The organism is Methanobrevibacter sp. AbM4, from assembly GCF_000404165.1.
Classification (GTDB): Archaea; Methanobacteriota; Methanobacteria; order Methanobacteriales; family Methanobacteriaceae; genus Methanarmilla; species Methanarmilla boviskoreani.
Genome location: NC_021355.1, coordinates 1,895,687 through 1,998,189 on the forward strand (window position 1 = coordinate 1,895,687; position 102,503 = coordinate 1,998,189).

General features: G+C 29.2%; 81 protein-coding genes, 1 tRNA gene and 1 pseudogene (1 of these 83 cut by a window edge). 33 read left to right on the forward strand and 50 right to left on the reverse strand.

Features of this window, described 5'->3' with window-relative positions:
- From ABM4_RS08235 to ABM4_RS08260, 6 genes are all read left to right on the forward strand, one after another.
- Window positions 1-260, forward strand: the final stretch of a protein-coding gene (locus ABM4_RS08235; protein WP_016359211.1) for a tRNA pseudouridine(54/55) synthase Pus10. Its footprint begins 970 nt before the window's first position; 260 of the gene's 1,230 nt are visible here — the last part of the coding sequence; its start codon lies off the left edge, out of view; it ends in the stop codon at window positions 258-260.
- A gap of 454 nt (window positions 261-714) precedes the next feature.
- On the forward strand, window positions 715-1,005 hold the full coding sequence (locus tag ABM4_RS08240; RefSeq protein WP_016359212.1) for a 50S ribosomal protein L21e: 291 nt from the start codon (window positions 715-717) through the stop codon (window positions 1,003-1,005).
- A gap of 5 nt (window positions 1,006-1,010) precedes the next feature.
- Entirely contained in the window at window positions 1,011-1,343 is a 333-nt protein-coding gene (locus tag ABM4_RS08245; RefSeq protein ID WP_016359213.1) for an RNA polymerase Rpb4 family protein, read from the forward strand.
- A 339-nt stretch (window positions 1,344-1,682) separates the two neighbouring features.
- Window positions 1,683-2,354 (forward strand): DUF655 domain-containing protein, encoded by a 672-nt coding sequence (locus tag ABM4_RS08250; RefSeq protein ID WP_016359214.1) that lies wholly within the window; start codon window positions 1,683-1,685, stop codon window positions 2,352-2,354.
- Window positions 2,355-2,386: 32 nt separating this feature from the next.
- Complete coding sequence (rsmA, locus tag ABM4_RS08255) at window positions 2,387-3,250, forward strand: 16S rRNA (adenine(1518)-N(6)/adenine(1519)-N(6))-dimethyltransferase RsmA (RefSeq protein ID WP_016359215.1); 864 nt, start codon at window positions 2,387-2,389, stop codon at window positions 3,248-3,250.
- A gap of 153 nt (window positions 3,251-3,403) precedes the next feature.
- Window positions 3,404-3,997, forward strand: a complete 594-nt coding sequence (locus tag ABM4_RS08260) for a HemK2/MTQ2 family protein methyltransferase (RefSeq protein ID WP_016359216.1) — start codon at window positions 3,404-3,406, stop codon at window positions 3,995-3,997.
- A gap of 121 nt (window positions 3,998-4,118) precedes the next feature.
- On the opposite strand, the gene ABM4_RS08265 is transcribed toward ABM4_RS08260, so the two are convergent.
- The 5 genes from ABM4_RS08265 to lysA all read right to left on the reverse strand — a co-directional run bounded on the left by ABM4_RS08265 (window position 4,119) and on the right by lysA (window position 10,086).
- Window positions 4,119-5,321 carry a glycosyltransferase family 2 protein gene (locus ABM4_RS08265; protein WP_016359217.1) on the reverse strand — a complete coding sequence of 401 codons (1,203 nt, stop codon included), beginning with the start codon at window positions 5,319-5,321 and terminating at the stop codon, window positions 4,119-4,121.
- A 4-nt stretch (window positions 5,322-5,325) separates the two neighbouring features.
- Complete coding sequence (locus ABM4_RS08270) at window positions 5,326-6,510, reverse strand: glycosyltransferase (RefSeq protein WP_016359218.1); 1,185 nt, start codon at window positions 6,508-6,510, stop codon at window positions 5,326-5,328.
- Between the two features lie 122 nt (window positions 6,511-6,632).
- On the reverse strand, window positions 6,633-7,679 hold the full coding sequence (locus ABM4_RS08275) for a glycosyltransferase family 2 protein (RefSeq protein WP_048200931.1): 1,047 nt from the start codon (window positions 7,677-7,679) through the stop codon (window positions 6,633-6,635).
- A 219-nt stretch (window positions 7,680-7,898) separates the two neighbouring features.
- Window positions 7,899-8,759, reverse strand: coding sequence for a diaminopimelate epimerase (dapF, locus tag ABM4_RS08280; protein WP_016359220.1), 861 nt, complete (start codon window positions 8,757-8,759; stop codon window positions 7,899-7,901).
- A 43-nt stretch (window positions 8,760-8,802) separates the two neighbouring features.
- Entirely contained in the window at window positions 8,803-10,086 is a 1,284-nt protein-coding gene (lysA, locus tag ABM4_RS08285) for a diaminopimelate decarboxylase (RefSeq protein WP_016359221.1), read from the reverse strand.
- A gap of 253 nt (window positions 10,087-10,339) precedes the next feature.
- Here lysA and ABM4_RS08290 point away from each other — a divergent pair, with 253 nt between their 5' ends.
- Window positions 10,340-10,741 (forward strand): NUDIX domain-containing protein, encoded by a 402-nt coding sequence (locus ABM4_RS08290; protein WP_016359222.1) that lies wholly within the window; start codon window positions 10,340-10,342, stop codon window positions 10,739-10,741.
- Between the two features lie 302 nt (window positions 10,742-11,043).
- Here the strand turns inward: ABM4_RS08290 and ABM4_RS08295 are convergent, their stop codons facing one another.
- A complete protein-coding gene (locus tag ABM4_RS08295; RefSeq protein ID WP_016359223.1) occupies window positions 11,044-12,216 on the reverse strand; it encodes an acetylornithine transaminase in 1,173 nt (390 codons plus the stop codon).
- A gap of 290 nt (window positions 12,217-12,506) precedes the next feature.
- Complete coding sequence (locus tag ABM4_RS08300; protein WP_016359224.1) at window positions 12,507-13,562, reverse strand: glycosyltransferase; 1,056 nt, start codon at window positions 13,560-13,562, stop codon at window positions 12,507-12,509.
- Between the two features lie 177 nt (window positions 13,563-13,739).
- On the opposite strand from ABM4_RS08300, the gene ABM4_RS08305 reads away from it, so the two are divergent.
- Together ABM4_RS08305 and ABM4_RS08310 are read left to right on the forward strand one after the other, a co-directional pair.
- Window positions 13,740-14,768: an aldo/keto reductase gene (locus tag ABM4_RS08305; protein ID WP_016359225.1), complete on the forward strand. Its 1,029-nt coding sequence runs from the start codon at window positions 13,740-13,742 to the stop codon at window positions 14,766-14,768.
- 189 nt (window positions 14,769-14,957) lie between these two features.
- Window positions 14,958-15,386 carry a peptidylprolyl isomerase gene (locus tag ABM4_RS08310; protein WP_016359226.1) on the forward strand — a complete coding sequence of 143 codons (429 nt, stop codon included), beginning with the start codon at window positions 14,958-14,960 and terminating at the stop codon, window positions 15,384-15,386.
- 390 nt (window positions 15,387-15,776) lie between these two features.
- Here the strand turns inward: ABM4_RS08310 and ABM4_RS08315 are convergent, their stop codons facing one another.
- On the reverse strand, window positions 15,777-16,757 hold the full coding sequence (locus tag ABM4_RS08315) for a DNA glycosylase (protein WP_016359227.1): 981 nt from the start codon (window positions 16,755-16,757) through the stop codon (window positions 15,777-15,779).
- Between the two features lie 16 nt (window positions 16,758-16,773).
- Window positions 16,774-17,619: an imidazole glycerol phosphate synthase subunit HisF gene (gene hisF / locus ABM4_RS08320; RefSeq protein WP_016359228.1), complete on the reverse strand. Its 846-nt coding sequence runs from the start codon at window positions 17,617-17,619 to the stop codon at window positions 16,774-16,776.
- A 264-nt stretch (window positions 17,620-17,883) separates the two neighbouring features.
- On the opposite strand from hisF, the gene ABM4_RS08325 reads away from it, so the two are divergent.
- Window positions 17,884-17,957 (forward strand) — tRNA-Arg (locus ABM4_RS08325).
- 39 nt (window positions 17,958-17,996) lie between these two features.
- On the opposite strand, the gene ABM4_RS08330 is transcribed toward ABM4_RS08325, so the two are convergent.
- The gene (locus tag ABM4_RS08330; protein ID WP_016359229.1) at window positions 17,997-19,862 is read right to left on the reverse strand and encodes a helicase C-terminal domain-containing protein; all 1,866 of its coding nucleotides are present in this window, start codon (window positions 19,860-19,862) and stop codon (window positions 17,997-17,999) included.
- 186 nt (window positions 19,863-20,048) lie between these two features.
- Between ABM4_RS08330 and cobI the strand changes: the two genes are divergently transcribed.
- Window positions 20,049-20,744 carry a precorrin-2 C(20)-methyltransferase gene (gene cobI / locus ABM4_RS08335; protein ID WP_016359230.1) on the forward strand — a complete coding sequence of 232 codons (696 nt, stop codon included), beginning with the start codon at window positions 20,049-20,051 and terminating at the stop codon, window positions 20,742-20,744.
- 326 nt (window positions 20,745-21,070) lie between these two features.
- Here the strand turns inward: cobI and ABM4_RS08340 are convergent, their stop codons facing one another.
- Together ABM4_RS08340 and ABM4_RS08345 are read right to left on the reverse strand one after the other, a co-directional pair.
- On the reverse strand, window positions 21,071-21,892 hold the full coding sequence (locus ABM4_RS08340) for a V4R domain-containing protein (RefSeq protein WP_016359231.1): 822 nt from the start codon (window positions 21,890-21,892) through the stop codon (window positions 21,071-21,073).
- 279 nt (window positions 21,893-22,171) lie between these two features.
- Entirely contained in the window at window positions 22,172-23,143 is a 972-nt protein-coding gene (locus ABM4_RS08345) for a hypothetical protein (RefSeq protein ID WP_016359232.1), read from the reverse strand.
- A gap of 581 nt (window positions 23,144-23,724) precedes the next feature.
- On the opposite strand from ABM4_RS08345, the gene ABM4_RS08350 reads away from it, so the two are divergent.
- The 4 genes from ABM4_RS08350 (at window position 23,725) to ABM4_RS08365 (ending at window position 28,470) form a co-directional block, all read left to right on the forward strand.
- The gene (locus ABM4_RS08350; RefSeq protein ID WP_016359233.1) at window positions 23,725-24,960 is read left to right on the forward strand and encodes an FprA family A-type flavoprotein; all 1,236 of its coding nucleotides are present in this window, start codon (window positions 23,725-23,727) and stop codon (window positions 24,958-24,960) included.
- A 96-nt stretch (window positions 24,961-25,056) separates the two neighbouring features.
- Window positions 25,057-25,470 carry a ferritin family protein gene (locus ABM4_RS08355; protein ID WP_016359234.1) on the forward strand — a complete coding sequence of 138 codons (414 nt, stop codon included), beginning with the start codon at window positions 25,057-25,059 and terminating at the stop codon, window positions 25,468-25,470.
- 379 nt (window positions 25,471-25,849) lie between these two features.
- Window positions 25,850-27,010: a site-2 protease family protein gene (locus tag ABM4_RS08360; RefSeq protein ID WP_016359235.1), complete on the forward strand. Its 1,161-nt coding sequence runs from the start codon at window positions 25,850-25,852 to the stop codon at window positions 27,008-27,010.
- Between the two features lie 248 nt (window positions 27,011-27,258).
- Window positions 27,259-28,470 (forward strand): glycosyltransferase, encoded by a 1,212-nt coding sequence (locus ABM4_RS08365; RefSeq protein WP_052312821.1) that lies wholly within the window; start codon window positions 27,259-27,261, stop codon window positions 28,468-28,470.
- Between the two features lie 53 nt (window positions 28,471-28,523).
- On the opposite strand, the gene glp is transcribed toward ABM4_RS08365, so the two are convergent.
- The 4 genes from glp to ABM4_RS08385 form a co-directional block, all read right to left on the reverse strand.
- Window positions 28,524-29,750, reverse strand: coding sequence for a gephyrin-like molybdotransferase Glp (glp, locus tag ABM4_RS08370; RefSeq protein ID WP_016359237.1), 1,227 nt, complete (start codon window positions 29,748-29,750; stop codon window positions 28,524-28,526).
- A gap of 298 nt (window positions 29,751-30,048) precedes the next feature.
- Window positions 30,049-32,205: a phosphoribosylformylglycinamidine synthase subunit PurL gene (gene purL, locus ABM4_RS08375; RefSeq protein ID WP_016359238.1), complete on the reverse strand. Its 2,157-nt coding sequence runs from the start codon at window positions 32,203-32,205 to the stop codon at window positions 30,049-30,051.
- Window positions 32,206-32,365: 160 nt separating this feature from the next.
- On the reverse strand, window positions 32,366-35,689 hold the full coding sequence (ileS, locus tag ABM4_RS08380) for an isoleucine--tRNA ligase (protein WP_016359239.1): 3,324 nt from the start codon (window positions 35,687-35,689) through the stop codon (window positions 32,366-32,368).
- 318 nt (window positions 35,690-36,007) lie between these two features.
- The gene (locus tag ABM4_RS08385; protein WP_016359240.1) at window positions 36,008-37,213 is read right to left on the reverse strand and encodes a methionine adenosyltransferase; all 1,206 of its coding nucleotides are present in this window, start codon (window positions 37,211-37,213) and stop codon (window positions 36,008-36,010) included.
- Between the two features lie 456 nt (window positions 37,214-37,669).
- Here ABM4_RS08385 and ABM4_RS08830 point away from each other — a divergent pair, with 456 nt between their 5' ends.
- On the forward strand, window positions 37,670-37,972 hold the full coding sequence (locus tag ABM4_RS08830) for a DUF192 domain-containing protein (RefSeq protein WP_255349082.1): 303 nt from the start codon (window positions 37,670-37,672) through the stop codon (window positions 37,970-37,972).
- Window positions 37,973-38,137: 165 nt separating this feature from the next.
- Here the strand turns inward: ABM4_RS08830 and ABM4_RS08395 are convergent, their stop codons facing one another.
- The 17 genes from ABM4_RS08395 to ABM4_RS08475 form a co-directional block, all read right to left on the reverse strand.
- On the reverse strand, window positions 38,138-38,845 hold the full coding sequence (locus tag ABM4_RS08395; RefSeq protein WP_016359242.1) for a dihydromethanopterin reductase (acceptor): 708 nt from the start codon (window positions 38,843-38,845) through the stop codon (window positions 38,138-38,140).
- Window positions 38,846-38,908: 63 nt separating this feature from the next.
- Window positions 38,909-40,177 carry a serine hydroxymethyltransferase gene (gene glyA / locus ABM4_RS08400; protein WP_016359243.1) on the reverse strand — a complete coding sequence of 423 codons (1,269 nt, stop codon included), beginning with the start codon at window positions 40,175-40,177 and terminating at the stop codon, window positions 38,909-38,911.
- A 452-nt stretch (window positions 40,178-40,629) separates the two neighbouring features.
- A complete protein-coding gene (locus ABM4_RS08405; RefSeq protein ID WP_016359244.1) occupies window positions 40,630-42,612 on the reverse strand; it encodes a CoB--CoM heterodisulfide reductase iron-sulfur subunit A family protein in 1,983 nt (660 codons plus the stop codon).
- Window positions 42,613-43,086: 474 nt separating this feature from the next.
- The gene (locus tag ABM4_RS08410) at window positions 43,087-43,989 is read right to left on the reverse strand and encodes an AEC family transporter (protein ID WP_016359245.1); all 903 of its coding nucleotides are present in this window, start codon (window positions 43,987-43,989) and stop codon (window positions 43,087-43,089) included.
- Between the two features lie 595 nt (window positions 43,990-44,584).
- Window positions 44,585-45,520 carry a DNA repair and recombination protein RadA gene (gene radA / locus ABM4_RS08415; protein ID WP_016359246.1) on the reverse strand — a complete coding sequence of 312 codons (936 nt, stop codon included), beginning with the start codon at window positions 45,518-45,520 and terminating at the stop codon, window positions 44,585-44,587.
- A gap of 65 nt (window positions 45,521-45,585) precedes the next feature.
- Window positions 45,586-47,955, reverse strand: a complete 2,370-nt coding sequence (locus ABM4_RS08420; protein WP_016359247.1) for an OB-fold nucleic acid binding domain-containing protein — start codon at window positions 47,953-47,955, stop codon at window positions 45,586-45,588.
- A 630-nt stretch (window positions 47,956-48,585) separates the two neighbouring features.
- Window positions 48,586-49,989, reverse strand: coding sequence for an undecaprenyl-phosphate glucose phosphotransferase (locus ABM4_RS08425; RefSeq protein ID WP_016359248.1), 1,404 nt, complete (start codon window positions 49,987-49,989; stop codon window positions 48,586-48,588).
- 137 nt (window positions 49,990-50,126) lie between these two features.
- Entirely contained in the window at window positions 50,127-50,993 is an 867-nt protein-coding gene (locus tag ABM4_RS08430) for a glycosyltransferase family 2 protein (protein WP_016359249.1), read from the reverse strand.
- A 15-nt stretch (window positions 50,994-51,008) separates the two neighbouring features.
- On the reverse strand, window positions 51,009-51,977 hold the full coding sequence (locus ABM4_RS08435) for a glycosyltransferase family 2 protein (protein WP_016359250.1): 969 nt from the start codon (window positions 51,975-51,977) through the stop codon (window positions 51,009-51,011).
- A 341-nt stretch (window positions 51,978-52,318) separates the two neighbouring features.
- On the reverse strand, window positions 52,319-53,326 hold the full coding sequence (locus ABM4_RS08440; protein ID WP_016359251.1) for a glycosyltransferase family 2 protein: 1,008 nt from the start codon (window positions 53,324-53,326) through the stop codon (window positions 52,319-52,321).
- A 95-nt stretch (window positions 53,327-53,421) separates the two neighbouring features.
- Window positions 53,422-54,543: a CDP-glycerol--poly(glycerophosphate) glycerophosphotransferase gene (locus ABM4_RS08445; RefSeq protein WP_016359252.1), complete on the reverse strand. Its 1,122-nt coding sequence runs from the start codon at window positions 54,541-54,543 to the stop codon at window positions 53,422-53,424.
- 85 nt (window positions 54,544-54,628) lie between these two features.
- Entirely contained in the window at window positions 54,629-55,810 is a 1,182-nt protein-coding gene (locus tag ABM4_RS08450; protein ID WP_016359253.1) for an ABC transporter ATP-binding protein, read from the reverse strand.
- A 13-nt stretch (window positions 55,811-55,823) separates the two neighbouring features.
- Window positions 55,824-56,612 (reverse strand): ABC transporter permease, encoded by a 789-nt coding sequence (locus ABM4_RS08455; RefSeq protein ID WP_016359254.1) that lies wholly within the window; start codon window positions 56,610-56,612, stop codon window positions 55,824-55,826.
- A gap of 139 nt (window positions 56,613-56,751) precedes the next feature.
- On the reverse strand, window positions 56,752-57,759 hold the full coding sequence (rfbB, locus tag ABM4_RS08460; RefSeq protein ID WP_016359255.1) for a dTDP-glucose 4,6-dehydratase: 1,008 nt from the start codon (window positions 57,757-57,759) through the stop codon (window positions 56,752-56,754).
- A gap of 36 nt (window positions 57,760-57,795) precedes the next feature.
- Complete coding sequence (gene rfbC / locus ABM4_RS08465) at window positions 57,796-58,371, reverse strand: dTDP-4-dehydrorhamnose 3,5-epimerase (protein WP_016359256.1); 576 nt, start codon at window positions 58,369-58,371, stop codon at window positions 57,796-57,798.
- Window positions 58,372-58,408: 37 nt separating this feature from the next.
- Entirely contained in the window at window positions 58,409-59,275 is an 867-nt protein-coding gene (gene rfbA, locus ABM4_RS08470; protein ID WP_016359257.1) for a glucose-1-phosphate thymidylyltransferase RfbA, read from the reverse strand.
- A gap of 321 nt (window positions 59,276-59,596) precedes the next feature.
- Window positions 59,597-60,586: an isocitrate/isopropylmalate family dehydrogenase gene (locus ABM4_RS08475; RefSeq protein WP_016359258.1), complete on the reverse strand. Its 990-nt coding sequence runs from the start codon at window positions 60,584-60,586 to the stop codon at window positions 59,597-59,599.
- A 308-nt stretch (window positions 60,587-60,894) separates the two neighbouring features.
- On the opposite strand from ABM4_RS08475, the gene ABM4_RS08480 reads away from it, so the two are divergent.
- Together ABM4_RS08480 and ABM4_RS08485 are read left to right on the forward strand one after the other, a co-directional pair.
- On the forward strand, window positions 60,895-62,448 hold the full coding sequence (locus ABM4_RS08480) for a DUF2142 domain-containing protein (protein ID WP_016359259.1): 1,554 nt from the start codon (window positions 60,895-60,897) through the stop codon (window positions 62,446-62,448).
- A gap of 257 nt (window positions 62,449-62,705) precedes the next feature.
- A complete protein-coding gene (locus ABM4_RS08485; protein WP_016359260.1) occupies window positions 62,706-64,250 on the forward strand; it encodes a DUF2142 domain-containing protein in 1,545 nt (514 codons plus the stop codon).
- A gap of 25 nt (window positions 64,251-64,275) precedes the next feature.
- On the opposite strand, the gene ABM4_RS08490 is transcribed toward ABM4_RS08485, so the two are convergent.
- From ABM4_RS08490 to ABM4_RS08505, 4 genes are all read right to left on the reverse strand, one after another.
- Complete coding sequence (locus ABM4_RS08490) at window positions 64,276-65,397, reverse strand: glycosyltransferase family 2 protein (RefSeq protein ID WP_016359261.1); 1,122 nt, start codon at window positions 65,395-65,397, stop codon at window positions 64,276-64,278.
- A gap of 132 nt (window positions 65,398-65,529) precedes the next feature.
- Window positions 65,530-66,018 (reverse strand): 3-isopropylmalate dehydratase small subunit, encoded by a 489-nt coding sequence (locus tag ABM4_RS08495; RefSeq protein ID WP_016359262.1) that lies wholly within the window; start codon window positions 66,016-66,018, stop codon window positions 65,530-65,532.
- 12 nt (window positions 66,019-66,030) lie between these two features.
- Entirely contained in the window at window positions 66,031-67,278 is a 1,248-nt protein-coding gene (locus tag ABM4_RS08500) for a 3-isopropylmalate dehydratase large subunit (protein ID WP_016359263.1), read from the reverse strand.
- Window positions 67,279-67,563: 285 nt separating this feature from the next.
- Entirely contained in the window at window positions 67,564-68,820 is a 1,257-nt protein-coding gene (locus ABM4_RS08505) for a nucleotide sugar dehydrogenase (RefSeq protein WP_016359264.1), read from the reverse strand.
- A gap of 140 nt (window positions 68,821-68,960) precedes the next feature.
- Here ABM4_RS08505 and rfbD point away from each other — a divergent pair, with 140 nt between their 5' ends.
- The 4 genes from rfbD to mmp11 all read left to right on the forward strand — a co-directional run bounded on the left by rfbD (window position 68,961) and on the right by mmp11 (window position 73,158).
- Window positions 68,961-69,794 (forward strand): dTDP-4-dehydrorhamnose reductase, encoded by an 834-nt coding sequence (rfbD, locus tag ABM4_RS08510; protein ID WP_016359265.1) that lies wholly within the window; start codon window positions 68,961-68,963, stop codon window positions 69,792-69,794.
- Between the two features lie 226 nt (window positions 69,795-70,020).
- On the forward strand, window positions 70,021-71,349 hold the full coding sequence (locus ABM4_RS08515) for a UDP-glucose/GDP-mannose dehydrogenase family protein (RefSeq protein ID WP_016359266.1): 1,329 nt from the start codon (window positions 70,021-70,023) through the stop codon (window positions 71,347-71,349).
- A gap of 351 nt (window positions 71,350-71,700) precedes the next feature.
- Entirely contained in the window at window positions 71,701-72,126 is a 426-nt protein-coding gene (gene ribH / locus ABM4_RS08520) for a 6,7-dimethyl-8-ribityllumazine synthase (RefSeq protein ID WP_016359267.1), read from the forward strand.
- 99 nt (window positions 72,127-72,225) lie between these two features.
- Window positions 72,226-73,158 (forward strand): methanogenesis marker protein 11, encoded by a 933-nt coding sequence (gene mmp11, locus ABM4_RS08525; protein ID WP_016359268.1) that lies wholly within the window; start codon window positions 72,226-72,228, stop codon window positions 73,156-73,158.
- An 83-nt stretch (window positions 73,159-73,241) separates the two neighbouring features.
- On the opposite strand, the pseudogene ABM4_RS08530 reads toward mmp11, so the two are convergent.
- Window positions 73,242-74,256 (reverse strand): annotated as a pseudogene (locus ABM4_RS08530) (transposase).
- A gap of 651 nt (window positions 74,257-74,907) precedes the next feature.
- Here ABM4_RS08530 and ABM4_RS08535 point away from each other — a divergent pair.
- Together ABM4_RS08535 and ABM4_RS08540 are read left to right on the forward strand one after the other, a co-directional pair.
- Window positions 74,908-75,417: a helix-turn-helix domain-containing protein gene (locus ABM4_RS08535; protein WP_016357795.1), complete on the forward strand. Its 510-nt coding sequence runs from the start codon at window positions 74,908-74,910 to the stop codon at window positions 75,415-75,417.
- Between the two features lie 176 nt (window positions 75,418-75,593).
- Window positions 75,594-76,244, forward strand: a complete 651-nt coding sequence (locus tag ABM4_RS08540) for a transposase (RefSeq protein WP_016358602.1) — start codon at window positions 75,594-75,596, stop codon at window positions 76,242-76,244.
- 230 nt (window positions 76,245-76,474) lie between these two features.
- On the opposite strand, the gene ABM4_RS08545 is transcribed toward ABM4_RS08540, so the two are convergent.
- Together ABM4_RS08545 and ABM4_RS08550 are read right to left on the reverse strand one after the other, a co-directional pair.
- Window positions 76,475-78,250, reverse strand: coding sequence for a glycosyltransferase (locus ABM4_RS08545; protein WP_016359270.1), 1,776 nt, complete (start codon window positions 78,248-78,250; stop codon window positions 76,475-76,477).
- A 390-nt stretch (window positions 78,251-78,640) separates the two neighbouring features.
- A complete protein-coding gene (locus tag ABM4_RS08550; RefSeq protein ID WP_016359271.1) occupies window positions 78,641-79,585 on the reverse strand; it encodes a glycosyltransferase family 2 protein in 945 nt (314 codons plus the stop codon).
- A 448-nt stretch (window positions 79,586-80,033) separates the two neighbouring features.
- Between ABM4_RS08550 and ABM4_RS08555 the strand changes: the two genes are divergently transcribed.
- The 3 genes from ABM4_RS08555 to ABM4_RS08565 all read left to right on the forward strand — a co-directional run bounded on the left by ABM4_RS08555 (window position 80,034) and on the right by ABM4_RS08565 (window position 84,431).
- Window positions 80,034-81,632, forward strand: a complete 1,599-nt coding sequence (locus tag ABM4_RS08555) for a DUF2142 domain-containing protein (protein WP_016359272.1) — start codon at window positions 80,034-80,036, stop codon at window positions 81,630-81,632.
- Between the two features lie 323 nt (window positions 81,633-81,955).
- A complete protein-coding gene (gene purE / locus ABM4_RS08560; RefSeq protein ID WP_016359273.1) occupies window positions 81,956-82,987 on the forward strand; it encodes a 5-(carboxyamino)imidazole ribonucleotide mutase in 1,032 nt (343 codons plus the stop codon).
- A 178-nt stretch (window positions 82,988-83,165) separates the two neighbouring features.
- Window positions 83,166-84,431, forward strand: coding sequence for a UbiD family decarboxylase (locus tag ABM4_RS08565; RefSeq protein WP_048200939.1), 1,266 nt, complete (start codon window positions 83,166-83,168; stop codon window positions 84,429-84,431).
- A 257-nt stretch (window positions 84,432-84,688) separates the two neighbouring features.
- On the opposite strand, the gene amrS is transcribed toward ABM4_RS08565, so the two are convergent.
- From amrS to ABM4_RS08580, 3 genes are all read right to left on the reverse strand, one after another.
- Window positions 84,689-85,696: an AmmeMemoRadiSam system radical SAM enzyme gene (amrS, locus tag ABM4_RS08570; protein ID WP_016359275.1), complete on the reverse strand. Its 1,008-nt coding sequence runs from the start codon at window positions 85,694-85,696 to the stop codon at window positions 84,689-84,691.
- Between the two features lie 40 nt (window positions 85,697-85,736).
- Entirely contained in the window at window positions 85,737-86,771 is a 1,035-nt protein-coding gene (gene thiL / locus ABM4_RS08575; RefSeq protein WP_016359276.1) for a thiamine-phosphate kinase, read from the reverse strand.
- A gap of 316 nt (window positions 86,772-87,087) precedes the next feature.
- Window positions 87,088-87,486, reverse strand: coding sequence for a Zn-ribbon domain-containing OB-fold protein (locus tag ABM4_RS08580; RefSeq protein ID WP_016359277.1), 399 nt, complete (start codon window positions 87,484-87,486; stop codon window positions 87,088-87,090).
- 408 nt (window positions 87,487-87,894) lie between these two features.
- On the opposite strand from ABM4_RS08580, the gene ABM4_RS08585 reads away from it, so the two are divergent.
- Together ABM4_RS08585 and ABM4_RS08590 are read left to right on the forward strand one after the other, a co-directional pair.
- Window positions 87,895-88,752: a hypothetical protein gene (locus tag ABM4_RS08585; protein WP_156815338.1), complete on the forward strand. Its 858-nt coding sequence runs from the start codon at window positions 87,895-87,897 to the stop codon at window positions 88,750-88,752.
- 142 nt (window positions 88,753-88,894) lie between these two features.
- Window positions 88,895-89,653 (forward strand): hypothetical protein, encoded by a 759-nt coding sequence (locus ABM4_RS08590; protein ID WP_016359279.1) that lies wholly within the window; start codon window positions 88,895-88,897, stop codon window positions 89,651-89,653.
- Between the two features lie 166 nt (window positions 89,654-89,819).
- Here ABM4_RS08590 and ABM4_RS08595 read toward each other — a convergent pair whose 3' ends face one another.
- The 5 genes from ABM4_RS08595 to ABM4_RS08615 form a co-directional block, all read right to left on the reverse strand.
- Window positions 89,820-90,467, reverse strand: a complete 648-nt coding sequence (locus ABM4_RS08595) for a zinc ribbon domain-containing protein (protein ID WP_016359280.1) — start codon at window positions 90,465-90,467, stop codon at window positions 89,820-89,822.
- Window positions 90,468-90,664: 197 nt separating this feature from the next.
- Window positions 90,665-91,906: a magnesium transporter gene (locus ABM4_RS08600; protein ID WP_016359281.1), complete on the reverse strand. Its 1,242-nt coding sequence runs from the start codon at window positions 91,904-91,906 to the stop codon at window positions 90,665-90,667.
- Window positions 91,907-91,999: 93 nt separating this feature from the next.
- On the reverse strand, window positions 92,000-92,608 hold the full coding sequence (locus tag ABM4_RS08605; protein WP_016359282.1) for a potassium channel family protein: 609 nt from the start codon (window positions 92,606-92,608) through the stop codon (window positions 92,000-92,002).
- 385 nt (window positions 92,609-92,993) lie between these two features.
- On the reverse strand, window positions 92,994-94,064 hold the full coding sequence (cobJ, locus tag ABM4_RS08610; protein WP_016359283.1) for a precorrin-3B C(17)-methyltransferase: 1,071 nt from the start codon (window positions 94,062-94,064) through the stop codon (window positions 92,994-92,996).
- Window positions 94,065-94,155: 91 nt separating this feature from the next.
- The gene (locus ABM4_RS08615; RefSeq protein ID WP_016359284.1) at window positions 94,156-94,716 is read right to left on the reverse strand and encodes a hypothetical protein; all 561 of its coding nucleotides are present in this window, start codon (window positions 94,714-94,716) and stop codon (window positions 94,156-94,158) included.
- Between the two features lie 339 nt (window positions 94,717-95,055).
- Between ABM4_RS08615 and ABM4_RS08620 the strand changes: the two genes are divergently transcribed.
- The 3 genes from ABM4_RS08620 to ABM4_RS08630 all read left to right on the forward strand — a co-directional run bounded on the left by ABM4_RS08620 (window position 95,056) and on the right by ABM4_RS08630 (window position 97,911).
- Window positions 95,056-96,873, forward strand: a complete 1,818-nt coding sequence (locus tag ABM4_RS08620; protein WP_016359285.1) for a DNA-directed DNA polymerase II small subunit — start codon at window positions 95,056-95,058, stop codon at window positions 96,871-96,873.
- A 30-nt stretch (window positions 96,874-96,903) separates the two neighbouring features.
- Window positions 96,904-97,497 carry a class II aldolase/adducin family protein gene (locus ABM4_RS08625; protein WP_016359286.1) on the forward strand — a complete coding sequence of 198 codons (594 nt, stop codon included), beginning with the start codon at window positions 96,904-96,906 and terminating at the stop codon, window positions 97,495-97,497.
- A gap of 165 nt (window positions 97,498-97,662) precedes the next feature.
- Window positions 97,663-97,911, forward strand: a complete 249-nt coding sequence (locus ABM4_RS08630) for a UPF0147 family protein (protein ID WP_016359287.1) — start codon at window positions 97,663-97,665, stop codon at window positions 97,909-97,911.
- A gap of 314 nt (window positions 97,912-98,225) precedes the next feature.
- Here the strand turns inward: ABM4_RS08630 and ABM4_RS08635 are convergent, their stop codons facing one another.
- Together ABM4_RS08635 and ABM4_RS08640 are read right to left on the reverse strand one after the other, a co-directional pair.
- A complete protein-coding gene (locus tag ABM4_RS08635; protein ID WP_016359288.1) occupies window positions 98,226-99,260 on the reverse strand; it encodes a cobalt-precorrin 5A hydrolase in 1,035 nt (344 codons plus the stop codon).
- Between the two features lie 482 nt (window positions 99,261-99,742).
- Window positions 99,743-100,852 (reverse strand): cobalamin biosynthesis protein, encoded by a 1,110-nt coding sequence (locus ABM4_RS08640; RefSeq protein WP_016359289.1) that lies wholly within the window; start codon window positions 100,850-100,852, stop codon window positions 99,743-99,745.
- Window positions 100,853-101,170: 318 nt separating this feature from the next.
- Here ABM4_RS08640 and ABM4_RS08645 point away from each other — a divergent pair, with 318 nt between their 5' ends.
- A complete protein-coding gene (locus ABM4_RS08645; protein ID WP_016359290.1) occupies window positions 101,171-101,644 on the forward strand; it encodes a DUF2299 domain-containing protein in 474 nt (157 codons plus the stop codon).
- The last annotated feature ends 859 nt before the right edge of the window (window positions 101,645-102,503 follow it).

Sequence of the window (102,503 nt, forward strand, 5' to 3'; positions counted from 1 at the left end):
TAGATTTGATTAAGCAGCAAACTCCTCAAAGAGTATTAAGAAGACGTGCCGATAAAATTAGAGAAAAGAGAGTTTTAGGTGTTGAAACAGAAATAATAGGCCCAAAATCATTTAAAATGAAAGTTAAAACCCAAGGGGGATTATATATTAAGGAACTTATCTCATCAGATGAGGGAAGAAGTAATCCCAGTGTTACCAGTCTTTTAAATAAACAGTGTGTCTGTAGACAACTAGATGTTATTGAGGTAAGTAAAAAATAGTAGGTGAAGAAATCCCCTAATTCCATTTAATTATAAAAAAAAATATTAAAATATTATTATATATTAAAAAATTAAACTAGACAGATATGCTTTATTTTAAAAAAAAAATAGGAATTTAAGAGGATTTTAGAAAATTTATAAAAAGATTAAAAAATTTCAAAAATCCTATTTTTTTAGAAAAAATAGCCAAAAAACTAAAAGTATATTAATAACTTTGTAGTAATAGATTAACATTATTAATTTTATGGAAAAAATTTTCAAAATTATTAAATCATTATTTTATAAAAATTTATGAAATTTATCCATTTTATATATTAAATACTAAAAAACTATGTTTTTATTATAAAATTGATTTATCCTAATGATTTAATCTAAAAATTAATATTATATATTTTTAAGTTAATAGGCTAATCAATATAATTTTTTATTAGAATAATTATTCGAGGTTATAAAAATGCAAAGATCAAGAGGATTTAAAAGTAGATCAAGAAATAAATTAACCAAAAAACCACGTGTTGGTCGTTCTAACCCTATTACTAAAAAACTTCAAACTTTCAATGAAGGAGATTTAGTACATATCATTATTGACCCAAGTATCCACAGAGGACAACCACACTCCAGATTCCATGGTAAAACTGCTAAAGTTATTGGAAAAAGAGGTAGTGCTTATTTACTTGGATTAAAAGATGGTAACAAATACAAAGAATTAATTGTAAGACCAGACCACTTAAAATTACAAGAGTGAATACAATGATAGGTAAAAATACAGTGAATAGAGAACCTATACCTGCAGCTAAAGTAAAAAGTATTCTCGAGAAATTTGGTGAAAATCATGACCTTAGTTATGAACAAAATGTTACATTAAACCATGTTAGTACTTTTAGCCAATTATCTGAAGAGGATACCGACAAATTAGTAGCTGAACTTGAAGGAAAAGTTAAAAGGAAATATGCAGTTCGTATAGCTGATTTATTACCTCAAGATTTAGATGATATGAGATTAATTTTTGCTAAAGAAAGAATTTCATTATCTAAAGAAGATATGGAAGAAATTCTTGAAATAGTTGAAAAATACACATTATAATTTAATAATTCAAGTGTATTTATAGTCTAAATAAGATTTAGACTACTTTAATTTTATATCTTTAAAAAAAATTATGGCTTTTAATTTAAGTACTTTAAATATCTTTTTTTCTAATTTTAATAACATTTAATTTTAACAGAATCCTTAATTTACAACTATTTTTATTCATTAACTATTTTTTCGTAGATAATTTTTCCATAATCTAGAAAAATATCTAAAAGTATTTTAATAATAAAATTATTATAGATTAAAAAATAGATTATAATTCACTTGTAGATTATATTTCCAGGTTTATAACAATTTCATAATTATAATTAAATGACTTAGTGAAGTGATTAGATGGCAGATAAAACACAGAATAAAAATAAACACTTATTTGTTAAAGAGGAAAATGCTATTATACTAGATTATCTAAGTTTAGGTTACACAAACAAAGATCAAACTAGATATAAAAGAAAACCAATCGCACAGGCAATAGGAACCGGAAAATTCACTTTACTTGAATTAATCCCTAAAGAGAATGTAGACATTGAAATACATGAAAAGGTATACATTGGCTCCGGTAAGAGAGATAAGATCAAAACCGTTAAACAACTTAAATATGAAAACTTAACTCCCACAAGCCGTATAGAGCTTGAATATGTCGTCAAGGAAATTGTCGAGGAAAATGAGGAAAAATACATCGAATTCTTTAACACAACAGGATCACTTAGTACAAGACTCCATAAACTGGAATTGATTCCCGGAATAGGTAAGAAAATGATGTGGTCTATTCTTGATGCCAGAAAAGAAAAACCATTTGAAAGTTATGAGGATTTAAAAAACAGAGTCCCGTCACTACCTGATCCGGTTACTATGATATCTAATAGAATCCTTCAAGAGCTGGACAACACTACTGTAAAAAAAGGTAAAAAGAAATATTACCTGTTTACCCAAATTCCAAACGAAAGGATGAAAGAGTATTACAGGGAACAAAAAAGAAAAAATAGAAGGTATCATAGAAGAAGGTAGAACAGATTCTTAAATATGAAGTTGGTGATGAATTGAGTAAAGGTTACTCACTTTCTGCTGAGACTAAAAGTGTTCTAAATAAATATAATATTAGACTAAACCATAAACTAGGACAGAACTTTTTAATCGATGCAAATAAAAGAAATCAGATAATAGAATATGGAAACATCTCCCCGGATGATACAATACTTGAAATTGGACCGGGCATAGGAACTTTAAGTCTGGAAATAGCTAAAAAAGCAAAGAGATTAATCTGTATAGAACATGATAGAAAAGTTGCAGATATTCTACAAAAAAGGGCCATGGAAGAGTCAATTGACAATATTGAAATTATCAATGAGGATGCACTTAAGGTAGATTTTCCAGAATTTGATAAGATCATATCCAATTTGCCCTATCAGATATCATCTCCAATAACATTTAAACTGTTAGAATATCCTTTCAAATCAGGAATATTGATGTATCAGAGGGAATTTGCAGACCGTATGACTGCAAACGTAGGAAGTAAAAATTATTCAAGACTATCTGCAATGCTATATTTTAAGGTAGATGTGGAATTTCTAATGAATGTTCCTTCAGAATGCTTTATGCCCAAACCTAAAGTAGACTCAACTGTCGTTAGGCTAACTCCTAATGACAGGTTTAAGGAAGACGGGAAACTCTTTAGAAATTATTCAAGGATATGTAAGGCATTATTCCAGCATAAAAACAAGAAAGCGGAAAACTCTTTAATTAATTCCAGACATGAAATAGATTACTCAGATAAAAAAGAGTTAAAAAACAATTTGAAATCCATTGAATCCGAAAGATTAGAAGATTTACTTGAAAAAAGAGTAATCAATTTAAGTCCTGAGGATATTCTGGATTTAACCAAAGAATTAGAAGACATTTTATAATCAAATATAATCCCCATATAGATGGAGTCTGCCAAAATTCAATCTCCATATAGAATATTACCTAAAATAAGAAGCCATTCATTAATGTTTCTTATAAAAGTTTTACATTTTTTGGCAAAGATATTAAAAACAGAAAATAAAACAAGTGATTAGATGAAAACAGAAGATTTTCAAATAAATACAAGCGATCTGGTCTACATTCCAGCAGAGGACACTTTCCTTTTAGCGGACAATCTTGAAATTGAGAAGAATGATACTGTATTGGAGATTGGAACCGGAACCGGAACCGTTGCTATGTATGCCTCCAAATTAACAGATAATCAGATCACAGTCACAGACATTAATTTAGATGCCCTAAGCTTAGCTGAGGAGAATTTTAAAATAAACAATATTGATAATATTGAAACTGTTTTCGGTAATCTGTTTGAGCCATTGGAAAACAGAAAGTTTGATGTAATTTTATTTAATACTCCATATCTACCAACCGAAGAAAATGATATTATCGATGATGATTTAAATTATGCATTCGACGGTGGAGCAGATGGAAGAAAAGTCATTGACCCATTCTTATATGAAGTGAAAAATCATTTAAATGATAATGGAAAGGTTCAGCTAATACAGTCATCATTATCAAACATTCCAAAAACCTTAGACATTCTTGAAAAAGAAGGTTTTAAATGTGAGATAACAGCTAGTGAACATTTCTTCTTTGAAGAGGTTGCTTTAATCACAGGTTATTTAATCTAAACAATGAAAATTAGATTTAAAAAAATATGTTTAGATTGAATCCTAAAAATAGCTATAACATAAAATGATTGAAATAGAATAGATAATAAAAAAAGATGTTATAAAGAATTAAAAAAAATAATTACTGTTTTTTAACTCTGTTTTTGAATTTTCTAATTGGAGCCGTCATCTTCCAACTGTTAGAGGACAATAACTCTTCTAGTTTACCTGTCCTCTCATTAACCAAATTAGGAATAGCCTTATTAATCAGGCTTTTACTTACACAAACCATATCCCCTTCCTTTGAATTGTTTTTAACAAATTCAGAGTACTTATCTAGAATCTTATCTGGAATGGAACCATTTAAACTAGAATTAATTAAGCTCTCTTCAATATTATCTATAGAGTTTTCATAACTATAGAAATCATACATATCTGCAAGGGATAAACGAAGGTATACTATCTCTTCTAAATGGTTATTAAAAAGTTCAGGATTATCCTTTTCAAATACCTCATGGACAGCTTTAAACAAGTCTTTATCATGTATATTATCTTCTAATGATAAAAATATGAAAAGGGATTCGGCATATTTTATTAAGGAATCGTTAAATTTACCATCACCATCAAGTATTTTAAAACATTGATAATAATGCATCATATAATCATATTTTTTCTCGTAATTATTAATCCTTTTATTTGGTCCCCCTGCAGCCTCAAAACTATAACCATATAAATTAACAGGTACCGTAACAATATAATCAATTTTAGTTAATATATTGGCAAGAAATACAGGATCTTGACCTCTTTTTAAATCTGGAAAATGAATATCATATCTATCTAAAAAGTCTCTTCTATAGATATTCTTGTAAAAAGCCCATGGAATACCATATTCTTCTGGACGAATCTTTTCAATCTTGGAGCAATATGCATAGTTATCATCAACATAATTAAAATTCTTCAAAAGTTTACCGTGGTTATCAACCCTTAATAGATTTCCTGCAACCATGTCTGCATCATAATCCATACCGGCATTATACATTTTCTCTAATGCGTCCTTATCAATGAAGACATCATCTGCATCTAAAAAAGCGATATACTCTCCCTGGGCTTTGCTAATTCCATAATTTCTGGCTTTACCTGAACCTTGATTATCCTGACTAAATATTTTTATAAAATCATACTTATTTGATAGTTTCTTCAATTCTTCCAGGGAATTATCACTAGAACCATCATCAACACATATTAACTCAAAGTCATCAAGTGTTTGTTTAGATAGATTCTTACATGATCTTTCTAGAAAATCCTCACCATTATAAACAGGCATAATTACTGAGATTTTAACCATTATATCACAATTTACGTTTTAATTTTCTAAGTGGAGCAGTTATTTTCCAACTTTTAGAAGATAATAATCTTTTATTCTCCTTTTTTAAATCATCAATCTCTTTAGAAAAGAAATTAAATAAATCCTTACTTAATGTTATACTGTCATCTTTATTATTTGATAAGATTTCAGAATACTTATCCATAATACTTTCAGGAATTTTACCATCCTTTTGGTATATCTTAAATAAGTTTTTATCCACATCACCAATTGCCTTAGAGAAGTAATCAGAATTTGGATCTATTATGCATAATTGAAGGAAGGCAGTTTCTGCATCAAGATTTTCAAAATAATTAGGATTATCCTCTTCAAAAACTTTATGAATTACTTTCCAGTATTCCCTTTTATATTCATCTGCGATCGTTGTGATAAAACCAACTAATCTTTGCTTATATTTATAGGAAGATTCATAGAAACCTGCATTATCAAAAAAGTTAAAACAATCAAAATAATTTTTAATATAACCTAATCTCTTCTCAGGAGTGTCATTCTTATATCTAGAACCTCCACCAATATCATAACTATAAGCATATAAACAAACAGGAACAGTTACCATAAAATCAATACTAGTTAAAATTTCTGCAAGAAATACAGGATCTTGACCTCTTTTATAATCAGGAAAATGAATATTATTCTCTTTTATAAAGTCTTTCTTGAAAATATTTTTATAAAAAGCCCAAGGAATACCATAGTCTTTTGGAGAAATCTTCTCTAGCTTTGAACAATAATAATAGAAATCACGATCATAATTTGGATTATGGTTTCTTAATATCTTATTATCTTTAGCATAACAAAGATTTCCTGCAACCATATCTGCATCATAATCCACACCGGCATTATACATTTCTTCCAACGCATTTTCATCAACAAAAAAATCATCTGCATCTAAAAAAGCGATATATTCTCCTAAAGCCTCATCAATTCCATAGTTTCTGGCTTTACCAGAACCTTGATTATCTTGTTTAAGGATTCTTATAAAATCATATTTTTTAGATAGATTATTTAATACTTCTAGAGAGTTGTCTGAAGAACCATCATCAATACAAATTAACTCAAAATCTTTTAAACTTTGTTTAGATAAACTTAAAATAGAATTATTAAGGTATTTTTCACCATTATAAACAGGCATAATTACAGAAATCTTAACCATTATATCACATTAAATCATTAATAAAGTATTAAAATAAAATAAAAATATTAAAAAAAAAAATAAATAAAATTAGAAAGAAAAAAATCATCTAAAACGATTTCTGAATCTTCTCATTGGAGCAGTCATTTTCCAACTTCTAGAGGACAATAGTTTTTATTAGTGTTTTTTAAATCAAAGTTTTCAACAGATAACCTTACAACTACTGGATTATCATTTTCCAATATAGTATCAAATATAAATTTATTACGTCTGTATAAGAAACTTACAATCTCATCATAGGAAACTTTATTATTAATCCAAGAATTATAGGTTTCCCTAATACCATCTAAATAGCTCTGTTTATAATCTTCCTGAATACTTTTAAATCTGTTATAATTTGTTCTAACAGCTTTGTTAAATAAGTTTCTTTCATAATCCCCATATAACATGTTGTTTTCTTTAAAAACATCAATTACTAAGTCAACAACTTTGTAACTATCCATAAATCGTTGATCACCTGCACGGGTTGAGGAATTACCATGCCATCTTCTATAGAACAAATGATCTTTTAAGAAACAGATTTTTTTAGCAGCAAAGAAAACTTCCCAGAAAAATACATTATCCTCAAAAATGAGTCCCTCAGGGAATCTTGCCCCACAATCTTCAACAAATTTCCTATTATACAATTTAGTCCATGGAGTTACAGTTATGCCAAAACTTAAATCCCCATCTAAATCCTTATAACTGAATACATTATCTTTAACTTTATTATATACTTTGTTCATTGAATAATCTTCAGTTTTATAGTATATGTCATTATCATCATCATAGTTTATAGCTTGGAAAAGTACAAAATCAACTTGTTTTTCCTCAGCCAATTTATATGATTTTTCAAGGGCATCTGTTTTAACAAAATCATCGGAATCCATCAAATAAAGGTATTTACCTTTAGCTAAATCCATTCCCCTATTTGTAGCTACTGCATGACCACCGTTTTCTTGATCAATTACGATTATCCTATCATCTTTAGCTGCATATTTATTTATAATATCCAATGAATTATCTGTGGAACCGTCATTAACACATATGATTTCTATATCCTTTAAGGTCTGATTAACAATACTATCTAAACACTCTTCTAAATAGTTCTCAACATTATATATAGGTATTATAACTGAAACTTTTACCATAAATTCACCATTTCCAATGTTTTCCAATAATAATAAGGTAATAATTTATAAAATAAGTATAATTATTAAATATATTTCTAATTAAATTAATTAATAAATTTAACTATTTATCAATATATTCATATAAAAAATAAGAAATCAACAAAAAAAATAACTAAAAAAAGTGACATAAATCAAAATTAGTCTAAAAAAAGAAAAATAGAAAATGGAATTTAGAATTTATTGGATTTCCCCGTCAAATACTAAAGTAGCAGGTCCCTCCATAAATGCACCTAATTGGCCATTCTCATTGTATACTGTGAATTTAAGATTTCCGCCAGGTAAATGTAGAAGAACATCTGAACCGAAAACACCTAACTTGTAACCTGCAATAGCTGTGGATGTAGCGCCAGTTCCACATGCCAAAGTTACTCCAGCACCACGTTCCCAGGTTCTCATTTTACCTTCATGTTCTGAGATAGCCTCAACAAAGTGAACATTAATCTTCTCTGGAAACAGATGGTGGGACTCGAACAATGGACCAAATCTATCAATATCCACACTGTCAACATCGTCAACAAATATTATAACGTGAGGGTTTCCAACGCTTAAAACGGTGATATTAAACTTCTCGCCATCCACTTCGATTTCACCGTCAACACATTCCTCTTTATCATATTTCATTGGAACCTCATCGGTGTTAAAGGTGGATAAACCCATATTAACTCTAAAGAATTTGGGCTCTTTGTTTTCCAAGGTGATATCAACTGTTTTAATACCACTTTTAGTTTCAATGGTCATTGATTCTGTTTCTAGTATTTTCTTACGATATACGAAATCTGCAAAACATCTAATACCATTTCCACACATTTCAGCTTCGGAACCGTCTGGGTTAAACATCCTATATCCTAAGTCTGCTACATCTGAGGTTTCGACAAATAACACCCCATCTGATCCTACACCAAAATGTCTATCACATAAGAATCTGCATGCCTCGGGTTTATCTGATTCGGAAATAACTGTTTGTTTACTTTCATCAATAATTACAAAATCATTACCTATACCATGCATTTTAGAAAATTTTAAACCTTTTAAATCCATAATAAATACCTCCCTAAATAAAAGGATCTGTAAATAAAATTGATTATTGTAAATAATCTGGGATAATCTGATTTCTAAATAGATCGTCAAATGTTTGAGCTTTACGAACCAAAGTTGGATTACCGTCCTTAATTAAAACTTCAGCAGGAAGTGGTCTTGAATTATAGTTTGAAGCCATGGTAAATCCATATGCTCCGCTGTTTAAGATACCTAAAATATCCCCTTCCTCAATATCTGGAAGAGGCCTGTCCCTTGCAAATAAGTCTCCGGATTCACATACATCTCCTGCAACATCTACCTCTTGTGTTATTGGTGCGCTCATTTTACTTGCATCTACAATATGATGGTAGGAACCATACATACATGGCCTAAGTAAGGTGTTAAATCCTGCGTCCACACCAATATATTTTCTATAACTTTGTTTTACACTGTTTACTTGTACAAGTAAGGTTACAGCATCTGCAACTATATATCTTCCAGGTTCTAAGAACATGGTTGGATTTTTCATGTTATATTCTTTTAATTTTCCTTTAAAGAACTCTACATTTTCATGGGCAAAATGGTCAATGTCCAATGCCTTCTCATCAGGTGTATAGGGTACTCCTATACCTCCACCGAAGTCAACAAACTCAAAGTCAATACCTAAATCCTCATGTACTTTACCTGCTATATCCATAGTGGAACCAATAGCTAATTTAAATGGTTCGGGATCTAATATACCTGAACCTATATGTGAATGGATACCGATAGGATCAAATCCTAAATCCTGGGCCAATTTATAAACTTCTGTAGCCTCATTATCCATAATACCGAATTTACTCATTACTCCACCGGTAATAGTATGCTCATGGTGACCTGCACCAACCATCGGATTTACCCTTATGGACACTTTTAAACCCTTAGGATCAACAACTTCTGCAAGTCTTTTTAAAGCAGATCTAGAATCAACATTTAAAATAACACCCATGTCATGAACCATTTTAAGCTCTTCATTTGTAATGTTATTTCCTGTAAATAATATTCTATCTGGAGAGAATCCTAATTTTTCAGAGATATAAACTTCACCAGGTGATACTGTATCAACGCAACAACCTTCACTCTCTAATATTTTCATAACAGCAAGGTTTGTATTTGCTTTACAAGCATAGAACACTTTAAAGTCAGGATAATATTTTGAAAAAGCATTGTAAAATCTATTATAATTATCCCTAATACGGTTTTCATCTATTGCATATACTGGAGTACCAAATTCATTTGCAATATCCACTGCATCAGCACCACCAATATCCAAATGGTCTTTATCATTTACTTTAATATTTAAGTCCATTCTAATCCTCCAACAAAAAAAATATATTATTATTTATCAATTCTTAGATTGTTGATTTTAATTGATTTAAAACATTTATTAAATCAATCCAATTAATTATGTTATTAGATTTATTATTTCTATTATTATAATTATTCTATCAAAAGATATCACATAAGATATAAACTTAATACTATATAAAATTTAGGTATGCAAAAAAGTTTTAAACCTGTAAGATTATAAGATTATAATATAAATAACTAGAGGTTAAAGTATGGAAAAACCATTTGGACTTGTAATGCGAGGAATAGCTCAAAAAGACGGTAAGATATTAGTTTTAAAAAGACATCCTAAATGTAGAACTTATGCGGATTTATGGGAGTTTCCAGGTGGTAAAGCCGAAAAGAATGAATACTTTGATCAAACATTAATAAGGGAATTTAAGGAAGAGACCAATCTTGACATATCAATTGATGGTTTTTACGAGGCACTAGAAGACATCCAACCTAAAAGAACAACAGTGCAGGTCTATATGAAAGTAAATATATTAGATGGCAATGTAAAAATCAGCGATGAACATATTGACTATGCTTGGAAAACCGTTGACGAGATAAAAGAAATGAACCTCTCAAGACCTACCCTAAAGGTTTTAGAAAAAAAGAATTGGACAATCTAAATATTGTTCAATGAATTCCTAAAACTTTTACTTCTTCAATACTCAAACTTAAACGAATAATTAAAAATAAAATACTTTTTTTTAGAAAATGAAATATTAAAATGCTTAAATCAAACAATAAACTTAATTTTTAAATTTAAAAGAAAATCCACATGAAATAATTAAAAAAATTTAATTCCTTAAAGAATAGAAGAAATAAGTAATTAAAAGAACTTAATTAAGTAATTAAAAATAGAAATAATTAACTAAAGGAATTTAATCAAGTAATTAAAAAAAATAGAAAAGATAAAAAATAAATAGGCTTATAATTCCGCAAAGACTTGGTCTAATTTTTCTACCATAGTGTCAATATCTTCCTTTTCAATGATAAGAGCAGGAGCAAGTCTTAAAACATTACCGGCAGTACAGTTTATTAAAACCCCTTTCTCTCTCATTTTATCAACAATATCTCCACCTTCCATGGTAAGCTCAACACCTACTAAAAGACCAAGACCCCTTACATCAGATACAAAATCATATTTATCTTTTAAAGTGTTTAACTGTTCTTTAAGGTATTCACCCATTTCTTTACAATTATCCAATAGGTTATCTTCCTTAATAACACTTAATGTAGCATTTGCCGCAGCAGCAGCCAATGGATTTCCACCAAAGGTTGAACCGTGATCCCCCGGAACAAAACCTTTAGAAACCTCCTCAGTAGCTAAAGTTGCACCTATTGGCACTCCTCCACCTAAACCTTTAGCAAGGCTTATAATATCTGGTTTAATATCAAAGTTTTCATATGCAAATAAGGTTCCGCATCTTCCTATACCAGTCTGAACCTCATCAATAATTAGAAGAATGTTATTGTCATAACAGAGTTTCTCAACATCCTTCATGTATTTTTTATCTGCAACATTAATTCCACCTTCACCCTGTAGTACCTCTAACATTATAGCGCAGGTATCATCTGAGATGGCATCTTCCATTGCTTTAATATCATTATATGGAACATGTTTAAAGCCAGGTGGTAATGGTTTAAATGGTTTAGAAAATTGTTCTTGACCTGTTGCAGTTACAGTTAACATTGTTCTTCCATGGAAAGATTTTAATGCAGTTATAATCTCACCTTTACCTGTGTATTTTCTTGCAAGTTTAATAGCTGCCTCATTAGCCTCAGCACCACTGTTTGAGAAAAACGCTTTAGAAAAGTCTGATACTTCTGCCAATGTGTTTGCAAGCTTTGCACATGGTTCATTATAGTAAATGTTAGAACAGTGAATAACCTTTTCAGCCTGTTCTTTAATAGCTTCAACAACTTTATCATTAGTTTGACCAACATTATTTACTGCAATTCCAGCAAAAAAATCCAAATATTCATTTCCATCTAAATCATAAACCTTTACTCCATGACCATGGTCTACTACAATAGGTTGTCTTCCATAGGTATGAAGCACATGTTTATCATAAGAATCCATAACTTCTTGACTATTCATACATAATTCCTCAAAATAAGGGTTAATAAAAATTAAATTTATATAAGTTTTAATTTGATTAAAATTTATCAATAAAATTACAATTAGATTTATTCATTTAATATAATAAAAAATTTTTCATAAAACAGGTATCCTAAATTCCATATGAAGGATAAATAATAAAATCATGAATGAAATTATTAAAATCATTGAAAAATTTTAACATGATTGTAATAATCCGATTATCAATAACTAAAAATCTTCATAACATGAACCATTACTTAAAAATATGTAAAGACAATATAATCCGATTATTTAAACAATTTTTTATAAGCCTTTTTTGCATAAAACAAAGGACTGGTATTTATTATATGGTATTTTCTATTCATACGGTTATTATAGAATAATAGATTCTGTTGATAGTCAAAATAAGAATCTGAGTCCAACAACAGATTATATCTTCCAAGTAAATCTGAATCCTCTGGAATAGACTTAACGTTTAGGTTTTTGAATTGATCTTTTGCTAAATTAAAGTATTCAATGGAATTGGTTGATAGGATATATCTTAAGATATGTTCTATTTTAAATTTGGTAAACTCATATTCGAATTCATCGAAAACCCCTTCACTTTTTAAGAAATCTTCAACGATATCAATGATTTTAAAGATGTCTATCTGATTAGACTTTGTATTATTGACAGATGTGGGATTGGACAACCTATAGAAATAGAGATAGTCCGGCACAAATGAAATCCTCTTAGCCCTAACAAGGGACATTACATGAAATGGAACATCGTCAAAAGCAAGACCCAATACAAATCTAAAGTCATCATAACTGTCCAAAAACTCTTTTTTATATAGTTTTAACCATGGTGCAAAAGAGGAGTTTAAAACATAATGTTTAATGTCATCACGGTTGAAAGAAAAATTATTAAAATCCTTGCCTTTAAATAGCTCATCAAAATTATATGCTGGGTGGCTGTAGTCTACCTCATGGCCGTCCATAAATGTTGCAAGTTTAAACATCACTAAATCGGAATTATTAGATTCCGCATTATCATATAATTTTTCCAATGCCTCAGGTTTTGTTTTGTCATCAGGATCAAAGAAATAGATATATTTACCTTTAGCTAAATCCAGACCCCTGTTTCTTGCAGATCCACATCCGCCATTCTCTTTATCAATAACTTTAATTCTTTCATCTTTCCTTTGAAAATCATATAGAATATCTAAGGAATTATCTTTAGAACCGTCATTAATACATAAAACTTCGATATCCGTAAATGTTTGATTTAAGATAGAATTGAGGGCTTCCTCCAAATAATTTTCCACATTATAAACAGGAACTATAACTGAAATACCAACCATATTCTCACCAAAGAATTAAAAGGATAAATTAATGAATAATTTTAAAATTTTAAATTGTTGAAAAAAATAATTATTGCTATTTTAATAATTTAATCCATATACTATAAAAAATTTATTTAGATGTTATTAATAAAAGATTAAAATAATAATATTAGTATTAATTGATTTAGTGATTATATGGAAAGGATTGAATTAGGCCAAACTGGAATGATAGTAAACAAAATAGGTTTTGGAGCATTACCCCTTCAAAGATCCGATGAGAGGGATGCTGTTAGATTTCTGAAAAAAGCATATAATAATGGTATTAACTTTTTTGATACTGCAAGAGCATATACAAATAGTGAGGAAAGAATTGGTAAAGCATTGTCAAATGTAAGGGAGAATATTTACATTGCATCAAAAACCAAATCAACCACACCGGAAGAGGTATGGAAAGATTTGGAAACTAGTCTTAAGAATCTTAAAACCGACTATATAGACCTTTATCAATTCCATAATCCCCCATTTTGTCCAAAGCCCAATGACGAACATGGAACATATGATGTTTTCTTAGAGGCCAAAGAAGAGGGATTGATTAAACATATTGGAATAACCTCACATAAACACTCACTTGCAAATAAAGAGATAAAAAGTGGTTTATTTGAAACTATGCAATATCCCTTCTCATATCTATCTGACGAAAAGGATTTCAGAATTTTAGATTTATGTATGGAAAACAATATGGGATTCATTGCAATGAAAGCATTAAGCGGAGGATTAATTAAAAATTCCAAAGCAGCTTATGCATTTATTGAGGAATACCCTGAAGTCGTTCCAATATGGGGTATTCAGAAAGAGTCTGAGTTAGACGAATTCCTAAAATGGGGTGAAATCAATCCTAAAATTGATGATGAAATCAGAGAAGTAATTAGAAAAGACAAAGAAGAACTTCAGGGCGATTTTTGTCGAGGATGTGCTTATTGTCAACCTTGTAAAGAGGGCATACAAATCAGCATGTGTGCTAGAATGTCTTTATGGATTAGACGTTTTCCAACAGAACCATATCTGACAAAGGAATATCAGGAGATGATGTCTAAAATCGATGACTGCAAGGAATGTGGAGATTGTATAAAACGTTGCCCATATGAGTTAAATATTCCGGAACTTTTAAAGGAAAACTATAAGGATTACCAGAATGTTTTATCTGGAGAAACTAAAATAAACTAAGAACCAATTATTTTAAAAATCCATTAAAATCATAAGATTTAAACTATAAACCAAATGGCAATTATTATAAAAATCCATTAAAATCATAAGATTTAAATTTAATAAATACCATTAATATTATAAAAATAAATTGATTTGTAAAAATATCAATAAACTTATAAATCGATTTATAATTTAAAAAGTGATATTATGAAAAAAGCAAAAATAGAAACTGAGAAAGGAGATATAATATTAGAATTATTCCCAAATGAAGCTCCTGGTACTGTTGCTAACTTTGAAAAATTAGCAAACAGCGGATTTTATGATGGTTTAACTTTCCACAGAGTTATACCTAACTTTGTTATCCAAGGTGGAGATCCTAATGGAGACGGAACCGGAGGACCTGGTTACACAATTAAATGTGAAACTGAAGGAAACCCACACAAACATGGTACCGGTGCTTTATCAATGGCTCATGCAGGTAAAGATACTGGTGGAAGCCAATTCTTTATTACACATTCTCCACAACCTCATTTAGACGGAGTCCATACCGTATTTGGTCAGGTTATTGAAGGTATGGATGTTGTCTATAAGATTAGACAAGGAGATAAAATGACCAAAGTAACTGTAACAGGTTAAACAATTATGCAGTTGTTAATTCAACTGCTTAATCTTTTTATAAATAGCTATTTAAAAAAAAACAATTGATACTACTTCTAAATTTAAAAAAAATTAGCATACTAAAATAAAAAAAGATAAAAACTATTTTTAAATATTGAATCTTATAAAGAAGAAAAATAGTATGCTAAAATAAAAAAAGATAAAGACTATTTTTAAATATTGAATATTATAAAAAAGAAAAAGAGTATGCTAAAATAAAAAAAGATAAAGACTATTTTTAAATATTGAATATTATAAAAAAGAAAAAGAGTATGCTAAAATAAAAAAAGATAAAGACTATTTTTAAATATTGAATGTTATAAAAATAAAAAAATTAGTGTATTAAAATTAAAAAAAAATAAATAAAAGCTATTTTTTAGATAACTTATCCATTAAACCGGATTTTCTTGCATAGTGGAAAAGATACAATTGAACATATCCCGCATAATCACCGAACTCTTCCATTCCAAATTCTCTGATTTTTTTAACTGGAATACTTTGGTCATTATCAAAATACAGGTATGAAACTATTCTTTTAATCCAGACATCAGACGGAAAGGCCTCCCTAAAATTAAAACCATATAATAAAATGCAATCAGCAACCTTAGGACCTACACCTTTAATCTTAATTATCTCATTATACGCCTCATCGTAAGACATGTGATAAAAATCGTTGAGGTCTATTTCAAGTGTAAATATCTCACTAGCCTGTTTAACATAAGGTACCCTATAACCTAATCCGCAGGATTTGAGATTGTTACTATAACATTCTATTTCCATCTGTCTATTGTCTGCTTCATATTCCTCCAGATTATTTTCATAAGCTTCCATCAATACCTCAGAGGGTGGAAACTTATAGTATCTTCCAGATTGAAAAATATATTCGTCTCCCCATATCTTCTTAATATTATCAATGGTTTTGGTCCATCTTGCTATCGAATTATTTGATGAGGAGATAGATGCTATAATTGATTCAAATGGATCGGTTGCAATGAAAAGTCTAAGGCCTTTACAGAATTCTGCAGACGGAGCTAATTTCTCATCTTCCTTTAAATAATTGTAGAATTTATCCAAATCATAATCCAAATCATAAATTCTATTTACCTCGGATTTTATTTTAGATTCCAATTTATCTTTATCTATAATTGATTCATCAATAGCTGTTGGTATCTCATAATCCAGATTCATTGAATTAACATTGTTTTGACTTAATTTCAGAAGAACGGGAATATTGTCTACAATAATTACATTATTAAAACTATTAGACCCATTATCAAATTTCCATGGAGACTGTGATGTTTGACCAGAATACTGAGTTAATTCCAAATCAATGAGACTGTTAAAATTCATAAAATCACAAAATTAACTATAACCTTACATTAATTCCGTTATTATTTAAATATTCTTTTACAACTGGAACCGGATATTCACCAAAATGGAAAATACTTGCTGCCAAAGCTGCACTTACATCGGTTTCCTGAAATGCCTTTTTAATATCTTCAGGATTACCTACACCACCGGAGGCGATTACAGGAATATCGATTGCATCATTAATGGCTTTGGTTAAATCTAAATCATAACCTTCTTTAGTGCCATCTCCATCCATTGAGGTTAAAAGAATTTCACCAGCACCTCTACTTTCACATTCCTGAGCCCATGAAATCGCATCAATACCTGTAAATTCACGGCCCCCATATATACTACAGTCAAACCAACAATAATCAGATTTGTCGGTAGATCTTGGATGTTTAATCTCAATTACATTTTTATCAGGTGCATCAGATGGGTTTTCAACATATCTTCTTTTTGCATCTATACCAATCACACATGCCTGTGAGCCAACTACCTTTGATGCATCATTTATCAAGTCAGGATTATGAATAGCTGCAGTATTAGTAGAACATTTATCAGCTCCAGCTTTAAGCATTTTAATATAATCATCAACCTTCCTGATTCCGCCACCTACACATATAGGTATGAACACGTTTTCAGTTAATTTTTCAATAACATCAGCCATAGTTTCCCGTCTTTCATGTGAAGCAGTAATATCTAGAATAACAATCTCATCTGCCCCATCATTATAATACTTGGTAGCAAGTTCTACAGGGTTTCCTGCATATTTAATCTCTTTAAACTCTATCCCCTTAACTACACGACCTTCAGGAACTTGGAGGTCACAGTCTAAACAAGGAATAATTCTTTTAGTTAACATAATAACAGAACCTATAATCAATTATTAAAATATATCTTTCTAATAGTATAAAAAATATTATATTGATTTTAGATAAAAATAAGAAATGAAATATCAATTTTTATATTTAAAAATAAGAATTAAAAGAATCTTTTAAATCACAAATAATCTAATAAGAGATAATTAAAATTTATGAGATACTTTATTAATGTAATTTCAATTAATTATTTGAAGATTTAAACAAGATTTATTAATTATAAAAGAGAAAATTATTAATGTTGAATTGGTCCTATGGTCTAGTCTGGAATGACGCGGGACTTCGGATCCCGAGGCCGGGGGTTCAAATCCCCCTAGGTCCGCTTTAATGACTGTTTTTAAAAAGTATTATCAATAAAATTTTATTTAATCAATTTTACATACTCATTTTCTACAATAGCTTCTTTAAAAAAGTCAGGAACTAATGATTTATATAAAGGACTTTTAAACAGCATTGTAATATCCTTATCTAAAATATATGTAGTACAGGAATCATCCTCAGCTCTCATTCCCCTACCATAAGCCTGCATAATGGTCATGACAGTCTTGTAGGCATACCATCTTTTATCCCTTCTCTGCCTCATATTTATTTGTTTATCTCCAAGATATGGGAATGGCACCTTATAGATTATCTGGAAACGGCATTTATCATAAGGTAAGTCTACACCTTCACTCATTGATGGGGAGACTAACACCAATGGATTATCATCATTTTCAAAATAGTCCAAAACCCTCTGTCTATTTAAAGAAGTATGTGATATTAATCTAGAGTTTGGAATATTTTGTGTAATGAAACGTGAATTTTGATAACTATGGGTGTGAATCAGTCCCTTATCATCAGGATGCTTTCTTAAAATATCATTTATAACCGGAATCATCTTAGGGGCAGTGTCCTTAATTCTATTTTTAGACATCTTTCCTACAAGCTTAAGTTCTATAGGCCTTTTTGAAGCTGGAAAAGGACTGTCCACTTTAATGTAGTATACCTCGTTATCCTTAAGACCTAACCATTTTGTAAACATCTTATGAGATAAGATTGTAGCACTCATAAATATACAAACATCACCATATTTTAAAAGATTGTCTTTAGCATAGTGATTTACCCTAAGCGGTTTAAATGACACGGCCTCCTCATTTGCATCAATGACCCAATTTTTAGGTTCCTTTTCAAGATGGTCCCTTAATGATTTTAACCTACTTGTAGTACTTCTAATCCTTTCTACTTTGTTTATAGGCAATTCCTTGAGATCCACATCCTGATATGCCTCATATAAAGATTCAATCTCCAAAATCCAATCCTCAACACTGCCGTCCTTTAAAGTATTCTCGGATATATGTTTTTTAATATCCTTTTCAAGCCTTTGATTAGATAGGGTTAACTCTAAACTTTTCATTAGTTTATTTTCAATATTATGGGCCTCATCTAAGATGAGAAGTGATCTTACACCGAAATGCTTTACATAGTTTAACTCAAGAAAGGCATAATCATAGTTCATCAAGGTTATTGGAGAATTAATAGCGTCGGCCTTTTGTTGCCAATAATTACAGTGGTTTTCAGTGTTAAAATATATCTGATTACCGAATGAATCTTCAAAGGCCTCGGTTCCAGATAAAGTTGGATTTTTACTTATTGAAAATGGGCAAAAGAACTTTTTAGAATTAATGGTGGTTTTACATACACCCATATCACAGGTTACCTCATCACCACCCATGAGACATGAGAAATTACCTCTTCCCTTAACAAGTGGAAAATCGAATTCCCTTGCATATTGATTCTGTAGTTGTTTAGTCATGGTAAGGATATAAGCAGATTGATACATACGTGCCAAGGTTGAGGCAATAGCGGATTTACCTGTACCGGTACCTGCCTCCAGAATAATATATTTATAACCTTTTGAAATTGCATCCTCTATTTCCTGAACAATTTCCAATTGTCCTTGCCTTGGACTTTCAAAGGGAAAATTCTCAATAATATCATCACTAATATATGGATATTTATCTTTAAGATATTTTATTCTATCATCACTTAATCTATGGTCTTCAATAGAATATACTCCGGGAATATCATTGATAAGTGGAGATTTTGTCTTTTTCCTTGTATCCATGTATTGCAATAAATCATTAGATTTATTATTCTTTGAAGAATTATTATTACTATTCTTGTTATTTTCACAGACACAATTAGATTTTAACATTCCACATTTAGGGCAAAAAAGAGAATCATTCATAAATTAATATTGGATATATTATTTTATAAATATTATGAGTGTCCAATTGAAAAATAATATTTAATAGTTTAAAGTTAGATTTAATATTAATAAGAAATAATAATTTATATATAAACTAAAGATTTAAAAAATCAGACTAATTTTACGATTATATTAAAATAGTTAATAAGCATTATAGGTGATAATATGGAAAATAAAGGTAAGTTATATGGAATTGGTGTAGGACCTGGGGATATGGAACTATTAACCTTAAAAGCTGCAAGAATCCTTAAGGAAGTAGATGTTATATGTGCACCACATGCAGGGGCAGAAAAGGAAAGCATTGCATTATCCATAATACAACCATTGTTAGATGAAAGAGAAAAAAAGGCCATGGTTGTACAGCCTCTATTTCCAATGAAGGAAGATGTAAACCACCTTAAAAAACATTGGATGGAAGCGGCATTTATCATCTCAGATTATCTAAACCATGGAAAGGATGTGGCATTTATTACTTTAGGTGATCCGTCAATCTTCTCAACATTTACATATGTACAAAAAAATCTTGATGGAAAATATGATATTGAAGTTATTCCAGGAATAACATCCTTTACAGCATGTGCAGCTGCAATTGGAGAACCTTTAATTGAAAAGGATGAAACATTAACCATTGTACCGAAAATAGATAAGAGCATTAAGGACATTATTGATAAGTCTGACAATTTCGTATTTATGAAAACATCAAGAAACTCTAGAAAGGTTGAAAATAAGATTCTAAAAGATCCTAGAGAGAAAACCGTCTACTCTGTAGAAAATTGTACTATGGAAGATGAAAAAATAGTCGAGGGATTCTCAAACGAAAAGCCTTATTTAACCACCACAATAGTTAAATTCAAGAATTAAAAACATTTTTAATATTTTCAAAATAATTAATTTTTATTAAAACTATTTTTAAAGTAATTAATTTTTATATAGATACTTTTAAAATTTAATTTTTGTATAAATATTTTAAAATATTATATTTTACCTTGAAGATGATAAAATCTTAATTAAAATCTCATTTTACTTTAAAACTTAGAAAAATTAGCTAAAATTCAATCTCTTAAATAAATTATATTTAAAATAGAAAAAATAGTCCAAAACTCTTTTTATGAAAATTTTAGGTTTAGTGAATTTTATAAAATAAAAAAAAATGAATAAAGAATTTATTCATTTTAAAAAAAATAACTTTATTTAGAAACATCTTGTACAAATGAATATACTTCACCCTTAGGTTCAATTAAGAAAGTACAACATTCATCTCCCATTGTATAACATTTTACCTCGGTAACGTCAACCTTTGAGTTAAAATAGGATGACATTAATGCTTCTAAAATTCCGGAATCTAAGAAACATGCAGGTTTTCCTGTCTTTGGAAGTAAATAGCATTCAAAACAATCAACAGATGTAACTGTAATAATATCTCCAATTTCTATTGTAAGTTTACCTAACCCATTATCTGACCAAAATTGAGCAATGTTATTGAGGAATTGTTCGAAATCCTCATTATAAACTTGATCAAATAAAGATAAACCAATTTTCAAACCAGTATCATGTAAAATTGGATCTATATTAATTCCTTCTTGAATCAAGGTAGTTCTTAAGGTATGGAACAGCAGAGATGAGAATTCAAAACCATTGTCATTCTCTATAATGTTTTTAACAATATAATCCGTTTTATTTTCATCTAATTTTTTAGGTTCTGAATGATTAACTTCCCCTACAAATTTAGAAGATATATAAAAGACCTTTTTACGATTGTCATTAGGATTTAATTTATAATCAATAATTCCATCCTCTCGTAAAGCTTTTAAGTGAACTGAAATTGTAGATTTAGACCTACCGGTATTGGTAACAATTTCATCAAATTCCATATCACTGTTTTTTAACAATTCCAAGATAGTTAATTTAACTGGACTTTTTATAACACTTACAGATGCACTTCCGTCTGTTTTAGCATATATTTGAACAGGTTTTTCTTTATTCAGCTGTTTTACATTATTGCCTAACATAAGTATTCCCTTCTTATTCTTTAAATTATATATTAAATTAACATAAACAATTAAGTTAAAAAACTGAAATTTAACCTATTAGCTAATAAATTTTATATATTTATTAACATATTTATTTTACTAATATTTAAATATTGTTTTATCTTATACAAACAGTTTGTATGATTACTATCAAATATTTTAAAAAATTAAACAATATAAGAACAAGAAATAACTTGAAAAGAATAAAAATCATAATAAAAAATGTGTTAAATTGATAAGAATAAGGAAAAATAGATATTAAAACCATTTAACAAACTTATATTTTTCCGTTAAGATAATACATTGGGTTTTAAGTCCCTTAGTAATGCATTTATCAAACTTGATGTTCTCCTTATTTAAAAGCTCCTCAACATGTTTGATTGTGTTTTGCTCACCTATCCTATCATAATCATCAATTATAATTATAAACTCATCGGCAAGATTATTTGGAATCAGATTCCAAATATTAGTTCTTGAATATGTAGAGCTTTTAATCGGAGGATAATCAATAAATCCCTGTGGACCGTCAATAATAATCAAGTCAAATTTCTCATCCTTAAGTATTTTATCCAGATTTTTATATCTGTTACTTTCAATAGTTTTATTAGGGATTTCTAAGGATTCATCAATAACAACCCTTTCAATATCACACTGTATTATATTGGCATTATCAGGAATCTCTATATTTTTTGAGAAACTATCTATCCAGACCTGATCTCCTTCAATCGTTGTTAGGTTTGAAAATTTGAAATAATCAGCATATTGTGTAGTGAGTTTTGTAGTCTGACCTAGACCCATCTCCAATATATTAACAGGTTTCATCTCATCTAAAATTCTATATAGAATATATATAAAAGAATAGTTAGAGGCAGCATTTATCAGGGAAAAGTTCTTAGATTTTAGCCACTTGGATTCTTTTATAGTATCATGGAATACAAACGCATAATTGTTTTCCAAATTTCTTAATCTCTCGTTTTTCAAATCATTTTTTAAACTATTTATCAAGGATTTATTACTGTTTACACTATTTTTAATCCCTTCATTATCCTTTGATAATTTTTTAAATTCATTATTGAATGAATCAATTTCTTCAGATTTCTCATTTAAGCTTGATTTAAGCTTTTTGTTTTCATTTCTTAAATTTTCATTTTCCTTAATTAAATTAAAGTAATTATTTTTATAATATAAGTAACTATTACTTTTATTTAAAATCTTTTCAAAAAATGACATTAAATTACCCCTAAAACTTATTCCCAAGAAAATTACTATTAAACCTTAAATGTGCATATATCTAATAAAAAAAACAATCTTAGAAATTGTTTAAAATAATTATCTTCCTATTAAATAATTATTATATATACAATTAAGTAAAAAAAATATACCACTATTCACTTTTATCTAATTACTAACTTATTTAGTTTATCATTATACAAATTTACTTTACATGTTTCAAGTCAGATTGATTTAAGAAAGGTCTTTTTATAGAATTATTCAACAAATGTATTAAAAGTTTAAAAATTCCTTAAATCCACAATCTCATTTATAAAATCAGGCTTAAATCCATGAAATTTCAGTAAAAATATATAATCAAGCACTTGATTTTCTTAAATGAAAATTGATTATAAAAAACATTCTTTTTTTAAAATAACTTATTTTAATAAATATAATTTTAAAAAAATCTCATACAAATATTTAAAATTGTTTCTTAGGATTTGGATAAACAAAAAGTTTATATAATACAATAGATAATTTAAAATTAATGTTCGATAAAATACGAACATACCTATTATAAAAATCGAATATGTGATAAAATGAATGCAAAAGCAAAGAAAATCGGCGAAGGAGTTTACTGGATTGGTGTAATTGACTGGGATATTAGAACCTACCACGGATATACATTAGATGGAACCACTTACAATGCATATCTTGTATTTGGAGAAGATAAAAATGTTGTAATTGATAATGCTTATCCTGGTAAAACCGAGGAAATCATGGCACGTTTAGACGATGCATTTGAACAAGAAGGAAAAGATGTTAAGGTAGATGTAATCGTCCAAAACCATGTTGAAAAAGATCATAGTGGAGTTTTATATGATTTACATAAAAGATTCCCTGAAGCACCTGTATACTGTAGTGAAATCGCAGTAAAAGGATTATTAAAACACTACCCAAAATTAGAAGGTACTAACTTCGTAACAGTAGGTACTGGAGATACTTTAGATATTGGTGGAAGAACTTTAGCATTCTTAGATGCTTTCTTACTCCACTGGCCAGATAGTATGTTTACCTTACTCGTTGAAGATGGAATCTTATTCCCTAATGACGCATTTGGTCAACACTTATGTTACTCCAAAAGATTCGATTACGAAATCCCTGAAGAGGTACTTATGGATGGAGCAAAAAAATTCTATGCTAACCTAATTACTCCACTTTCAAAATTAGTACTTAAAAAATTCAATGAAATCATCGACTTAGATTTACTTGACAAAATCAAAATGATCGCACCATCCCACGGTCAAATATGGACCGACCCAATGAAAATCATAAATGCATACAGTAACTGGGCTACTGGAAAAGCTGCAGAGGATAAGGTAACCATCGTATATGATACAATGCACTACTCAACCCAAGCTATGGCTCATGAAATTGCAGAAGGTGCAATGGCAGAAGGTTTCGATGTTGAAATGTTCTACCTACATGAAGATGAAAGAAGTGAAATTGTTAAGAGTATATTAACAAGTAAGGCAGTGGCTATTGGTGATCCAACCATAAACGATGTACCATACCCAAGTATTGGAGATATCATGTACTACTTAAAAGGTTTACACTTCAACAGAACCGGATTCGAAAGGGCTGCTGTTACCTTTGGTTCCATGGGAGGAAAAGGTGGAACTCCTGAATTCTTAGCTAAAGAATTAGCTGACTGCGGATTCAATGTAATTGATACCGAAGAAATCTACTATGTTCCAACTGAAGAAGAAAAAGTTAACAGTTTTGAATTAGGTAGAAAATTAGCTCAAGAAGCTAAAAAAATCAATATTGAATAGATGTTTTAATAAAAAGGGGTTTTTTAACCCTTTATTTAATTTTTAATAAAACTTTAAATATATAAAATAACTATTTATAATTAAGAGGTAATATTTATGGTAAAATATATTCATAAGATTGGTACCACCGTAGGTACAGATGTAGAAAAAGAAGTAGCAGGAAACTTTTCTGGAGAAACACAAGAAGTAGGTATTTACTTAGCAATGTCTAGACAAGCATCTAGAGAAGGTTACGGCGAATTAGCTGAAGTATTTAAAAGATTAGCTCATGAAGAAGCTGAACATGCTGCAAGATTTGCAGAAATGAATGCTGTAATCAAACCAACTTTAAAAGAAAATATTGACATGATGTTAGATGGTGAACAAAAAGCTAATGTAGAAAAAAGAGAGGCTTCTGAAAAAGCACAAGCAGCTGGACTTGAAGATGCAGCTGACTTCTTCAGAGAAAGTTCCAAAGACGAAGGACGTCATGCTAAAATTTTAGAAGGAATTGTTGAAAGATATTTCTAAATATCTTTTAATTTCTCATTATTTTCATATTTTTAATTAACTAATTTTAAAAATTACTAGAATATCTGAAAATAAACTAATTCTTACTAATCTTAAAAACAAAAAATACTTTCACACTATTTTAATCCAACTACTTTTTTTTATAAAATCAAAAGCAAAATAGGTTTTTAAATTAATTATTATTATATTAACTGATTTAGGGAAAGATAGCCTTAACATGATTAGATTAAAATAGAATTTTATAAAATATCAAATATCAAATATAAATATTAAGTAATAAATATTATTAAACATAAACTATATTCTTTAAAGATTAAAAAAAATTTAATTTTAATCTAGATTTTATTTAAGTTAATTAATCAATTTCTTTCGTGATATTGTGAATGGTTTATGGTATTATGTAATTGCATTCCTTTTAATATGGACTATTGCAGCTTTTTATAAATTATATCATCCGGATTCTAAAAATTTGGAAATGTCCTTTCCTATACTTCTAATGTTGAAAACAGATAGATTTAAAGGATTTATTGATAGAGTTGCCAAAAAAGCGCCAAGATTCTGGAAATGGTATATGAATGTAGGTATTGTAATATGTTTTATCTCAATGGCATTGATGTTAGTTCTATTGATCCAGTCACTTGGAACCGTTTTAAAAACCCCCTCAGTATCCATATTAATTCCAGGTGTTGAGGTTCCTGGCTCTCCAATATTCATACCTTTTATCTCAGGATTCATTGCTTTAATATTACTTATTATTGTTCATGAATTTTCCCATGGAATATTAGCTAGAGTGGAAGGTATTGATATTAAATCAATGGGTTTATTGCTCTTTGTTATTTTACCTGGAGCATTTGTAGAGCCTGATGAGGAGGAAGTTGAGAAAGCCTCCAGATTAAGTAAACTTAGGATTTATGGTGCAGGGGCCATGGCAAACATTGTACTTGCACTTATAGCATTGATTATTTTTGCAACCATTGCAAACTTTGCTGTTCCTGCCGTATATGATCAAAGCGGTGTTGAGATTACAAGTGTTGTAAATAATGGCCCTGCTTACGGAAACCTTAAAGAGGGAATGGTTATTTCATCAATAAATGATCATAAGGTAACAAACGCAACATCCTATTCAAGTGCGGTTTACAGCCTAAAGCCAAATACCACCGCCCACATAACGACGGACAAGGGCACGTATACATTCAGGTTAGGTGAAAATCCCAACAACAAAACATTAGGTTATATGGGTATTAGGTCCCAGGAACATTTAGTTTTAAAGGAAAATATCAGGAACACCTATGGAAACATTCTACCATGGGGACTATTAAGCTTAGAAGATTTGTTTAAATGGATATATTTGATCAATCTTTCTGTAGGCCTGTTTAATCTACTTCCAATGAAACCATTAGATGGTGGATTAATGTTAGAGGAACTACTAAGTTATAAACTCTCTGGTGAAAATGTTAAACTAATTACAGATTACTTTACTTACTTCACACTAATAGTAATCGTATTTAGTTTAGTTGCAGGAATTTTTATTTCCCTATAATCTTTTAATTCTCCTTTAAACTTTTTTAAATCAATAAATTTAATATTTAAACACCAATTATTCCTTAAACCTTATTTTTTAGATATATTTAAATAAAATGTTTTAACGATATTTAAATAGCCCAATATCGTTAATTATTTAATATATTTTATACATAATTTATATAACTATAAAAAAATTATAAAAAATAATAATATTTTGGAATATAAATAAAATTTTTATAAAACTATATGGGAAGTAGTTATTACATGGTTAAGATATCTATAATTGTGCCGGTTTATAATACTGAGCCTTATTTAAAGCAATGTTTAGACAGTATTATTAATCAAACTCTAGAAGATATTGAAGTTATATGCGTAAATGATGGATCTACTGATAATTCTTTATCTATTTTAGAGGAATATGCTAGTAAAGACAATCGTATTAAAATAATTAATCAGGAAAATGAAGGACAAGGTTTTGCTAGAAATAATGGCCTAAAAAATGTTAATGGAGAATATGTCCTTTTTGTTGATTCTGATGATTGGATAGAACTTAATACATGTGAGGCATTATATAAAAAGGTTAATGAATTAGATTTGGATATGCTATTCTTCTGTGCTACCCGTTATATTGAAGATGAGGATAAATATGACTATACCTTTGGAGACTATAATTACTCATCACTAGGAGGCAAATTCTGGAACAGGATTTTTACATACAAAGATGTACCTAATATTTTTAAGGTTGCGGTTTCTGCTTGTTTAAAATTATATAATACAGATTTTTTAAAAAAATCAGATGCTCGTTTTCCGGACAACTTCTTTGAGGATAATTATTTCTTCTATTACCTGTTTTTAAAAGCCGAAAAAGTTTCAATTGTTGAAAATCAATTTTATAATCGCCGTATAAGAGATGATTCCACTACACAATCAGGCGGAAGGGCTTTTATGGACTCTATAATTGCTGCTAATCAGATTATTGATGTTTTTAAAGATAATGGACTATTTGAACAATATAAGAATCAGTTATTGCGAAAAAAGTTCAATAGTAATATATCACGGTTCTTTGGTATTAACGATTCATTAAAAGAAGAGTATTGGAGCAAGCTTAAAGAGGATTTCAAAGACTATAAAAAATATTATGATGAGGAAAAGGATTCATTCTATTACATTATTGTAGATTTTTACAATAACCTAATTAAATCCAAGAACTACAAAGAGTTCATAGAATCAGAGTCAGTGGATTTAAAAAGTAGACATGACAATATAAAAGAAAAATATGAAAGTTTAGATAAAGAATCAAATAATAAAATCAACGCATTAAATGAAAAAAACAAAGACCTAGAAGAGGAATATGAAGAATTAGAAAAAGAAAATGAACAATTGAATGAAGAAATTAACGAGTTAAGTAAATTTAAAAGAGATGTTTTAAACTCCAGAAGTTGGAGAATAACCAAGCCATTTAGAAGAGAAAAATAATTAAATTAAAAGAAAATATAAAAGATTAAGAATATTAATCCAAAACATTTAATTTATAAACCCTCTATATTCATTGTGTTGAAAAGAACAACATCAACCATATCACCCTTTTCAACTCCCTCGTTATTTTCATCAATGATAATATAACTGTTCGCCTCAACCATTGACCTTATAATACCGGAACCACGATTTAAAACATGTTTTGCATGAAAATGATCTGAATAGGTTCTAATAAAGTCAGTTCTACCGAGGGTAGACGGAATCTTTAACATTGACTCCCTTTTAACAATGTCAAAGTTATAGTCCAAACCTTCCATCCTGTATAGATAGGTTCTAACAAATACATCAAATTGACTCATTGCAGCAACCGGTTGACCGGATAAGGTGAACACGACAGTATTGTTTACTACACCAGCACCTGCAGGTTTACCTGGTCTCATGGCAACACCATGATATAAAATCTCACCAAGTTCGTCAACTGCATCTAGAACCACATCACCTTTACTAATAGCTGTACCACCAGTGGTTATTACAAGGTCATAGTTTTTTGTAGCGTTGTCAATGGCCTCTTTTACATCATCATAAACATCATATACATGAATAACATCTACCAAAGCACCAGTACTTTCAACCATGGAGGATATTGTATACTGATTTGAATTGATGATTTTAGATTTTGTATCCACATCCCTACTAGGTTCAACTAGTTCATTACCTGTTACAATAATTTTTACACGGGGTTTTTTATAGACCTGAATCTCGTTATAACCTGCTGAAGCAATTAAACCAATTTCCTGAGGTCTTATCAGAGTATTGGACTTTAAAACAATCTGTCCTTCTTTAATATCCTCAGCCTTTGGTGATATATTCTCACCTGGAGTTACCTGTGAATGGATACTTAGTTCATCACCATCACATGATGTATATTCTGACATTATAACAGCGTTTGCACCTTTAGGAATTGGTGCTCCAGTAGCTATTAAAATAGCTTCACCGTCATGTATCTCCTTATCAGAATAATCTCCTGCTCCAATATGATCAATAACCTTTAATGTTTTATGAACATTATTTGAAGCTCCAAAAGTGTTCTCTGCAATAACAGCATAGCCGTCCATAGCGGATTTATCAAATGGAGGTGAATTATAATAAGATTTAATATCCTCAGCTAAAACCCTCATATATGAATCTTTAATATTAATTGTTTCCTTATCCATAATTATTTGATTATCGTTAAGTTTAGAAACTGCCTCGTTAAGCGGCATTAATTTAGATAAAAACATATTACACACCCTACTACTTTTTAAAAATTAAACAATGTTTTTATAAATAAATTCGAATTATATAGATTTTAGATAAATGTAAATATTCTAGTTAATTTTAATTAAAAAATAAATTACATATGCTAGATTATTTTAGCTTTAAAAAAATTAAAATATAATCTCTATTTTAGACAAAATCCAATATTCTAGATTTAAAATACTTAAAATTCAAAAAAAGCATTATAATACATTGAATCTCCAATCTTGTCCGTATTTTATATTAAGTTAAAAAAATAAATGATATGAAAATAATTATTAATTATTTCATATAAGATTCTATAACCCCTGTATAAGCATCTGTTAAATCCGCAACAGGTATTGAAACATCATCAAATTTCAAACCATCACCATTGACTTCACCAATACAAGCTGCAGGAACATCTATCTTTGACAATATATCATCGACGGCATCAGCTTTAACAGTCATTATATATCTTCCATGGGATTCAGCGAATAATAAATTATTGAATTTCATGTCTGAATCAATTGGAATCTCGGAAGTATTAATCTCAGCACCTAAATTAGATTTGATAGCCATTTCACTTAAGGCAATAGCTATTCCACCAGCAGAACAATCATGAATAGCTGTAATATTTTTATCCTCATCTTCTTCTAATAAATCCAAAATATTCTTTGCAGCATTAAACTCATCATCGATTCTTACTTTAGGTGCGGTACCCTGTTCAAGATTAAATAGGGTTCTATGATATTCTGAACCATTTAACTCATCATAGGTATTACCGATAATAATTATCTTATCGGATTCATTTTTAAACTCAAGAGTCCTAATGTTTTCAAGATTTTCAACACCAATTAAACCTACTGCAGGTGTTGGATTAATTTTTGCACCTTCATTTTCATTATAAAAACTAACATTACCACTAATAATTGGTGCATTGAATTTCTCAGAAACCTGAGACATACCTTCGATACATTCTTTGAATTGCCATAAAATCTCTGGATTTTCAGGATTACCGAAATTTAAACAATCCACTATAGCATAAGGCTTTGCACCTACTGATACAATATTTCTTATACCTTCCGCTACAGAACCTGCTCCACCATCGAATGGTGATAGTTTAGTATGGATTGGATTTGAATCTACTGTTAATGCAACGCCTACATCATCATCAATCTTAAGTACAGCTGCATCATCACCTGGCTTAACAGCAGTTCTAAGTTGAACCTCATAATCATATTGTCTATAGACCCACACTTTACTTGCAATATTTGGTGAGGATAAGAGCTTAAGTAATGCCTCAGCAAAATCCACATCCTCAACTTCAACAAGTTCCCCGTCACATACAGGTTCGCGGATAGGTCTTGATATTGAAGGAGGATCTGATAATACAATAGTTGGAAGGTTACATAATTCCTGATTCTTTTCAAAGTCCTTTACAATCATATTATTTCCTTCTGTAACCTCACCGATTACGGCAGAAGGAAGTTCATGTTTATCACATATCTTAGTTGCTAAATCAACATCTTTAGGATTGATTACAAACACCATTCTCTCCTGTGATTCAGACAACATTATCTCATATGGTGTCATACCAGTTTCCCTAAGTGGTATTGCATTCAAATCAACGATTGCACCATTTTCACAGGCACCTGCAAGTTCTGAGATACAACAGGTTAATCCTCCACCACCTAAGTCCTTAACACCTGAAACATGAATCTTATCAAGAATCTCATATGATGCTTCCATTACACGTTTTTTAGTAAAAGGATCTCCTACCTGCACTGCAGGCCTGTCCTCAGTTTCACTATCAGAGGTCAATTCCTCAGATGCGAAAGTTACACCATTGATTCCATCTCTACCGGTAGTTCCACCCATTAAGAAAAATACATCTCCAACATTAGGGGCTTTACCATATACAATCTTATCCTTTTCAACAAGACCTACACACATTACATTTACAAGAGGATTTGTTCTAAATGATTCATCAAACTCAATTTCTCCTGCAACAGTCGGAACACCTACACGATTACCATAATCAGATATACCTTTTACAACGTTTTCAAAAATATATTTGGATTTTTGATCCTCTAATGGTCCGAATCTTAATGGATCAAGAAGTGCAATAGGTTTTGCACCCATTGATATGATATCCCTTAAAATTCCACCAATTCCAGTACCTGCTCCACCATAAGGTTCTACTGCAGAAGGGTGATTATGACTCTCCATACCTACTGCAAGAGCATATTTATCTGTTACTGATACTAATCCTGCATCATCTCCAGGACCTAATATAATGTTTTCTCCTTCAGTAGGAAATCTTTTTAAAAAAGGTCTACTACTTTTATAAGAACAATGTTCTGAAAACATTACATCTAACATACCTTCCTCTAGAGAATTCATTTCTCTACCTAATAAATTAGTGATAAACTCTATTTCAGAATCTGTTAAAGTCATTTAAATCACCATATTTTAAATAATACTCCTATAGTTTAAAATTTATAATTGAAGAGTTAAATTAAATTCGTTTTTAAAATAAAGATTAATAATCAATTACTAATAAAATCCTAAAGGAGAATAAAATAGAAATCAATTATTAAATATATCTTCAAATGAATTAATTTTTAACAATATTAATTATAATATCCTCATCTTCAATTTTCCATTCTTTTGTATATTCATTACTAATATCTTGTTGTTCATCAGATTTAATATTATTACATTCACCAACATTAAATACAAGAGTATTGGCCCTAACCTCATTAGAGATTAAATCTTCTTGTTTTACTACTAAATCCTTAAATGAATCTGAACAATTAACCTTTACATTAATATTAGCTTCTACATCTAAATCCATGTCCTTTCTCATATCTTGAACCCTTCTAATAAGTTCCCTGGACATAGCTTCAGATAATATTTCAGGTGTAACTTTTGTATTAACAAAAACATTTCCGCCTTTAAATTCAGAGGATACAAAATCATCTGGAAGTTCGCTATCAAAGATAACCTCTTCTGAGGATAAAACAATAGCCTTTTCCATACCCTGACGATCAACACCGTTTACAGTAATCTCACCATTTGCTTCCAAATCATCTTTTATTTTATTACCATCAGCTTCCTCAAGGTATTTCTTGACAATACCAATATCGCCTTTAAGCTTAGGGCCTAAGATTTTAAGATTAGGTTTTGCAATGTAAGACAAGTCCTCAAATTCTGATGAGGTTAAAACTGCTTTAGTATTGGCTTGGTCTTTAATTACATCTTCAAGGTTTGAAACTGCACTTGAAACTTTATCATCAGAGGATACAACAGTAATATCTGTTACAGGCCATCTAAGTTTATATCTTGCAACATCTCTTGCTCTTATAGATGCATCAATCACATCCCTTGCAATTGACATTTCATGTTCCAGATCCTCATCGATTAAATCCTCGTTAACTGTCCAATCTTCCATATGGACACTTTCTTTAGCATCATCAAGATTTCCAACGACCAAATTCTGATAGATGACTTCACTTAGATGAGGTGCTATTGGAGCCATTAGTTTAATTAAGGATACAAGAGCTGTATAAAGTCCGTAATATGCACCTAATTTATCAGGATCATCACTTTCCACCCAGGTCCTACCTCTAATTAAACGTACATACCAACGACTTAAGTCTTCTAGAATGAAGTCCATGATTTTACGGGTTGCTTTATGGAAGTATAAATCATCAATGTCCTTTCCAACTTCTTTTGCTAATGTGTTAACTCTTGAGATAATCCATCTGTCCTCATCTCTTAATATCATGGTGTCATCATTACATTTAGACGGATTGAAGTTATCAAGTGACATGTAGGTTGTAGAGAACACATAAACATTCCATAAAATGTTAAACATCTTATTTACATTGTTTAGTTCATCCCATACAAATTTTAAGTCATCCCAAGGTTTACATGCCCATAAAAGATAGAACCTTAATACATCGGCACCATACTTCTCGATGACCTCCTCAGGGGATACTACATTTCCAAGAGATTTACTCATTTTCTTTCCATTCTCATCCAATACAAATCCATGCATTAAGACCCTGTTATATGGCACCCTGTTCATTGAAATAACACCGGTACCTAATTGAGAGTAGAACCATCCTCTAGTCTGATCATGTCCCTCACATACAAAATCATATGGATACCATTTTTCAAACTTATCCTTTTCCTGCGGATAGTATAATGAGGCCCAACCTGCTACACCGGAGTCAATCCATACATCCAATACATCAGGTATACGTTCCATTTCTCCATTACAGTGTGGACATTTTACCTTAACAGTATCTACATAAGGTCTATGTACCAATTTTGAAAGTTCCACATCACTTGGAATCTCATTAACAGAGGATTCTTTAAGTTCGGAAACTGAACCTATGACTTTTCTCTCACCACAGTCAGGACAAATCCAGACAGGTATAGGTATACCCCAGTATCTCTGTCTTGATATGGTCCAGTCCTGAGCATTAGCCACCCAATCATGGAATCTGCTAGAACCAGCCCATTCTGGAACCCAGTCAACATTATCCACTTCGGACAACATTTTGTCTTTTACATCAGTGACTTTTAAAAACCATTGCTCGGTAGCACGATATAAGATAGGAGTCTTACATCTCCAACATATACCATATCTGTGTTCAATAGTTCCATGATTATACATGAATCCTTTATTTACTAAGATTTTGATAATCTCGGGATCATAATCCTTTGTATAATGACCTTCAAAGACACCTGCATCCTCTGAGAAATTACCGCTTTCATTAACAGGACAGAAGATAGGAAGATTAAATTCCTTACCCATGTTAAAATCATCGGGACCATGACCTGGTGCGGTATGTACACAACCGGTACCTTCCTCTAGATCCACATGGTCTCCAGGAATAATGGTATGAACATTTTCCAATGAATCAAACTCTTTTTGTTTTGGAATCTCATCTAAGAATGGATAGACATACCTAATACCTAATAATTCACTACCTTTAACTGTTTTAATAATAGTATAATTAATGGTTACGTGTTCCTCAATTTTATCCTCTTCATCCTCGTTTTCTGCAGGTATTTTATGTTTATGGACTGTTTTTTCTTTACCTAAAACATTCTCCAATAAGCCGTCAGCAAGGATATATATTTTATCATCTTTTAGAACAAAGTCATAGTCAAAATCAGGATTAACACAGATAGCCATATTAGCCGGCAATGTCCAAGGAGTAGTTGTCCATACTAAAATATATTCCTCTAAACCATCTGGGTTTTCATCCTTTGAAAGACAAGGATTTTCAAGTGGGAATTGAAGATAGATAGATGGATCCTCTCTTTCCTCATAATCTAATTCTGCAGCTGCAAGTGCAGTCTCACAGTGAGGACACCAACTGATTACCCTTTTATCATGGGTAAGTAAGTTCTGCTCTTCAGCTCTCTTTAAGGTCCACCATGCAGATTGCATATAGTTAGGATCAAGTGTCATATATGGATCATCCCAATCCATCCAAACACCTAAAGACTGGAACTGTTTAGTCATTGCTAATTTATTTTTGAAAGCAAATTCCTGACATTTGTCCACAAAATTGGAAATACCAATATCTGATTCAATCTCTTGTTTACTTTTAATACCCATTATCTGTTCTACTTTATTCTCGATAGGAAGACCGTGCATATCCCAACCTGCCTGCCTTCTTAAAGAATAACCTTCCATACTTTTATAACGTAACAATGTATCTTTAATAATCTTGTTCCAAGCTGTACCTAAATGTATTTTACCACTACAATAAGGAGGACCATCTAAAAAAGAATATTGAGGTCCGTTTTTTCTAATTTTATTAATTTTAGCAAAAATTTCCTCATCTTGCCAGAAATCATGTACAGACTTGTCGATTTTTTTAAATTGATAAGATTTTTCTGCCTCTTCTATTGGCATAATTATTCTCCTCTAATATTAATAGAATATTTAATAAAAAGCATATTAAAATTTTAAAATGATAAAAATAAAGCTAAATAATTTATTTTAAGAAATTTTACCTAAGATAAATTATATCTAAAAATAAATAGTTTATATTTGAATTATTAAAATCTATTAATCATCTAATATTTTAATAAACAATATAAATTTTAAATACGTCTTGAATCCTAATTCAGAATCAAAAAATGACCAAGATTAAAACTCAATCATATTTAAAAAATGAATAATGAAATATAATAGTTATACTATATTAAGTTGTTTAAACAATCGCCAAAACTAGAAAGTTTTAGCTTTACCTGAAACAACTTCTTCAGTAATAACTGATATATCTTCAAGCCATTTATCTACAATAGTTTCAACATTTTTATTAACATCTTCTAATTTATAGCCATCCTCCAAGATAATTTGGGTAGATGCAGCTTTAGGTTGATCTATTGGTTTACCGATTTGACTTAAAATCATTAAATCAGCTTGTTTAACTCCTTCAACATTTTCTACAACATCATTAGCTATTTTATTAGATAATAAATTGTAGATTTTACCTACATGGTTAATAGGATTTTTACCGGAAGTTGCTTCCATAGACATTGGTCTGCATGGAGTAATAAGACCGTTAGCTCTGTTACCTCTTCCTACAGAACCGTCATCACCCATTTCTGCAGAGGTACCACTAACAGTTAAATAGTAACCAGATTCGTCCTGTTTATTATCGTCATCAGCAGTGTTTACATAAACATCTAAGTTACGATTTGTTAAACCGGAAGCAAAATCAGCTACAATATCCTTTAATTCTTCCCTAATGGAAATATAAGCGTCCCTATCATCTACATATTTAGATACCATAGCACAGCCTATTGTTAAGGTAATATCATCTTTGTCCCTAAGACCCATTACTTTGATATCCTCACCGATTGCAGGGTGTTGTTTCTTGAAGGCTCTGGAGTTTAAAAGGTTTTCAGTTTTTAATACAATATTTTCCACTTCGGAAAATGGAGCATATCCTACACCGAAAGAGGTATCATTACTTGAGATAGCACCTTTTCTTGAGAAAACATCAACTAAATCTCCTGAACCTTTACCTATCTTACATTGTACAACACAATCTGATTCAACATCTAAGTTAATGATGGTTTTATCTAAAAATTCCTTAGCAGCATCAATTGCTACTCTTTCAAGAGGTAATTTAACTCCATCATATTCATGAACACCTCTACCTGTTAAAAGAATATCAATAGGTTTTAAGATTTCTCCTCCACCAAAGTGAGGATCTGATTCACCTGCTGTAATCTGAACTTCATCGGTGTTATGGTGAAGAATACCGCCAAATTCATCCATATACATTTGGCATAAAGCATGGCTTACAGCTTCACCTAAACCATCACTAATACTATCAGGATGACCTATACCTTTTCTTTCTACAATTTCAATTTCTTTATCTTCAATATATTTTTGATCTAATTCATCAACTATTATATTTCTCATAATATCATCACTCGAGAGATGTTTATAAAATTTAAAGTAATAATAAATGTAGAATTTTATTTAAGACCAAACTAAAAATTGATTTAAACAAATTCTATTAAAATATTTTAATTAAATAAAATTAAGAAGAATTACTCGATAGAATTAGAATTTAGTAAAATTTAAAAAAATTATAATCCTAAATAATTCAACTTATTATAATTTAAAATTTATTTATTAAGTACTTAATAAATTTATGTTTTTATTGAAAATAAATTAGGATTTTTTATGAATTTAAAAAAAAATAAATGAAAAATTATTAAAGGTCTAAAAAAATTTAAAAACAGAAAAGTGATTTTAAATAAATTTAAAAAAATACATAAAAAGGATTAATATTATCTTATCTAAGGTGATAATATTAAAATCAAAAAACTATTAATCTATAATGATAATAAAGAGGAGATAATAGAAACTGAAATATATGATACATTTTTAAAAAGATTTAAAGGACTAATGTTTGAAAATGACATAAAAAATCCGATACTATTTATTGTTCCACAGAACATACTTTATAAAAAATTAATAATACACAGTTTTTTCATGAGAATTCCAATCGATATAATGGTAGTAAATAATAAGTTAGAAATTATTGATAAGACCAGCCTTAAGCCATGGCATTACTATAAGGCTAATGAAGAGATTTCCTACTTTATAGAATTAGAATACGGATATTTAAATAGACATAATATTGAAATTAATGATAAAATAAAAATTATCTGAAATTACAAATAAAAAGGAAATTTACAGATTGATTGAATGTTAAAAGCTAATAAATCATTAAATATTCCGTAAAAAGACGTAAAATAGGCATTATATAATAAAAATAAATGTATTTTAAAGCTAAAAATTGATTTTGTAAGTATCGATTATAAAAAAAGTTAAAGATTAATTAAGATTTTCCTCAATAAATGGAATGATCTTTGATGGATGTTCTATAACATTGATACCCTCAATTTCTCTAAGTTTGTTGGTATTTTCAATGTCAATATCCCTCATATGCATCTGAATAACCTTTCCAACTGAAATCGCATCATGAGGACATGAGTCTTTACAGAGTCCACAGCCTAGACATTTAAGTAATGATATTTCTTTATAAGGGATAATGGCATCATTAGGACAAGTCAATGCAGCAGTACAAGGATCACACTTTTCACATTTAGAAAGTTCTAGTTTAGAAGGAAGAACTGTATCTATATCTCCAGGGGTAATGTCTACAGGTACAATAATAGTAGGTACCCTGCCTTTACCTGCCTGGGCCACGGCATTTGTAACCAGTGTATCTGATATCCCATATACGATTTTTGATACGGTGTTTGCTGTTGCAGGTGATACAATCAGCAAATCATATTTTCCAAGGGAGAATCTACCTGTAATTGGAAAGCTGAATCTTTGATTGGAATCCGTGGCGAATTCCCTATAGCCGCCTCCGGTAAGGTGCTTAACATTTTCATACAATCCATACATTTTTAAAACTTCTTCACTTGCAGAAGAGAGAAATACGGTAACCTCATTATCCTTTGCAAGTTGTTGAAAAACCTGAACACTTTCATTAAGTAAATGCCCTGCACCAGTAAAAGCCCATCCAATACGCATAATATCTTCCCTAAAAAAATAGATGATTTTCAAATAAAAAAAGAATGAAAAAATGAAAAAAGATTAGAACTGAAGATATTCATATGCTTCTGTTTCTCTAAAAGCATAATGAACTTTTGTGTAATTGTTCATATATTCAGAAACCTCATCCTTAACATTTTCGTCGTCAACCACAACTCTTTTAATAAACTCAGCAATTTCAGACATGTTTTTCTCTTTTAATCCTCTTCTTGTAATCTCGGATGTACCTATCCTAATTCCGGATGGATTATCACTGTTGTTTACATCATCCCAAGGAAGAAGGTTTTTATTTAATATGATGTTGTTTCTTTCTAATTTTTTAGCAAAGGTATTTCCGTCAGTAATGTTAGTTACATCAACTGCAACTTGGTGAGACTCAGTGAAACCTAAATCCTCACATAAAACATTGAATCCTAATTCATATAATGCCTGAGCTAAAGCTTTTGCATTTTTAATAATCTGTTTAGCATAAGCCTCTCCAAATTCTAACATTTCAGCAGTTGCAATACCTAATCCTGCTAAATGGTGAAGGTGATAATTACTTACAACACCAGGGAATACTGCATTATCAATTTTATCTGCATATTCCTCATGATCAGATAAGATAATTCCTCCTTGAGTTCCAGGGAATGATTTATGTGTACTTCCCATTAAAACATCTGCTCCTTCTTTTAAAGGATCTTGGAATTGTTTACCTGCGATTAATCCTAAAACATGCGCTCCATCATATAAAACTTTAGCTCCAACTTCGTCTGCAGCTTCACGAGCTTCTGCAACAGGATGTGGGAATAAGAATAAGCTTCCACCTAAAAGAACAACCTTAGGTTTTTCTTCAATAATGGTTTTCTTCATTTTATCTGCATCAATATTCATTATATCAGGATTAAATGGATGGGAAACATTTTTTAATCCATGAATTCCTGCAGCAGAAACATTAGCATGTGAAATATGTCCACCATAAGGTACTTCTAAAGCCATTAATTTATCATTGTATTTAGTGAATGCAAAGAAAGCTGCTAAATTAGCAGTTACACCAGAAACTGTCCTAACATCAACATACTTAGCATTAAACAATTTTTTATTTAAATCAACAGTTAAATCCTCAATATCATCAATATATTTACATCCTTCATATAACCTTTCATGGGATTTACCTTCAGCATATCTATGGGATAAATCAGAAACCATAGCTGTTTTAACATCTGCACTTGTAATGTTCTCACTTGCTATAAGGTTAATACTATTTTTCATCCAGTCGTTATGTTGCTTAAGATAACCCTGAAACTCGGTTATATATTCTTGATTTGACATTATCTCACACCTATAAAATACATTTTAAATTATTTTAAATAAATTCAATGAAAAATCACATTTATAAAAAATAATTTCAAATTACAAATTCCTATAAAAATAGAAAAAATATATTTTTTAAATTAAAATAAACATTAAACTTTTTAACAATCTTAATTTTAAATTTTTTAATATTTAATCATTATGATTAATATAAGGTATAATTTCCCCAATTAAAATGAAAACAAAAAATACTTTAAAAAAATTGATATTTATTTAAAGATCCTATCCCCAAATAGGAAAATATTTAGTAATTTAAATGGAAATTAAATAAAAAACTAGTTTTAATAAGATTATTAAATTTTAAAGAAAAAAAGATTTAAAAAAATAGTCTACACTAAGGCAACAACAACAGATTAAAAATAAGTCTTTAAAATATGAAAAAGTAAGGATTGGAAAAATCCAATCTATACTTACATATCTTCAAATGCAGCATCGATTTGTGCCATGATTTGATCTGTTTTAAAGTGGTTTTGATCCATAGCACCTGAAGGACAAGCACCTACACAGGTACCGCATCCTTTACATAATGCAGCATTAATTTCAGCGTGTTTTGCACCTTCTTCTCCAACAATACTAATAGCACCGAATGGACAAAGTTCTACACAAACCTCACATGCACCACAAAGGTTCTCATCGGAGGAAGCAATAATTGGTTCAATTGCTACTTTACCTTGAGACATTGGGATAGCAGCACGAGCAGCTGCAGCGGAACCTTGAGCTACGGAATCAGGAATATCTTTAGGACCTTGAGCTACACCTGCAATGTAAACACCATCGGTTAAAGTATCGACAGGTCTTAATTTAGGGTGAGCTTCCATATAGAATCCGTCAGAAGATTTGGAGATTCCTAAGGTTTGTCTTAATTCGTTAGATCCTGCAGGAGGTTCTAAACCAACAGATAATACAACTAAATCATAGGTGTATTCAGTTACTTTACCAAGTAAAGTATCTTCAGCTCTAATGGTTAAAGTTAAATCATCGTTTTCGATAATTTGAGCAGGTCTACCTCTTAAGAATTCAATACCGTATTTTTCTTGGGAAGTTTTGTAGAATTCTTCGAATCCTTTACCAAATGCACGAATATCCATGTAGTAACAGGTTACTTCTGTATCTGGTTCGTGATCAATACATAATTGTGCATTCTTCATGGAGTACATACAACATACCCTTGAACAATATGGTTTACCAATTTGTTCATCCCTTGAACCTACACAGTGGATAAATGCAACACGTTTAGGAGTTTCACCATCGGAAGGTTTAATAACATGTCCGGTAGTAGGACCAGATGCGTTAATCATCCTTTCAATTTCTAAACCAGTAATGACATTAGAGTATCTACCGTAACCATATTCATATTTACCGGAAGGATCGTATGGGTCGTATCCAGTAGCAGCAATAATAGTACCTACTTCGAGTTTAATTTCTTCAGGTTGTTGATCAAGGTCAATAGAACCACGTTCACAAGCTGATACACAGAGACCACATTCAATACAGTAATCTTTATCAATAGTAGCACATAATGGTACAGCTTGAGGGAATGGAATGTATGCAGCTTTAGTCATACCAATACCTTCATCAAAGTAGTTAGGTATTTCGATAGGACAAACTTCAGTACATTGACCACAACCAGTACAGGTTTCTTCATCAACATATCTTGCTTTTTTGTTTACAGTTACAGTAAAGTTACCAATGTATCCGTCAACATCAGTTACTTCTGCATAAGTGATCAATTCAATGTTTTCATGTTTACCACAATCTACCATCTTAGGTGCTAAGATACACATTGAACAATCAAGAGTAGGGAAAGTTTTATCTAATTGACCCATCCTACCACTAATGGTTGGGTTTCTTTCAACTAAATAAGTATGGAATCCCATATCACCTAAATCTAAAGCAGTTTGGATACCAGTAACTCCACCACCAATAACAAGAGCATTGTTATTTACGTCTACCATATGAGGTTCTAAAGGTTCTAATAATCTTACTTTAGCAACTGCCATACGGACTAAATCTTTAGCTTTTTCAGTAGCAGCTTCAGGTTCATTCATATGTACCCAAGAATCGTGTTCTCTTAAGTTAGCAAATTCAAATAAGTATCTGTTTAATCCAGCCTCTTCTACACATCTTCTGAAGGTAGGTTCGTGAAGCCTTGGAGAACATGCAGCTACAACTACTCTGTTAAGGTTGTGTTCTTTAATATCTTCTTGAATAAGATTTTGACCTGGGTCTGAACACATGTATTTGTAATCTTTTGCTACAACTACGTTAGGTAAAGTACCTGCGTATTCAGCAACAGCTTCACAGTCTACTGCTGCAGCAATGTTAACACCACAGTGACAGACATAAACTCCTATTCTTAATTCTTCGTTTTCATTATTTTTTTCTTCTGCCATTAAATCACCTTGTACAAGTATGTGACATTATCTAATATTTTATAAAAAAAATCTTAGATAAATTTATGTTTATAATTACTATTAATAAAGCTTTCTATTCTAAAAATTAAGTAAGCTTTATATAATAAAAAAACGATTCAAAAAATTTGAATCCAATAAGACATATAAAGGATAAAAAGGGCATAAAGATAAAATCTAAATATTATAAATGAATTGATGAATAGAATAAACCTTTAAGATTAGTTTAAATAAAATAGAAAGAAAAAATTAAAAAGCAGATCAATATGGAAAATTAAAGGTAAAAACAAAGATAACAATTAATAAACAAATATAATTGAAAACAAAAGAGCAATATCATTATAAGAAGAATAATAAAAAGTCTTTAATTAAAAAAATAGAAAACATCAGTTTTACATTGAAAAAATGAAAAAAAGTAAAAAAAGTTTAATCGTAAATGATTAAACAAATTTAATCCTAAACAATAGACATTATAATAGGTAATGTAATTAGACTGACCATCATATCAATAAAAATACAATCAGATGCAACATGGAAATCCAAATCAAAATTAATTGCAAGTGCTAGTGCTAACATTGCCGGAGGCATAGCAGCTTCAATTACAGATATTTGAAATTCAAAACCACCTACACCAAATAGTTTTAACACAAAAACAGCAAGGATAGGAGCAATAACAAGTTTAATTACTGATGTAAAAGCTGCCATGTTTAAACTATTTTTCAATCCTCTAAAGTCTATAGATAAACCTAAGGATAGCATGATCAATGGAACAGTTAATGCTTTAAGATATACTAATACATTTGATACAACAGGTCCAATTGGTATATTTGCAACATTAAATAATAAACCTAATACCACAGCCCATAACAATGGAAATGTTAAGATTTTTTTTACAACCTTCTCCAGTTTTCCACCGAATAAAAGCAATAGCAATAGATTAAATATAATAAATAATAATGTAGTACCTACATCATAGAATATAGCTCTAATTAATCCATCATTACCAAATACTCCTAAAATTAACGGATAACCGAAAAAACCAGTATTTGCCATAGCTGCAACAAGTACTACACTCCACTTTGTCTTAGTTTCAAATTTTTTAATACTCAATATTATATAAGTTATTAAACCACTAATTCCTGCTACAATAATGTTTACAATCGGCAGAATACCTAATTTAGGAATTAATGAAATATCAGTATTATATAATGAATAAAAAACTAAACAAGGCATAGCTATATTAATAACGATTTTATTTAGTGTATCTACATTATTAACCTCTAATAAACCAATCCTTTTAGAAAAATAACCTAAGAAAATAATGATTAATATAACTAAAAATGTATATTCTAAACTCATATTATCACAAAAATACTTTTAAAAGAAAAAATAAGTTAAAATAAAATCAGATAAAATTAAAAAATTATCTAAATAATTATTTTGTATTCATATTATATAAATATGTTTAGAAAATTAAATTATAAAATATAAACTATTAAAAATTAATTAGAAATTTTATACAGTTTATTAAAATAAATTAAATATATTAACAATTAAAATTTATTTATTGAAGATATTTAAATAAAAAAATTAAAAAGTTAAAAAATTTTAAAATTATATATTGATTCCAAATATAAACTTTAAATAGCTAGTAATAAAAAAGTTAAAAAAGTTTAAAATAATGTATTATTCCAGATATAAACTTTAAATAATTAATAATAAAAAAAATTAAAAAATCAAGTCAATCTATAAAAAAAACCAACCTAGACTAAATAAAACCTAAAAAAATACCAAAATAAATTTTAATTAATCTAATTGAAAAAAAAGAAAAAATAAGAATTTCCCTATTTAAATAAAACAAATAAGAAATATGAAAACTATTCTATTAAAAACATTGACAAAATTAGTATATAAATAAATCTAAATAAAAAGATAATAAAATGAATCAGTAAGACTAATCCACTACTCCCTCATTAGTAATTTTATATACACACTCACCTTCTGGTAAATGAGGACTGTCAACAAGTCTAGCTATTCTTTTACCAGCTAAACCTTTTTTAAGCCATATTCTGTAAGTAGAAGCATGTCCTAGAACATGACCTCCAGTTGCCTTAGTAGGGCTACCAAAGAATGCGTCAGGTCTTGCTTGGACTTGGTTTGTAATGAATACAGCTAAATTATAAGTGTTAGCTAATTGTTGAAGAACATGTAAATGTTGGTTAAGTTTTTGTTGTCTTACAGCTAATGATTCCCTTCCAACGTATTCAGCTCTGAAATGAGCCATTAATGAATCAACAATTACAAGTTTAACATTACATCCGCTTTGAATAAGTTCATTAATTTTTTCAGCCATTAATATTTGGTGAGATGAATTAAAGGCTCTTGCAACATGGATCTTCTGTAAAACCTCTTCATGATCTAGGTCAAATCTATCTGCAATTTGTTCGATACGTTCAGGTCTAAATGTATTTTCTGTATCAATATATACACATTCTGCATCAAGACCACCTTGTTCTAGAGGTAATTGTACTGTAACTGCAAGTTCATGGGAAATTTGACTTTTACCTGAACCAAACTCTCCAAATACTTCAGTGATGGATTGAGTTTCAATACCCCCACCAATTAATTCATCAAAAGCTTCACTTCCAACTGTAATATGACCAATATCTTTTCTTCTTTCCATTACATCATATGCAGTTTCAAAATCAATTTTTTCAGATTTACGAGCCGCCTCGATAACCTTCTCAGCAACACCTTCACCAATTTCAGCTTTTACAGATAATTCTTTAGCAGTAGCTGTTGCTAATCTCATCATATCAGCAAATCCAGCATCTCTTAACTTTTGAGCAGTTTTTTCACCAACATTAGGTAAATCTTCTAATTCTACCATAACCATTCCTCACATATTATTATTATATTATTATATTTATAAAAAATTAAAATTAATTAGATATCTTAATAAGATTTTGAGATAATTTTCTTAGGACTTAACCTTAACTCCTCATCAAAATCATTAAAGTTAACATCGGCAATAATGTCTATATTCATACCTTCTAAATTCTCTACTTTACCTTCTAAAGGTCCTAAATCACCACTATCATCAACAAGCTTAATAATTTCATCCTGTTTCAAGTCTAATAATTCCTCAACCAAGCGTGAGAAGAAAGTAATCTGTATATCTCCAGTATCATCTGAAAGCATACCTGGAAGCATTAATAAATAACTAGGTTCATCGATTGCCTCACCACAGTATTGACAATAATAACCTTCTTCATCTTTGTCTAATCTTGAATTACAATTAGGACATCTTGCAAGTAATAAATTATTAGCAGATAAATTATTTAAAGTACCTGAGACTCTAATATTTGTATCATCATCTTCAATAGTTTCTATAGTCTTTGAAACATATATTGAATCTTGTATATCCTCAAATGATGGTAAAGACTTAATCTCTTTATCACTTATTTCTGAGATATTAGAACTACCGTTAATACTTAATTCCAAATGATCCCCATTAAAAGTAACACGTGGATTGATTAATTTAATAGGATCGCCTATTTTAAATTCTTTAGAAGAATCTGGACTCCAATTAGCTACCCTAATAGATCCAGTATTATCAGCAATTTCCATATTTCTTACAGAACCTTTAGAACCGTCATCCCTTTCAAACTCTCTAATCTCATTAACACTTAAAATTCTTCCAATAAGTTTGATGTTTTGATCATCCTCATCTAACTCATCAATAGTTCTTGTGTTATAAACAACATTTTCCAAAGTTTCAAGTGAAGATATATATTTGGATTCTTCCTCATTTAAAGGAATAATCCTAGATGTTTTACCAATGTTTAATTGAATATCATACATTCCAAGTCTTGTTCTTGCATTTTCAATTAAATAAGCATGACCAATTTCCAAATCCTCGTTTGCTTTATCATCCCATAAAGACAAGGTAATCAATCCAGTCTCATCAGCAAAATCAACTGATCTGACTAAACCGATTGAATTGTCATCTCTTTGGAATTCCCTGACATCCTGAATACTGAGAACACGACCAATAATGTCGAATTCCTCTCCGTCTTCCTCTGCCTGTTGAACTTGTTCGATTTTACGAGGTCCTAAACTCATTTTATATTCTTCAAGTACAGCAATTAAATCTGCAGGTTCTTTTGGATTTATTGTGAAACTAGATTGCCAATTAGTATTTACCCTATAACCGGAAGTGGAATAATCATCGTATTCTATGTTACCACCGGAAACCTTTAGAATATCCCCTTTTTTAATATCCAATTTGGTATCATTACCCCATAGAGTAACCCTTATGGAACCTGTATCGTCTAAAATTTCAATGGTTTTAACATGGCCTTCTGTTCCGTCTTTACGTTCAAAAGTAATAGTATCCTGAATTTTAGATACAAGGCCTATTAATGTGACATCGTTTTTCTCTTCAGCATCACCTATCTTGAAAAGGGTTTCTTCCATCTCAGGAACATCGAAATCTCCTTTAATGATTTTACTGTTTCTATGAGTTAAAGCAATCTCATTACGATTTTCCCTTACAACTGCATTTAATACTTTAATTGAATCTCCTACATCTAACTCTAAAGTATCAATCAAATCAACATCTTTATTCCATAAACTATATTGAATTTTGCCAGTTCCATCCTGAAGTTCAAGTGATGTGACCTTTCCTTCTCTACCATCACGTTCGAAAGTATTTACACGTCCTTTACGTATAATTCTTCCGATTATATTAACTTTATTATCATCTAAACTTATAGAGCCAATATCTGTAATATCCTCTTTATATTCAGGAAAATCAGGATAATCATCAGGGTTTTTCTTGTTAATAGTGGAACGAGGTTGAAGGTGTATTTCATCTGCATTATTAAAACCTTCCTTAACATCCACATCATTAATCTGAATAACATCCCCCTCGGAAACATTCTTTAAAAGAGGGATATTCTGAGTCCAGAAAACAACCTTTTTCTGTCCAGTATCATCGGCAAGTTGTACATTACAAAGTTTTCCGTCTTTACCTTTACGAGTCTTAAAAGATTTGGTATTTGCAACAGACATTACCCTACCAATAACAGTAACATGATCCTGACCAGCCTCTAAATCGCCAATCTTAATATTGTCTCCAGAAACAATACCTTCATTTTTCTCATCAATGTATTTTCCTGTAATAAGTCTAGCAAGATCAATATCATCCATAAAGTCTACATCTTCATAGTTTTTCTTCTTTTCTTCCAATTCCTTTAAAAAATCCTCTTCAGACATTACATCCTTGATTTTTTCATATTCTTTTCTTACGTCTTCCTCCATACCAGACCCTCACAAAATTATTTTATACTTTCAATTACCCTATATAAACAATAAGTCCTAGAGCATGTGAAAACTAATATTTCAAAAATTCTACATAAAAAAATATTAATATATAATATATATTATTATGAAATTTTTATTAAAAATAATTTGTAAATTATAATAATATATTATTATATTTAAAATATTAAAACTTATTAATAAATTTTTTTAGGATTTAATAAAATCTTTTAAAATAGATTATATCTCTATTTTTTAAATAAAAACTAATAAAACAATATGTATATAATTTTATTATTTTGATTTTAAAAATAAAATGAAAATAGAAACAATCTAAGAGATTAAAATATTAAACTAATTTAAATTGAATAAAAAAAATATTCAATAGAATATTATCACATATATATAAAAATTCTATTGTAAAGAAGGACTTATAATATTATGTATAAACCTGGAAAGTTAAAGAAAATTGAATCCGATTAATAGGTAAAATTCAATTTTAGATTCTGAAAATTAAATTAGAACACGATATCATAAAACTTCTTAAATTAGAACATAATATTATAAAACTTTTTTATAAAGATTATTATAGTTTAATCAATTTAAATTATAAAAAAAGAAAAAGATGTTTTAATAAGCATTTGTATTGCTTTTTAAAATAGTTTTAATCATAATAGCCACATCTAAACCAAAATGCCAGTTTTCTACATATTCAATATCATATTCAATACGCTTTTTAATAGATGTGTTACCTCTACATCCATGAATCTGAGCCCAGCCTGTAAGACCTGGACGTACCTGATGCTTAACCATATATTTTGGAATATCCTTTCTAAACTGTTCCACAAAGAACGGTCTTTCTGGTCTAGGACCTACAACACTCATATCACCTTTTAAAACATTGAAGAATTGAGGAAGCTCATCAATACTAGTTTTTCTAATGAATTCCCCAATCTTCGTTTTACGAGGATCATCTGGTGTGGTCCACTCTGACTTTTCTTCACTAGGATTTTGAACCTTCATACTTCTGAATTTATACATCATGAAGTGTTTTTGTTGATAACCTACCCTTTCCTGTTTAAATATAATAGGACCTGGAGAGGTTAACTTAATCAGAATAGCCACAACTATCATTATAGGTGAGGTAATAATAATTGCAATTGTAGCAACAACAAGATCAGATATCTTCTTAACCGTCTTATTAAATGCATCATCCAATGGGACATATCTTATATTAATTATAGGAATATCCTCAATCATGTCTACAGACGGCCTTGCTGGGAAATATTGGGTATATGCAGGAATAATCTCTGCTTTAATACCTGCGTTTTCACAGCTATCCACTAGTTTATTAATATGTTTATAATATTTCAAAGGAATAGCAAGTATAACCCTATCAAAAGAGTGGTCATGCAAGATTTTATCTAAGTCCCCAAATGAACCAACAATAGGAACACCATCCACCAGTTTACCTACCCTTTCAGGCCTACCTAAGAATCCATAGATTTTATAACCCAAATATTTATTCTGGGTAATCTTCCTTTCAAAGTTAAAAGCCAGTTCATTATCACCAACAATAAGAATATGTTTAAGGTTTTTATCGTTTTCCCTTAATTCCATTAAAAATCCACGGACAACAGATCTTTCAAATATACCGAATATAGAGGCAAATATAGGAAGTAAAAACATCAATATTCTTGAAAAGTCAGGCTGGTCAATAATAAATAGGATTGTCTCAAGTACAAAGAATGCAGTGATATTAACTTTTATTATTTGACTAGCCTCTGAGAAAATACTTCTATGAGTTCTAAATGGCTTGTATAAACCAAAGCTAAAATATAAAATCAGATATACAGGCAAAATAGCTAATAATAGAAATAGTGCATATTCCTCATAACCTAAATGACCACCAATAGGTCCAAAAATAGTTGTGTAAAATCTAACATAAGCTGCACATAATAATGAGAAAACAATGACTAAAACATCTGATAAAACTAAAATAGCATTTAATAACCTTTGGTTCTGTCTAATCATTATATCCCTTAATTTTTATAAAATTGAATTTTATAATATTTTAAATATAGTTTATTAAAACTAATATTAGTATTTATTTAATAAATTTTAAACAAATAATAATATCTAAACTAATATTATAAAAATATAATTAAAAATCAATTTGACTTTTTAAATAGATTTAATACTAAATGTACAATTAATAGTAAAGCAATACCAATATAAACCAATCCATTTAAAAGGGGAGAATATCTATCCCTATAGTGTTTATGATAGAAGATGTACATTGCCCTATAAAATTCATAAATCAATTTATTTTTCTGTTTTTTACTACTTGCACCTTTAAGGTGAGTGATTTTTACTTTTCCATAATAGACAATTTTATATCCCGCCTTTTTAATCCTGTAACATAGGTCAATATCCTCACCATACATGAAAAATGTCTCATCCAGAAGACCAATCTCATCCATGACCTTAGACCTCATTAAAATAAAGGCGCCTGTTAGGCAGTCTATTTCATATATTCCGGAATCATCCAGATTGTCTAAATTATAATCATCATTGGAATTATTATGGCTAGGAATATGAAACAATCTATAGAATGAATTAGTTGGATTTGGAAAACTACGTCTACATGCTTTATCCAGTTTGCCGTCTTCAAGACAGACTCTTACACCAAGTGCCCCTACATCATCATGAGATTGAATATAATTCAAAGCCTCGGTAAGTGTATTATCTTCTACAATGGTATCCGAATTTAATAACAGATAATATCCGGGATTTGAATCCCTGATAGCTAGATTATTAGCATATGCAAATCCTCCATTTATACTAGATTGGATAAATCTAACGCTGGACTCATCTGCGAAAAAATCCTCTAATTTCTCTAAACTTCCATCACCTGATGCATTGTCGACTACAATAATTTCATAATCACAGGATAAGGATGAGTTTAATACTGATTCTATTGTATTTCTTGTAAGTTCAAACGTTCTATAATTTACAATGATGATTGATAAATCCATACTTACACCTAATGATTATTTTTTAATTAATTTAAAGAGATTTTTAAATAGTCTTAGCTCAATCTTAAAGTAGTTTAGTGTATTAGATCTTTTAAAATCTGTTTTTTTAATCTTGTTTCTATTATTTAATCCTTCCTTAATCCCATCTAAATAGATTTCACCAAAACCCTTCCTTCTAAAGAATAGATACTTTATTGAAAATCCAATGAAATAAAATATAAAATTAACAATTTTCTGTGGCATTGGAAAGTCTTTGTATATTAACCATATATTGTTTCTTGCAGATATCTTAACCTTAAACTCATTATATTGACTACCTGTAGTACCGCTACCTATGTGATATACAATTGCATCGGGACAGAAGTAATTCCTATATCCATATATTCTTGATCTGTATGCAAGTTCAACATCCTCCATATATGCAAAGAATTCCTCTTCAAAGTATCCGATCTCCTGAAAAACAGATTTTTTATATAATGCGGCACCTGCACATGAGGAGAATATATCCCTGGAATTAGTATATTTATTTGTAGGTTGGTTAAAACCTGTTTTCTTAGTATTTGCCAATATTGTATACTCGTCACCGGCATCATCTATCAAGTCCCTATTATCAAATTGAATCATTTTTGATGAAACCGAGAAAATATCCTCCCTAGACTCAATGCAATCAATTAAATTTGAAATAGTGTTGTTCTCCATTTCTATATCATTATTAAGTAAAAATACATATTCTGATTTTGAGGCTTTAATTCCCTGGTTTACCGCCTTTGCAAAGCCAAAATTTTGCATATTTTCTATAATTCTTATAGGGATCTCATAACCGTCATCAATTAAATTATGAATATAATCCAGACTATTATCAGAGGAATTATTGTCAACAATAATAATCTCTTCAATATGGTCATAATTAGTTAAAAGAGAACTAAAGTATAATGGCAAGAATTTCAAACCATTATAATTTGGTGTTACTATTGAAACTTTCATTATATCACAGAATTTATAAATTAATTTACGCTTTAAAATAATGAACCAGAAATTTAAACATCTTTAAGATTACTATAAATTAAATAATTATATAAAATTTTATTCTTGAGTTAAACTACCTAATTTAATTAATAAATTATATAATATCATGTTTATTAAAATTATTTGAGTTAGATAACCTGCTTATTAATTAAATTATACAATATCAAATTTATCTAAAAATTATCCAAATTAATTTACTACTTATTGATTAAATTATATAATATCAAATTTATTTAAAGTTATTTAGGCCAAATTATCTATTGTAAAAAAAAATTATTATACAATATATTGTATACTGTTTATATGCTGTTTTTAAATCTCTTCCATAATTTATAATATAATTTTGGATAGATTAAAAATAGCTTAATTTTACGATTGAAATTGTTATCTTGATTATCATACGGTTTAAACTTTTTAAGTTTATTAAACAAATCTAATTCATTCATTTTATTATTTATTTCATCAAAGGAACAATTATTCTCATAGAATAGATACATTAAATTCCCAAAGATAGCTTTCGGAATTCTATTAGTGGTAATCAAATCTACAAGATCCTCACTGTTATTATCATAATCTTTAAAATAGCCTTTAAGATTTTCTAATGTATTTATAAATTGGAATCTCTCAAGGGAAATAGAGTGACTTACCGATTTAGAATGTTGCAGGTAAAAATATGTAAAGTCCTTAGATATTCCAATAGATTTTCCATGAATTAAAGCTTTAATTGCAAATTCCGTATCCTCCCCATAAACTGAATCCTCATCAAACAATATATTATAATCTTTTATAATCCAGGTCGGATAAATCAACTGTACAAAGTTAAAGGATATTCTCATGAGAAATTCAAGTTTCAGAAAATCGTGAACAGAGATTAGGTCTAAATTTTCTATTTCCTCATATAATTGATTTGAACTTAGATAGTTATTATCAGTATCTACCTTCATGAGTTTTGTAAATCCGAAATCAGCATTGTTTTGATAGATTCCATTATAAAGGTTTTGAATATGGTCTTTGTCAAGATAATCATCATCGTCTACAAATATAATATATTTTCCAGATACATTTCTCAAACCAATATTTCTAGATCCGCTTGCACCTAGGGATTTTTCATTTTCTATTATTGTATATGAAATATCCCTATCAGATAAGGTATTTCTTATAATGTTTACTGTATTATCACTAGAATTGTCATCTACAAATATGATCTCAAAATCTTTAAAACTCTGATTTACCAATGATTTAATGGTTTTCTCTATGATTGAACCTGCATTATATGTTGGAATAATCACACTTATCTCAAAAGACATCAAAACACCCTTAATTAATCATTTAAATATTCATTAAGTATTTAACCAATATTATAAACAATATACAATCAACAGTTAAAGTCCAATAGACATAATTACTGTTTCAATAAATAATCAACAATCCTTTTAGATGAGTTAGAATCTAAATAATCAAATTCATAGTTAAGAAATTTATCCAATCTGTCATAATCATAATTATTATCTTTTATAATACCGACTAAATCATCCATGTTTTCCACAATAGGTCCTGGAAGGTCCTTATTATAATCAAGATAGAAACCTCTCTCATTATTTAAATAATTTTCTAGGTCATAGGCATAGAAGATGATAGGTTTTCTTAAGAGTCCGAAATCTATCATAATAGAGGAGTAGTCTGTAATAAGCATGTCGGAAATTAAAAGTAGATCCTGTTCATTCTCATAGTCAGTGCAGTTTATAATAGTATTATCTAGTTTACTTAATTTATTTGATATACTGTTATCTTTATCATAATCGAAGACCCTTGGATGTAGACGAATTATTAAGGAATATTCGTCACCTAATTCCTTTTGGAATTTGTCTACATCAAAATAATCAAATATATTATTATATCTTACATCCTCTCTAAATGTAGGTGCATATAATATAATCTTTTTATCTTTAATTTCAGGATATTTCTCTTGAAATCTTAATAGAATTTCATTTCTTATATTATCTAAACTGGGATTAAAATAGAAATCATTACGTGGGATACCGAAATTAAAAATCTTATCCTCGTCTATTTGAAAGGCTTCCCTATAATAGGGTAGAACATTTTTTGATGATATGGAAAGGATGTCAATTTTCTCTGATGATTTCCTTATAAGATTAACCAAATCCCTGTTAGAAGAATCTATTGAAGAATATCCGAATCTTTTAAATGCACCTGAACCATGCCATAACTGTATGACTTTAGTCTTATCAGAGATATCCATATATGCCAACGGGAAAAAATTATCATTTAGAAATATAAATCGGGAACTAGCTAATGTAGATATATTTGATAGGGAAACATCATTTTTAATTATATAGTTAAATTCAAAATTAGGGGAGTGTTTCTTAAATTCTTCCTCAATATATGTAAAATTATCCTTAAATGATTCCCTATCATCTAGGATAAATGAGATTTTATTTTTGTTTTTAAGAAATCTATTATAGACATTAAAAATAAAACCATATATCCTATGTTTTAAACTCATAATTACACAACTTAAAACAATTATATTTTATTAATAGAAGCAACTTAAAAAATGAATGAAATTAAAAAATAATACTTATTTTATTTTAATTTAATTTAAGATTCTTTAACTGTGCCTTAGATGCATTCTTAGCAGATGCCACATAATGATCGCATACATCCTCAACGTCACCAAATTCCACTAATTTACCATGATCAAGCCAAACAGCCTTATTACAGATACTTCGTATAGTGTTGGTATTATGTGACACCAGTATTACCGTTACACCCTCACTCATTAGGGATTCAATTTTCTTTCTACTTTTTTCCTGGAATTTAATATCCCCAACAGATAGAACCTCATCCAAAATCAAGATTTCAGGCTGAACGATAGTTGCAACCGAAAATCCTAGTTTAGCTTTCATACCAGAGGAATAATTTTTAACAGGAATTTCAATAAATTCACCAAGCTCTGAGAACTCCACTATCTCATCGTATTTCTCTTCTAAAAATTCCTTACGATAACCTAAAATAGCCCCATTTAAGAATATATTTTCCTGACCTGTAAAGTTATAATCAAAACCTGCACCTAACTCAAGAAGGGGAGCTACCTTACCGTCAACTGAGACAGTTCCCTTAGTAGGTTTCATAACCCCTGATAAAATTTTAAGTAGTGTACTCTTTCCAGCACCATTAAAGCCTACAACACCTAAACGTTCACCTTTATTGATTTTAAATGTAACATCATCCAATGCCCGAAACTTTGTCTTAGGTTTAATTTCCCTTTTAATCTTTTTAATAACATATTCCTTGATATTATCTACTTTTTCTTTAGCCAAATCAAATTCCATACTTACATGATCAACATTAATAGCTACTTCATCAGATACTGGAAATTTCTTTCTGTGTTCCTCACGTTTTTTCCTTTTATCTGCTTCAATTTTAGCTTCCTGCTCGGCTTTTATCCTTTTCTTACGTTCAATTTCCTTAACATCAGGTTCATCAATACTGATTGTATTTTCAGTACTTGAAGGTAGATACTTATCATTACCTTCATAGTTTACAACAATGTCTGCAGGAAATGAAAGATTTATATTCAAAGTAGAAAAACCGTCGGCTTTAGTTTTTCTTTTATAATCTACATCACATACATTTAAAACTATGTCTTCATCTTTAAGAGGATTTCCATTTTCATCAACAAGAATAACATTATAGATAGCTTTCTCATTCTTTAACTTTCTAACGTCATGTCCAAATAGATAAGTTTTTAATTTATTATTATCAGCCATACAAATCCTCCCATTATACATTTAAAATAAATTGATCTTGATATTTATAGAATATGTAAACTCCTATAATCAATGAAGCAAATGCCCATGCTGCCAAATAAAGGATATAATGTATATTTGGGAAAGAGTTATACATAATACACTGACGGCAAGTATATACAACAGCAAATATAGGGTTTAGCTTAAAGAAAAATATATACTTATCTGGTATAATACTTATCGGGTAAAATATTGGAGTCAGATAGGTTAACATCGTAATCATAACACCCCATAGATATAAGATATCGGTGAAAAACGTTGTTAAAGTAGTTAAAATCAAACCAACGCCAATAATCAATATAATCAATAAGAATATTGGAATAATTGTATATACTAAGCTTATATAGAAAGGGGCCCTAGTAGCAATCATAACCATTACCAATACAACTAAAGATATTAAAAAATTAACAAATTCAGATGCAACAACCCCTAAAGAAAACATGTATTTTGGAACATAGATCTTCTTAATAATACTTGCATTTGAACGTATAGATGACATGGAACCCCTTGTTCCATTTGCAAAGAAATCAAATACTAAACGACCGGTAAGTAAATATACCGGATAATTTGGAATTCTATGTCCGAAGAATGTGGAGAATACAATAGTTAAAACAATCATTTGTAACAATGGATTAAAGAAACTCCAAAGCAACCCTAAAACAGAATCTTTATACTTTGCTTTAATATCTTTTTTAATTAACTCCAACAATAAAAAGCGATATTTATAGAAGTTATTTAAAAAACCATGTATTTGCCCAAACATATTACCACATTAATTATTATCTAAAAATTAAGAAATAGATAATTTAAAATAAAATAACAAATCATTAAACTTTTTAATTTTTAAAATATTTAAATTTATTTATAAATACCCTTTAAGGGCCATATTAATAAAAATAGAATCATCTATCTTTATATATCTTATTATAATACTCCTGATATTGACCAGATTTAACCTTACTTATCCAATCCTGATTATCCAAGTACCAATGGATCGTTTCGATTATCCCATCTTCAAAGGTATATTTAGGCCTCCAGCCTAAGTCCCTTCTAATTTTTGAAGAGTCAATAGCATATCTTCTATCATGACCTAACCTATCAGATACGAATTTGATTAATGATTCAGGTTTATCTAATTCCTTTAAAATAAGCTTTACAATATCAATGTTTGCCCTTTCATTATGACCACCGATATTATAAACCTCACCAGATTTACCTTTATGTAAAACTAAATCTATTCCAGTACAATGATCATATACATGTAGCCAATCCCTAATGTTTTTACCGTCACCATACACTGGAAGCTCTTTATCCTCAATAGCATTACTAATCATTAATGGAATTAATTTCTCTGGAAATTGATAAGGACCATAGTTGTTTGAACAACGAGTTATATTTACCGGCAAATCAAATGTATTATGATATGCTCTAACCATTAAATCTGCTCCTGCTTTGGATGCAGAATAGGGACTATTTGCTTGAAGTGGGGTTTGTTCTGTAAAATAACCTTTAGGACCTAAGCTACCATAAACCTCATCAGTTGAAACCTGTAAAAACTTCTTAATATCATTCCTCTTTGAAGCATCTAAAAGTGTTTGAGTACCTAAGATATTTGACTTAATAAAGATTCCGGGATCTTCAATACTTCTATCCACATGGCTTTCCGCTGCAAAATGGACAATATAATCCACATTTTCCACAATACCGTTGACTAATTCAGTATCGCAGATATTCCCTTTAACAAAGGAATAATTGTCTTTATCCTCAATGTCTTTTAAGTTTTCAAGATTTCCACAGTAGGTTAAAGCATCAAGATTAATAAAATCATAGTTTGGATATTTATTAACCATATATCTTAAAAAGTTGCTTCCTATAAATCCTGCTCCACCGGTAACTAAAACAGTTGTCATAAAATCACACAATACATATTATTTAAATAAAGATGTCTATAAATCCATTTTAAAATCAACAGGCGTATCCTTAAGTCTTTTCCAGCCTTGGTCCTTTTCAGAGAATACTAAGTTTTCCAAACCAATATCATCAATCGGCCAGTCAATAGCTATATCCGGATCATTCCATTGGATTCCTCCCTCATCATCGGGATTATAGAAATCTGTACACTTGTATACAAATTCTGCAATATCAGATAAAACTAGAAACCCATGTGCAAATCCCTTTGGGATAAATAGCTGTTTTTTGTTCTCCTCAGATAAAGTGACTCCAAGCCATTTTCCATAGGTAGGTGAATCACGCCTTAAATCTACTGCAACATCATACACTTCACCTTTTATAACTCTAACTAATTTTCCCTGTGGCTGGGTATACTGGAAATGGAGACCTCTTAAAACACCCCTATGGGATCTTGACTGGTTATCTTGAACGAATTTCAAATCAATACCTTCAGCTTTAAAATCATTCTCATTATATGTTTCCATAAAATATCCACGTTCATCTCCAAATACTGTAGGTTCTACAGTAAATACACCTTGAATTTCTAGATTTTCTATCTTAAACTTTCCCATATTATCACAGTTTTAAAAAAAATAAATTTATAACATCCTAGTCATTGGCCAGACTTATTAAATATTGACCATATTCCGTTTTTTTAAGAGATTCGGCTTGTTTTAATAGATCTTCCCGTCCTATATAACCTTTCAAATAGGCAATTTCTTCAAGACAAGCTATATATAAACCTTGCCTTTTTTGAATTGTTTCAATATAATTTGATGCTTCAAGAAGACTGTCATGAGTTCCGGTATCTAGCCAGGCCATCCCTCTTCCAAGTAATTCTACCTTGAGTTTTCCTCTCTTCAAATACTCCTCGTTAATGGAGGTTATCTCAAGTTCACCTCTTTTGGAAGGTTCCACATTTTTAGCTATATCGACAACCTCATTATCATAGAAATAAAGACCTGGAACAACATAATTAGATTTCGGATGCTCAGGTTTCTCTTCAATAGATAGAACATTACCGTCATCATCAAATTCCACAACACCAAAAGCCTCAGGGTTTTTAGTATAATAACCAAATACAATTGCGCCATCTTCAAGAGAAGCGGAGCGCTCTAATATTTCCGTAAATCTATGACCATAGAAGATATTATCTCCCAAAATAAGTGCAACATTATCCTCTCCAATAAAGTCCTCCCCAATAATAAATGCCTCAGCCAAACCATTCGGTTCATGTTGAACCTCATACTGGAAACTTATTCCAAGATTTGAGCCGTCACCTAAAAGTTCTTTAAATAAAGGCAGGTCCCTTGGAGTAGATATAATTAGAATATCTTTAATTCCTGCTAGCATCAAAACAGAAATAGGATAATAAATCATTGGTTTATCATATAATGGCAATAGTTGTTTAGATATTGCTTTTGTAATAGGATATAGACGTGTTCCTGAACCTCCGGCAAGTACAATTCCTTTCATAAATACACCATAATAATTTTATAAAAATATTATTGAAAAACAATATAATATATTTTATAGATTAATAAATAAAATTTTTCAAAATTAAAAAAATTATTAAAATTTATTAAAATTTCATAAAGACATTTAATACAATTTATATTTTAAGTAGAACTTCAAGTTATTTAGCTATATTTTAAGTGTGAAAGTGAATTTACTGATATTATCGAATAAAACATAAAAATAAAATAAAAAAAGTAAAAAAACATAAAAACCAAAAATAAGAAATCAGGAGATTTAAAAGAAATAAAATATAATTAATAGATATGCTATTAATAATTATTATAATGCATTTTTAATAGCTTCACTCATTTCCATAGTGGAAGCATTTCCACCTAAATCTCCAGTAACATTTTTACCTTCTTTTAGGACTTTTAAAATTGCATTTTCAAGTCTTGAAGCTGATTCCTGTTCACCAAGGTAATCAAGCATCATTTTTGCAGATAACATCATTGCAATAGGGTTTGCAATTCCCTGACCTGCAATATCCGGTGCAGAACCGTGTACAGGTTCGAATAATGCATTATCTTCACCAATATTTGCGGAAGGTATTAAACCTAAACCTCCAACTAATCCAGCTCCTTCATCAGATAAGATATCACCATAAAGATTAGTTGTTACAATAACTTGGAATTGATTTCCTTGAGTAATAAGATACATACTAGTTGCATCTACATAGAAATCATTTGTTTCAATTCCTTGATCCTTATATTCATCTGCTACTTCATATAGTATTTTCTTAAATAAACCGTCAGATTTCTTTAATACATTTGCTTTATGAACACCAGTGACTTTGGTTTTATTATTGTTTTTAGCATATTCAAAAGCGTATCTAATGATTCTCTCTTCAGCTTCTCTTGTAATAACTTTTCTTGCGATTGCACCATCTTCGGTATATTCTTCCTCACCTGCTTTATATAAATCTTCGGTGTTTTCACGTACAATCATAATATCTAAATCATCAAATAATGCATTAGTACCTGGATAAGATTTTACAGGTCTTAAATTAGCGAATAATTTTAATGATTGTCTAAGTTTTACAATAACATCTGCAGCAGATTCTCCTGCAGCACCAAATAAACATGCATCTGATTTACGAACTAAATCTAATGTTTCATCAGGTAATGCCTTACCGGTTTTCTCTAAACATTCATCACCTGCAAGACCATATTCATATTCAAAGTCAATATCTAAACCATCAAGAACATTAATAGTAGCTTCCATTACTTCTTTACCAATTCCATCTCCAGGAACTACAGCTATTTTATACATTTAATCACTCTTTAAATTATTGTTAAATCATTCAATCAATAAATTAATGATTTTTAAACCAAATTAAGTTTTTTATAAATGAGATTTGGACAAAATTATAAAAGTTTTTTTATTAAAAAAACATAATGCTTGGCTTTATATTTCAAGTATTTTCCAAATGTAAAAAAAATCGAATTTTGCCGAGGTCTCAAAAATTGATTTTTATAAAATTACAATATTAGTTTTATTTTATAAATATAAAAGATTTTTTGATATATATTATATATACTAGATTAAAGAAAGTAATAATAAAAACTGGGTTAATATGTATGAGTAATGAATTTACTTTTGATGGTTTAAAAAAGGACATCATAGATTTGAAATGGTTCTTTTTTATATATTTTCTATTTTTAGTCACATTTGTATATGTTAATAATTTAGGATTTGAAACCGTAGTAGCCGAATTAATATTCTTTTTAATACTTGGCTGTATTTTACTTCTAATTATAAGCCATAAGAATCTACCTATACATAAGGTTGCCCTTCTTATAATAGTCATTTTTGGCATATCTTGCCTATTTCTATCACCAATAATTGGAGCTCCAGATGAAAATGAACATATCTGCAGAGGAGAATTAACATCTAGAGGAGAATTTATACCTCAGTATGTTTATAGTCCAGGTAATAACTATACCCATAAGGACTATAAATCAATTAGATCAATTTCTCAGATCGGGCCTAAAGTACAGATGAATTATACAAGTATTTTATCAAGAAAAACAGTTTTTCAAACAAATTGGGACGATCAAAAAATAGATTATACTCCGAGTTATGTTAATTCTGTATTTGCTCAAAATCCTTTTTATGGATATATTCCCCAGGCAATTGGAATTAATATTGCAAAGGGATTAAATCTAAATAATATATGGATGATATGGTTAGGAAGACTTTGTAATTTATTAGTTTATGGAATAATTGCTTCATATGCTATTAAAAAAGCTCCAATATATAAATCTGCACTTTTTGTAACATCAACACTACCTTTATCTATTTTCCAAGCATCTTCAATGAGCATTGATGCAATGGTAAATGGTTTAAGTCTTTTAACAATAGCTTATTTTTTATATATGTATAAACAGGAAGACAACACCCTAACCTTAAAGCATGTTGGAATCTTTACTGTATTGTCAGTGTTAACTGGTCTTGTAAAAATCACATTTTTAGCTTTAGCTCTATTAATATTCTTAGTTCCAAAATCCAAGTTTAAAGATAAAAAAACACAATTAGAAGGTTCAATAGGATTCATTATAACAACTGTCATTATTCTAATATGGACAAAGTTCTATGCAAGTATTGCTAATCTTCAGTCTTGGAGATTCAAATATGGACTAACCCACAATATTAATGCCCAAAGTCAGATAAGCTTCATAATACATAATTTTAGCACATATCTATCTGCAATAACCAGCATTAAGATGTATAAATATATAGTGTGGACTCTATTCTACTCAGGAGGATATAAATACTTTGCAAAAACATTTATACTATTATACTTGGTTCTATTTATTGTATTCTGTATAGAATATCCCCAAAAAGAAAAGATCAAGAATAGAAGCAAAGTGGGATTATGTATTATTGGAGCAATAATATTGTTTGGTACAATTACCATCGAATACATAACCTGGTCTCCTGTTGGAAGCCATAAAGTAGTAGGTATGCAAGCAAGATATCTTATACCACTAATTGCATTTGCACCGATGGTTTTAAACATTAATAGAAATAATGAAAGTCCTAAGAACAATATAAAACTGTTATTATACACCATAACAATAGGATTTATTGCCTTAACAGTCTTTGCAATATTTTTAAGATATTATTTCTAACTTTTTTATGAATTTTTAATCCGATTATTGTTTTAATAGCATTATTAACTACTGAATTAAATTTACTAAAATTCGATGTTTATAGATAGATAGTTTAAGATAAGAATTTAATATCCAATTATTTTAATATCTTTATAAATTTAACTAAAAAATTATAAAATAATGGATAACAGATAATTTAATTTAAATAATTTATAAATAAATATTTAATCAGATAAAAATAATTAGATTTTTTAATGGAATTGTAAAGGGATTTAATGTTTGATACTAATGATTTAAGTGGATTAAAAATGGAGATTAAAAACCTTAAATGGTTTTTTACAATATATTTAATATTTTTATTATCATTTCTATCATATCAGATGAGGACAACTAATTTCAATATTAAGCTTACATCAATTTTATTAATACTTTTGTTTATACTTGGATCTTTTATTCTAGTTTTTATATCTAAAAGGAATCTTCCCCTATATAAAATAGCCTTCATAGTTATATTGATTTTCGGATTATGCTGTGTATTCGTTACACCTATTGTAACGGTATGTGATGAGACAGAACACTTCTGGAGATCTGAGATAACATCAGAAGGCCAATTATTTCCAAATTATATAGATATACCTAATTCAAATAAAACCGGATATGAAGCTAAGGGATATGAAACGATTGCCTCAATGAGCCCACTTTATAAGAATACCGGAAATACCATATTCAATACCAATTGGGATGATCTGTCCATAAACTACACCACAACCTATGTCTCCTCTGCATTTTGTCAGAATCCGTTTTATGGATATATCCCGCAGGCAATCGGGATAGATATTGCAAAGGGATTAAATCTGAATAACATATGGATGTTATGGTTTGGAAGAATAGCTAATCTTTTAATGTTTGCTTTTGTATGTTCATATGCTATTAAAAAAGCGCCAATATTTAAGATTCCACTATTTATTACTGCAACCCTTCCACTTACAATTTATCAAGCTGCATCATTAAGTATTGATGCAACTGTAAATAGTTTTGCAATCCTTACAATAGCATATTTCCTATACATGTACAAAGCCGGAGAAAAAACCCTAGACTATAAAAACTTAATCGCGTTTTTAGTTATCTCCCTTATTGGTGGATTTACAAAGGTAACCTATATGGGATTACTGCTTCTAATATTTCTAGTTCCAAAAGACAATTTCAAGGATAGAAAAGTAGAACACTCAAGGATTATTGGATTTATAGGTGTAATCTTAATCGATTTATTGTGGATCAAACTATATGCAACTAAACACTTGTTAAATTCATGGAGAGGCACCTATTTCATAAAAAACAATGTGAACATATTAGGTCAATTAACATATATGGCACACCATCCATTGAACTCACTTTATTTACTGTTTACACCAGATAATCTTATAAACGTTATTAGCGGATATTTCTCATTTGGTAATTTACCGCCATACACATCTACATTTCTAGTTGTAACATTTCTAATCTTTTATGTAATCCTATCTTTCTTATATCCACAGGAGATCAAACTAGATAGAAAATCAAAAATAGGCGTTTTCTTTATTGGACTCTTAATCTTTATAGGCACATACCTCATCCAATATCTAACCTGGTGTAATGTCGGAATGTCAAGGATTGAAGGTGTCTTTGGAAGATATTTTATTCCCCTTTTAGTGTTAGGACCAATGATATTTGGACTTAAAGAAAGTAATAAAAACGAAAAAAACAGTCAATTATTAGTAATAACAATGATGATAGGTTTTATATCCTCAATGATACTTCTAACAATTATGAAATTTTATTAAATATTAGTCAAGAGACAATCTTAATCTACTGCCTACCTCTTAATTTCATGGCCATCTTTCTTAAAGAAGCTGCAAGTCTATATGGTCTTGTTTTTAAAAGTTTATTCTTAAAATCCAACTCCTTTTTCAGATTTTGATTTTCTTTTTTAAATGTATTCTCTTTTTTATAAAGATTATAGATATAATTGTTAATATCTTTTATATTATCCTGAGTATTAACATCCAGAGAATCTAGACACTTGAAAAATCTTAGATAATCGAAGTTTTCAATATGATATGACTCTATTTCATATAACGCTTTAAAATAATCTTCAGGATGTTTTTCAATATATCTAACTATGAAATTCTTCTGTCCCACATTAACAATAAAATCTAGAAGTTTAAAGATCTTCTCTTTATCTTTGGATTTCCTATATGTATTATCAAGGGATTTCATTACTTTCAATCTATCTACAACATTGAACTGAAATGACATGTCCTGCCTAGATATAGAACCTGGAACAAGGACCCTGTAATAAATGGCCTCCCTTTCATTGTCTACTATATAGAATTCAAAATCGAATTTGGAATATAGTTTAAAGAAATAGTCCAGATCCACCCCATTATATAGATTAGGATTAAACCTAACCTTATTAGCATAAATAGTAGGAACAAGTTTATTTGTTGTAATCAATAAGGGATTTACATCAAAGTCATATAAATGGAACAATCCATTGTTTTCAAGTAAGGTGTCACTGAAATAGGTTTTAGATAGATTACCCTCCAAATCCACATTAAAAAAATTACCTAGAACTATCCTATTTGATTTACGATGTTTATATAATTCCTCAAGATAGTTATAGGAGATATAATCATCAACATCAATAAAGATACAGTATTCCCTATCAATAGTATCAAGGGCCAAATTTCTAGCATTGGACACTCCTTTTTGAGATTCCATTATTTCAATATTTAAATCAGTATTCTCACTTTTAAATCTTTTAATAATACTCTCGGAATTGTCCCTTTCACCATTTATGATAAATAATGCATCAAAAAGATTCTTATCCAAAGTTTGATTCTTTAATGAATCCAATAATTTTAGAATGTATTTTTCTCCTTTATAAGTAGGAACAATTATAGATATCCCTTGATTAAAATCAGACATGTTATCCAACCTAAGTTTACAAAATAGTAAAAAAAAAAATAAAAAATAGTTTAAAATAAAAATGTTTCTTTCTTATTTATAAAACAGCTCTAATTAATTATATTCTTAATTAAAAGTTTAATTTAATGATATTTAAATATCATCAATATTATTCTTTAACCAAGGAATTAATCCACCGCTATTTAGGATATTTAACATGAATGGAGGTAATTTCTTGAATTTAACCTCTTCACCAGATGAGGTTTTAATCACTCCCTTTTCCATGTCAACATCTATTATATCTCCATCTTTTACCTTATCAGCAATTCCAGGAGCTTCAATAAGTGGAATTCCAATATTAGTAGCGTTTCTATAGAAGATTCTTGCAAAGGATTCTGCAATTACAGCACCAATACCTAAACCTTTCATTGCAATAGGTGCATGTTCTCTAGATGAACCGCATCCAAAGTTAGTTCCTCCAACAATGAAATCCCCTTTTTGAGCTTTTTTACTAAAATCAGGATCTAATCCTTCCATACAATGTTTAGATAATGTTTCCTCATCAGTATAGATTAGATATCTTCCAGGTAAAATAACATCAGTATCAACATCATTTCCAAATTTCCATACTTTTCCTTCCATATTATTATCTCCTTAATTATCAGGTAAAGAAATTTCTCCCTTAATAGCTGAAGCAGCTGCAACCTTTGCAGATGATAAGTATACCTCACCATCAGGACTACCTTGTCTTCCTTTAAAGTTTCTGTTTGATGTTGAAAGACTTACCTCACCAGGTCCAATAAGACCTACATGTCCACCTAGACATGGACCACAACATGGATTTGTAACAAGTGCGCCAGCATCAACGAATATTTTTATTAAACCTTCATCTAAACATTTAGAATAAACTTCACGGGAAGCAGGAATCACAAGCATTCTTGTACCCTTTGCAATCTTATGTCCTTTTAGGATTTCTGCTGCATCCCTCATATCCTCAATTCTTCCATTGGTACATGAACCTAAGAATACCTGGTCTACATGTTTTGAAACCTCACTTGCATCTTTAACATTATCAACATGATTTGGACAAGCGATTTGTGGGTCTAAATCAGATACATCTATATCTACAGTTTCATAGTTTGCATCCTTATCGGTTTTAAAGATTTCATAAGGTTTATCTGTTCTACCTTTTAGATATTCCTTGGTTTTTTCATCTGCTTCACATAAACCTACTTTTCCGCCCATTTCAACGGTCATGTTTGAAAATACCATTCTATCGGATATGCCCATATTTTCAATTGTATCTCCAACAAATTCACATGCCTTATAAGTAGCACCGTCTGCTCTCATCTTACCAATAATGTGTAATATAACATCCTTTGCAGAGGTGTTCTCTTTTAAATCTCCAGTGATATTAAATCTGATAGTCTCAGGAACTTTAAACCATAATTTACCTGTTGAAAGAACCATAGACATATCAGTGGATCCAATACCAGTTGCAAATGCGCCTAATGCACCATGGGTACAGGTATGTGAGTCGCAACCTACTACAACCTCACCTGGACGAATATGTCCCATTTCAGGAAGTACCTGGTGACATACACCTTGATTTACATCATAAAAATTAGTGATGTTCTGTTCTTTTGCAAATTTTCTCATAAATATATGATTGTTAGCAGCTGTAATTGAATCAGCAGGTACCTGATGGTCGAATGGAATAACAACTTTATCCTTATCCCATACCTTTCCAGTACCGATTTCTTCAAATCCTTCTACAGCAAGAGGACCTGTTAAATCATGAATCATAGCGATATCAATATTAGCCATAACAATTTCTCCAGCTTCAACCTTATCTTTACCTGAAGCCTTAGCTAATATCTTTTCAGACATTGTCATAGACATAATTTTTTTCTCCATAAATTGATTTAAAAAAATATTTAAATTATAAAGTCAATTAAAATAATTAATTTTTTATTATTCTATTAATATTAATTTATTTGTTTTTATAAATATAGTTTAAAAGCATCTAAAAAAAATCTAAAGAATTATTAATTCTATAATTAAATAAATTAAAAAAATAAAAAAGTAAGATTTATAAAATTTATCCATGAAAGTTAAAAAAATGATGAATTTACATTCTAAAATAAAACATCTTAATCATGTTAATTATTAAAATGATGCATAAATCTAAATCTTATAAAGGTTTCCGAAATTAAAGAGAGTTATCTCATCTGGAACATCCTTAATAATGTCTTTAGTATCAAATATAATCAGATCTTCCATCTTATCAATAAATAGATTATAATCTAAATCCTTAAATTCATCATGATCTGCAAGTATCAATGCAAGTGAGGCACCATCCAACGCATCTTCAAGTGATAAATAACTTTCATCTTCAACATGGGAATCATGGACTCCTATTTTATAACCTTCCTTTTGAAGTTTTGATATGATTTCAAATGCGGGACTCTCTCTGGTATCCCCTGTATTACCCTTGTATGAAACTCCAAGGATTGCGATTTTAGGGGTATATTCATCGGTATAGTTTTGAATAATCTTTTTAGCATTATCTACTGTAAACTGTGGCATACTGTTATTGGTATCCCTTGCAAGTTTAATGATTTTAGCGGTATCAGGTGCTTTAGAATATATGAAGTATGGATCTATTGCAAGACAATGTCCACCTACACCTGGACCTGGATTATGAATGTTGACCCTAGGATGTTGGTTTGCAAGTTTAATTACATCTAGTGCATTTGCACCAATCTTCTCACATATCTTAGTAAGTTCATTTGCAAGTGCAATATTAACATCACGATATGTGTTTTCCATACATTTGGACAATTCTGCAGTTATAGCCTCTGTTTTTAACAATTTACCTTTTACAAATATTCCATAAGCCTCTGCAGCTTTTTCAGTACAGGCTTCAGTTACTCCACCGATAATCCTATTATTGTTTACAAGTTCATACATAATTTGGCCTGGAAGTACTCTCTCAGGACAATGTGCTAGATATAAATCTTTCCCAATAGTGAATCCAGCCTCTTCAAATATTGGTTTGATTATATCGTTTGTAGATCCTGGAGCAATAGTTGATTCAACTATAACTGTATTACCCTTTTCCAGATAGTCAAGAATAGATTTACAAGCACTTATAACATAACTTAAATCACAGCTTAAATCTTCAACAACATATGGAGTAGGTACAGTAATAATAAATACATCTGCCTTATCAGGTTTTAAAGATACATGATATCGGCCTTCAGTTAAAGCATTGTTAATACTTTCACTTATGCCTGGTTCTTCAATGTGAACAATTCCATCTTTCAAGTCTTTAATAATCTCTTTATTAACATCTACTCCCAAAACGTCACAGTTATTCTTTGCAAATAATGCTGCTGTTGGAAGTCCGATATATCCTTGACCTACTACACAAACTTTCATTATATCACTTCTAAGTAAAACTAAATAAAAATAAAATTAGTTATTAAAAAAATCATTTAATTATAATATTATTAATTATATATTAAGTAAGATAAATATATTTTTGAATAAATTTTAATAATACAGTTAACGGTGCTAATATGAGAATTTTAATTACTGGTGGAGATGGAATGCTAGGTACCGATTTAAGGGAGGTACTTAAAAGTGAAGATTTAATCCTAACAAATCATGAATCTTTAGATATTACTGATAGAAACCAAGTAATGAAAAAAATAAAAGAATATAAACCGGAAATAGTAATTAATTGTGCTGCTATGACAGATGTAGACGGATGTGAAAGTAAAAGGGATTCAGCATATAAACTAAATGCCGAAGGACCTAAAAATTTAGCTTTAGCTTGTAGAGAAATTGACGGAACATTGGTACAGATTAGTACAGATTATGTATTTAAAGGAAATAAGAATAAACCACTTGTAGAAGACGATGAATTAGGACCTATAAGTATCTATGGAAAATCTAAGCTTAGAGGTGAAGAAAATGTTGAGGATATCCTGGATAAATATTTTATTATAAGAACTGCTTGGTTATATGGAAAGAATGGTCCTAATTTTATAGAAAAAATGTTAGAACTTGCAAAAACCCATAATAGTTTAACGGTTGTAAATGATCAAAAAGGCTCACCAACATTTACAAAAGACTTATCCAAAGGAATATACGAGTTAATTAAATCTAATAAATACGGAATATATCATATAACAAATAGTGGAAGCACTACCTGGTACGAATTTGCAAAGCTAATATTCAAAAAGAAAGAAATCAATATTAATGTCATGCCTGTTACAAGTGAGGAGTTTGCAGCTCCTGCTCCAAGACCGCATTATTCAGTGTTATCCCATGATAAATGGAAAAACAACGGATTTGAAGAGCTCAGAAATTATGAAGATGCCTTAGACGAATATTTAAATTTATATTAAATAAACCAATGTAAAAATTATTAATCATATATTTTTAAATTATCTCTACTTCAATTAATCTTATAAAAGTTAATTATAATATTAAATATTATATTAATGTATAAAGTTTATTTATTTTAAATGACAAATATGAAATATTATATATAATAATTATATATTACAAAACAATTGCATAAATTACAATCATTTAATAAAATGATTTATTAAATTAAAATAGGTTTTTAAAATGAGATTAACAGTTATCGGAACAGGATATGTAGGGCTTGTTACAGGAACATGCTTTGCAGAAATGGGAAATCAAGTTTATTGTGTAGATGTCAATAAAAAAATTATTAATAATCTTAAAAAAGGAATTATACCTATTTACGAACCACAACTTTCAGATATGGTTATTGATAATCAAAACAAAGGGAATATTACATTTACAACCGATACCAAAACATCACTAGAAAAATCCGATATATACTATATTGCAGTTGGAACACCAATGAGTGAGGACGGTAGTTGTGACTTAACCTATGTTTACAATGTAGCATCTGAGATAGGACAATATATGAACCATGACTGTTATGTCGTTATTAAATCAACTGTTCCAGTAGGAACATCTGATGAGGTTAAAAGTATTATTAATGAGGAATTAGATAAAAGAGGGGAAAAATTCGATTTTAAAATGATATCTAATCCTGAATTTTTAAAAGAAGGTTCTGCAGTCCATGACTGTTTATTCCCAGATAGAATAATAATCGGATATGAGGATGAGGAATGTTATCAAATAATGGAAGAACTGTATGAACCATTTACAGATAACAATAAAAACATTTTATTCATGAATATCAAAAGTGCTGAACTTACCAAATATGCGGCAAATGCTATGCTTGCATCTAGAATATCCTTTATGAATGAGATGGCGAATATTTGTGAGAAAACCGGAGCAAATATTGAGGATATCCGCATTGGAATTGGAACGGACAAAAGAATTGGAAGCCATTTCCTACATGCCGGATGCGGATACGGTGGAAGTTGTTTCCCGAAAGATGTTCAAGGATTAATCAGTATTGCGGAACAAAATGGATTAGACCCTAAACTTTTAAAAGCAATTGAGGATGTTAACTACAATCAAAAATTATCCTTAGTTAGAAAGGTTGTAGACCACTTTGGAGAGGATTTGAGTGGTTTAACCTTTGGTGTATGGGGTCTTTCATTTAAACCAAATACTGACGATATGAGAGAGGCAAGTTCCATAACCTTAATCAATGAATTAACTAAAAGGGGAGCTAAAATCCAGGCATATGATCCTAAAGCTATGGAAGAATCTAAAGAGAAATATCTAAAAGATAATGAAAATATTGAATATTTCAACAACAAGAAAGATGCTTTAGTTGATGCAGATGCAATGATTCTTGTAACAGAATGGAAGGAATTTAGAACTCCCGACTTTAGTGTAATCAAGAAAATACTTAAAAATCCAGTTATATTCGATGGAAGAAACCAATATAATAATGAGAAACTTAAAAAATTAGGATTCAAACATTATCAAATAGGTATTAAAGATTAATACCAAAAGATTAAAAGAATTATTATGGAAAAAACTTAAGGTTTTCTAGAAAATATAAAATATTAATATATAAAATATAAAATAATATTATATTAAGAATAATTTAATTTATTAAAAATTATGAGGTAATGATATGACCAAAATACAATGGGCGGCTTTATTTATTATTTTAATCATGGCCTTAAGTGGTGTAGCATATTTTGTAATACTAGTAGTTTAAATAAATTTTATTTTTCATATTAATGAAAGGTATTTAGATTTGAATTTATGTTTATTTTAAAAAATAGAATATTTTAAATTTAATCCATATTTTAAGGTATAATAAATTATAAAAATAAAGGAGAGTATAAAATGGGAAAATATAATATTGGAGCAGTTGTTGCTGAATTTAATTTTGATATTAATCAAAGTATGTTAGGTCTTGCTAAAGAAGAGGCTAAATCAAGAGGTAGTGAAATTACTAAGGTATTTATTGCACCTGGAGTATTTGATATGGCTCTTCCTATTAAAAAATTACTTGAAAGGGATGACATTGATGCTGTTGTAGCATTAGGTTCTGTAATTGAAGGTGCAACAGACCACGACCAAATAGTAGCTCAACATGCAGCTCGTAAAATTACCGATTTATCCCTAGATTATGATAAACCTGTAACATTAGGTATTAGTGGTCCAGGTATGACAAGACTTGATGCACATAAACGTATTGATTACGGTAAAAAAGCTGTAGAGGCAGCTATTAAACTTTTAGATAGATTAGAAGAACTTGAGGAAGAATAGACTAATCTATTTTATTGAAAATTGAAAAATTTTCTTTTAATTTATTTTATTTATATAAAAAAAGCTTTTTTTAAATATTATTTATTTTTAGATGATTCTATGGAAATATTAAAACCTGAAGATTTAAAAAAAAGATATGATGACCCTTGGATAGCACCATATAAGAAAGTTTTAACAATGGTAGATAATGATACAGTTGAAATCGTTGAGTATCATTCATGTATATCAGGATCACATTGGTTAGTAAACCAATATAAACATAGTAGTCCATTGATTAAAAAAGCATATCGTGATGGAAACAAACATGTATTTATTGGAAAAGTTGGTAAATCACCACTGGATTTAAAAGCAAGTTATAATGCTGCTGGAATTGAAGAGATTCAGGTAGATGGCGATGAGGTTAAAGTAACCCATGCAGGACTTGCAGGTGCAGGTGTTGGAGCTGCAATGTGCAGAGGTATGGGTGACGGAGTAAAGTATATCCAACTTTTAAAAGAAGGTGGAGGCTCTAAACTAGGAAAAGCAGTTGTAGTTACTCCAAAACTTGAGAAAGTTGTTATTGGTATAGATGATACCGATATAAAAGATAAAGGTGCAACCTGGACCATGGCACATAACATTGGTGAGGAATTAAAAGAGGAAGGATTTGAATACTTGGACCATGTTATATGTCAATTATACCCTAAAAATCCCCATAAAACTCAAAATTGTGTTTCAATTGCACTGACCTTTGCAGTAAAAGAGGAGGATAAGGATAAACTTATCAACAGAATAGTTGAACTTCTTAAAAGGGACACACTATCAAATGAAACATCAATTGCAGTTAAAACAGGAATTGAGATACCTGAAAAATTAAGGGAATATGCACATAAAACAAAAACAGGTATGATGGATGTAGAGACATCTGAGAAAATAGCAGATGAGTTAGGTATAGATCTTATTGCAGTTACAGGAGACCATGGAAAGATTGGCGCTCTTGCAGCTTTAGGTTTATATGACGATCCTGATGAAGCTGTTAAAATATATAATTAATTAAATAATTATATTCTATTTTTTACTTTTTACTTTTTTTAAAATTATATAAACTTATAAAAAATTTTAGGGGTCTGAAATTTTTACATTTGGGAAAGTTTTTGTAGGGCTGTTTTTGACATATCGCATTGTTGTATGAGGAGTGTTCCTAACAATACATAAAGAAAATAGTGTTTTTTCTACAGATTTCAGTGTGAATTTGTGTATTTTTCTCATTTCTAATGAATTTTTCAATACTTTAAAGTAATCTTCTATTTTTCCACGTATTGGTTTATATTTCTTCCAATTGACAAGTTTATTTAATAATTCTTTTTTTAATCTTTTGAATATAGTTTTAAAGTTTTGTTTCTTCTTATTATTACAAAAAACGTCTAATGGATAGCTTAATTTGTCGTCAAATTTTTGTTTTGTGAAAAATTTTTTTGGAAAAATGAAAGGAACTATTTCGTATTTCTTAATTCCTATTTGGTAGTTTTTAAAGCTGCAATAGCCTTTATCAAAGATTAACACATCTCTTTTTCTTATTAATCTTCTTCTATGCAATTCTTCCAAAATTTCTTCAAAAAGTTTTGAATCATTCGGGGCACCAGAATGTAATAAAATTGCAACAGGAGTTAATGAATCATAATCAAGTACAAATGTAGCTTTAAATCCAATATAATGGCCTTTTGAAGAAGAATAACTCCATTTTAAATTCATTTTTGCAAGTTTTTCTTTACTCCGTCTTCTACGATTGAAATTGAAATCTAAGTCCATTGGTGTGGCATCTACAATAAAAGTCTTTTTCCCCTTCTTTTGTAGTTTCCAAAGTGTTTTAAAATGCTATTTACTGAATTGGCATATTCCTTGATGGAAATTTTTTGCAAGTAATCATAGATTTCCTGAGCCTCTAAAACTTGATCCATTTTGAAAAATTTTCTGAGTTTATTTCTGCTTTTAAGATTTTTCACAACAAATTCTGTCGGTAAATCAAAAAAACATACATATAAATTATGTTTTAATGACTGTTCTTAGTTTTTTAGTATTTTTAAATCCATTTGAGATGAATATTTGCTGTAATCTTCTAGAATCGATAATTTTAAACATTTTGTTTAACATAACCTAATTCGGGTCGTTTTTATCTAAATTTAAATTGTGCATCATACATATCGTCAAATATATATTTATTGCACCTATTATTTAAATTTATTGATTTAAACGGCCTTTTTTTTATTTAAAACTAATTTCAAAAATGTATTATTAAAAATAAAAAATAAATCACACTTAAAATATAAAAAACAAACAAAAATAAACCATAAAAAAAATAAAAAAAAATTCAGGCCCCTAAAACATATATCAGTAATTTTATATAATAAAATTTAACAACATTAAAAATTTAATAAAAGCTAATTTCTACATTTAAAATCTCAAAATTTTAGAAATAATAGGTCTCTTTTTATTAAAAATTCTTTAATTTTATAAAAACTAATTTTGAACTCTTTAAATTCTATTTTTATATGTGAAATAATATTTAAAACATAAACTAATCACATGATACATTTTTATTGAATTTTTCCATTGTCTTGACTATACCTTATTTTATAAAAAAGACTAGATTAGATTTTAAAAAAACTATAAACCATAGATGCATGAAAACTTTCCTAAAACAAATAAAAGATAGCCAAAATAATATCCAATATAAAATAATTAAAACTAAAAAAATCGACAAAGATTTTCAATATATAGTTCTTTACCAAAAGTTTATACCTAATGAATTATAAAGATATGTTCATGGAAAAATTTAATAATAAAATTGAAAAACATTTGGAACTTTCAGAAATTGCAGATATGCTGAAAGAGTACAAGGAATATTACAATGTTTACAGACGTCTTTTGTTAATTCACATGGTTGCAAACGGTGAAAGTATTGCTAAAGCCTCAAAAAACATTAATATTTCAAGAAAAACAGGCGAACGTTGGGTCAAACAATATAATGAAAAAGGTGTTGACGGTTTATTTTCAAATTATTCTAACTGTGGAAGGAAATCTTACTTAAATAATCAACAACTAAAAGAATTAAAAGAAATAATAACTGGAAATGAAGAAAAATATAATTTAAAAGATGTACAAAACTTAATTAAAGAAAAATACGGTATAACATATAGTGAAAAGCAAGTATGGGTCATTACAAGACAAAAACTAAATTTAAACTATGGAAAACCATTCATTAAATACAACACCCGTCCTGAGAATCCGGAAGAGGATCTTAAAAAAAACTAAAAACAACAGACATAAAAACAGAATACTTTGCTTTTTTAGATGAAACGTCTTGCCAAAATGTTCCAAATGTTAGAAGAATATTATATACTCCTGGAGAAAAAAATATACAAGTAAAATATCCAGTAAAATTTGGAATAAATGTAACAGGATTTCAAGGAATCAATTGCAACTCCTACATGGAAGCAAATACAAAAAACAATGCATTTCAATTTGTAATTACATTATGTCATTACCGTATTGAAAACATGACCAATAAATTAGGTAAACAATTAATCGAGGAAGCAATAAAGAATGAAAACCTGTCTGATGAAAAAATAAAAAAATATTTATCCTCCAAATCATTGAACGAAATGGATCTGATAAATAAAATCAATAATGAACTATATAATGACAATTCCAAACAGAAGTCAATAGAAAAAATTCAAAAGATTTGCAGGAAAGAAGACAACAATAATTCAAGAAAAATCTGGTATGAAAAAAGATTAAGATTAATAAATAACCTATTAAATCCAAAAATAACCGAAATAAACTCAAAAGAAAAAAGAATAAACATTATTTTAGATAACGCAAGAATACATCATGCCAAAATTGTTGAAAAAGCCTGTGAAATATTGAACATAAACTTAATTTTTCTAAAACCATATTGCCCGGATTTAAACCCAATCGAAGATGTATGGCGTAAAATTAAATCCAAAGTGTATAAATCAATGTATAAAAATTTAAACGAATTAATTAAAATATTTGAAGATGAATTCTATAAAATAGTTGATTTAACCTCATTCTACACAAATTGGGTCAACGAATATTTAGGTATAAACATTTGGTAAAATACTATAAAAAGAACTAATGAAATCTATAAAAAAATAGGATGCTCCATCTATACATATCACAGGAAAATTTAAAAATCTATTTAAACACGGTTTAAGACTTAAGATATTAAGATTAAAAATCTGCTTTCAAACAAAAAATAGTTTAATAAAAATCCTAAAAATAGAAAAAAGAGATAGAAATAAAAATAAATTTAAAATTTATATGATTTTTTATAGATAATCAAGGCTTATTGATTGTCATCTGTTTCTGTAGTAGTATAATCCTCATTGGAACCGTTATTAATATTAGTACTATTTGTTGTTTGATTTGTTAAAACAAAACTCAAGAAAGTTCCATCACTAGTATCAACAGCATTTCTAACAGATGATGTGTCACCTTTAGATCTTAACTCTATGCTATGAATGCCATAGTCACATTGGAAAGTACGATTATTTGTAATGTTATCAACTGTAAATGTACCTACCAATTCACCATTTACATCGATTTCATAGGTTTTATTTTCTTCAAATATTGCTGATGTTGTTGCAATGTAATGATTATCCATATAAATATCAAATGTTGATGCGTTAATAGATTTATATTCAACATTATAGTTTTCAGTTATGTTATAAGACAGATCAGAGATATTCAAAGCACGGACCGTGTGATGAACTAAAGCTCCATTAAATGTTGAAGCAATATGAGAATTCGGTATAATCTCCCCACTTCTAATATTCAAATGTCTTCTCAAATCTTTTGAAACCCTTAGAGTATTATCCTCATTCTGTCTTGTTTTATTTATTAAGTAAACATCATCATTTATATAGACAGTATCTCCATAGTTCATTTGCAACGTTTGTAAGGCTTGATACGGCATTCTAATAATATCTGATTCATTCTCTATTGCACTATCCACAGTATAGGGGCCTCTAACAGCAATATGATTATCAGATCCATGACCAAATATTACAAGATTTCTTGATGTAGCCTCAATAGATATCTGTCCGTTATCTCCAATGGTAGCTGCAGAGATAAATGTAGATATCATTAAAATCAATACAAAGAATACTATGATAATTGGAAAATGCATTTTAATAAAGGATATCAGAACATTTTTATTGGTTGGAGCTTTCCTAAATACTGTTATCGACCTTAAAATCAGTATTATTATATAGATAATAGCCAATATAATACCTAAGAAAATAAATATTACACTTAATTGATAAGGTACTTGAGGAACAAAGAACAATAAAAACAGGCCTAAAATAGCTAATGTTAATCCTAAAATAGACATTCTAATATAGTTTCCCAAGGTATCAATCATTGATATACGTCCATAATCCATAGCACGTGTAATGATTGTTCTTACAACCTCATTGGCCATTTCATGTAAATCACCCAATGGAGACATGTCATGTTGGATATCTCCAATGTCAACTTCCATGATTTTAATTCCTCTAACATCGGCATCTAAAACAATACCAACATCAACACCATAATCACTTTCGAAATTAAGTTTATTTAAAACTGAACGTTTTGCAGCAAATTGACCACTTAATGGCTGATCATAATTAATCTCAGGAAAGAAAAAATTTAAAAGAGGCTTTGCAGTAAGTTCTGTTACACGGCCGCTTTCCCTTGAGAACTTAGTCTTTGTAATATCTGTTTCACCATTAAGAATAGGCTTAATAATCAAATCTACTTTTTCCTGAGTTAAATTTTTAATATCTGCATCTATAAAAGCAATAATATCTGCTTTAGAAGAATTTACACCTGTCTTAATAGCTGCCCCTTTACCTTTGTTAACATTATGATTAATTACACGGGCACCAGCAGATTTAGCCTCGGATTCTGTATTATCAGTAGAACCATCATTTACTACAATTACCTCATGAATATAATCCAATTGTTTTATAACACCAATTACAGTAGCAACAGACTCTTCCTCATTAAATGCAGGTATTACAACATCAACAGTTAAGTTTTTAGAACTAGAATCAGAAGACTTTCTAAAGTTAAACAAGAAAAAACCTCTTTAAATCTTTTAATTATGGATTTAGAAAATGATTAATTTTCCCCATTAATAATTTATTATTAAACTTATTTATTAAAATAATCTTTTATAAAAATATCCTAACTTTTATATAAATATTATTAAATTAGATTTTATTAAAATTAAAAATTATAAAGGTCTAATAAAAATCAGATAGAAAACATGGACAAATTCATTATAATTGAAATAACTCTTAAAAAATAGAATTAAAAAAATAGAATTGAATATTAGATGTCTTTTTTATGAAAAATATTATTTAAAGCTTTATAACAATAAAAACAAGTAATAGAATACTTTAAAAAAACAGCCAAAAATTAGAATAATATTTAAAAGGATGGAAATTAAAGAAAAATGAAATATTTAATCATCTTTTTTATTGCCGGCATCCCTTGCAAGACGAATTAATGTTAAATGTTGTTCAAAGTTTTGGTCATGTTGTTTTTTAAGAACATGTAATATTACACCACTTAAGAATATCATTACAGCAGTTAAGAACACTACCCCTACAGAAATTAATGTAGGTATTTTTAAAACCGTACCAGTATCTAAAAAAGACATCAACACAGGATAGAAATAAGCAAATGCAATAATTAAAAGAATTAATGTCATTAATGAAAAGAAAGATAAAGGTCTAGTATCTCTAAACAATGATAAAATAACTCTTATAACTTTAAAACCATCACTGAAAGTATTTAACTTAGAGAAACTGCCGTCAGTTCTATCCCTATAATCAATAGGAATTTCAACAAGTTTAAAATTGTGATTTAAAGCAAATATGGACATTTCAGTTTCTATTTCAAATTCCTTAGAATGGACTGGATATGACTTTACAAAGTCATAGTCAAATGCCCTCATTCCAGTCATAATGTCATGTAGGTCACTGTCAAAAATCTTATTAATGGATTTTCTAACAAAGACATTACCACTATTATGGAAAGGACGTTTATTCTCGGTAAAATATGTAGAGGACAATCTATCTCCAATTACCATGTCTGCTCTCTTCTCCAATATTTCCTTTTCGAGTTCAGGAGCAGCCTCAGCAGGATAAGTATCATCACCATCTACCATAATATAACAGTCTGCATCAATATCCCTAAACATTGATCTAACTACATTACCCTTTCCCTGTCTATATTCATATCTTACAATTGCCCCTTCTGCTTTTGCTATTTTATCTGTACCGTCTGTAGAATTATTATCATAGACATAGATATCTGCATGTGGCATTACCCTTTGAAAGTCATTAATAACCTTTTTAATAGTTACTGCCTCATTATAACATGGAATCAAAATAACTGTTCTCATTAAATCACAAAACCCTTAAATTTTTAATTATTTATGTATTTTATTTAATAAAAATTTTTTTATATAAAATAGATAAGGTGATTGAAATGAATTATTACAAGATAAAATAGAAAAGTACAGTCCAATTATTATCTGTACAACTAAAGTATAAATTCTAGAAATCATGAAAAAGACATGATTTTATTCACTTATTTTATAAAAAATTTTAATTTCTCATATTTATTCAAATTTAATTAAAGATAACGATTAACTGATTATTAAAAAATAGTATCTGTTTAATTAGACATTAATCCAAATAATCTAGAGAATTCTTAAACTCCGTCTAGGCATTACCTAGAAATATGATTAAAATTTTTAAGTTAAAAAAAATACAATAATTTTAATATTATTAGTTTCTAAAATATATAATAATTAATAATTTTAATTTTGTGTGATTTTTGGTGGAAAAATGGGGGAAAACTCTTCTTTAAGGCTTAACTTAATAAGTCTATTAAACAATCTTGAAAAGAATAAATGGTATTTATTGTTATATGTAATAATGATTTTATCATTTTCACTTTTTCAACTATTCGCTTATAACCATCATGCTTCTGTAAAGCGTGAAGTAATTACCTTATTTTTACTTATATTAATAGGTATTATCCTATTATTATATAGAAATAGTAATAAAGAGAAGATACATAGAATAGCTTTTGTAACTATAATAGTATTTGGAATTATCACATTAGTATTATCACCAATACTTGTTGGCTGTGATGAGGATGAACATTTAGCAAGAACGGATCTGACCTCAGAGGGTGTTTTCATCCCCCACTATGAACAGATCGGTTCCCATAGGGGGTATATTGTTAATGATTATGTTGTAGCACTTGATGAGAAAACAAGATTTAAAACAATATTCTCATCTGCAACAGATGACAAACCAATAAATAAAAGTTCACATCTGGTTGAAGCGGCCTTTGCTCAGAATGCATTTTATGCCTATCTGCCTCAGGGTTTTGGAGCATTTTTAGCTAAGGAATTGAACCTTACAAATATATGGGTACTCTGGTTAGGAGGTGTTATGAACCTTCTCATGTATGCCTGTGTGGCATCATATGCTATTAAAAAGACACCGATACTAAAGGTCCCTATGTTGATGATAGCATGTTTACCATTTACCATATACGAGGCTACGACTGTAAGTTCAGATGCATTTATCAATTGTTTCTCACTGCTTTTAATGGCATATTTCTTCTCAATGTATAAGACAGAGAAGGCCAGTGTAAGTAAGGAAAACTTGATAATATTCTATATCTTAGTACTGCTTGTAGGATTAATCAAGCCACCACTATTGTTATTTGCATGTTTAACCCTAATTATTCCAAGGGAAAACTACGAGTCTCCATCCTACTTCAAATATGCTTTAATTGGAATAATATTGATATTTATAATAGGAGTCCTATGGAATGTAACCTATTCAATGCCGAATATGAGAAGATCACATAGGGGACCTAGGGCCCAGGAATTAAATATTGACACGGTTTTACAGTTGAAATTCATGTTTTCCAGTGTAAAATATTTCACGGCAGTAATGGGTGACATCCTATCAAAGACATGGTATGTATTTAAAGACTTATTCAGATTCTGTGATTGGCAGGGAAAATATGGTGTATATCAATCTTCGATATTGGCTTTAATCTTTTTAGTATACTATGGAATTATAAGCTTTCTATATCCAATAAAATATAAGATAAGTAGAAATAAAAGATTATTTGCCGCTTTAGTATTTTTAGTCATATATATTGCATTATTCCTAATACAATACTTAACCTGGACACCTGTAGGATCACTTAGAATTCAAGGAGTTCAAGGAAGATACTTCATACCACTGCTAATATTACTTCCATTTATACTGAATATTAATAGTGAGAATACAAGATATGGTGAAAGAATAAGAAAACACATTACAAAAGAAAGATTAGACAACATAAATCTTCTAACCTACATTGTAATTATCGGACTGTTATCCTGTCTACAGATATTAACAGTAGTTTTATATTATTAAATTTAATATATACCTACTTTTTTTATAATTTTAACTCAATAATCTAATTTTTTTAACTAAATAAATTCTTAAAAATTTTTCATAAATATATCTAATACTTTTTCTATTACTTTAATTCTATAGTCTAATTTTTTAACAAAATAAATTCTTAAAAATTTTTCATAAATTTTATGCTTTTTCCTGAAATTTTTCTAAATCCATTAAAATATTAAATATTTAATCTTACAAAATATAATTATTAAAAATTTATTAATCAACTAAGACTATTAAATAATTAGTCTTTATAAAAATTTTATTTTTATTTTTAATATTAAGGTGGTAGAATGAAACCAAAAGTAATGATAATATTAGGTTCTGCATCAGATATTAAAATAGCTCAAAAATGTATAGATAAATTAGAAGAATTAAAGATACCATATGATTTTAAGATTTCTTCAGCACACAGAACCTATAAAAAAGTTAAACATGACGTACTCCAAGGTACAAAAAATGGAATTGAAGTATTTATTGCAATTGCAGGTATGGCGGCACACCTACCGGGAGTTATCGCATCATTTACACATAAACCTGTTATCGGAGTACCTGTTGAAGCTAAATTAGATGGATTAGACGCATTATATGCAAGTATTCAAATGCCGTTTCCAGCACCGGTTGCTACTGTTGGAATAGATAGGGGAGATAATGCAGCAATCCTTGCAGGGCAAATCATTGCAACATATGATAAAAATATGAGAGCAAATATTCACGATTTAAGATCAGGTTATAAAAACAAGGTTTACAATAGTGAAAAGGAATTGCTAGAAGAGTTAAATGGTGAATATATTCAAAAAGACTTTTTAGTAGACGAATTTGATGAGATTGAATACAATGACAATAAAAACTTAGATGTTGAAGCATTATCACCTGAGGAATGTCCTGATGTAGCTGTAATAGCTGGAAGCCATTCTGATATGAGCATTGCTAAGAAAATATCCACTCTACTTGACCGCATGAAAATATCATATGATCTATCAGTTGTAAGCCCTATCAGACATCCTAAGAAATTCCAAGAATATATGATGAAGATGGAAAATGTTAAAATATTTATTGGTGTTAATGGATTATCCTCACAGGTTACAGGTTCTATAGTAGGTTCCAGTGAAAAGGTTGTATTAGGTGTTCCATGTTCCAAGGAATTCGAAGGAAAGGATGCCCTACTTTCAATGGTAAGTATGCCACCTGGTGCACCTGTTGGAACAGTTGGAATTAATAATGGCCGTAACTGTGCTATTTTAGCTGGAGAGATTCTAAGTATTAGTGACAAAAATATTGAGGATAACTTAAAAAGAATAAAATATAAGGCAGCTAATTTATAATGTGATAAAAATTAAAGATGATTCAAAGAATAATATATAGAGCTAATTTATATTTTAAAAAAAAGGTTTGCCACAGGTAAATTGAAAATTTCTTTATTTATTAAATCTTCAAACCTAAAAATATTAGATAAAGGTAGCTGATTATAAATTATAACAAATGATTAAAAAAAGTGATTCTATGAAATTAAATAGTTATAAAAATCTTATAGAAATCAACGATGAAGTGGACACTGAATATGAAATAGTAGAGATATTAAAGAAATATCCGAAGGATACTGTTTTATTCACTAATGTCAAACATCATCGTATTCCAGTAATAAGTGGAATCTGTAATACAAGGGAAAAGATTGCCCAATCAATAAACTGTAAAAAGGATGAAATTCTTCAAACAATTATTGATGCATGCGATAATCCCATTAAAGTTGAAAACTACAAGGATTTAGATGATTATATAAGTTATGATGCAAACTTAAATAAGATACCAATTTTAAAACACTATAAAAAAGATGGTGGAAGATATATTACAGCAGGTGTTGTATTTGCACGTGACCCTGAGACTGGAGTTCAAAATGCCTCCATTCATAGAATGCTTGTAAAAAATAGTAATACTTTAGGAATTAGACTTGTACCAAGAAACTTATTTACCTATTTCCATAAAGCAGAGGAATTAGGTAAGGATTTAGATATTACAATCTGTATTGGATTAGATCCTGCAATCCTACTTGCAAGTACCTGCTCAATACCTATTGATTCCGATGAGATGGAAGTTGCAAATGCATTTAAAAATGGTGAATTGACTTTATTAAACTGTGAAAATTCAGATCTAAAGGTTCCTGAGGCAGATATCATTCTTGAGGGAAAAATCATCCACAATAAAAGATCAAAAGAAGGTCCATTCGTAGACTTAACCGATACCTATGATGTTGTAAGAGAGGAGCCAGTCATAAAGTTAAGCAAAATGCATCTTAAGAAAAACGCCTATTATCACGCAATTATTCCTGCAGGATTTGAACACAAACTCCTACAGGGTCTTCCACAGGAACCTAGAATATTTGAACATGTTAAAAACACAGTTCCTACAGTTCAAAATGTTGCCCTAACCGAGGGAGGTTGCTGTTGGTTACATGCAGTGGTACAAATCAAGAAACAGACACAGGGTGACGGTAAGAATGTTCTAATGGCTGCGCTTTCTGCACACCCATCCCTAAAACATTGTGTTGTAGTTGATGATGATATTGATATATTTAATCCTGAGGATGTGGAATATGCAATAGCTACAAGGGTCAAAGGTGATGAAGATTTAATGGTTGTAACTAAAGCGCGAGGTTCTTCCCTAGATCCGAAAGCATTACCTGACGGCACTACTACCAAAATAGGTCTTGATGCTACCAAGGATATTAATCATCCTGAGAAATTTGAAAGAGTAAGTTTTTCCGAATTCTAAACTTACTCAATACTATTTTTTTAATCTATGCAATTTTTTATTTTATACTATTTTATCAAGTCAAAGTTTCATAATCTATAATATTAATCATTTTAATGTCTAATTTTCCTTAAAATCCACAACGATCAAATGAAACTCTAATTCTAAATAACTTAATCAATTAATCACAAAGTTTAACCTTCAACAGTACGTTATTAACCTTAATCAATCAATAACCTCCAACAGTGTGCGATGTTAAGGGTTTATTCTTCTCATGATTAATCCATTACAAAGTTTAATTTTCTACCGCAGTTAGTACATTTGTTATTTTTGATTTTACCTAAATCTTTTGTAAAATAGCCATTTCTTTCAATCAAAAGCTCACCACATTCAGGACAGAATGTATTCTGATCATCAGGCATATTACCTAAATAGATATATTCGAGTCCAGTTCTATGGGCAATATCAAATGCGTTAATTAAGCTTGAAGGGTTTGTAGCCTCTATATCATCCATTTTATAGTATGGAAATGCCCTTGTAAAATGTATAGGAACTTCCGGACCTAACTCATCCATTATAAAATCTACCAATTTTTGAATCATATCATCGGAATCATTTAAGTCTTCAATAACCAGATTTGTTAGTTCAAGATGAGCTTTACTTTCATAAATAGCTTTTATATTATCAAGTATCACATCCAGGCGGGCGTCAGAGTAATCCTTATATAATTGTTTAGACATGAATTTTAAATCTATATTGAATCCGTCCATATATGGTAGAATGTACTCCAGTGCCTCAGATGTGAAAAATCCATTGCTTATGAAAACATTTTTAATGTTTTCCCTATGGGCAAGTTTAGAACAATCCTCAACATATTCTAAAAACATAGTAGGTTCATTGTATGTATAAGCAATTGACTTACAGTTTGTTAAAGCTGCATTTTTAACAATTGTCTCTGGCATAATATTAACAGTACCAATATCTTTGGCAATTTTCTGTGAGATGATATAGTTCTGACAAGCCAAACATGCCATATTACAACCATAACCGCCTATCGAATATGCTAAGCTTCCGGGATAAAAATGGTACAATGGTTTTTTTTCGATTGGATCAACATTATATGAGGATATTTGACCATAGGTAATTGAATATAGGTCTCCCCCATCATTATACCTTGTCATACAAAGACCATAATCCCCCTCTGGAATTATACAATTTTGATTGCAGATATTACATTTAACCCTTGATTTAGCTAGTTTTTCATATAATACAGATTCAATTTTCATAAAGATAACCCCTTTTTAATTCTTAAAAAATATCAATTAACTATAATTTGAAATGTTCATAACCAATACCTGATAAGGTTTTAATCTCATTATTGGTGAGGACTATTTCAAGTGTATTATTTAAGGTAACCTCACCTATAACATAGAAATCCAAATATTTTTCTATTTCACCCTTCAAATCCCTAGGTATAATAAATATAAGTTCGAAATCCTCACCGGTATGAAATAGTAATTCATACAAATCAAGATTCAAACTATCCACAATAGTTAGATACTCCTCATCAACAGGTATTTTACTTTCATAAATTCTAATACCCTTATTATATGGAACATTACTATTAATTGAGTCAGAATATTTTTTATCCGCTTCCAGTAAGGATTCAAGTTCACTTGCAAGACCGTCCGTTATATCAGTTGCAGTTTTAACTCCTAGAGATAAAAGTTTTTCCCCTTCATTTAACCTTGCATTAGGTTTTAATGCCTTATTTATTGATTCGGTAATGGTAATATTATCTGATGAGACCTCTTGATTTAATAGTTGAAAACCTAATGCTGCAAGACCTAACTTACCAGTTATACAAACCAGATCTCCCTTGTTAAAACCATATTTCATCATTGGTTCAGTAGATGTTTCACCAATAGCCGTTCCACAGACTATAATATCCTCTGAATCATTAGTATCACCACCTAAAAGTGGAATATTATAATAATCACAGGCTGAAAGAACACCGTCAATAAAATCATCAAAGTCATCAATGGATAAATCCCCGTTAAAACCTATACTTAAAAGAAATCCCAGAGGTTTAGCTCCCATAGATGCAAGATCACTTACATTAACAGTTACAGATTTAAATCCCATATCATAATAGGTCATCTCATCTGGAAAATGATGACTTCTAATAAGCATGTCTGATGTAGTAATTAAGTATCTGCCTAAATATTTGATTACAGAACAATCATCACCTATTCTATTTAAATAAGTATTATTAATTGTAGAAGATCTCTTAATGGACGCATTAATTATTCTTTCAATTAAAGCTTTCTCACCATATGATGAAATAGAATCTTTACTCATAAAAAAAGATATGTTTTTTTAGATTAAATAAATTTTTATAAAAAACATTAAAGTTCTAAAAAAAGATATTTTAAAGATTCAAAATAGAAGACTTAAAACTATAAGTCTATAATGAAAAATCTAAAAAAAGCTAAAAACTCAGTAAAAACAAACTAAAAATAAAGTTTAAAAATAAAAATCTAAAAAAAAAGCTAAAAACTAAGTAAAACCAACTAAAAACAAAATTTGAAAATAAAAATCTAAAAAAAAGCTAAAAACTAAGTAAAACCAACTAAAAACAAAATTTGAAAATAAAAAGAGAAAATAGCTAAATAATTTATTTAACTACTTTAAATTTAAATCCGTATGAAATTACTCCATCATCTCCATCTTCAGAGATTTTTCTAAAGACCATTTCAACAGGATCTCCTATTTCAATGTTTTCAATATCAGTATCAACAAGTTGTGCAGTTAATTTTGCACCCTCTTCTAATTCAATAATAGCTACAGCATAAGGAGCGATAGTCTTAAAGTCAGAAGACGGTGATCTAACAATAGAGTAAGAATATATCTTTCCTTTACCATTAAATTTAAAATCTTCCATATGTCCTTTTCTTCTGCAGTCTGGACAAACAACTCTTTGTGGGAAATATAATCTACCACAGTTTGTACATTTTGAACCAATTAAGTTATATCTTTGTTGAATATGACGCCATACTCTTACTGTATCAGACATAAGATACCTCCATATAAAATAAATTAGTATGATATTATATTTACTTTATATTTTAAAATATAAATAAGTATTTTTTTTACCCTAAAATTTTCCTATTTTCCAAATAATCAGATAATTATAATTTTTTAAAAATAGATTACTAAAAACTTCAATTTAATTTTTAGATTTAAATAAATGATTCCTTTTAAGGTAAATCTTAAAATACATATAAATTATTTATAATCATTTAAAATTTAAAATAGACTTGATAATTCATCATCTAATAAAAAAGGATTTAATAAAAAAGGATTTATAAGAAATCTTATGAAAAATTTAAATCAAATTATAAATGACAATGACGGGAATCTCATAATTTCATTTAGTTTAATTTTGATTTTCATAATTATCACATGTTTGATTCTAGCTTTAATGGCCTCAGACTACCTAAACGAGGAAAAAACAGATGAGGTTACAAGCAGTAACATTCAGTTTATAATTGGAGACTATAAAAGAAATATTGAAACTGTATCCTATGAAAGTTTAAACGAAAGTATTATGGATGTAATCTCATCTAAAAATAGCTTAAAGGATAGTAGGACATATCTGAAAGATAAAATCAACAGAAATCTTCAAGATTTAAACAAAGAATATTATAAAACCTATAAGGTTACTGTAAACTCTGAAATTACAGAGGTAGACAATGATGAGAATCCATTTTACATTAAAGTATCAGGCCATATGGAAATTATAAAGAACAACATCTCATATTCGTCAAATGATACATTCACCATTCCAATTACAGGATTAAATGATCCCCTACCTGTTTTAAAACTAAAAAATCAGGAGGGACTGGAATATACAAACGAGGGGATATACTATGGAGAGTCCCTTAGGGATTATCTAAGTAATAAAGGATTAAACAACTCTAATTCCTATCTAAATGCCAGATCACCATCCATTATCAAAGAATGTCCATATACACCATATCCCATCCATGGAAATAATGGTTTAATCTCCAACTGTATTGAAAATAAGTATTATCATGAAAGTTCCGACGGAAGTTGCATATTCTGTAGAATGGAAGGCAATGGAAATTGCTCCCACTATGGAATTGAAACTTTTATCATTACAAGGGACAGTAACTATTCAAGTTCCATCACCTCATCAGACCATGTTATATTCTCGGACAATCCCTATTATGGAAATAAAATCAATTTAAATAATTCCACCTATGTAATTTATCTGGATAATGGCCATAAAAATAAGTATGGTCTAGACAATTATTAATGGGGGTTCTTTAATCTTAGACAATAAAGGAAATATATACTCTTTAGAACTACTAGTTTCAATAGTGTTAATTATTCTAATCTTGTCCACTTGTTCCAATATGATTTACACTACAAATAACAAGATTACAAATAGGGTGGATATGGATAGACTAGAATCCATCAGTATGAAAACCATGGATCAACTGATTAAAAACCCTGGAAATCCAAGCAACTGGGAAGAATGTAGTGACAGTTTAGATTATACCCCAGGTTTATCTAAAGATTCCCCAGATAATAAGACGAATCTCTGTATCCTATCCTATCGAAAAATCTTAGCACTAAAAAATAATTATGATGCAATTGATAGAAATATATTCCAGGACGAGATCAGCAGTCAGATAATCATAATTCCCTCATCCGATAGTTTAGATAAGATAATTCTGGGAGATAATCCGGATTTTAACAATCCAAAAAACATCATATCAATAAAAAGAATGGTGAAGATAGACTATTATAGTGATTATACCATTTTAAACATTAAAAAATCAGATTACATCTGTAATCAAAATCATGATAAGGCATATTGGAGATGCAATACCTTTAAAATAGACTATGGTGATTTAAAAGACTCAGACTATTATATATTAAATGACAAAAGTGAAAACATTGAATTTTATTTGGATAATGGAAAGAACCACTCGGATTTAAAAACTGCAGGTAGTAATCCGGTATGTTTAAACGATGATTTAAATAGCCTAATCAATCGGAATAGCTCAACAAGTATTATAGTCCATGAAAATACAGACAATGTCAATTCCATAATCGTAAGGGTACCTAAAGATTTTAATAAAGAACATCTAAAATATGACTACTTTAAAGAGATTAATGGAAGGATAATACTTAAAACCTGGTATAAATAGAAAATACTTAAAAAAAGACTGTTTTATGGAAATCAACGAAAAACAATTCCAAAGATAGTATAAAAGGATACAAACTTAGGTTATATTATAAAAAAAATATTATAATTAAATAAAAGATGGAATTCCATTTATTATAAAAAAAAATATTAAAGGGTTAAGATTATTATCATTGATTAACATCATATGTAAATTTATCAATTAAGTCCCTGTCACCATTAGGTTTTTCTTTATATACAAACACTTTTAGATAGGATAGGTTAAAATCATTGGAATTCTTTTGACCAAACATCACATCAGCTGTTTTACTTGCACCGGAGCTAATATTATCATCATAACAAAGTATGTTTAAAGAATTCAAACCAAAGAAATTTGCCATGACATCTAATTGTTTGCCATCTGAGGAATATGGATATATTTCCACGGTTGTATCTTTTAAGTTATCTTTAGCAGTATAAGTTATCTTATAAGACTTGGTATGACCTTTATAATCATCGGAATTTAAGTCCTCGCTACCAGTTAAATCTACAGAATTAATTGCAATTTTATGTGGCATTAAACTGAATTTCATTGCATCCATATCTCCATGGGAATTATAATAGGAAAATCCTGTAAACGCGACAACTGCAATAATAAGTATTACAACAAGGATTGATAAGTAGTTTTTATTACTGGTTTTAGGTTTTCTTGAGGTATTCACGGTTTTATCTTTATCATCAGGTAATTCCCCATTTAAATAAAAACCGCATTTATAACAGTATTCATAATCCTTTTTTACTTCTGCACCACACATAGGACAAAACTTAAAATCAGACATCTAAAACCCCCTTTAATTCAATTTAAAAAAAAAATAGATTGTTTAATCTTTAGTTTTAAAAAAAAACTAGATATTAATTTATCATCTTAAATATTTAAAATTTTTTAAATAGTACTAAACTAAAATATCTTAAATATTTATAAAGCCTTGATTTGAACCAAGACAAATACCTAAAATATTTAAAATCCAGTATCAGACTAGATTAATATCGCAATGATAATCAATGAAAATACAACAAGTAATGAGTTAGATAATGCATCTGTAAGACTTGTTGATACTGGAATGATTACATTGTCCGGATCAAGACCTTTATTGTATGAATGGACACCTATAAAGAATACAATAAACATCATTATAAGTATTAGTATAAGTCCTGCAAGCATACTAATCAAGATCAATTGAGCCATTGGAAACATCTGCACACCTAGTAATGCACTTGAAATATCTGCAATAATAGCTATAAACGGGTATACAATTAGGGATAATAGGAATATAATGAAGAAATTATATTTCATTTGAGTTGTAAATCTGAATTCAGCTTCTATTAAACCAGAGTGTAGTCCTGAAGATAATCTTGCACCTAATATACTTACTAAATCCCCACTTTCACCTGAAAATAGAGGCACTAATGTTAATAAAGTTGGGTTTGTAAGTAAGGTGGATTCGCAACTATCTAATATAAATCCTGCAAATATACCTAAGAATGAACATAAAACCAATGTAGGTGTTGATTGTCTGAGAATCAACCTAATATCCCCGTTAGAGCTTATAGCATATACAAATAATAATATAATAAAGACTAAAACCCCAACAAATATTATTGTTTTAATAAAATAATTGTTAATAAACAATTTTAAGACATATATTGATGCTATAATTGCAGGTAAAGTAAATAAATCTCCGAATGCAGCGACAATAGGTGTTGTTATGTTATCCGGGTCCCATCCACCTATATAACTTTTAATGGATATGAAAAATGTAATCGGCAACATTATAATACTTGAAATTGCCCCTGCGAAAACGGATATTAGAATCATATCCATAACACCAATACATTTCAAGTGGAAGATAAAACATATTAACTTAGCAAAAATAGCTAAAAATAGTGATAAAACCATAGTTAATATAAATGAAGCTGAAAGGTTAGTATTAAGTATTGGAGACCATTTAAATTCTGGATCTAAAGTACCGATATGGAGGTTGGTACTTAATCTTGATGCAAAAGATCCGAATATATTACCTCTCATTCCAATAGCTCCAGGAATAAGAACGAGAAGTCCAGGGAATAAGTCTAAGAAATAAGTCATATTTCCTAAGATTATACCTGCGCATAAATCTCCAATAGCACATATTAAAAGAGCAGTTAAACTTTCCCTAATAAAGGATTTGTTTATCCTAATTATATGAGGTAACTTATCTACTTTAGTTTTATATTTCATTATATCAACATTATTTAATTAATAAAAGGTTTTTAAAACAATATAGAATAAATTAACTCATATTAAATAAAAAAAATTGAAAAATTTTATAATTTAATCATCATCGTCATCTAAACTAATATCAGAAAGGTCATCAAATGACATTTCTCCATCTGCAATTTGAACTAATATATCAGAACCTGTTTCAGTTCCCTTAGCAAGTAATACATCATCCTCTAATATTACAGTATGTTTATTTGGTCCGTAAATCCAGGTGTCATAACGTCTAATAGCTATAACCCTCATACCAGTACGGGTATCTAACAATAGGTCTCCTAAACTCTTGTTGCATAGTTCAGAATCCCCCTTTACAGTTACACTAGCAATCATCTCATCGGATTCTTCCATAACACGTTTAAAAATTGGATGTGGTTTGAATCCTTTGATTACTAGATCAGCTAAATCTTTTGCAGCGTTTGCAATTGATTCTGTTGCCTCTGCAATTTCAAGTAATGCAGTCAATTCCTCAGCATCTTCTTTTGACCTTGCAGCTAAAAGAGATTGAGTCTTAATTTCATAATTTAAACTATTAATTCTATTTTCTAATTTCAGCACCTCGTGTGAGGCGTCTTTACTATTAAAAAGAACAGCAGAATAGGCTAAATCTACCATTAACTCTGACATATTCTTCATTTCAATTAAAATATCTTTAATACTCGGCATTAAATCCCTTCAATATATTAAAATTTTTTAAAAAAATTCTAAATTCAATATTATATATTTTATTTCTTTAAATATAAATATTAAATTTTCATGAATTATCATTGATAGAAATCAAATATAGATAAAAAATCCAGTATTTACAAGTACTAATTAATAATGTCTAAGTAGATTTATAAATAGATAATAAAAACCGACTATTTAAAAAAAAACCAATACAATTAGCTTATAAAAAAACATCATTAATAAGAAATTGATAATTTAAAAAGATAGGATAAAATATTAAAAAAAATAGTTCAACAATAATCAACAATCTTAAAAAAGAATTAATAATTTATTGAAGATTATCATAAAGATATAAAAATAAATTTTAAAAATAAGAGGTTACTTATTCTACTTTTGGATTGGACAAAATACAAGCCCGTCTCAATTTTAAAAGGGCTTTCTTATTCTTTAATAAATCGTTAGGCTCCTTAACTAATTTATTAACATATGGTTTTATACAGTCAATGTTTTCCTTTTTATGTACCCACACACAGTCCTCACATGACCATACATTCTTGTTCTTGATCCACCTTCCGCCTGTTGACGGATCTCCACAGGGATAAAATGGACAATAACAGAAATCGCAGTATTGACCGTCCTCATGACATGGATAATAACCACAGGATTTATTCGGTCCTGTTGGAGTCTCACCATCAATATATCTTTGATAGAAATCCACAGACATTGGATGTAATCTTTCACGAACCACATACCCTCTTGAGGTAATCATGTAACCGTTTTCCTCATAGGTCATCTTATTTCCAACAATAAGACATGTAAACATGTTAATTTTATCTGGATCAAGCTCTTTTAATTTAATTACCTTAACCTTTGACGGATAGGTTTCACTGTTTACAATACCTATTAACGTATTCTCTCCACGAATCTTTAAAGTTAAATCCATGAACAATTTAAATGGCTCTTTTCTTGACTTACTTATCGGATTATAAATAGCTATAATCAAGTTTGACTTTAAGGCATGTTCCAACTTATTTTCAATCTCGGATAATGGAGTTAATAGATTACTTAAACTAATGGCTGCAAAATCATGAAGTGGAGCTCCAAGCTTACTTGCGGAGTAATTCAATGCTGAGACACCCGGATAAACATTTATGTCAATGTTATCATATTTACTTCCTATTTGAAACAATACATTTGCCATTCCAAATACGCCAGGATCGCCTGAGGACACAATGGCCACAGTCTTACCTTCAAGACTTCTTTCTATAGCCATTTCAACTCTCTTAACCTCATCGCCCATACCTTTTTTAATTACTTCCTTACCTTCAATTAAATCAGATATAGCCTCGATGTAATTTTTATAACCAACAATTACATCGGAATCCTCAATAGCTTTTAAAGCTCCAAGTGTCATTGTATCTCTATCTTGACCAATACCAATAACATTTATCATAATACCAACTGTTATCCATTTACATTAAAATATTAAAAATAGCTATTAAAATTAAAAATTATAAAAAAATATTAAATTAAAAATCTAATTATTAAACAATTCCTAATGAATCATTGGATCCATTTGACGTATTATTAACTGTGTTAGTTGCATTAGGATTATATATCTTCAATATTGAATTAATTTTAATTGAATTTAAATTAACCCGATAACCTTCATCGGTTGAATTAGCAGTTGCAGTAGCCAATATCTTATAGTCAGGACTTGCACTGATTACAATTGATGAACTTGAAGATGAAGGACTTGAATAACCATATGCAGTAATATTTAAATTGATTTCATCATCATCAGTAGAATCAAATGTTCCAATAGTTAAATTATTATAATCGATTCCATCTACACCCGTCAGGTTCTGCAGTTGTGCTGCAAACTCCTGTTTGTTTGTTACATTAATAGGTGTTGGATCTTTAATAACTACACTATTAATATTTTGAGATGAAAAGATTCCATTTATAGTATCCATTTGTAGGTTAATCAATCCACCTACATCTGGAACCTGAGATGTAACTATAGTATAAGAACTTAATAACCCAGCTTCGAAAAAACCTATAAATAAAATTATTATAAGTATTCCTTTAAGCACTTTATTCATTATATCACGTTCTAAATTTTAAATCATGAAAATATTAAATATAATAATAAAAATTATCTAATTAAATTACTAATATATTTGAAAAATCCTTGATTTATTATACTATATTTAAATTTATTAATATAAAAATATACCTAATTTATAAAAAAAATATCTGGAAAATCCATTGATTAAATTATTCGTAAAATTTTATATAATTCTAAATAAAAAATTAAATAATGATAAAAATTTAGAAATATTCTTTTATAATAAATTAAGGATTTATTTAAATTTACTGGTAATTAGCTTAAAATCAGCTTTAAATGATTTAAGTCCTATAAATAAATAAAAATGATTATTATGTCTTCAGAAATTCTTTTAAAATTTGCAAAAAAAGGTTTCAACCTATCACCAGCTGCATACTCCAAGATTCTAGAATCAAATGATCCTTTAACTCTTACATCATCAATCATTGTTAAGTTAAAAAGCAGTGCCCTTACAAAAGATGACTTTGTATCCGTTAATGAGGACATTATAGAGAAATTAATTAATGGGGAGAATGTCGACAATCTAGAATCCAAAGATATTAAAAGTATTCAAAATCAAAATAAGCCATTAAACAAGACCATTAACAATGATTTAAAAATCTCAAAAGAAATTGAGGATATTGAAAACAACAGTATAGAAAGAGAACCAGAAAACGCCATCAAAAACAGAAAACCAGAAACAGAACTACAAATAGAAAACAACAACATAAAAACAGAACCGGAAATGGAAAAGCCTCAAACTTCAATTGAAAGTGAGTTAGACGAATCAGAAGAGGATGGGGAATTTGATGCATCTAAAATAAGGTATAATCCAGGTACCGATGCACAGGCTGAAAAGATTGCAGATATTAAAAACATCAAAGACAACCACAAAATCTGTAGAAGAAACATGGAGGAAAGCAATGTCGAATATGATTTTGAAATACTTCAGGATACAAGTAACAAGTCATATACTAGTGGTGAAATTGGAAACCTTATAAGCTACTTCAGAAGCAGATATGAAAAGGAGGCGGAGATTCTATCTAAAAGACCTGAGCTTAGAGTATACCAGAAAATTGAAGATATCTCAGATGATCAGACTGATTTAGCTCTAATCTTAATGGTCAATGAAATTAGAACCACCAAAAAAGGCCATAAACTAATTGAATTCGAGGATGAAACCGGTACAATTCCAATCCTATTTAGTAAGGATAATACTGAATTGTATAATGAGGCTGAGAAACTTGTAAAAGATGAGGTAGTAGGAATCCTTGCAAGTAAAATGCAGGGTAGTGGAAACCAGCTTGCAATTGGAAACCAGATTATACATCCAGGTGTTCCAAGAATACCTCAAAAGGAGATGGACTTTGGTATAGTATTCCTATCCGATGTCCATATAGGAAGTAAAACATTTCTTCCTGAGGCATTTGAAAGGTTTATCATGTGGATAAACGGTGAATATGGTAATGAGGAACAAGTCAGAATAGCTAATGATGTTAAATATCTTATTATTGGTGGAGATATTGTGGACGGAATTGGCGTCTATCCAAACCAGGAAAAGGAACTGGAAATTAAGGATATCCGTCAACAATATGATAAGGCAGCTAGTTACTTAGGACAAATCAGAAGTGACATTAAGATCATCATTACCCCTGGAAACCACGACGCATCTAGGGTTGCAGAGCCTCAACCGGCTGTACCGGAAAAATATGCAAAATCATTATATGAACTAAACAATGTGGAATTTATCAGTAATCCGGGATATGTGTCATTAGATGGAATCAAAGTTTTAATATACCATGGACGTAGTTTTGATGATATGGCAATGAATGTCAAAGGATTTTCCCATGAAAGAAACGATATATTGATGGAAGAACTCCTTAAAAAAAGACATCTAGCACCAATCTATGGGGAAAGAACTCCGCTTGCATCAGAACTTGAGGATTATCTTGTAATCTCCGATGTTCCAGATGTGTTCCATACTGGACATGTACACATTAACACACATAAGGTATTCAACGGCATACATCTAATAAATTCAGGAACATTCCAGACCCAGACCGAGTTCCAGAAGATTTATAATATTGAACCAACTCCTGCGGAAGTTCCTATACTTGATAAAGGAGTTTATAGACAATTAAAATTCATATAAATAATTTTTATTTTTTATTGGAGGTAAAATATGACAGATTCAAAAACACTTATTGTAGAATATTCAAAAAAACTTTATGACTTAGGTTTAGTTCCTGGAAAATCAGGAAATGTCAGTATAAAGTTTAAATCAGATGATGGTTCAGATTTGGTAGCCATTACACCAACCTTGGTTTCATTAGGTGATCTGACAGAGGATAAAATTGTAGTTATTGATTTAGATGGAAATATATTGTCCGATGGTAAGCCTTCATCTGAGTATGTAATGCATTGTTCCATTTACAAGAACCGTGAGGATGTATCAAGTATTGTACATACACATTCACCATTTGCCACAGGCTATGCCCACTCCAATAAAAAGATTAAAAGATATGAGGGTTTCGGACCAATTAAAGCTCCTACAAATCCTGAAATTAAATACTACAAACCGGGAACATTAGAGCTTGCAGAGAATGTTGGCAAGGCATTTAAAGAAAATCAGGATAATATATCAGATGTATTAATCTTAAAAAACCATGGAATAATCACTGTCGGATCCGATATAGAGGAGGCATCTAACCTTGCTGAATTTATTGAATTAACAGCTAAAACACAGTACATATCCCAAACATTAAATTCACTATAAACCATTTTTTAAATGTATTTTATTTTTTTTTAATTTTTTAAAAAAAAAAGCTTTATATACCATAGTAAAATAATATTAATTTTAGCAAAATTTTAATATTATAAAAAAAATAAATAATATTAGTTTATTTTATTTACCAAAAATAAATTTAAAGGAGTGTTATTTATGGTTAACGAAATATTTCAAGAAGTTTCAGAGATATTAAATTATATTATGGAAAACAATACTGTACCAAGAAACATTAGAAAGGCTGCAGAAGAATCTAATGACATTTTAATGAATGGAGAAGACGACGATACAGTAAGGGCAAGTTCAGTTATTGTTATCCTAGATGATATTAGTAATGATCCTAATATTCCTGTACATGCTAGAACTTTAATATGGGAAATTCTAAGTAAATTAGAATCATTATAGATAAAATTTTATTTTATTTTTTTAATTTAAGCTATTTTTATAAAGTCATAATTTTAATCAGCATTTTAATTTAATGTTAAAACTTTTTTTATACATCTAATATTGAAATATCTAATCACTTGATTTTTTATATATTAATTGAACTTTTAGTAATTTATAATATCAATCCATCGCTATTTTTTTATAAAAATTAATAAATTACTAACTAAATCCTTTTAAATTATAAAATAATCTATATTTCTCTTTTAAAAAAAAAAATATTGTAATAGATTATTATACTAAATAAATAATAATAACTTAAACAAATCCCAAATCTATTTTGAAACAGCTACTGCTACAGTTACACCATCCATCGCTATTTTTTTATGGATTAATTTTCCACCTTCACCTGCAGCTATCATTGCACATTGCTCACAGACACCGTCTATTCCAAATTTCTTCTGGACAAACTCAGATCTGGAACAATCATCTGATGTGAAATTACGAACATCATCTATATCAATTATCTCCAATGGTCTATTGTAATGTTTGCATGCATTAATTATTCCTTCCTCATCTTTTTTAATTGATATGGTTGCAAAACTATTAACTCTACTGATAGGTATATTCAAATTTTCGAGTGCATTTTCAACAGCTATCATTACATTTTGCATGGTCTTACCACGTCTTGAACCAATGCCTACCACAAGTTTCCTCTCATCCATTTCAAGTGTAAACTCCTGACCATCACTTTCAAACGAGAATTGAATCTGTCCTAAATTCACCTTATTTTCAAGATCATTATCAGAATATACCTTTCCAGGTAATTGCTCAAACTTGCATCCTAAAAAGTATTTTTTTAAAAAGCTTATATCCTTTTCTGATTTAATAGTAAAAGGTATATTGTTTAAAACGGCCTTATTAAATGGCAATATTGATTTGACGTTATTAATTCTATAATAGTATCTAGATGCAATTGTATCAACACCATATTTATAATTTACATCAGTTGATGTTGAAATGACAGGTTTTGCCCTGATTAATCTAGCTATCTTTCTTGTTAAATCATTTCCACCACCTAAATGACCTGAAAGTAGACTTACAACATATTCACCCTTCTCATCTATATTTAATATTGCAGGATCCTTATCCTTTGATTTGATTAAAGGGGCAACAGTTCTAACCGTAATGCCGCTAGCCATTATTGCAATTATACCATCATAGTTATTGAAAGCATAGTTAAAGTTTTCCTTAACATTTTTATAGAAACAATCACACTTTATAACTGTAGGATCTTTAGATAATTTCTCCTGAATCTCCAAGCCTAAATTTTTAGCATTTTCTGTAACTGATATTATTGCAATCTTCATAATTACACCTATAAAACCCTTATTTTACATTAAATTACATTATACTAAATAATAATTAATTTAATGAATCTTGTTTTACATATAAAACCTATTTAAAAAAATAAAAAATAACATCTGATTTATATTAATAATATGTTTTTTATTAAATAAAGTTTTTAAAATTAATAGAATATCCTTATATTTACAAGAACAATCTATCTAAAAATAAGAATAAGTATTTATCTAATCAAATAAACGCTTTTATATCATATATTAATCAAACAATAATTATCATATGATAAATTGAAAAACAAATTAATATTATATATTGATAACTTAAATAAATGGAAACTAAAAATAGATAATCATAATTAGATAAACTATACTGAAGAAATCAAAAATAAACAGTAAAACAATGGATAAACAAATTAAACAGGTGTATGCGATAATATTATTAATAAAATCAGTGAAAAGATAAGTAAAAAAAATAGAAAATCGGGAAATTAAATTATCCACATTACGATTAGTATCAGGAATAGAATTATAAATTGGAATAGAATGAAAAGGAATATAGTCCATCTAGACAAATTATATGCCCTTCTAATATCGTATGGCTCTATACGTTTTATTGGATCTCCTAAGATATAATGATTCCTCTTAATCAATTGTATTGAAAGTGAACCGGCTGCAGCAGCCATTGGATAACCTGAGTTTGGACTTTCACATGCTCTTGCATCTCTTCTCATTATCCTTAAACCATTCCTCCAATCCATACCCAGAATTCTTGCAGACAATATCATTAAATATCCTGTAATCCTTGCTGGAATGAAGTTCAATAAATCATCGCATATTGCGGGAACAAATCCGATCTTGATGTATTTTTTAGTTTTATATCCAACCATAGCATCCTGTGTATTGACAATTCTAAAGAGATATGCAATGATTATACATACAAATATCAAATCAATAACAACCCTGTTTGCGTCTATCTGCATATTATTTAAAACAAAGAGATTGAGGTTTGTTATAATATAGCTATAATCAAACAAATGGTTATAACAATTGAATATGATAATTAAAAATCCCAATACAAAGTAATAGAACAATGGACTTATTACAGAGTCTGTAACGTTTTCTGTCAAACTCTCAATCGTAGCGGATATAACATAGTTCTGGTTCAAACCACTTAAGTCTCTGCTTACTAACTGTGATACGGCTTCCCTAGCTGCAAAAATTTCCCTGTTTTCTAAAAGGATCCTGACATGTTCGGCAGAACTTAAAAGTAGATTAATTGAAAATGTAGATGATAGAAGCAATGCGAAAAGTATTATTGTAATTATCAATGGAAGGTATGTGATAATCAATAGTACAATATAGCTCACTATCAAAAATACAAAAACAACTGACAAAAGTAAATACAGTCCTGAAAGATAGGAATCGAGCTTTATATAGATATTCTTAAAAAAATTAGTTAATTTTCCAATAAACACAACTGGATGCATATTTGATGGAACCTCACCAATCAGCTCATCCATCAATATTGCAAGTATGGAAACTACAAAAAACACCGTAGTTGTTATATAAAAATTATTTAAAAGAATACTATTTATCATTACTAAATGTTTTTTAAAAAATCATATAAATAATATACTATTTTTTTTAATTAATAATAAAAAGTAAAAATAAATTACAGATGAATTATTTTAAAAAACCCATTCAACTGTAATCTTCATATTACGTAAAAGTTCAATGAAGTTTTTTTTTTAAATATTATTATAAAAATAAATATTCTTTATATAAAAAATATAAAATCAATATATTAATGAATAAAACAAATATTTTAATTAAACAATTATAATATAAAAATATTATATTTAATAATATTATATGATAATTATTATTTTTTAAAAAAAAGTTTACAGATGATATAAATGATCGATGAAAGTAAAATAATCAAGTGGCTAACTGATGAAGGTCTTTTAAATAAGAAAATCCAGGATCAAAATGCTAATTTTCATTACATAATCAACTATCCCCAGGACCATATGATGGATTTGATTCAGCCTGTTGGAAAGGAGGATATGATCCTCATAGGATGTGCAACTGAGATTGCCGAAGAGCAGAAGAATATGATCAGCCAATCCTCAAAACAGATAAAAGAGAATTTCATATGGGCTATGAGGTTTACATTGAATCAATTTCTAGTTGATTTCGAACTTGAACATCCAGATAACGAGTTGAATAGATTCCTCATTACAGATGAAATATTTGAGGATGGTCTTACAAAAAACGAGTTAATTCACACCATTAAAAGAATTTACAAATCTAAACTTCAATGTTTATGGTTGATTGACAAGACATTCTCATCAACAAGTATTGATCTAAATGACTTTGACAATCAGTAGAATTTTTATTCTTTATTAATTCATTTAAATTATTTTTAACTATTTTTTTTAAAAAAAATTCTTTATATTTATTTTATATTCATTTTTTATTTTTTTAAAATAAAATATAACTTTTTTATATAATGATAATAATAACATAAAAAATATATTAATAAATATAATTTTATTTTATTAATATTATTAATATAATAATAATAATAATAATAATAATATTTTTTTATATTCCAATATACCTCATTATATACTATGAATTATGATTTTTATAGTTGAAATTATACCTAGAAATTTCATTGGACTTAACTCTATTTTTTTATATAATTTTACCAATTATTATGAATTTAATTTTTTACTTTTTGGTGTGTGAGAGATGTGTTTCAAGTGAAAGTAAATTTGGTATATATTAGAACTTAAGAGGTATATTTCATATGTAAAATTTCATAAAATTTACCTCCCTATTTTTCAGATTAAATCAAAAAATTTTATTTTAAAAAAAAATTAAAAAATTTACACTTGAAATACATGTTTTCATTTTACTTTCCTGCTAAATATTGTTTCACTTGAAATATACCTCACACACACATTTATAAAAAAGATGTTTCATAGAAAAATTTATAAAATATAATCATCAATATTACACTTGCAGTTGTACTTTGAAAAATTTTAATATAGGTACATATTTTTACAGTTGAAATAGATGTCTAAAATTTTAGGTAATATTTCACATAAGGGAAATTTTAGTTATTTTATTTTTATTTTAATTTTATTTTAAAATATTATTCTATAACTTTTTTTTAACAATTTAATAATGGTTTATTTAATTTATCTTTATTATATTGTTTATTTTTTTGTAGGTGGCACA

Coding starts and splice junctions, on each gene's coding strand:
- ABM4_RS08330 (WP_016359229.1), bottom strand. CDS start 19,862: ATGAATGATTCTCTTTTTTGCCCTAAATGTGGAATGTTAAAATCTAAT.
- rfbA (WP_016359257.1), bottom strand. CDS start 59,275: ATGAAAGGAATTGTACTTGCCGGAGGTTCAGGAACACGTCTATATCCT.
- ileS (WP_016359239.1), bottom strand. CDS start 35,689: ATGCCAATAGAAGAGGCAGAAAAATCTTATCAATTTAAAAAAATCGAC.
- ABM4_RS08630 (WP_016359287.1), top strand. CDS start 97,663: ATGGTTAACGAAATATTTCAAGAAGTTTCAGAGATATTAAATTATATT.
- ABM4_RS08420 (WP_016359247.1), bottom strand. CDS start 47,955: ATGGAGGAAGACGTAAGAAAAGAATATGAAAAAATCAAGGATGTAATG.
- ABM4_RS08620 (WP_016359285.1), top strand. CDS start 95,056: ATGTCTTCAGAAATTCTTTTAAAATTTGCAAAAAAAGGTTTCAACCTA.
- ABM4_RS08345 (WP_016359232.1), bottom strand. CDS start 23,143: ATGTCATTTTTTGAAAAGATTTTAAATAAAAGTAATAGTTACTTATAT.
- glp (WP_016359237.1), bottom strand. CDS start 29,750: ATGTTTTTATCTAAATTAATGCCGCTTAACGAGGCAGTTTCTAAACTT.
- ABM4_RS08600 (WP_016359281.1), bottom strand. CDS start 91,906: ATGAAATATAAAACTAAAGTAGATAAGTTACCTCATATAATTAGGATA.
- rfbD (WP_016359265.1), top strand. CDS start 68,961: ATGAGAATTTTAATTACTGGTGGAGATGGAATGCTAGGTACCGATTTA.
- purE (WP_016359273.1), top strand. CDS start 81,956: ATGAAACCAAAAGTAATGATAATATTAGGTTCTGCATCAGATATTAAA.
- ABM4_RS08245 (WP_016359213.1), top strand. CDS start 1,011: ATGATAGGTAAAAATACAGTGAATAGAGAACCTATACCTGCAGCTAAA.
- ABM4_RS08585 (WP_156815338.1), top strand. CDS start 87,895: ATGGCCTCAGACTACCTAAACGAGGAAAAAACAGATGAGGTTACAAGC.
- ABM4_RS08385 (WP_016359240.1), bottom strand. CDS start 37,213: ATGAGAAATATAATAGTTGATGAATTAGATCAAAAATATATTGAAGAT.
- radA (WP_016359246.1), bottom strand. CDS start 45,520: ATGGTAGAATTAGAAGATTTACCTAATGTTGGTGAAAAAACTGCTCAA.
- ABM4_RS08580 (WP_016359277.1), bottom strand. CDS start 87,486: ATGTCTGATACAGTAAGAGTATGGCGTCATATTCAACAAAGATATAAC.
- ABM4_RS08290 (WP_016359222.1), top strand. CDS start 10,340: ATGGAAAAACCATTTGGACTTGTAATGCGAGGAATAGCTCAAAAAGAC.
- ABM4_RS08500 (WP_016359263.1), bottom strand. CDS start 67,278: ATGTCTATGACAATGTCTGAAAAGATATTAGCTAAGGCTTCAGGTAAA.
- rfbC (WP_016359256.1), bottom strand. CDS start 58,371: ATGGGAAAGTTTAAGATAGAAAATCTAGAAATTCAAGGTGTATTTACT.
- ABM4_RS08505 (WP_016359264.1), bottom strand. CDS start 68,820: ATGAAAGTTTGTGTAGTAGGTCAAGGATATATCGGACTTCCAACAGCA.
- ABM4_RS08265 (WP_016359217.1), bottom strand. CDS start 5,321: ATGGTTAAAATCTCAGTAATTATGCCTGTTTATAATGGTGAGGATTTT.
- ABM4_RS08355 (WP_016359234.1), top strand. CDS start 25,057: ATGGTAAAATATATTCATAAGATTGGTACCACCGTAGGTACAGATGTA.
- ribH (WP_016359267.1), top strand. CDS start 71,701: ATGGGAAAATATAATATTGGAGCAGTTGTTGCTGAATTTAATTTTGAT.
- mmp11 (WP_016359268.1), top strand. CDS start 72,226: ATGGAAATATTAAAACCTGAAGATTTAAAAAAAAGATATGATGACCCT.
- ABM4_RS08635 (WP_016359288.1), bottom strand. CDS start 99,260: ATGAAGATTGCAATAATATCAGTTACAGAAAATGCTAAAAATTTAGGC.
- ABM4_RS08275 (WP_048200931.1), bottom strand. CDS start 7,679: ATGGTAAAAGTTTCAGTTATAATACCTATATATAATGTTGAGAACTAT.
- ABM4_RS08555 (WP_016359272.1), top strand. CDS start 80,034: ATGGGGGAAAACTCTTCTTTAAGGCTTAACTTAATAAGTCTATTAAAC.
- ABM4_RS08240 (WP_016359212.1), top strand. CDS start 715: ATGCAAAGATCAAGAGGATTTAAAAGTAGATCAAGAAATAAATTAACC.
- ABM4_RS08550 (WP_016359271.1), bottom strand. CDS start 79,585: ATGAGAACAGTTATTTTGATTCCATGTTATAATGAGGCAGTAACTATT.
- dapF (WP_016359220.1), bottom strand. CDS start 8,759: ATGGATTTAAAAGGTTTAAAATTTTCTAAAATGCATGGTATAGGTAAT.
- ABM4_RS08310 (WP_016359226.1), top strand. CDS start 14,958: ATGAAAAAAGCAAAAATAGAAACTGAGAAAGGAGATATAATATTAGAA.
- ABM4_RS08250 (WP_016359214.1), top strand. CDS start 1,683: ATGGCAGATAAAACACAGAATAAAAATAAACACTTATTTGTTAAAGAG.
- ABM4_RS08430 (WP_016359249.1), bottom strand. CDS start 50,993: ATGGATTTATCAATCATCATTGTAAATTATAGAACGTTTGAACTTACA.
- thiL (WP_016359276.1), bottom strand. CDS start 86,771: ATGAGTAAAGATTCTATTTCATCATATGGTGAGAAAGCTTTAATTGAA.
- ABM4_RS08595 (WP_016359280.1), bottom strand. CDS start 90,467: ATGTCTGATTTTAAGTTTTGTCCTATGTGTGGTGCAGAAGTAAAAAAG.
- ABM4_RS08485 (WP_016359260.1), top strand. CDS start 62,706: ATGTTTGATACTAATGATTTAAGTGGATTAAAAATGGAGATTAAAAAC.
- ABM4_RS08605 (WP_016359282.1), bottom strand. CDS start 92,608: ATGCCGAGTATTAAAGATATTTTAATTGAAATGAAGAATATGTCAGAG.
- ABM4_RS08475 (WP_016359258.1), bottom strand. CDS start 60,586: ATGTATAAAATAGCTGTAGTTCCTGGAGATGGAATTGGTAAAGAAGTA.
- ABM4_RS08590 (WP_016359279.1), top strand. CDS start 88,895: ATGGATAGACTAGAATCCATCAGTATGAAAACCATGGATCAACTGATT.
- ABM4_RS08435 (WP_016359250.1), bottom strand. CDS start 51,977: ATGAAAGTTTCAATAGTAACACCAAATTATAATGGTTTGAAATTCTTG.
- ABM4_RS08350 (WP_016359233.1), top strand. CDS start 23,725: ATGAATGCAAAAGCAAAGAAAATCGGCGAAGGAGTTTACTGGATTGGT.
- cobI (WP_016359230.1), top strand. CDS start 20,049: ATGGAAAATAAAGGTAAGTTATATGGAATTGGTGTAGGACCTGGGGAT.
- ABM4_RS08405 (WP_016359244.1), bottom strand. CDS start 42,612: ATGGCAGAAGAAAAAAATAATGAAAACGAAGAATTAAGAATAGGAGTT.
- ABM4_RS08340 (WP_016359231.1), bottom strand. CDS start 21,892: ATGTTAGGCAATAATGTAAAACAGCTGAATAAAGAAAAACCTGTTCAA.
- ABM4_RS08515 (WP_016359266.1), top strand. CDS start 70,021: ATGAGATTAACAGTTATCGGAACAGGATATGTAGGGCTTGTTACAGGA.
- ABM4_RS08490 (WP_016359261.1), bottom strand. CDS start 65,397: ATGTCTGATTTTAATCAAGGGATATCTATAATTGTTCCTACTTATAAA.
- ABM4_RS08640 (WP_016359289.1), bottom strand. CDS start 100,852: ATGATAAATAGTATTCTTTTAAATAATTTTTATATAACAACTACGGTG.
- ABM4_RS08540 (WP_016358602.1), top strand. CDS start 75,594: ATGGAAGCAAATACAAAAAACAATGCATTTCAATTTGTAATTACATTA.
- ABM4_RS08625 (WP_016359286.1), top strand. CDS start 96,904: ATGACAGATTCAAAAACACTTATTGTAGAATATTCAAAAAAACTTTAT.
- ABM4_RS08425 (WP_016359248.1), bottom strand. CDS start 49,989: ATGATTAGACAGAACCAAAGGTTATTAAATGCTATTTTAGTTTTATCA.
- ABM4_RS08260 (WP_016359216.1), top strand. CDS start 3,404: ATGAAAACAGAAGATTTTCAAATAAATACAAGCGATCTGGTCTACATT.
- ABM4_RS08365 (WP_052312821.1), top strand. CDS start 27,259: ATGGTTAAGATATCTATAATTGTGCCGGTTTATAATACTGAGCCTTAT.
- ABM4_RS08300 (WP_016359224.1), bottom strand. CDS start 13,562: ATGGTTGGTATTTCAGTTATAGTTCCTGTTTATAATGTGGAAAATTAT.
- ABM4_RS08410 (WP_016359245.1), bottom strand. CDS start 43,989: ATGAGTTTAGAATATACATTTTTAGTTATATTAATCATTATTTTCTTA.
- ABM4_RS08295 (WP_016359223.1), bottom strand. CDS start 12,216: ATGAATAGTCAAGAAGTTATGGATTCTTATGATAAACATGTGCTTCAT.
- ABM4_RS08455 (WP_016359254.1), bottom strand. CDS start 56,612: ATGTTTGGGCAAATACATGGTTTTTTAAATAACTTCTATAAATATCGC.
- ABM4_RS08395 (WP_016359242.1), bottom strand. CDS start 38,845: ATGCGTATTGGATGGGCTTTTACTGGTGCAGGGCATTTACTTAATGAA.
- ABM4_RS08270 (WP_016359218.1), bottom strand. CDS start 6,510: ATGGTTAAGATTTCTGTAATTATGCCTGTTTATAATGGTGAAAAATAC.
- ABM4_RS08495 (WP_016359262.1), bottom strand. CDS start 66,018: ATGGAAGGAAAAGTATGGAAATTTGGAAATGATGTTGATACTGATGTT.
- amrS (WP_016359275.1), bottom strand. CDS start 85,696: ATGAAAATTGAATCTGTATTATATGAAAAACTAGCTAAATCAAGGGTT.
- ABM4_RS08480 (WP_016359259.1), top strand. CDS start 60,895: ATGAGTAATGAATTTACTTTTGATGGTTTAAAAAAGGACATCATAGAT.
- glyA (WP_016359243.1), bottom strand. CDS start 40,177: ATGTCAAATCAAGAATATATAACCGAGTTTCAGGGTTATCTTAAGCAA.
- ABM4_RS08535 (WP_016357795.1), top strand. CDS start 74,908: ATGAATTATAAAGATATGTTCATGGAAAAATTTAATAATAAAATTGAA.
- ABM4_RS08305 (WP_016359225.1), top strand. CDS start 13,740: ATGGAAAGGATTGAATTAGGCCAAACTGGAATGATAGTAAACAAAATA.
- cobJ (WP_016359283.1), bottom strand. CDS start 94,064: ATGATAAATGTTATTGGTATTGGTCAAGATAGAGATACAATGACACTT.
- rfbB (WP_016359255.1), bottom strand. CDS start 57,759: ATGACAACTGTTTTAGTTACCGGTGGAGCAGGATTTATAGGAAGCAAC.
- ABM4_RS08315 (WP_016359227.1), bottom strand. CDS start 16,757: ATGAATTTTAACAGTCTCATTGATTTGGAATTAACTCAGTATTCTGGT.
- ABM4_RS08565 (WP_048200939.1), top strand. CDS start 83,166: ATGAAATTAAATAGTTATAAAAATCTTATAGAAATCAACGATGAAGTG.
- ABM4_RS08440 (WP_016359251.1), bottom strand. CDS start 53,326: ATGTCTTTTGAGATAAGTGTGATTATTCCAACATATAATGCAGGTTCA.
- purL (WP_016359238.1), bottom strand. CDS start 32,205: ATGACTTTAACAGATTCTGAAATAGAGTTTATCACTAATTTATTAGGT.
- ABM4_RS08450 (WP_016359253.1), bottom strand. CDS start 55,810: ATGGCTGATAATAATAAATTAAAAACTTATCTATTTGGACATGACGTT.
- lysA (WP_016359221.1), bottom strand. CDS start 10,086: ATGGACTTAAATATTAAAGTAAATGATAAAGACCATTTGGATATTGGT.
- ABM4_RS08645 (WP_016359290.1), top strand. CDS start 101,171: ATGATCGATGAAAGTAAAATAATCAAGTGGCTAACTGATGAAGGTCTT.
- hisF (WP_016359228.1), bottom strand. CDS start 17,619: ATGTTAACTAAAAGAATTATTCCTTGTTTAGACTGTGACCTCCAAGTT.
- ABM4_RS08615 (WP_016359284.1), bottom strand. CDS start 94,716: ATGAATAAAGTGCTTAAAGGAATACTTATAATAATTTTATTTATAGGT.
- ABM4_RS08445 (WP_016359252.1), bottom strand. CDS start 54,543: ATGAGTTTAAAACATAGGATATATGGTTTTATTTTTAATGTCTATAAT.